General features: G+C 65.2%; 100 protein-coding genes and 5 tRNA genes (1 of these 105 running past the window's edge). 37 read left to right on the forward strand and 68 right to left on the reverse strand.

Annotated features, from left to right (window positions below; all coding sequences use genetic code 11):
- Window positions 1-191 precede the first annotated feature (191 nt).
- A complete protein-coding gene (locus U5A65_RS30355) occupies window positions 192-1,469 on the reverse strand; it encodes a patatin-like phospholipase family protein (RefSeq protein ID WP_321948744.1) in 1,278 nt (425 codons plus the stop codon).
- A gap of 29 nt (window positions 1,470-1,498) precedes the next feature.
- Entirely contained in the window at window positions 1,499-2,302 is an 804-nt protein-coding gene (locus tag U5A65_RS30360) for a 3-hydroxybutyrate dehydrogenase (protein WP_233882158.1), read from the reverse strand.
- A gap of 271 nt (window positions 2,303-2,573) precedes the next feature.
- On the opposite strand from U5A65_RS30360, the gene U5A65_RS30365 reads away from it, so the two are divergent.
- Window positions 2,574-3,545 (forward strand): aldo/keto reductase, encoded by a 972-nt coding sequence (locus U5A65_RS30365; RefSeq protein WP_321912417.1) that lies wholly within the window; start codon window positions 2,574-2,576, stop codon window positions 3,543-3,545.
- Between the two features lie 252 nt (window positions 3,546-3,797).
- Window positions 3,798-4,643 (forward strand): 23S rRNA (adenine(2030)-N(6))-methyltransferase RlmJ, encoded by an 846-nt coding sequence (locus U5A65_RS30370; RefSeq protein ID WP_321912419.1) that lies wholly within the window; start codon window positions 3,798-3,800, stop codon window positions 4,641-4,643.
- A 32-nt stretch (window positions 4,644-4,675) separates the two neighbouring features.
- On the opposite strand, the gene U5A65_RS30375 is transcribed toward U5A65_RS30370, so the two are convergent.
- The 3 genes from U5A65_RS30375 to cueR form a co-directional block, all read right to left on the reverse strand.
- A complete protein-coding gene (locus U5A65_RS30375) occupies window positions 4,676-5,068 on the reverse strand; it encodes a hypothetical protein (RefSeq protein WP_321936081.1) in 393 nt (130 codons plus the stop codon).
- Window positions 5,069-5,262: 194 nt separating this feature from the next.
- A complete protein-coding gene (locus U5A65_RS30380; protein ID WP_321912421.1) occupies window positions 5,263-5,412 on the reverse strand; it encodes a DUF3563 family protein in 150 nt (49 codons plus the stop codon).
- Between the two features lie 297 nt (window positions 5,413-5,709).
- Window positions 5,710-6,135 carry a Cu(I)-responsive transcriptional regulator gene (cueR, locus tag U5A65_RS30385; protein WP_321912423.1) on the reverse strand — a complete coding sequence of 142 codons (426 nt, stop codon included), beginning with the start codon at window positions 6,133-6,135 and terminating at the stop codon, window positions 5,710-5,712.
- A gap of 160 nt (window positions 6,136-6,295) precedes the next feature.
- Here cueR and U5A65_RS30390 point away from each other — a divergent pair, with 160 nt between their 5' ends.
- Complete coding sequence (locus U5A65_RS30390) at window positions 6,296-6,502, forward strand: heavy-metal-associated domain-containing protein (protein ID WP_321912425.1); 207 nt, start codon at window positions 6,296-6,298, stop codon at window positions 6,500-6,502.
- 11 nt (window positions 6,503-6,513) lie between these two features.
- Window positions 6,514-7,425, forward strand: a complete 912-nt coding sequence (locus tag U5A65_RS30395) for an SDR family oxidoreductase (protein WP_321948745.1) — start codon at window positions 6,514-6,516, stop codon at window positions 7,423-7,425.
- Between the two features lie 76 nt (window positions 7,426-7,501).
- On the opposite strand, the gene U5A65_RS30400 is transcribed toward U5A65_RS30395, so the two are convergent.
- The 5 genes from U5A65_RS30400 to U5A65_RS30420 form a co-directional block, all read right to left on the reverse strand.
- Entirely contained in the window at window positions 7,502-10,996 is a 3,495-nt protein-coding gene (locus tag U5A65_RS30400; protein ID WP_321948746.1) for an error-prone DNA polymerase, read from the reverse strand.
- 34 nt (window positions 10,997-11,030) lie between these two features.
- Entirely contained in the window at window positions 11,031-12,629 is a 1,599-nt protein-coding gene (locus tag U5A65_RS30405; RefSeq protein ID WP_321912431.1) for a DNA polymerase Y family protein, read from the reverse strand.
- Complete coding sequence (imuA, locus tag U5A65_RS30410) at window positions 12,538-13,383, reverse strand: translesion DNA synthesis-associated protein ImuA (RefSeq protein WP_321948747.1); 846 nt, start codon at window positions 13,381-13,383, stop codon at window positions 12,538-12,540. The genes U5A65_RS30405 and imuA overlap by 92 nt, the downstream gene beginning before the upstream one ends.
- A gap of 300 nt (window positions 13,384-13,683) precedes the next feature.
- On the reverse strand, window positions 13,684-15,306 hold the full coding sequence (locus U5A65_RS30415) for an NAD(P)/FAD-dependent oxidoreductase (protein ID WP_321936085.1): 1,623 nt from the start codon (window positions 15,304-15,306) through the stop codon (window positions 13,684-13,686).
- Window positions 15,307-15,469: 163 nt separating this feature from the next.
- Window positions 15,470-15,546, reverse strand: a tRNA-Pro gene (locus U5A65_RS30420).
- A 182-nt stretch (window positions 15,547-15,728) separates the two neighbouring features.
- Between U5A65_RS30420 and sixA the strand changes: the two genes are divergently transcribed.
- Window positions 15,729-16,193, forward strand: a complete 465-nt coding sequence (sixA, locus tag U5A65_RS30425) for a phosphohistidine phosphatase SixA (protein WP_321912435.1) — start codon at window positions 15,729-15,731, stop codon at window positions 16,191-16,193.
- Window positions 16,194-16,418: 225 nt separating this feature from the next.
- Window positions 16,419-17,237: a GNAT family N-acetyltransferase gene (locus U5A65_RS30430; protein WP_321912437.1), complete on the forward strand. Its 819-nt coding sequence runs from the start codon at window positions 16,419-16,421 to the stop codon at window positions 17,235-17,237.
- 85 nt (window positions 17,238-17,322) lie between these two features.
- Here the strand turns inward: U5A65_RS30430 and ppx are convergent, their stop codons facing one another.
- Window positions 17,323-18,924, reverse strand: a complete 1,602-nt coding sequence (gene ppx / locus U5A65_RS30435) for an exopolyphosphatase (RefSeq protein WP_415765894.1) — start codon at window positions 18,922-18,924, stop codon at window positions 17,323-17,325.
- Window positions 18,925-19,138: 214 nt separating this feature from the next.
- On the opposite strand from ppx, the gene ppk1 reads away from it, so the two are divergent.
- On the forward strand, window positions 19,139-21,202 hold the full coding sequence (gene ppk1 / locus U5A65_RS30440; protein ID WP_321912440.1) for a polyphosphate kinase 1: 2,064 nt from the start codon (window positions 19,139-19,141) through the stop codon (window positions 21,200-21,202).
- Between the two features lie 80 nt (window positions 21,203-21,282).
- Here the strand turns inward: ppk1 and phoR are convergent, their stop codons facing one another.
- The 11 genes from phoR to U5A65_RS30495 form a co-directional block, all read right to left on the reverse strand.
- Window positions 21,283-22,596: a phosphate regulon sensor histidine kinase PhoR gene (phoR, locus tag U5A65_RS30445; RefSeq protein ID WP_321948749.1), complete on the reverse strand. Its 1,314-nt coding sequence runs from the start codon at window positions 22,594-22,596 to the stop codon at window positions 21,283-21,285.
- 132 nt (window positions 22,597-22,728) lie between these two features.
- Window positions 22,729-23,430: a phosphate regulon transcriptional regulator PhoB gene (phoB, locus tag U5A65_RS30450; RefSeq protein ID WP_042261377.1), complete on the reverse strand. Its 702-nt coding sequence runs from the start codon at window positions 23,428-23,430 to the stop codon at window positions 22,729-22,731.
- A gap of 34 nt (window positions 23,431-23,464) precedes the next feature.
- On the reverse strand, window positions 23,465-24,169 hold the full coding sequence (phoU, locus tag U5A65_RS30455) for a phosphate signaling complex protein PhoU (RefSeq protein WP_321912443.1): 705 nt from the start codon (window positions 24,167-24,169) through the stop codon (window positions 23,465-23,467).
- A gap of 19 nt (window positions 24,170-24,188) precedes the next feature.
- Window positions 24,189-25,043, reverse strand: coding sequence for a phosphate ABC transporter ATP-binding protein PstB (gene pstB, locus U5A65_RS30460; protein WP_407671808.1), 855 nt, complete (start codon window positions 25,041-25,043; stop codon window positions 24,189-24,191).
- Between the two features lie 20 nt (window positions 25,044-25,063).
- Entirely contained in the window at window positions 25,064-25,960 is an 897-nt protein-coding gene (pstA, locus tag U5A65_RS30465; RefSeq protein WP_321948750.1) for a phosphate ABC transporter permease PstA, read from the reverse strand.
- A complete protein-coding gene (gene pstC, locus U5A65_RS30470) occupies window positions 25,957-26,943 on the reverse strand; it encodes a phosphate ABC transporter permease PstC (protein ID WP_158758209.1) in 987 nt (328 codons plus the stop codon). Before pstC ends, pstA begins: the two co-directional genes overlap by 4 nt.
- Before the next feature lie 211 nt (window positions 26,944-27,154).
- Window positions 27,155-28,186 carry a phosphate ABC transporter substrate-binding protein PstS gene (gene pstS, locus U5A65_RS30475; protein WP_321912449.1) on the reverse strand — a complete coding sequence of 344 codons (1,032 nt, stop codon included), beginning with the start codon at window positions 28,184-28,186 and terminating at the stop codon, window positions 27,155-27,157.
- 383 nt (window positions 28,187-28,569) lie between these two features.
- Window positions 28,570-29,922, reverse strand: a complete 1,353-nt coding sequence (gene glmM, locus U5A65_RS30480) for a phosphoglucosamine mutase (protein ID WP_321948751.1) — start codon at window positions 29,920-29,922, stop codon at window positions 28,570-28,572.
- A gap of 171 nt (window positions 29,923-30,093) precedes the next feature.
- Window positions 30,094-30,984, reverse strand: a complete 891-nt coding sequence (gene folP, locus U5A65_RS30485; RefSeq protein WP_321948793.1) for a dihydropteroate synthase — start codon at window positions 30,982-30,984, stop codon at window positions 30,094-30,096.
- A 119-nt stretch (window positions 30,985-31,103) separates the two neighbouring features.
- Window positions 31,104-32,990: an ATP-dependent zinc metalloprotease FtsH gene (gene ftsH / locus U5A65_RS30490; protein WP_321948752.1), complete on the reverse strand. Its 1,887-nt coding sequence runs from the start codon at window positions 32,988-32,990 to the stop codon at window positions 31,104-31,106.
- 192 nt (window positions 32,991-33,182) lie between these two features.
- Window positions 33,183-33,845 carry an RlmE family RNA methyltransferase gene (locus tag U5A65_RS30495; RefSeq protein WP_321912454.1) on the reverse strand — a complete coding sequence of 221 codons (663 nt, stop codon included), beginning with the start codon at window positions 33,843-33,845 and terminating at the stop codon, window positions 33,183-33,185.
- A 274-nt stretch (window positions 33,846-34,119) separates the two neighbouring features.
- Here U5A65_RS30495 and U5A65_RS30500 point away from each other — a divergent pair, with 274 nt between their 5' ends.
- Entirely contained in the window at window positions 34,120-34,665 is a 546-nt protein-coding gene (locus tag U5A65_RS30500; RefSeq protein ID WP_321912455.1) for a YhbY family RNA-binding protein, read from the forward strand.
- Window positions 34,666-34,721: 56 nt separating this feature from the next.
- On the opposite strand, the gene U5A65_RS30505 is transcribed toward U5A65_RS30500, so the two are convergent.
- From U5A65_RS30505 to gloB, 6 genes are all read right to left on the reverse strand, one after another.
- Window positions 34,722-35,183 carry a DUF4149 domain-containing protein gene (locus U5A65_RS30505; protein ID WP_321912644.1) on the reverse strand — a complete coding sequence of 154 codons (462 nt, stop codon included), beginning with the start codon at window positions 35,181-35,183 and terminating at the stop codon, window positions 34,722-34,724.
- An 87-nt stretch (window positions 35,184-35,270) separates the two neighbouring features.
- The gene (gene greA, locus U5A65_RS30510) at window positions 35,271-35,747 is read right to left on the reverse strand and encodes a transcription elongation factor GreA (RefSeq protein WP_158758216.1); all 477 of its coding nucleotides are present in this window, start codon (window positions 35,745-35,747) and stop codon (window positions 35,271-35,273) included.
- Between the two features lie 219 nt (window positions 35,748-35,966).
- Window positions 35,967-39,221, reverse strand: a complete 3,255-nt coding sequence (gene carB, locus U5A65_RS30515; protein WP_321912458.1) for a carbamoyl-phosphate synthase large subunit — start codon at window positions 39,219-39,221, stop codon at window positions 35,967-35,969.
- A 149-nt stretch (window positions 39,222-39,370) separates the two neighbouring features.
- Window positions 39,371-40,507, reverse strand: coding sequence for a glutamine-hydrolyzing carbamoyl-phosphate synthase small subunit (carA, locus tag U5A65_RS30520; RefSeq protein WP_321948753.1), 1,137 nt, complete (start codon window positions 40,505-40,507; stop codon window positions 39,371-39,373).
- A gap of 559 nt (window positions 40,508-41,066) precedes the next feature.
- Window positions 41,067-42,710 carry a transglycosylase SLT domain-containing protein gene (locus U5A65_RS30525; RefSeq protein ID WP_321912462.1) on the reverse strand — a complete coding sequence of 548 codons (1,644 nt, stop codon included), beginning with the start codon at window positions 42,708-42,710 and terminating at the stop codon, window positions 41,067-41,069.
- A gap of 154 nt (window positions 42,711-42,864) precedes the next feature.
- Window positions 42,865-43,701, reverse strand: a complete 837-nt coding sequence (gene gloB / locus U5A65_RS30530; RefSeq protein ID WP_321912464.1) for a hydroxyacylglutathione hydrolase — start codon at window positions 43,699-43,701, stop codon at window positions 42,865-42,867.
- Between the two features lie 20 nt (window positions 43,702-43,721).
- Between gloB and U5A65_RS30535 the strand changes: the two genes are divergently transcribed.
- The 7 genes from U5A65_RS30535 to U5A65_RS30565 all read left to right on the forward strand — a co-directional run bounded on the left by U5A65_RS30535 (window position 43,722) and on the right by U5A65_RS30565 (window position 50,151).
- A complete protein-coding gene (locus U5A65_RS30535; protein ID WP_321912466.1) occupies window positions 43,722-44,597 on the forward strand; it encodes a class I SAM-dependent methyltransferase in 876 nt (291 codons plus the stop codon).
- Window positions 44,594-45,043, forward strand: a complete 450-nt coding sequence (rnhA, locus tag U5A65_RS30540) for a ribonuclease HI (RefSeq protein ID WP_158758222.1) — start codon at window positions 44,594-44,596, stop codon at window positions 45,041-45,043. Before U5A65_RS30535 ends, rnhA begins: the two co-directional genes overlap by 4 nt.
- A gap of 55 nt (window positions 45,044-45,098) precedes the next feature.
- Complete coding sequence (gene dnaQ / locus U5A65_RS30545) at window positions 45,099-45,845, forward strand: DNA polymerase III subunit epsilon (protein ID WP_321912470.1); 747 nt, start codon at window positions 45,099-45,101, stop codon at window positions 45,843-45,845.
- Between the two features lie 49 nt (window positions 45,846-45,894).
- Window positions 45,895-45,969, forward strand: a tRNA-Val gene (locus U5A65_RS30550).
- Between the two features lie 393 nt (window positions 45,970-46,362).
- On the forward strand, window positions 46,363-47,673 hold the full coding sequence (locus U5A65_RS30555; RefSeq protein ID WP_321912472.1) for an MFS transporter: 1,311 nt from the start codon (window positions 46,363-46,365) through the stop codon (window positions 47,671-47,673).
- A 102-nt stretch (window positions 47,674-47,775) separates the two neighbouring features.
- Window positions 47,776-48,690 (forward strand): TauD/TfdA dioxygenase family protein, encoded by a 915-nt coding sequence (locus tag U5A65_RS30560; RefSeq protein WP_321948754.1) that lies wholly within the window; start codon window positions 47,776-47,778, stop codon window positions 48,688-48,690.
- A 30-nt stretch (window positions 48,691-48,720) separates the two neighbouring features.
- On the forward strand, window positions 48,721-50,151 hold the full coding sequence (locus tag U5A65_RS30565; RefSeq protein WP_321912476.1) for an aldehyde dehydrogenase family protein: 1,431 nt from the start codon (window positions 48,721-48,723) through the stop codon (window positions 50,149-50,151).
- A gap of 134 nt (window positions 50,152-50,285) precedes the next feature.
- Here U5A65_RS30565 and U5A65_RS30570 read toward each other — a convergent pair whose 3' ends face one another.
- Together U5A65_RS30570 and U5A65_RS30575 are read right to left on the reverse strand one after the other, a co-directional pair.
- Window positions 50,286-50,648 carry a BON domain-containing protein gene (locus U5A65_RS30570; RefSeq protein ID WP_321948755.1) on the reverse strand — a complete coding sequence of 121 codons (363 nt, stop codon included), beginning with the start codon at window positions 50,646-50,648 and terminating at the stop codon, window positions 50,286-50,288.
- Between the two features lie 90 nt (window positions 50,649-50,738).
- Window positions 50,739-51,854, reverse strand: coding sequence for a porin (locus U5A65_RS30575; RefSeq protein ID WP_321912479.1), 1,116 nt, complete (start codon window positions 51,852-51,854; stop codon window positions 50,739-50,741).
- Window positions 51,855-52,196: 342 nt separating this feature from the next.
- Here U5A65_RS30575 and U5A65_RS30580 point away from each other — a divergent pair, with 342 nt between their 5' ends.
- From U5A65_RS30580 to U5A65_RS30615, 8 genes are all read left to right on the forward strand, one after another.
- Window positions 52,197-52,763: a DUF2889 domain-containing protein gene (locus U5A65_RS30580; protein ID WP_321912481.1), complete on the forward strand. Its 567-nt coding sequence runs from the start codon at window positions 52,197-52,199 to the stop codon at window positions 52,761-52,763.
- 188 nt (window positions 52,764-52,951) lie between these two features.
- The gene (locus U5A65_RS30585; protein WP_321948756.1) at window positions 52,952-55,753 is read left to right on the forward strand and encodes a LuxR C-terminal-related transcriptional regulator; all 2,802 of its coding nucleotides are present in this window, start codon (window positions 52,952-52,954) and stop codon (window positions 55,751-55,753) included.
- Between the two features lie 174 nt (window positions 55,754-55,927).
- Window positions 55,928-57,808 (forward strand): feruloyl-CoA synthase, encoded by a 1,881-nt coding sequence (locus U5A65_RS30590; RefSeq protein WP_321948757.1) that lies wholly within the window; start codon window positions 55,928-55,930, stop codon window positions 57,806-57,808.
- A 57-nt stretch (window positions 57,809-57,865) separates the two neighbouring features.
- The gene (locus U5A65_RS30595) at window positions 57,866-59,005 is read left to right on the forward strand and encodes an acyl-CoA dehydrogenase family protein (RefSeq protein WP_321912486.1); all 1,140 of its coding nucleotides are present in this window, start codon (window positions 57,866-57,868) and stop codon (window positions 59,003-59,005) included.
- Between the two features lie 29 nt (window positions 59,006-59,034).
- A complete protein-coding gene (locus tag U5A65_RS30600) occupies window positions 59,035-60,222 on the forward strand; it encodes a lipid-transfer protein (protein WP_321912488.1) in 1,188 nt (395 codons plus the stop codon).
- A gap of 34 nt (window positions 60,223-60,256) precedes the next feature.
- A complete protein-coding gene (locus U5A65_RS30605) occupies window positions 60,257-60,697 on the forward strand; it encodes a MaoC family dehydratase N-terminal domain-containing protein (protein ID WP_321948758.1) in 441 nt (146 codons plus the stop codon).
- 13 nt (window positions 60,698-60,710) lie between these two features.
- Window positions 60,711-61,124, forward strand: coding sequence for a MaoC family dehydratase (locus U5A65_RS30610; RefSeq protein ID WP_321912491.1), 414 nt, complete (start codon window positions 60,711-60,713; stop codon window positions 61,122-61,124).
- 36 nt (window positions 61,125-61,160) lie between these two features.
- Window positions 61,161-61,985 carry an SDR family NAD(P)-dependent oxidoreductase gene (locus U5A65_RS30615; protein WP_321948759.1) on the forward strand — a complete coding sequence of 275 codons (825 nt, stop codon included), beginning with the start codon at window positions 61,161-61,163 and terminating at the stop codon, window positions 61,983-61,985.
- A gap of 84 nt (window positions 61,986-62,069) precedes the next feature.
- Here the strand turns inward: U5A65_RS30615 and U5A65_RS30620 are convergent, their stop codons facing one another.
- The 3 genes from U5A65_RS30620 to U5A65_RS30630 all read right to left on the reverse strand — a co-directional run bounded on the left by U5A65_RS30620 (window position 62,070) and on the right by U5A65_RS30630 (window position 64,899).
- Window positions 62,070-62,534, reverse strand: a complete 465-nt coding sequence (locus tag U5A65_RS30620; RefSeq protein ID WP_321948760.1) for a DUF2214 family protein — start codon at window positions 62,532-62,534, stop codon at window positions 62,070-62,072.
- A 95-nt stretch (window positions 62,535-62,629) separates the two neighbouring features.
- Entirely contained in the window at window positions 62,630-63,598 is a 969-nt protein-coding gene (locus U5A65_RS30625; protein WP_321948761.1) for a hypothetical protein, read from the reverse strand.
- Between the two features lie 236 nt (window positions 63,599-63,834).
- The gene (locus U5A65_RS30630) at window positions 63,835-64,899 is read right to left on the reverse strand and encodes a glycosyltransferase family 4 protein (RefSeq protein ID WP_321912499.1); all 1,065 of its coding nucleotides are present in this window, start codon (window positions 64,897-64,899) and stop codon (window positions 63,835-63,837) included.
- Window positions 64,900-65,683: 784 nt separating this feature from the next.
- On the opposite strand from U5A65_RS30630, the gene U5A65_RS30635 reads away from it, so the two are divergent.
- On the forward strand, window positions 65,684-67,516 hold the full coding sequence (locus U5A65_RS30635) for an ABC transporter ATP-binding protein (RefSeq protein WP_321912501.1): 1,833 nt from the start codon (window positions 65,684-65,686) through the stop codon (window positions 67,514-67,516).
- A 117-nt stretch (window positions 67,517-67,633) separates the two neighbouring features.
- Here U5A65_RS30635 and otsA read toward each other — a convergent pair whose 3' ends face one another.
- Both otsA and otsB read right to left on the reverse strand, forming a co-directional pair.
- On the reverse strand, window positions 67,634-69,064 hold the full coding sequence (gene otsA, locus U5A65_RS30640; protein WP_321912503.1) for an alpha,alpha-trehalose-phosphate synthase (UDP-forming): 1,431 nt from the start codon (window positions 69,062-69,064) through the stop codon (window positions 67,634-67,636).
- Between the two features lie 103 nt (window positions 69,065-69,167).
- Window positions 69,168-69,920 (reverse strand): trehalose-phosphatase, encoded by a 753-nt coding sequence (otsB, locus tag U5A65_RS30645; protein WP_321948762.1) that lies wholly within the window; start codon window positions 69,918-69,920, stop codon window positions 69,168-69,170.
- A gap of 430 nt (window positions 69,921-70,350) precedes the next feature.
- Between otsB and U5A65_RS30650 the strand changes: the two genes are divergently transcribed.
- From U5A65_RS30650 to U5A65_RS30660, 3 genes are all read left to right on the forward strand, one after another.
- Window positions 70,351-70,935 carry an SCO family protein gene (locus U5A65_RS30650; protein WP_321948794.1) on the forward strand — a complete coding sequence of 195 codons (585 nt, stop codon included), beginning with the start codon at window positions 70,351-70,353 and terminating at the stop codon, window positions 70,933-70,935.
- Window positions 70,936-71,001: 66 nt separating this feature from the next.
- On the forward strand, window positions 71,002-71,469 hold the full coding sequence (locus tag U5A65_RS30655) for a copper chaperone PCu(A)C (protein WP_321936096.1): 468 nt from the start codon (window positions 71,002-71,004) through the stop codon (window positions 71,467-71,469).
- Window positions 71,470-71,555: 86 nt separating this feature from the next.
- Entirely contained in the window at window positions 71,556-72,425 is an 870-nt protein-coding gene (locus U5A65_RS30660; RefSeq protein ID WP_321912647.1) for a cytochrome c oxidase assembly protein, read from the forward strand.
- On the opposite strand, the gene U5A65_RS30665 is transcribed toward U5A65_RS30660, so the two are convergent.
- The 7 genes from U5A65_RS30665 to uvrC form a co-directional block, all read right to left on the reverse strand.
- A complete protein-coding gene (locus tag U5A65_RS30665; protein ID WP_321912507.1) occupies window positions 72,401-72,889 on the reverse strand; it encodes a GNAT family N-acetyltransferase in 489 nt (162 codons plus the stop codon). The two genes, U5A65_RS30660 and U5A65_RS30665, sit on opposite strands and share 25 nt — an antisense overlap.
- Before the next feature lie 86 nt (window positions 72,890-72,975).
- Window positions 72,976-73,248 (reverse strand): DUF2164 domain-containing protein, encoded by a 273-nt coding sequence (locus U5A65_RS30670; RefSeq protein ID WP_321912508.1) that lies wholly within the window; start codon window positions 73,246-73,248, stop codon window positions 72,976-72,978.
- Window positions 73,249-73,349: 101 nt separating this feature from the next.
- A tRNA-Cys gene (locus U5A65_RS30675) sits at window positions 73,350-73,423 on the reverse strand.
- Window positions 73,424-73,560: 137 nt separating this feature from the next.
- Window positions 73,561-73,636 (reverse strand) — tRNA-Gly (locus U5A65_RS30680).
- Between the two features lie 76 nt (window positions 73,637-73,712).
- Window positions 73,713-73,788: transfer RNA gene (locus U5A65_RS30685), tRNA-Gly, on the reverse strand.
- Between the two features lie 178 nt (window positions 73,789-73,966).
- On the reverse strand, window positions 73,967-74,557 hold the full coding sequence (gene pgsA / locus U5A65_RS30690) for a CDP-diacylglycerol--glycerol-3-phosphate 3-phosphatidyltransferase (RefSeq protein WP_042261239.1): 591 nt from the start codon (window positions 74,555-74,557) through the stop codon (window positions 73,967-73,969).
- Window positions 74,558-74,680: 123 nt separating this feature from the next.
- Entirely contained in the window at window positions 74,681-76,921 is a 2,241-nt protein-coding gene (gene uvrC, locus U5A65_RS30695) for an excinuclease ABC subunit UvrC (protein ID WP_321948763.1), read from the reverse strand.
- Window positions 76,922-77,133: 212 nt separating this feature from the next.
- Between uvrC and earP the strand changes: the two genes are divergently transcribed.
- From earP to U5A65_RS30715, 4 genes are all read left to right on the forward strand, one after another.
- Window positions 77,134-78,318, forward strand: coding sequence for an elongation factor P maturation arginine rhamnosyltransferase EarP (earP, locus tag U5A65_RS30700; protein ID WP_321948764.1), 1,185 nt, complete (start codon window positions 77,134-77,136; stop codon window positions 78,316-78,318).
- 181 nt (window positions 78,319-78,499) lie between these two features.
- Entirely contained in the window at window positions 78,500-79,057 is a 558-nt protein-coding gene (efp, locus tag U5A65_RS30705) for an elongation factor P (protein ID WP_321912514.1), read from the forward strand.
- 312 nt (window positions 79,058-79,369) lie between these two features.
- Window positions 79,370-79,579 carry a CsbD family protein gene (locus U5A65_RS30710; RefSeq protein ID WP_028206671.1) on the forward strand — a complete coding sequence of 70 codons (210 nt, stop codon included), beginning with the start codon at window positions 79,370-79,372 and terminating at the stop codon, window positions 79,577-79,579.
- 329 nt (window positions 79,580-79,908) lie between these two features.
- Window positions 79,909-81,294 carry a sigma-54 dependent transcriptional regulator gene (locus U5A65_RS30715; RefSeq protein ID WP_321912516.1) on the forward strand — a complete coding sequence of 462 codons (1,386 nt, stop codon included), beginning with the start codon at window positions 79,909-79,911 and terminating at the stop codon, window positions 81,292-81,294.
- Between the two features lie 101 nt (window positions 81,295-81,395).
- On the opposite strand, the gene nagZ is transcribed toward U5A65_RS30715, so the two are convergent.
- The 22 genes from nagZ to U5A65_RS30825 all read right to left on the reverse strand — a co-directional run bounded on the left by nagZ (window position 81,396) and on the right by U5A65_RS30825 (window position 101,797).
- Window positions 81,396-82,436, reverse strand: a complete 1,041-nt coding sequence (gene nagZ, locus U5A65_RS30720; RefSeq protein ID WP_321948765.1) for a beta-N-acetylhexosaminidase — start codon at window positions 82,434-82,436, stop codon at window positions 81,396-81,398.
- Between the two features lie 54 nt (window positions 82,437-82,490).
- Complete coding sequence (gene acpS / locus U5A65_RS30725; protein ID WP_321912519.1) at window positions 82,491-82,901, reverse strand: holo-ACP synthase; 411 nt, start codon at window positions 82,899-82,901, stop codon at window positions 82,491-82,493.
- Window positions 82,902-82,954: 53 nt separating this feature from the next.
- Window positions 82,955-83,719: a pyridoxine 5'-phosphate synthase gene (pdxJ, locus tag U5A65_RS30730; RefSeq protein WP_321912520.1), complete on the reverse strand. Its 765-nt coding sequence runs from the start codon at window positions 83,717-83,719 to the stop codon at window positions 82,955-82,957.
- Window positions 83,716-84,720 (reverse strand): DNA repair protein RecO, encoded by a 1,005-nt coding sequence (gene recO, locus U5A65_RS30735; RefSeq protein WP_321912522.1) that lies wholly within the window; start codon window positions 84,718-84,720, stop codon window positions 83,716-83,718. Before recO ends, pdxJ begins: the two co-directional genes overlap by 4 nt.
- Window positions 84,721-84,738: 18 nt before the next feature.
- Window positions 84,739-85,644, reverse strand: a complete 906-nt coding sequence (gene era, locus U5A65_RS30740; protein WP_321912524.1) for a GTPase Era — start codon at window positions 85,642-85,644, stop codon at window positions 84,739-84,741.
- A 54-nt stretch (window positions 85,645-85,698) separates the two neighbouring features.
- Complete coding sequence (rnc, locus tag U5A65_RS30745) at window positions 85,699-86,868, reverse strand: ribonuclease III (protein WP_321948766.1); 1,170 nt, start codon at window positions 86,866-86,868, stop codon at window positions 85,699-85,701.
- Window positions 86,869-87,089: 221 nt separating this feature from the next.
- On the reverse strand, window positions 87,090-87,986 hold the full coding sequence (lepB, locus tag U5A65_RS30750) for a signal peptidase I (protein ID WP_321912527.1): 897 nt from the start codon (window positions 87,984-87,986) through the stop codon (window positions 87,090-87,092).
- A gap of 33 nt (window positions 87,987-88,019) precedes the next feature.
- Entirely contained in the window at window positions 88,020-89,813 is a 1,794-nt protein-coding gene (gene lepA, locus U5A65_RS30755; RefSeq protein WP_321912529.1) for a translation elongation factor 4, read from the reverse strand.
- A 174-nt stretch (window positions 89,814-89,987) separates the two neighbouring features.
- Window positions 89,988-90,311 carry a glutaredoxin family protein gene (locus U5A65_RS30760; protein ID WP_321912531.1) on the reverse strand — a complete coding sequence of 108 codons (324 nt, stop codon included), beginning with the start codon at window positions 90,309-90,311 and terminating at the stop codon, window positions 89,988-89,990.
- A gap of 18 nt (window positions 90,312-90,329) precedes the next feature.
- The gene (locus tag U5A65_RS30765) at window positions 90,330-91,853 is read right to left on the reverse strand and encodes a DegQ family serine endoprotease (protein ID WP_321912533.1); all 1,524 of its coding nucleotides are present in this window, start codon (window positions 91,851-91,853) and stop codon (window positions 90,330-90,332) included.
- Window positions 91,854-91,876: 23 nt separating this feature from the next.
- A complete protein-coding gene (locus tag U5A65_RS30770) occupies window positions 91,877-92,938 on the reverse strand; it encodes a MucB/RseB C-terminal domain-containing protein (protein ID WP_321912648.1) in 1,062 nt (353 codons plus the stop codon).
- Between the two features lie 5 nt (window positions 92,939-92,943).
- Entirely contained in the window at window positions 92,944-93,585 is a 642-nt protein-coding gene (locus U5A65_RS30775) for a sigma-E factor negative regulatory protein (RefSeq protein ID WP_321936104.1), read from the reverse strand.
- A gap of 90 nt (window positions 93,586-93,675) precedes the next feature.
- Window positions 93,676-94,275: an RNA polymerase sigma factor RpoE gene (gene rpoE / locus U5A65_RS30780; RefSeq protein WP_158758258.1), complete on the reverse strand. Its 600-nt coding sequence runs from the start codon at window positions 94,273-94,275 to the stop codon at window positions 93,676-93,678.
- A 113-nt stretch (window positions 94,276-94,388) separates the two neighbouring features.
- Window positions 94,389-94,808: a protein YgfX gene (locus U5A65_RS30785; protein ID WP_321912538.1), complete on the reverse strand. Its 420-nt coding sequence runs from the start codon at window positions 94,806-94,808 to the stop codon at window positions 94,389-94,391.
- Between the two features lie 83 nt (window positions 94,809-94,891).
- Window positions 94,892-96,133: a beta-ketoacyl-ACP synthase II gene (gene fabF, locus U5A65_RS30790; protein ID WP_321948767.1), complete on the reverse strand. Its 1,242-nt coding sequence runs from the start codon at window positions 96,131-96,133 to the stop codon at window positions 94,892-94,894.
- Between the two features lie 190 nt (window positions 96,134-96,323).
- On the reverse strand, window positions 96,324-96,563 hold the full coding sequence (gene acpP, locus U5A65_RS30795; RefSeq protein ID WP_004197638.1) for an acyl carrier protein: 240 nt from the start codon (window positions 96,561-96,563) through the stop codon (window positions 96,324-96,326).
- A 167-nt stretch (window positions 96,564-96,730) separates the two neighbouring features.
- Window positions 96,731-97,480, reverse strand: coding sequence for a 3-oxoacyl-ACP reductase FabG (fabG, locus tag U5A65_RS30800; RefSeq protein WP_133183608.1), 750 nt, complete (start codon window positions 97,478-97,480; stop codon window positions 96,731-96,733).
- A gap of 34 nt (window positions 97,481-97,514) precedes the next feature.
- The gene (gene fabD, locus U5A65_RS30805) at window positions 97,515-98,453 is read right to left on the reverse strand and encodes an ACP S-malonyltransferase (protein WP_321912542.1); all 939 of its coding nucleotides are present in this window, start codon (window positions 98,451-98,453) and stop codon (window positions 97,515-97,517) included.
- A 124-nt stretch (window positions 98,454-98,577) separates the two neighbouring features.
- A complete protein-coding gene (locus tag U5A65_RS30810; protein WP_321912544.1) occupies window positions 98,578-99,567 on the reverse strand; it encodes a beta-ketoacyl-ACP synthase III in 990 nt (329 codons plus the stop codon).
- On the reverse strand, window positions 99,567-100,706 hold the full coding sequence (plsX, locus tag U5A65_RS30815) for a phosphate acyltransferase PlsX (RefSeq protein WP_201698203.1): 1,140 nt from the start codon (window positions 100,704-100,706) through the stop codon (window positions 99,567-99,569). The genes U5A65_RS30810 and plsX overlap by 1 nt, the downstream gene beginning before the upstream one ends.
- Window positions 100,707-100,841: 135 nt before the next feature.
- On the reverse strand, window positions 100,842-101,021 hold the full coding sequence (gene rpmF / locus U5A65_RS30820) for a 50S ribosomal protein L32 (RefSeq protein WP_018441573.1): 180 nt from the start codon (window positions 101,019-101,021) through the stop codon (window positions 100,842-100,844).
- 134 nt (window positions 101,022-101,155) lie between these two features.
- The gene (locus tag U5A65_RS30825) at window positions 101,156-101,797 is read right to left on the reverse strand and encodes a DUF177 domain-containing protein (RefSeq protein ID WP_321912545.1); all 642 of its coding nucleotides are present in this window, start codon (window positions 101,795-101,797) and stop codon (window positions 101,156-101,158) included.
- 366 nt (window positions 101,798-102,163) lie between these two features.
- Between U5A65_RS30825 and U5A65_RS30830 the strand changes: the two genes are divergently transcribed.
- Both U5A65_RS30830 and U5A65_RS30835 read left to right on the forward strand, forming a co-directional pair.
- Window positions 102,164-102,802: a Maf-like protein gene (locus tag U5A65_RS30830; RefSeq protein ID WP_321912547.1), complete on the forward strand. Its 639-nt coding sequence runs from the start codon at window positions 102,164-102,166 to the stop codon at window positions 102,800-102,802.
- Window positions 102,799-103,521, forward strand: a complete 723-nt coding sequence (locus U5A65_RS30835; protein ID WP_321948768.1) for an SAM-dependent methyltransferase — start codon at window positions 102,799-102,801, stop codon at window positions 103,519-103,521. The genes U5A65_RS30830 and U5A65_RS30835 overlap by 4 nt, the downstream gene beginning before the upstream one ends.
- A 99-nt stretch (window positions 103,522-103,620) precedes the next feature.
- Here U5A65_RS30835 and U5A65_RS30840 read toward each other — a convergent pair whose 3' ends face one another.
- From U5A65_RS30840 to U5A65_RS30855, 4 genes are read right to left on the reverse strand one after another with little or no spacing between them, the layout of a single operon-like run.
- Window positions 103,621-104,625 (reverse strand): S49 family peptidase, encoded by a 1,005-nt coding sequence (locus U5A65_RS30840; RefSeq protein ID WP_321948769.1) that lies wholly within the window; start codon window positions 104,623-104,625, stop codon window positions 103,621-103,623.
- A gap of 30 nt (window positions 104,626-104,655) precedes the next feature.
- Window positions 104,656-105,060, reverse strand: coding sequence for a Rieske (2Fe-2S) protein (locus tag U5A65_RS30845; protein WP_321912552.1), 405 nt, complete (start codon window positions 105,058-105,060; stop codon window positions 104,656-104,658).
- Window positions 105,057-105,716 carry an HAD-IA family hydrolase gene (locus U5A65_RS30850; protein ID WP_321912553.1) on the reverse strand — a complete coding sequence of 220 codons (660 nt, stop codon included), beginning with the start codon at window positions 105,714-105,716 and terminating at the stop codon, window positions 105,057-105,059. The genes U5A65_RS30845 and U5A65_RS30850 overlap by 4 nt, the downstream gene beginning before the upstream one ends.
- A 33-nt stretch (window positions 105,717-105,749) precedes the next feature.
- On the reverse strand, window positions 105,750-106,799 hold the full coding sequence (locus tag U5A65_RS30855) for an RluA family pseudouridine synthase (protein WP_321936109.1): 1,050 nt from the start codon (window positions 106,797-106,799) through the stop codon (window positions 105,750-105,752).
- Window positions 106,800-107,659: 860 nt separating this feature from the next.
- Between U5A65_RS30855 and U5A65_RS30860 the strand changes: the two genes are divergently transcribed.
- The 4 genes from U5A65_RS30860 to glp all read left to right on the forward strand — a co-directional run.
- The gene (locus tag U5A65_RS30860) at window positions 107,660-110,905 is read left to right on the forward strand and encodes an Rne/Rng family ribonuclease (protein ID WP_321948770.1); all 3,246 of its coding nucleotides are present in this window, start codon (window positions 107,660-107,662) and stop codon (window positions 110,903-110,905) included.
- Between the two features lie 162 nt (window positions 110,906-111,067).
- Window positions 111,068-112,189 carry a GTP 3',8-cyclase MoaA gene (moaA, locus tag U5A65_RS30865; RefSeq protein WP_321948771.1) on the forward strand — a complete coding sequence of 374 codons (1,122 nt, stop codon included), beginning with the start codon at window positions 111,068-111,070 and terminating at the stop codon, window positions 112,187-112,189.
- Between the two features lie 16 nt (window positions 112,190-112,205).
- Window positions 112,206-112,829 carry a molybdenum cofactor guanylyltransferase MobA gene (gene mobA / locus U5A65_RS30870; RefSeq protein ID WP_321948772.1) on the forward strand — a complete coding sequence of 208 codons (624 nt, stop codon included), beginning with the start codon at window positions 112,206-112,208 and terminating at the stop codon, window positions 112,827-112,829.
- A gap of 101 nt (window positions 112,830-112,930) precedes the next feature.
- On the forward strand, window positions 112,931-113,921 hold the 5' portion of the coding sequence (glp, locus tag U5A65_RS30875; RefSeq protein WP_321948773.1) for a gephyrin-like molybdotransferase Glp. It continues 314 nt past the right edge of the window; the window shows 991 of its 1,305 coding nt (coding positions 1-991); the start codon lies at window positions 112,931-112,933; its stop codon lies off the right edge, out of view.

Below are 113,921 nucleotides of genomic sequence, written 5' to 3' on the forward strand. Positions count from 1 at the left end.
CGCCGTGAGCACGGGCCGCATCTGCGTGGCCGCGCTGAACACGCGCAACCTCGACGTCGTGGCGAGCGCAGTCGCACAAGTGCTGAAGTAAAGGCATTGCCGCAACGCGGCATGCTGATGCGATAAAAAAGGCGTCCGTTCGAAAGAACGGACGCCTTTTTCTTTGTCGAGTGGCGAAAGCCGCGAATGACTCAGACGCCGTGGCCGCGCATGTCGCGATGGATATCGTACGTGACGAAACCCGAGTCGTTATCGGGCTTGTCGAGCCAGCCCGGCTGCGCGAGCGAGGCGCGGATGTCCTGCAAACCGCTTGCCCAGTGTTCGCGCATGGTCGAGATGCCGAACTGGTAGTCCTTGAAGTGCCCCTCGTATTCCTTCTGCCGGTAGATGAGGTGGATTACGTTGTACTTCTTCGAGCACGACAGCTCGTCCGCCAGTGCGACCCACGGATCATTGCGATGCTCGGGCGCGACGCGATCGAGCACCTCGCGCAGCACATGGCGGTAACGCTGCGAGCGCTGCAGGATGTCGGTCACGAGACGCGTGCGGCTCGAATACTGAATGTCCTTCACGCGGCCCTGCACGTCGATGAGATTGTCGGGCACCGGCCCGCGCGCGCTCCAGAGATCGACCTGGAACGCGAGCGTGTCGCGCCGCGGCGTGGTCTGGATCACCTCGTAGAGCGGCGTGTTCGACATCAGGCCGCCGTCCCAGTAGTACTCGCCGTCGATCTCCACCGCCGCGAAGCCTGGCGGCAGCGCGCCCGAGGCAATGAAATGCTCGGGGCGCAGCTTCGTGGTCTTGTTGTCGAAATAGACGAAGTTGCCGCTGCCCACGTTGACCGCGCCCACCGACACGCGCGTTTCGCCCGAGTTGATGCGCTCGAAGTCGCACAGACGTTCCAGCGTCGCCTTGAGCGGCTTCGTGTCGTAGTAGCTGGCCGTTTCGGGCGAGCCCGACCCATGAGGCAGCGGCGGCGGAAAGCGCGGCACGAAAAAGCCCTTCTGCCCTTCCATGATCGCGCCTGCCGCCTGCATGGCCGTGAACGTCTTGCGCACGGCGGCATTCGCATTGAAGAGCGCGTGCTCGACGAAGGACGGCAACGGGAAGCTGTAGGCCGGCTGGCAGATCGTTTCCCAGAACTCGCGCAGACGCGCCACGCGATGCTCAGGCGCATTGCCCGCGATGATGGCGGTATTGAGCGCGCCAATTGAAATGCCCGCGATCCAGTTGGGCGCAATGCCGGCCTCGACGAGCCCTTCGTACACGCCCGCCTGATACGCGCCGAGCGCCCCGCCCCCCTGCAGCGTGAGCGCGATGGTTTCCCACTCCTTGGCCTGCGGGCCGCACTGGGAAACATGCGGATGCGGTGCGTTGCCGGCATGCGCGCCGGACTGTGCACTGGCATGCGCGCCGACTTCGTCGTCGACTGCGCTCGACTGGACCTGCCCTTTCTTGCGTTGCGCCATTGCCGCGCCTCCTGCGCTCGATGCCTGCGTTATTGCATGAACCAGCCGTGGCTCACCACGAAGGACTGGCCGGTGAACGCAGCGCTCGGGAACGCCGAGAGGAAGAGCACGGTTTGCGCGACGTCCTCGACGGTCGTGAAAATACCGTCCACTGTGCCGCCGAGCATCACGCGCTTGACCACTTCTTCTTCGGAGATGCCGAGTTCCTTGGCCTGCTCCGGAATCTGCTTTTCCACGAGAGGCGTGCGCACGAAGCCCGGACACACCACGTGCGAGCGCACATTGTGCTTGCCGCCCTCCTTGGCGAGTACGCGCGCGAGGCCGAGCAGCGCGTGCTTGGCCGCGACATAGGCCGACTTCAGCGGCGACGCCTCGTGCGAGTGGACCGAACCCATGTAGATCACCACGCCGCCGCGGTCGTCCTTGTACATGTGCTTGAGCACCGCCTTGGTGGTGAGGAATGCGCCGTCCACATGGATGGCCTGCATCTTCTTCCAGTCGGAAAACGCGTAGTTCTCGATCGGGTTCACGATCTGGATGCCGGCGTTCGAGATGAGGATATCGACCGGGCCGAGTTCGGCCGCGACGCGGTCGATGCCCTGGTTCACGGCGTCCTCATTGGTCACGTCCATGGCGACGCCGATGGCCTTGCCGCCTGCGCCCTTGATCTCTTCGGCCACGGCGTCCGCGCCGCTCTGGTTCAGGTCGGCGATGGCGACCGCAGCGCCTGCCTGCGCGAGCGTGAGGGCGATCTGCTTGCCAATGCCGCTGGCCGCGCCGGTAACGACTGCGACCTTGCCATCGAGTTTCGTGTTCAGTGAGAGAGACGACATCGGGCACCTCCAGGTGAGTGAACGGGACAGGATGAAACCTCGGAGCGCGCGCCGTCAAACCTGACGAATGGCTTATGCCATCCGGCCGGATGTTGCGTCGCGGCCAACCAGGCTATTGTGCATGAACCCGTCTCGTCCAAGCATCGAGCAAGACAAGCAAAAGCGATTTTCGCCGCAGTGCAAAGCGCAATGCGGCATGCCAGCCACCGCAAGGCCGTTCAGCAACAATGGCCAAGTCGTGCTAGCTTTATCGGCTCACAAGGAGGCGTTAATGAACTATCGGCGACTGGGCCGCTCAGGCCTGCAGGTAAGCGAACTGTCCATCGGCTCGTGGGTCACCTACGGAAACCAGGTCGACGCCAGGCTCGCGCGCGAATCGCTCGCGGCGGCGCGCGACGCGGGCATCAACTTCTTCGACAACGCCGAGGCTTATGCAGGCGGCAAGTCGGAAGAGCTCATGGGCCAGGCGCTCAAGGAGCTAGCGTGGCCGCGCGTGAGCTACGTGGTCTCGACCAAGTTCTACTGGGGCTTGAACGAAGCGCCCAACCAGTACCACACGCTCAACCGCAAGTACCTCATGAACGCGATCGACGGCTCGCTCAAGCGGCTGCAGCTCGAATATGTCGATCTCGTGTTCTGCCACCGTCCCGACCCGAACACGCCGGTCGAGGAAACCGTCTGGGCGATGAGCGACATGATCACGCGCGGCAAGGCGCTCTACTGGGGCACGTCGGAATGGAGCGCCGACGAAATCCGCGCCGCGTGGGAAATTGCGGAGCGTCATCACCTGCACAAGCCGGTCATGGAGCAGCCGCAGTACAACCTGTTCCATCGCACGCGCGTGGAAGACGAATACCGCCGGCTCTACGAGGACATTGGCCTCGGCCTCACCACCTGGAGCCCGCTCGCCTCGGGCCTGCTCACCGGCAAATATCGCGGCGGCGTGCCGTCGGGCAGCCGCGCGGAACTGCAGGGCTACGACTGGCTGCGCAAGAATGTTACCGACCCTGACAAGAACGAGATCGTCGGCAAGCTCGCCGAGTTCGCGAAACAGCTCGACTGCTCGGTGGGGCAGCTGGCGCTCGCGTGGATCCTGAAGAATCCGCATGTGAGCACGGTCATCACCGGGGCCTCGCGTATCGAGCAGATCGGTGAAAACATGAAGGCGCGCGACGTGGCGGAAAAGATCACGCCGGACGTCAAGGCGCAGATCGAGGCCATCGTCGGCGACGCTTACGACTGACGTCTCGCGCATGCCCGCAACGCGCGGCGCGCTCGCCGCCGTCGGATGGGGGCACGCCTGAGCGCGTCCGGGAGGTTGGCGTACTGCGGGTGACTCGCGTTGCGGCTGCGCACTCGCGGTGACGTACAATACGCGGCCTCGCTGCGCGCACCGCTGCTTCGGTAGCGGTGTGCGTATGGCGCAGGCAGGCGGCGCAGCAATCGCGCCGCCGCCGTTTTCCCCGTTCTCACCGGACTTCGTGTCCCGTCCATCATGCTGAGCTACCGTCACGCCTTCCACGCCGGCAATCATGCCGATGTCCTGAAACACGCCGTCGTCGTGCAACTGCTGCATTACCTCGGCAAGAAGGACAAGGCGTACTGGTACATCGACACCCACGCGGGCGCGGGCGCCTACGCATTGCGCGAAGGCTACGCCACGAAGAACGCCGAGTTCGACACGGGTATCGGCAAGCTGTGGGGCCGCAACGACCTGCCTGCGGCGCTCGCCGAGTACGTGGACGAAGTGGCGGCGCTGAACCCCGATGGCGACTTGCGCTTCTACCCGGGCTCTCCCTATCTCGCGTGGCGTCTCATGCGCGAGCAGGACCGCATGCGGCTCTTCGAATTGCACAGCACGGAAATCGACGTGCTGCGCCACCGCTTCCACGACGCGGGGCGCCGCGTGATGATCTACGCAGGCGACGGCTTCGACGGCATCAAGGCGCTCCTGCCCCCGCCTCCGCGCCGTGCGCTCGTGCTGATCGACCCGTCTTTCGAGGACAAGCGCGACTACGCGCGCACGCTGACCTGCGTCGAGGAAAGCCTCAAGCGCTTTGCGAATGGCACTTATGCGGTGTGGTATCCGCAGGTCACGCGTCCCGAGTCGCAGCGCTTTCCGGAGCAACTCAAGCGCCTGCAGGACAAGAACTGGCTGCACCTCACGCTTTCAGTGAGCAATCCGCCCGAAGACGGTTTCGGCCTTTACGGCAGCGGCATGTTCATCCTGAACCCGCCCTACACGCTCGAAGCGGCGATGAAAGAGGCGCTGCCCTGGCTTGTGAAAACGCTCGGCCAGGACGCCGGCGCACAGTTCAAGATCGAGTCGCGCGGCGACTGAGCCGCGCGAACCGCCTCACTCCGCTTGAGGCGTCACTGCCCGGCCGGCAACGGCTGGGGAAGCGGCGGCGTTTCGCGATGAGGCGGGCGTGGCGGCCGCGGCGGCGGATTCGGCCGACCGCCGCCCTGCTGCACTTCCACATACGGCGCGACGACATAGGGCTGCGACGAATCCGGCGCAAGACCCGCCGGCTGCGCCGCCTGCACCATCGGTTCGTGCGAGAGCGGCGCGTTTTGCAGAACGATGCCCGGTTGACCGTCGCTAATCCCTCTTTGCGTATCCAGAATCAGCGGCTGCCCCGCATGCACGCTGGCGCTGGCGCACGCCATGGCGATGGCGATCAGCCCCGCACGCGCAACAGAAAAACGCCGCGGCGCGCGGCGCGGCGACACCAATGTGCGATGGGAAATGCGGTCTTGCACCATGAATGGCCCCCGGAGAGATAGCGACACCATTGCTATGACGGCTTGTCGCAAAAAAGACTTTACCTTACCGCGGTGGGAAGGCTCAGACTCTGCTCCATCGGTGGCGCAGAAATGACAAAGCCCCGCCAATGCGGGGCTTGAAACTGTGCTGCTCTCACCGGGTCGACACCCGGTCAGTGGCCTGCAGCGCCGGCTTACAGCGAGCTGTAGCCGTTCGACTCGATCGAACGAATGCGCTGTTCGAGCTGGACGATATCGGCCGACGATGCGAGATACGCTTCGCGGCGACGACGTTCAGCAGTTTCAAACCAGTTGCTCAGCTTTTCAAGAAGGAATGCAAACATGATGGTGTGCTCCAAGGATTCGGTTCGGCGATCCCCGGTGAATTCGCATCAGGGATAACCCTCATTAGGGATAACCCGCATTATAACGGTTGCACCGAACTTTGCTAGTGAATTGCCCGAATACCGTGCATTCCATTTTGGAATGATGGTGGAATACGAATCGGCAACATCATGTTTTATCGACACATTTTTCAGCATTTTCGCAGGCGATTGTCAGCAATCGCGCGCAAACGCACCAATATAGTGCAATTAGTCAGCGCGGTTGCGGCAATTTGCCCATGGCGGTTGCACCTGCGCTCAGTGCGCGTGGCCGGGCTCGTGGCAGTCCGTCGCGGCGGTGTCGGCAAGCCGTTCGATGATCGGGCAATCGGGGCGGTCGTTGCCCTGGCAGTGCGAAGCCAGATGGGCGAGCGTGTCGCGCATCTGGGTCAGTTCGGCGATGCGCTGGTCGAGTTCGGCGACGTGTTCGAGCGCGATCGACTTGACCTCGGCGCTCGCGCGCGAGCGGTCGTGCCAGAGCGCCAGCAGGCGCCGGATGTCGTCCACCAGAAAGCCGAGCCGGCGCGCCTGACGGATGAAGCGCAGCGAATGCACCTCCTGCGCACCATAGACCCGGTAGCCGGACTCCGTACGCCCCTTGGGCGCAAGCAGCCCGACACTTTCGTAGTAGCGAATCATTTTCGCCGTGACGCCCGATTCGCGCGCCGCTTCGCCGATGTTCACGCCGTTCTCCCGCTGTCTGGTCAAAGGTTGATCAATGGTTTGATCGTACACCTTCCCATGATGGGAAGGTCCAGCGCGTCAACCGGCCCCGCTGGCATAATCCGCCGGCGGCCTCATATCGAGTAGTAGCAAGCCTCAATCTCTGAAAAAGGAACACACGATGATCCAGTTCAACGTCGAAGGCATGAGCTGCCAGCACTGCGTAGGCGCCGTCACGCGCGCGATCCACGAACACGACGCGCAAGCCAAAGTCGAGATCGATCTGGCCGCCGGTCGCGTGAAGGTCGAATCGAGCCAGAGCGCCGAAGTCCTGAAGTCGGCGATCGACGAAGCCGGCTACACCGTGGTCGGCACGGCCAGCGTCTGACAGGCCGCGCCATGTTCAAGGTTGCCGTGATCGGCGCGTCCGGCCTGCTAGGTCGCGCCATCGTCCGCGAACTCGCCGCGCAAACGCCCTGGCAGGTCGTGCCGACCGCGTTCCGCCATGGCGGCCCGCAGCAGACCGTGCTCGATGTGCGCGACGCGCAGGCCGTGAACGCATTCGTCGAGCGCGAGGCGCCCGACGCGATCGTACTGGCCGCCGCCGAGCGCCGCCCCGACGTGTGCGAGCACGATCCGGCGGCAGCGCGTGCGCTCAATGTCGATGCCGTGCGCAGCGTCGCTGCGGCGGCGCGCCAGAGCGACGCGTGGGTGCTTTCGATCTCCACCGATTACGTGTTCGACGGCACGCAGCCGCCCTACCGTATCGACGACACGCCCAATCCGCTCAACGCCTACGGTCACAGCAAGCTCGAAGGCGAACAGGCCCTGCTCGAAACCAGCGACAACGCGCTCGTGCTGCGCCTGCCCTTGCTGTACGGGCCGATCGTCGGCTGGCATGAATCGGCGGTCACGAGCCTCGTGCCGGCTATCCGCGCGTCGGCGCAGCCCGGGGCGCAGGCGGCGCCGATGGACGCGTGGGCCACGCGCTACCCCACTTTCACGCCCGACGTGGCGTTCGTGATCCGCGAACTACTGTTGCGCTGCGCGGATGGCGCACCCGTGCGCGGCATCGCGCAATGGTCCGGCGACGAGCCGATGACGAAGTACGACATCGCCGAGCGCATCGCGCAGGCACTGGGCGTAGAAGCGCGTCTGCTCGCACAGCCGACGCCCACCGACGCCACGCCGCGCCCACGCAACTGCCATCTCGATTCGAGCCGTCTCAAAACACTGGGCATGGGCCGCCGCACGCCGTTCGACGCGGCGATTCGCGCCGTGCTCGACGCTTTCATGAAAGACGGCGCATAGCGCGGGGGAGCACCGCAGTGGCCCGTCACGAGGCCGTTGCGCGCATGGTTTCTACGTAGAAACCCGCCGCGAACATTCAATGGAAATTCCGGCTCTCCGTTGCGAGCCGCCCAAGCAGCCGGCTGTGGTCCTCCAGCCGGTGCGCCACGAGGTGCACCACCTCGCCTTCGCGCTGCACCACGCCCGCCACCGCCAGCAGCGAAGACCCGAGCAGCGCCTTGCGCTGCGACTCGACGAGCGCCGCGTGCACGATCACGTTGATGGTGCCGGTTTCGTCTTCCAGAGAAACGAAGATTGTGCCGTTCGCCGTGCCCGGCCGCTGCCGCACCGTGACGATGCCGCACACGCGCGCGAGCATGCCGTGCCGGCAATGCGCCAGTTGCTCCGCCGTGCGAAAACGCTGCTTGGTGAGGCCGTGGCGCAGCAGTTCGAGCGGATGGCGATTGAGCGTGAGACGCAGGCTCGCATAATCGGCGACGATTTCCGCGCCCTCGGAAGCATGCGGCAACGCGAGCGGCGCCTCGGCAACGGGCGCATCGCGCAACAGCGCAGGCACCGCGTGCTGCGCCGTCACGGCCCACCATGCCTCGCGCCGGTGGCCCGCAATGCTCGCAAGCGCGTTCGACGCCGCCAGCGCCTCCAGTTCGCGCCGCGTGAGCGCCGCGCGGCGCGCGAGGTCGTCGACATCGGTGAACGGTGCGCGCTCGCGCGCCTCCATCACCCGCCGCGCGGCATCTTCGGAAAAGCCCTTGATGAGACTGAAGCCGAGGCGCACGGCCGGGCCGTCGCGTCCATAGCGCCGCGGCGCGAGCGCAATGCGTGAGCGCACGACGCGCTTCGCGCCGTCCATGAACCTGTGCCGCCGGCCGCCGCGCTTGAGCGTGCCGCGCAGCAACAGCGCAGCCGCGCCCAGCAGCGCGCGATACCGCAGCACCTCGGCATGGCGCACGCGCAGCGCCCCGGCATCGAGCCGCTCCCCCGGTGCGCCGCGCCGCTCCAGCACCGACGCCCAGTCGCTCAACGCGATATCGGGCGCACGCACCTGCACGCCGTGACGCTTCGCATCCTGCACGAGCTGCGAAGGCGAATAAAAACCGAGTGGCTGACTGTTCAGAAGTCCTGCCAGAAATGCCGCGGGCTCGTAACGCTTGAGCCACGAGCTCGTGTAGACGAGCAGCGCGAAACTCGCCGCATGGCTTTCCGGAAAGCCGTAGTCGCCGAAACCCTCGATCTGCTTGCAGATGCGTTCGGCGAACTCCAGCGAGTAACCTTTCTTGAGCATGCGCTGCGTGAGATCCGCCTGATACGGACGCAGATCGCCGTCGCGCCGCCATGCGGCCATCGCGCGGCGCAGCTTGTCGGCCTCCTCGCCGGTGTAGTCGGCGGCGACCATGGCGAGATGCATCACCTGCTCCTGAAAGATCGGCACGCCGAGCGTGCGCTCGAGCACCGGGCGCAATTCCTCCTTCGCGTACGCCACCGCTTCGTCGCCATGCCTGCGCTTGAGGTACGGATGCACCATGTCGCCCTGGATCGGCCCCGGCCGCACGATCGCCACCTGAATCACGAGGTCGTAATACGTGCGCGGCCGCAAACGCGGCAGCATGCTTTGCTGCGCGCGCGACTCAATCTGGAACACGCCGACCGTATCGGCTTTGGCGCACATGCGATACACCGCCGGGTCCTCGGCGGGAATGTCCTGCACGCGCATCTCCGGCAACCCGCGCCTTAGCGCCACGAATTCGAGCGAGCGCCGGATCGCCGAGAGCATGCCGAGCGCGAGCACGTCCACTTTCAAGAGCCGCAGCGCGTCGATATCGTCCTTGTCCCACTCGATCACGTAGCGGTCCTTCATCGCCGCGTTTTCGATTGGCACGAGCCGCGAGAGCTTGTCGCGCGCGATCACGAAACCGCCCACGTGCTGCGAGAGATGGCGCGGAAATCCACGCAGCTCGCGCGTGAGACGAATGAGCTGCTGCGTGACGTGCGAGTCCGGCGAAAAGCCCGCCTCCTCCAGATGGCGCGCGATCGAATCGGGGCCGTCCCACCACTGATGCGCGCCCGAGAGCTTTTCGACGAGCGCATTGTCGAGGCCGAGCGCCTTGCCCACGTCGCGCAGCGCGCTGCGCGAGCGATAGGTGATGAGCGTCGCGGCCAGCGCGGCGCGGCGCGTGCCGTACTTGCGGTAGATGTACTGAATGACTTCTTCGCGGCGCTGATGCTCGAAGTCGACGTCGATGTCGGGCGGCTCGTTGCGCGCACGAGAGAGAAAGCGCGCCACGAGCATGTTCATGCGCACGGGGTCGATCTCCGTGATCTTCAGGCAATAGCAGACCACCGAGTTGGCCGCCGAACCGCGCCCCTGGCACAGGATCTTCTGCTCGCGCGCGAAGCGGACGATGTCGTGCACCGTGAGGAAGTACTTCTCGTACTTCAGCTCGTCGATGAGTTCGAGTTCCTGTTCGATCTGATTGCGGCGCTTGTCGTTCAGGCCGTCGGGCCAGCGCTCCAGGGCGCCCTTCATCACGAGCTTGCGCAACCACGTTTGCGGGGTTTCGCCGGGCGGCACCAGTTCCTCGGGATATTCGTAGGCCAGCTCGCCGAGCGAAAACGTGCAGCGCCGCGCGACGTCGAGCGTCGCGTCGAGTGCCTCGCGCGGATAAATCGCACCAAGGCGCACGCGCGAGCGCAGATGCCGCTCCGCATTCGCCTCCAGCGCGCGCCCGCAGGAAGCCAGCGGCTTGCCGATGCGAATCGCGCTCAACGTGTCCTGCAACGGCTTGCGCGAACGCGCGTGCATCAGCACGCCGCCAGCCGCGACGAGCGGCAGGCCGCTTTCCTGCGAGACGTGGCGCAGCACTTCGATCTGCGTGTCGTCGCCGCCGGTTTGCCAGAGTTCGAGCGCGAGCCACGCGCGTTCGGCCGCGAAGCCCGCGAGCCAGTGCGCGGCGCGCAGCGTTTGCGCGAGCGTGGCCGTGCGCTGCGGCACGAGCAGCAGCACGCAGTCGCGCAAGTGCTTCAGATGCTCGAAGTCCGGATCGGGCTCGGTGAAATCGGCGGGATGCACGCGATAGCTGCCCTTCGCCGCACGCGAGCGCGCGAGCGTGATCAGCTCGCACAGATTGCCGTAGCCTTCGCGATTCGTTGCGAGCGCAACGATCGTGCAGAACGGCGCGCCATGTTCATCGACGAGATTCAGCTCGCTGCCGATCAGCAAATGCAGCGACGGTTCGAACGGGCCCAAGGCCGCGGCGGCGGAGTTGCCGCCGCGTTCGCGGGCCTCGCGCACGGCTTCGTCATGCGCTTTCTTGCGCGCCTCGTCGTATTCGTTGAGCGCGCTCCAGGCGCGCACGACGCCCGCGAACGAGCATTCGTCGGTGATCGCAAGCGCACGGTAGCCGTGGCGGATCGCCTGCTCGACCAGCTCACCCGGGCGCGACGCGCCGTGCAGGAAAGTGAAGTTGGTGAGGCAGTGCAGCTCCGCGTAGTCAGGCAACTGCGCGGACAACTGTGCAGGCGATTGCGCTGGCAACTGTGAAGGCGACGGCGCGCCCGTCCCGCTGGTCGACATGATTCCTGAAACCCGAATGAGCGACGAACAAGCGCTAGCCGAACAGGCCTTGCAAATACCACTGGCCGCCAATGCGCTCGCGATACAGCCAGAACATGCGGCCCTGGTCGTCGGCGGCGACGTAGTAGTCGCGCCCGACGCCCTCGCCGTCCCACCAGCCGGACTCGATGCGCTCGGTGCGTGTGAGCGTCTTCAGCGGCCGTCGATAAACCGGGCGGTCACCGCGCGTCGCGAGCTTGAGCGGCTTTTCGAGCAGCCACGCCGGACGCGGCTGGGCCGGCAGCGGCACCTCGGGCAGGTCGAAGGCGCTTTGCACGGGCGCGCTCGCGTCCGCTTCCTGCTGCGGCTTGCCTGCCTTGCGCGGCTTGCGCGCACGCTTGGCGCCGCTCTCGCGGTAAGGCCGCGCCGACATCGCCAGCTCGGGCCGATGATCGTCCTCGACGAAAAGCTGCAGCACGTTCTGCTCGCCAAGCCGCGCGCCGATGCGCTCGAAGAGCTGCCCGAGCGATGCTTCGGCGGCCTCGGCCATCGGAAAGAGCGTGTCGGTGGGTGCCGCGTATTCGCTCACCTGCGAGGCGACGAGCGCAAGTCCAATGACGGGCGCGGCAAGCTCGGTCTGATTCAGGCGCTCGCGCAGCAGCCACAGCAGATGCTCGGCGTCGCGCGAAGGCGACGCCCACGCGATCGCGAGCGTCGAGGTGCGCGGCGCATGCCGCGAAGCCAGTTCGTGCTCCAGACGCAATTCGAAGCCGCTCAACGCCGCGTGCTGCGCGGCAAGCCAGCCGGCCAGCTGCATCACGAGCCGGCGCGCGGCAAAGAGCAGCGCCTCGGCGCTCTCCACGCGCGCCTGCAATTCGAGCGCCGCGTGAAACGACGGCGGCGCGGCGAACCAGACACGCGGATCAGGCGCTTCGCCGCGCGCCTGCGCGAGCCAGCCGAGCACGCCGTCGCCGAAACGCCGCACGATGCCCTCGCGCGGCAGCCGCCGCAGATCGCCGAGCGTCGCGCAGCCGATCTGCGTGAGCGCGTGGTCGTGCTGCGCGGCGAACGGCGCAAGCGTGACCGGCAGCGAATCGAGCACGCGCGCGAGCGTCGTTTCCTTGAGCACGTGCCAGCGGCGCGACGAACGCGTGACGCGCGCCTGCGCGAGCGTCCACGCGCCCCACGCCGTGGGCGCGCAGGCGATGCGCGCGGTATGTCCGCAGCTGGCCACCGTCGCCGCAACCTTCCCGAGCAGCGCGCGCACGCCGCCGAAAAGACGCAAACCCGAGCCGACTTCGAGCAACAGTGTGTGCGACTGCGCGAACGACACCTTGGGCGTATAGGCGAGCAACGCGAGCGCGAGCGCCTCGAACGCACGGGTCTCGCGCGCCGGATCGGCTTCGAGCAGCACGAGCCCCGGCGCAAGCGCCAGCGCATGCGAGCGCGTGTTGCCGGGCTCGACGCCCAGGCGCAGCGCGTCGAGATCGGCGATCAGGATGCGCGTGTGGTCGGCGAGCGCGTAGCAGCGCGGCGCGCTGACGGCATCGGCATCGGCGCTTTCAGGCAGGCGCGCTGTTGACGGCGCCGGCGGCATCAGAGGTCTGACGGCCTCCAGCGGCAACAACGGCAAGGTGACGGCGATCCACAGCATGATTGACCCCGGGCCACGGCATGACGACGGAGGCTGCGTCCGGCTGGGGCAGCACCGCGTCCTGCAGCGGCAATGTAATGACGAGTGGCTGGGCGGGCGGCGGCCCGCGGCGCTTGAAGATATCGACGCAGAGCGCGGCAAGCTGCATCCATTGCCGCCGGTTCAGGTTCGCGTCGTCGGGCGGCGGCACCGGCGAGCAGGTCATGCGCAGCGGCGCCGGCGACGACTGGTTGCGCGCGGCGAGCGGCCGCACGAGAAACGCGAGCGCCTGCGAATCCTGGGCGGCGACCTGCAGACGGCGCACGGCGTCGGGGCGCGCTTTCGTCTGCCAGAGCAGCACGGCGCCCATGCCTTCCTGCTTGAGCGCCTGCTCGGCCACCCAGGCGGCCTCGTCTTCGGCCGCACGCACCCAGATCACGCGCTCGAGCGCGAGCCCCCACGCCTTGAGCGCGCAGGCGTACGGGCGCCATGGCGGCGCGACGAGCAGCACGTGCCGGCCCGCCTGTGCGGTAAGCGCGCGCAGCGCTGGAGCGACGAGCCGCATCTCGCCCACGCCGCCCTGCTCGACGAGCAGTTCGGTCAGGCTGCCTGCGGGCCAGCCGGCGCCGGGAAGCTGGGCGTCGAGCGGGGCGTGGCCGCTCGGCATCGAGCGCTCGCTGGCGTGCGCGAGCTGATCGCCTTGCCACACGCGGCTTTGCAGCCGGGGGGGCAAGTGCGCGGCGAGTTGCGCAGTGGTCTGGACGGCTGCTGCCATGGTTCGTAGCCTGGTTGATGGGAACGCTCCGCCCTGCCCGGCAGGAAATGGGGCATCGGCAAGCAGGAGGCCGGTTCGCCTCCACCTGTATATTTATACAGTATTTTATGGGATTGGAGGAAGGCGGGAAATGGGGGATTGATTACTCCCGGACGCTGGGGCTTACGTCCGGGGCAAACGCCGCTTAAGGCAGGCGAGTAGCGCGCACGCTGAAGGGCGCGCTGAGGGGGAACACTGAGGGACGAACTGGAAGACGAACTGCGGGACGCGCCGGCGCATCCCGCCCGTCGTTTTTCGCTATCAGGACGCGTGCGCCGACGTCAGACTGAGCGCCACGGCTTGCGCCACCTCGATGCCGTCGATGGCCGCCGAGTAGATGCCGCCGGCATACCCGGCGCCTTCGCCGGCCGGATACAGACCCTCGACGTTCACGCTCTGGTAATCGTCCTTGCGACGAATCCGCAGCGGCGACGACGTGCGCGTCTCGACGCCCGTGAGCACCGCATCGTGCATCGCGAAGCCTGCGAGCTTCTTGTCGATCTGCGGAAGGGCTTCACGGATGGCTTCGATCACGTAGTCGGGCAGCGCGGTGCTGAGATCGGTCGGATGCACGCCCGGCTTGTAGGACGGCACCACGGAGCCCAGCGACGTCGAAGGACGCCCGGCGATAAAGTCGCCCACGAGTTGCCCCGGCGCCTGGTAATTGCCGCCGCCGAGTTCGAACGCCCGCTCTTCCCATTTGCGCTGGAACGCGATGCCCGCGAGCGGGCCGCCTGGATAGTCCTCCGGCGTGATGCCGACGACGATGCCCGCATTCGCGTTGCGCTCGGCCCGCGAATACTGGCTCATGCCGTTGGTGACCACGCGGCCGGGTTCGGAAGTCGCCGCGACCACCGTGCCGCCGGGGCACATGCAGAAGCTATAGACCGAGCGGCCATTGTTCGCGTGATGCACCACCTTGTAGTCGGCCGCGCCAAGCTCCTTGTGGCCCGCAAACTTGCCGAAGCGGCTGCGATCGATCACCCCCTGTGGGTGCTCGATGCGAAAACCCAGCGAAAACGGCTTCGCTTCCATGAACACGCCGCGATCGTGCAGCATCTGGAACGTGTCGCGCGCGCTGTGGCCAACCGCCAGCACGACGTGGTCGCACGGCAGCGTCTCGCCGTTCGAGAGCTTGAGCGCGCGCACCTTGCCCTGCTCGATCTCGATGTCTTCGACGCGCGTTTCGAAGCGCACTTCGCCGCCCAGTTCGTGGATGGTGGCGCGCATCTTTTCCACCATGCTCACGAGCCGGAACGTGCCGATGTGCGGCCGGCTCAGATACAGGATGTCTTCCGGCGCACCGGCCTTGACGAACTCCTCGAGCACCTTGCGGCCGTAGTGGTTCGGATCCTTGATCTGGCTGTAGAGCTTGCCGTCGGAAAACGTCCCCGCCCCGCCTTCGCCGAACTGCACGTTGGATTCAGGGTTGAGCACGGACTTGCGCCACAGGCCGAAAGTGTCCTTGGTGCGCTCGCGCACGGCTTTGCCGCGTTCGAGGATGATGGGACGAAAGCCCATTTGCGCGAGGATCAGTCCTGCGAACAGGCCGCACGGCCCCATGCCGATCACCACCGGGCGGGGGCGCGTCGAGTGCTCTGGCGCCTTCGCGACAAAGCGGTAGGTCATGTCCGGCGTCGCCCCGCAATGCGGCTTGCCGGCGATCCGCTTGAGCACCTTCGCCTCGTCCTTGACTTCGATGTCGACGATATAGGTCAGCTTGATATCCGAGCGCTTGCGTGCATCGTGCGCACGGCGGAAGACGGTGTAGCGGACGAGCGCGTCTGCCGCTACGCCAAGTTCCGCGAGGCGTCCCCGAATCGCGGCTTCAAGATCGCTTTCGGCGTGGTCGAGGGGGAGTTTGACTTCGGATAAACGTAACATGGCTGCCAGGGTGCGATCGCCACGGGAAGTGTGGCCGATCCGTATTTTATAAGCTCGGCGGCTTTTCAAATGGAACGCGGCCGTACGACGAAACGCAAGCCAAGCGATGCGAGGAAAAAGAAAAGGGGCTACAGGCCAATGGCGTGTAACCCCTCGGTATTGCTGGTCGGAGCGATAGGATTCGAACCTACGACCCTCTGATCCCAAATCAGATGCGCTACCAGGCTGCGCTACGCTCCGACGAATCAGAGATTGTAGCGGTAGTGCCCCTGTGCCGTCAAATCCGCGTACGACACAGCGAAAAAAGCGAGACGAAATGCGATCCGCATCACGCGCTTGCCGCTCAGCAGCGGGGCGTGCACCATGTGAGCACACGCCGCACATGCACCCAATGAGCCAATGAGCTAACAAAAGGAGACGCCATGCACCTCATCCTCTGGCGCCACGCCGAAGCCGAAGATATCGCCGCCAGCGACCTCGCCCGCCAGCTCACCACGCGCGGGCGCAAGCAGGCGCAGAACGTCGCGCGGTGGCTGCGCGCGCGCCTGCCCGACGACGCCGTGATCCTCGCCAGCCCCGCCGCGCGCACCATCCAGACCGCCGAGGCGCTCACCGATCAATATCGCGTCGTGCGCGAACTCGCGCCCGATGCGAGCGTCGAGCAGGTACTCACCGCCGTGGGCTGGCCCAAGGGCCTCTCGTCCACGGTCGTGGTGGTCGGCCATCAGCCCACGCTCGGCGAGGTCGCGGCGCGCCTGCTCTCGGGTGGCACCGACTCGCGCAGCTGGGCGGTGAAGAAAGCCGGTGTGCTTTGGCTCGCCAGCCGCGACCGCAACGGCGACGATCAGGCCGTCCTGCACGCGGCCATCACGCCCGAGCTCGTCTAGTCCTCCGCCCGCCTCCACCTTCCACCGGGCCGCCTGCAGGCGGCCCTTCAGCGGTTAAACCGCAGTTCAACCGCGGTTTAACCGCGCCCGCCGCCCCGCCCATCCGGCGACCTCGCCCGTCTGCCTTACACCACGTCATCGAATCGTCATTGCGTTTTCATGGAAACGTAACCGCGTATTACTAAATTGCCGGGAAAGTTCTCTTACTTCCGACCAGGACGCCCCATGCGAGATCTGCCGACGCCCTCCCTGCCATTCGCCTCGACGTTGTTCGAGTCGAACCGACGCTTGCCGCGTGCCGAAGAAACGGTCACCGCGCAGCATCGGCTGCAGGTAGCCTGGGCTCGCACCGACGAGGAACTGCGCGAGGCCCAGCGTCTGCGCTACCGCGTGTTCGCAGAAGAAATGGGCGCACGCCTGACCGGCCCGGCCGGTCTCGACGTCGACGCCTTCGACTCGTACTGCGACCACCTGCTCGTGCGCGACCTCGACACGCTCAAGGTCGTCGGCACTTACCGCGTGCTGCCGCCGCACCAGGCGGCGCGCATCGGCCGCCTCTATGCCGAAAGCGAATTCGACGTCTCGCGCCTTGCGCACCTGCGCCCGAAAATGGTCGAGGTGGGCCGCTCGTGCGTGCACCCCGACTACCGCAGCGGCTCGGTCATCATGTCGCTGTGGGGCGGTCTGGGCGGCTATATGCAGCACAACGGCTACGAGACGATGCTCGGCTGCGCGAGCGTCGCCATGGCCGACGGCGGCCACTACGCGGCGAACCTGTACTGCGCGCTCGGCGCGAACGCGCTGACCGCGCCCGAGTATCGCGCCTTCCCGCACACGCCGCTGCCCGTCGAGGAACTGCGCACCGGCGCCCCCGCCGTGCCGCCGCCGCTCATCAAGGGCTATCTGCGCCTCGGCGCGAAGATCTGCGGTGCGCCCGCCTGGGACCCCGACTTCAACACCGCCGACTTCCTCACGCTCTTCCGCCTTTCGGAGATCAACGAGCGTTACGCGCGCCACTTCCTCGGCGAAGCCGTCACGCGCTAAGTCCCCATTCGCCCTTCAGCGGGCGAAAAAAAAGCCCGGCTCATTGGTGAGCCGGGCTTTTTTTTACCAGCGAAGCGCGCAGCGCTCACTCCTCCGTATACACCACGCGATACGGAATGCCGATCTTGCCCCATTCGGCCGCTTCCTGAACGAGGTTGTAATCGGTGAGCGGATTGTTCTGGACCCACGAGTTGGGCAGCAGCACTTCGTAGCCGTTGCCCTCCTGCTCCACCGTGATGTGCGGCAGACCGACGTCGGCGCGGCGGCGCGTGAGCAGTGCGGCCAGACGCAGGCAGAACAGCAGCGGCCACTCCACATCGCGCGCTTGCGAGAGCTTGCCGAGCTTGCCCACGTGGCCGAGCACGAGCGCGGCAAGGCGCGCCTGGTCGGTGCGCGAAAAGCCGGGCATGTCCGCGTTGCTGGCGATGTAGGCCGAGTGCTTGTGATACGCGCTGTGCGAAATGGACAGACCGATTTCGTGCAGCGACGCCGCCCACGTGAGGAACATGCGGTTCTCTTCGCGGCGCTCCTCGTCGGGCTCCTCGAACTGGTCGTAGAACTTCACGGCCAGCTCGCCGATGCGCCCCGCCTGCGCGCGATCCACGCCGTAGCGGCGCATGAAGCCTTCCACCGTGACCGTGCGCATGTCCTCGTGCTGCGAGCGGCCCAGCAGGTCGTAGAGCACGCCCAGGCGCAGCGCGCCGTCCGTGGTGTCGACGTAGTCGATGCCCAGCTCCTCGAACACCGCGATCATGATCGAGAGACCGCCCGCCAGCACGGGAATGCGGTCGGGCTTGAGCGCGACGAGCTTGAGCCGGTTCACGTTCTCGGCCTTGATGAGCGCGCGCTTCAGGCGCTCGAGGCCGCCACGCGAAATGCCGTGCGTAATGCCGGGATCGTTGAAGCCGTTCGCCTCGACGAGTTCCGCGAGCGCGCGCGCCGTGCCCGACGAGCCGATCGCCTGGTCCCAGCCGGTCTTGCGATAGTCGGCGGAAATGATCTGGATTTCGCGCGTGGCCGCGAGTTCGGCCTGGCGCATGGTGTACTCGTCGACGTTGCCCGAGGGGAAGAACTGGCGGCTATGGCTCACGCAGCCGATATAGAGGCTTTCCATGCGGATCGGCGTGTAGTGCGCGCCGATGATGAACTCGGTCGAGCCACCGCCGATGTCCACCACGAAGCGCTTGCCGGCGCTCGCCGGCACCGAGTGCGCGGCGCCCGCGTAGATGAGACGCGCTTCTTCGCGGCCCGCGATCACTTCGATCGGAAAGCCGAGCGCCGCTTCCGCCTCGGTGAGGAACTCGCGCGCGTTCTTGGCCACGCGCAGCGTATTGGTCGCCACCGCGCGCACCTGGTCGGGATGGAAGTCGCGCAGCCGCTCGCCGAAGCGCTTGAGCGCGTCCCAGCCACGCACCTGCGAGGCGCGGTCGAGCAGCTTGTCCTTCGACAGGCCGGCCGCGAGCCGCACGGGTTCGCGCAGGGCATCCACCGGGTAGATCTGGCTGCCGGCGTCGGTTTCCTCGACGCGGCCTACGATCAGACGAAAACTGTTCGAACCGAGGTCGACGGCGGCAAGCAGGTGGGGATTGGTGACCATCGAAGGGGCAGGCTCCATGCGTGCATACAGAGACGACCGCGCGGCCATGCGGGCTTGCTGCGCCGCCGCCGCACTGTCCAAATGCGTCATTTTAAGCGTAGCCGACTTCACCATGTCGCTCCTCGCATTGGTCATGACCATGGGTACTTTTACCCAGCGTGCATGTTCGCAACGCGACTTGTCGATTTCGTGAAAATGCGGCGTAAAATTTATGACACACCGAATGTCACAATAAAGTCATATTACTGTGAGAATTTCCGAGCGTCCGTTCGAATCACTCCCTGACATTCCGTTTTCATTGCCGATGTCCATCCGCTATCCCCTACTCAATCGCGAACTGGGCATTCTGGGATTCAATGAGCGCGTGCTCGCACAGGCGTCCGATCCCGCTGTTCCTTTGCTGGAGCGCTTGCGCTTCATCTGTATCACCAGCAGCAACCTCGACGAATTCTTCGAAGTCCGCATGGCCGGGCTTCAGGAGCAGATGCGCGACAACCCGGGCGTCCTCTCGCCCGACGGCATGTCGCTGCAGCACGTGTACGACCTCGTGGTCGAGCGCGCGCAGCGTCTCGTGCATCGCCAGTACCGCATGCTGCACGACACCGTGCTGCCCGCGCTCGAACAGGAAGGCATCTATTTCCACGGCACCGACGCCTGGAACGAAGCGCAAACCGCCTGGGCGCGCAAATACTTCTTCGACGAACTGCTGCCCGTTCTCACGCCCATCGGGCTCGACCCCGCGCACCCGTTCCCGCGCGTGCTCAACAAGAGCCTGAACTTCGTGGTCGAACTCGAAGGCAAGGACGCCTTCGGGCGCCAGGCCGTCATGGGCATCGTGCAGGCGCCGCGCGCGCTGCCGCGCCTCGTGCGCATGCCGCAGGAGCTTTCCGGCTTCCAGCACGGCTTCGTGCTGCTCGGCTCGCTGCTGCAGCGCTTCGTGGGCGAGCTGTTCCCGAGCCTCGTCGTGCGCAGCTGCAACCAGTTCCGCATCACGCGCAACAGTGAACTCTTCGTCGACGAAGACGAAATCACCAACCTGCGCGTGGCGCTGCAGGGCGAACTGCCCGCGCGGCACCTGGGCAATGCGGTGCGGCTCGAAGTGTCGGCGGAAACGCCCCCGCATCTCGCGAAGCGCCTGCTCGACGAAAGCGGTCTCGACGAAAAAGACTGCTATTACGTCGATGGCCCCGTGAATCTCGTGCGCCTCATGCAGTTGCCCGAGATGGTCGATCGCCCCGACCTCAAGTTCGTGCCGCACGTGCCCGCCATTCCGCAGCGCATCGCCGCGAACAGCAACATGTTCGACGTGATCGATCAGGGCGACGTGCTTCTGCATCATCCGTACGAGAGCTTCCAGCCCGTGCTGGAACTGCTGCTGCAGGCCGCCAACGATCCGAACGTGGTCGCGATCAAGCAGACGATCTACCGCACTGGCACCGACTCGCCGCTCATGGACGCGCTCATGCAGGCCGCGCGCAACGGCAAGGAAGTGACGGTGGTCGTGGAACTGCTCGCGCGCTTCGACGAAGAGACCAACATCAACTGGGCCGCGCAGCTCGAAGCCGTGGGCGCGCACGTGGTGTACGGCGTGGTGGGCCACAAGTGCCACGCCAAGATGATGCTGATCGTGCGCCGCGTGCCCGTGAACGGCCGCATGGTGCTGCGCCGCTATGTGCACCTCGGCACCGGCAACTACCATCCGCGCACGGCGCGCCTCTATACCGACTTCGGCCTCATGACTTCGGAGCCGAAGATGTGCGAGGACGTGCACCACGTCTTCCAGCAGCTCACGGGCATCGGCGGCGAGCTGCAGCTGCATGATCTGTGGCAGTCGCCGTTCACGCTGCATCCGAAGATGATCGAGGCGATTCGCAACGAAGCCGACGCCGCGCGTGCGGGCAAGAAGGCGCGTATCGTCGCGAAAATGAACGCGCTGCTCGAGCCGACCGTCATCGACGAGTTGTACGAAGCATCGCAGGCCGGCGTGAAGATCGACCTGATCATCCGTGGCGTGTGCTCGCTGCAGCCGGGCGTGCCAGGGCTCTCCGAGAACATCACCGTGCGCTCGATCGTCGGGCGCTTTCTCGAGCACCATCGCATTTACTACTTCTATGCGGGCGGCAAGGAAGACGTCTATTTGTCGAGCGCGGACTGGATGGATCGCAACCTGTTCCGCCGCGTCGAAGTAGCGTTCCCGATCCACGACCGCAGGCTCAAGCGCCGCGTGATCGCCGAAGGGCTTTCCACCTTCCTCGGCGACAATCAATCGGCGTGGCTCATGCAAAGCGACGGCCACTATCGCCGCCGCCGCGCGGGCAAGGCCGTGCGCAATGCGCAGTTGAGCTTGCTCGCGAAGTTCTGTCCGTAATGCACTGATCGCGCCGCTCACGCTGCACGCAAAAAAGCCGCTTCGAATGAAGCGGCTTTTTCAATGGCAACTGCAGATCCTCAGACCGGCGCCGGCTGCCTTCTCGTCGTGCGCGCGGTCGGGAAGCGCACCGTGAACGTGCTGCCCCGCCCTTCCTCGCTCTTCACTTCGAGCGCCGCGTCGTGGCGCTGCAGCACGTGCTTGACGATTGCGAGGCCCAGGCCCGTGCCGCCCGTGTCGCGCGAGCGGCTGCGATCCACGCGATAGAAGCGCTCGGTCAGGCGCGGAATATCGGCGGCCGGAATGCCCAGGCCGCTGTCGGTGACGGAAAACACCGCGCTGCCATGCTCCGCGCGCCAGGATAGATGCACCGTGCCGCCGTCCGGCGTGTAGCGCACCGCATTGGTCGCGAGATTGCCCAGCGCGCTCATGATCTCCGTTTCGGAACCGGTGACGCTCAGGCCGTCGTCGAAATCGGCCGTGATGCGGTGATGGCCGCCCGAAAGGCTTTCGGCGTCCTCGCGCACGTGTCCGAGCACCGCGCGCATGTCGACCATATGATCGCCGGGCTGACGCCCCTCGCCTTCCAGTTTCGCGAGCACGAGCAGGTCGGTGACGATGTGGCGCATGCGCGAGGCCTGTTGCTCCATCAGCTCCAGGTAGCGGTTGCGCTCGGCTTCGCCAAGCGGCAGCTCGCGCATCGTCTCGAGAAAGCCCGAGAGCACCGTGATCGGCGTTTTCAGTTCATGCGAAACGTTGGCCACGAAGTCGCGCCGCATGGCGTCGGTGCGCTCGAGTTCGGTGATGTCCTGCGAAAGCACGAGCTTGCGGTTCTCGCCGTACGGAAACACCTGCACCGAGATCACGTTCTGACGCTTGGCGCCCATGCCGCGCATGATCAGCATGTCCTTGTAGTCGTGCGAATTGAGGTAGCGCACGAAGTCGGGCTGCCGCACGAGATGCGTGATGTGCTGGCGCAGGTCGCGCCTCGCGTCGAGCCCGAAGTGGACTTCGGAGATCGCGTTGCACCACTCGATCTGGTCGTGGTCGTCGAGCATGGCGACGCCGTTGGGCGAGGCCTGGATCGCCTGGATGAAACGCGAGTGCTGCTGCTCCACCTGGCGCACCTGAGCGTGCCAGCGCTTCGCGAGCTTGTGCAAACGGTAGTAGATTTCGCCCCAGATGCCGGGAGCGCTCGGCACTTCGCCGTAGACCGGGGCGTCGAGCAGACGCCAGAGGCGCTGCTTGTGGAACGTGCTGAAGAGCATTTGCGCGAGCAGCGCCAGCACGGCAACGCCGAGCGCGATCTTGACGCCGAAAATCGCGCCAATACCCGCGCAAATGAGCGCGAGCAAAACGATCGATACGAGGGAGCGCGCCCAGATGATGTTCATGTTCCTGCGATCGAAGAATAATACGGTCGGATGCGGGCACGCGACATCTTGTTACCGCCGCTCGATTGCCGGCGGCAGTGAAGCGGTCGCGCCGCCCGGTGACTCACCCTGCGGCGCGGCCGTTATCCCAGCTTAGGCGCTCTTGGCGAGACGGTAGCCGCTGCCGCGCACCGTTTCGATCATAGCATCGCACCCTGCCGGCTTGAGCGCGGCGCGCAGACGCTTGATATGCACGTCCACGGTGCGCTCTTCCACGAACACGTGATCGCCCCACACCTGGTCGAGCAGTTGCGTGCGGCTGTGCACGCGCTCCGGATGCGTCATGAAGAAGTGCAGCAGGCGGAACTCGGTCGGGCCGAGGTCGAGCTTGATTTCCGAGCCTTCGGCGGCGGCCGCGACGCGGTGCGTGGCCGGATCGAGCTTCAGACCGTTGATCGCCACCACGTCTTCCGTGAGCTGCGGCGCGCGGCGGCGCAGCACCGCCTTGATGCGCGCCATCAGCTCCTTGGGCGAGAACGGCTTCGTCACGTAGTCGTCAGCGCCGATTTCGAGGCCGAGCACCTTGTCCTGCTCGTCGCCACGCGCGGTCAGCATGATGATCGGAATATGCTTCGTACGCTCGTTGTTGCGCAGATCGCGCGCGAAATTCACACCCGACTTGCCCGGCAACATCCAGTCGAGCAGGATGAGATCGGGCAGCACGTCGCTGATCAGGTTCTGCGCCTGCTCCGCGTTGTAGGCGCGGATCGGGCAGTGGCCTGCGTGCTGCAGGTTCACCGAAATCAGCTCGGAAATAGCGGGCTCATCTTCGATGACGAGAATGCTGCTAGGCATCGGCACCTCTTGACCTTGTTACCTGTGGAGTTGATTAGCTGAGTGCTTCGCGTTCGAGCGCGTCGCGCGACTTGTGCCGCACGTCGGTGCCCTTCACGATGTAAATGATGAATTCCGCGATGTTCTTCGCGTGGTCGCCGATCCGCTCGATCGCCTTGGCGATGAACAGATAGTCGAGGCCCACGGAGATCGTGCGCGGATCTTCCATCATGTAGCTCACGAGCTTGCGCACGAACGCGCGGAATTCCTCGTCGATCGCCTTGTCGTCGCGCACGATCTGCGCGGCGGCCACGGTGTCGAGACGCGCGAACGCGTCGAGCGCGCGGCGCAGGATCGACACGGCCATCTCGCCCGAGACCTTGATCTCGGCGATGTTGACGGTGCGCGAGGCGCCGTCTTCCATCAGGCGCTTCGTGCGCTTGGCGATCTTTTCGGCTTCGTCGCCGGCGCGCTCGAGGTTCGTGATGGTCTTCGAAATGGCGAGTACGAGGCGCAGGTCGCGCGCGGCCGGCTGGCGGCGCGCGATGATGTTGCTGCACTCTTCGTCGATCTCGACTTCCATCGTGTTGAGGCGGTCTTCAGCGGCGATCACGCGCTCGGCGGCGGCGCCGTCGAACTCGTTGAGCGCCTGCATGGCCGTGATGATCTGCGATTCGACGAGGCCGCCCATTTCGAGCACCTTCGACGAAATGAGGTTCAAATCGGCGTCGAACTGGCTGGACAAGTGTTTGTCGGACATGATTTGCTCCCTGCAACGCTCAGCCGAAGCGGCCGGTAATGTAGTCTTCCGTTTCCTTGCGGACCGGCTTGATGAAGATCTTTTCGGTGTCGCCGAACTCGATCAGCTCACCCAGGTACATGTATGCAGTGTAGTCCGAGCAGCGCGCGGCCTGCTGCATGTTATGGGTGACGATCACCACCGTGTAGTCGCTCTTGAGTTCCGCGATCAGCTCTTCGATACGGCCCGTGGAAATCGGGTCGAGCGCCGAGCACGGCTCGTCGAGCAGCAGCACTTCGGGGCGGATCGCAATGCCGCGCGCGATACACAGGCGCTGCTGCTGGCCGCCCGAGAGGCCGTAGCCGCTCTGGCCGAGCTTGTCCTTCACTTCGTTCCAGAGCGCGGCCTTGGTGAGCGCCCACTCCACACGATCGTCCATTTCCGGGCGCGAGAGCTTCTCGAACATCTTCACGCCGAACGCAATGTTGTCGTAAATCGACATCGGGAACGGGGTCGGCTTCTGGAACACCATGCCGATGCGTGCGCGCAGCAGCGAAATATCGCGCTTGGTCGCGAGCAGGTTCTCGCCGTCCATCACGATCTCGCCTTCGGCGCGCTGCTCCGGGTAGAGCGCGAACATCTTGTTGAAGGTGCGCAGAAGCGTGGACTTGCCGCAGCCCGACGGGCCAATGAACGCCGTCACCTTGCCTTCGGGAATCTGCAGGTTGATGTTCTTCAGCGCGTGGTACTTGCCGTAGAAGAAGTTCAGGTCCTTCACTTCGATCTTCGGCTTGCCCAGCGCCGGCAGGCGTGCGTTCTGGGCGGGATCCGCAGGTTCAAACCCAGCGGAGGGCGCATTGCCGTGCGCAGCGGTGTTGAGGTGACTCTCAGCCATGTTCATCGGGAACTCCGCCCTTACTTGTTCGAAAAGACCGTGCGCGCGAGGATATTTAGACCCAGCACGCCCAGCGTGATCAGGAAAACGCCGGCCCACGCAAGCGACTGCCACTGCGCAAACGGGCTCATCGCGAACTTGAAGATCGTGACCGGCAGGTTCGCGATCGGTTGATTCATGTCGGCGCTAAAGAACTGGTTCGACAGCGCGGTGAAGAGCAACGGCGCGGTTTCGCCGGCGATACGGGCGATGGCGAGCAGCACGCCCGTCACGATGCCCGCAATCGACGCCTTCAGCGTGATGGAGAGCACCATCTTCCACTTCGGCGTGCCGAGTGCGAAAGCCGCTTCGCGCAGCGCGTTCGGCACAAGCTTGAGCATGTTCTCGGTCGTGCGGATCACGATCGGGATCTGCAGCAGCGCAAGCGCAATCGCGCCGGCCCAACCGCTGAAGTGCCCCATCTTCGCGACCACGAGTGCGTAGACGAACAGGCCCACGACGATCGAGGGCGCCGACAGCAGAATGTCGTTGATGAAGCGCGTGACGCTAGCGAGCCAGCCCTTCTGGCCGTATTCCGCCAGATAGATGCCCGCGAGAATGCCGATCGGCGTGCCGACGAACGTTGCGATCACAACGAGCAGCAGGCTGCCGACGATGGCGTTCAGAAGACCGCCGCCATCGGTGTTCGGCGGGGGCGTGGACTGCGTGAACAGCTCGACCGAAAGACCGCCGATGCCGAGCGAAATCGTCGTGTAGAGAATCCACACGAGCCACAGAAGGCCGAACCCCATGGCGGCGAGCGAGAGCGTGAGCGCGATCGCGTTGGTCACGCGGCGGCGGCGCTGCAGCTTGTCGCGCATGCGGTCCAGTTCGGGGCCGTAAATCGCACCCGGAATTTTCATCATCGGTTCGCTCATCGCGCACCCTCCGATTTTTCAAGGCGCAGCAACATGAGCTTCGAGATCGACAGCACGATGAACGTAATCACGAAGAGGATCAGGCCGAGTTCCATCAGCGCGGCCGTGTGCAGGCCCGGGCTCGCTTCCGCGAACTCGTTGGCAAGCGCCGAGGTAATGCTGTTGCCCGGCGAAAAGAGCGACACGTTGTCGAGCAGGTTCGTATTGCCGATCACGAACGTGACGGCCATGGTCTCGCCAAGCGCGCGGCCAAGGCCGAGCATCACGCCGCCGATCACGCCGGTCTTGGTGAACGGCAGCACGATCTTCCACATCACTTCCCAGGTCGTGCAGCCGATGCCGTAGGCCGACTCCTTGAGCAGCACGGGCGTGACTTCGAACACGTCGCGCATGACCGACGCGATGTACGGAATGATCATGATCGCGAGAATCACGCCGGCGCACAGAATGCCGATGCCGATAGGCGCGCCCTGGAACAGCGCGCCGACGATCGGCATGCCGCCCAGCAGCGTGCCGAGCGGCTTTTCGAACCACTGCGCGAAGATCGGCGCGAACACGAGCAGACCCCACATACCGTAGACGATCGACGGGATCGCGGCGAGCAGTTCGATGGCGATGCCGAGCGGCCGGCGCAGCCATGCGGGCGAAAGCTCGGTGAGAAAGAGCGCGATGCCGAAGCTCACGGGCACGGCAATGATGAGCGCGATGAGCGACGTGGCGATCGTGCCGTAGATGGGCACGAGCGCGCCGAACTGCTCGCTGGGGGGATCCCAGTCGGCAGTCCAGAGGAATGCGAAACCGAACTTCTGGATCGTCGGCAACGAGGCGACGATCAGCGACACGATGATGCCGCCGAGCAGCAACAGCGTGACGATGGCAGCGAGGCGCGCGAGGCCGCCAAAAATGATGTCCCCTGCCGGGCTGGGCGCTTTTTGCTGCGCGGCGTTGCCGGGCGGGTTCGACACGAGCGGGACGTCGGACATGGTGACCTGGGTTCCAGTTGCCGCGAGCTTGAAGCTCACGACGTTGATGCAGCCGTAGGACTGCAGATCGCCCGCCTTCCGGCCGTTAATACTGACGACTGAGCCGGAAGGCGGGCGGCACATCATGGACAGCGCAGAATCAGGCAAGCCACAAGCGAACAGGCCGCGCGCGTCACGCGGCGGCCTTTTTTACGCTTGCCTGACGCTTGGCTTATTCAGCGACCGGCTTGCCGCTCGCGTCCTTGACCTTCTCCTTCCACTGCGACTTGATTTCGCTCACAACCGACGGCGGCAGCGAGATGTAGTCGAGGCTGTCAGCAGCCGGCGTGCCGTTCTTGAAGGCCCAGTCGAAGAACTTGAGCGTTTCCTTGCCCTGGTCCGGCTTGTCCTGTGCCGTGTGCAGCAGCACGAAGGTCGCGCCGACAACCGGCCATGCGTCCTTGCCCGGCTCGTTCGTGAGGATCTGGTAGAACGACTTCTTCCAGTCCGCGCCAGCGGCCGCTGCCTTGAACGTTTCGGTGTCCGGCTGAACCACAGCGCCCGACTCGTTCTTCATGGCAGTGTAGACCATGTGATTTTGCTTGGCGTACGCCCACTCGACGTAGCCGATCGCGCCCGGCAGGCGCTGCACGAAGGCCGCAACGCCGTCGTTGCCCTTGCCGCCCGTGCCCGTCGGCCATGCCACGGTCGTGCCTTCGCCGACCTTGCTCTTCCACTCGGGGTTGACCTTCGAGAGGTAGTTCGTCCAGATGAAGCTGGTGCCCGAACCGTCGGCGCGGCGCACCACGGCGATGTCGAGGTCAGGCAGCTTGACCTTCGGGTTCAGCGCGACGATGGCCGGATCGTTCCACTTCTTGATCTTGCCGAGGTAGATGTCGCCGAGCACCGGGCCCGACAGCGTGATTTCGCCGGCCTTCACGCCCGGCACGTTGATCGCCGGCACGACGCCGCCGACCACCGTCGGGAACTGGAACAGGCCTTCCTTGGCCAGATCTTCGTCCTTCAGCGGCGCGTCCGAGCCCGCGAAGTCAACGGTCTTGGCTTGAATCTGCTTGATGCCACCCGACGAACCAATGCCTTGGTAATTCACCTTGCCGCCGCCCGACTTTTGATAGGCATCCGCCCATTTCGTATAGATCGGTGCTGCGAAGGTGCTACCCGCGCCAGTGATGTCAGCAGCCTGCGCTGCGATCGCGAAGAGCGCGCCAGCAACGCCAGCGAGCGCGGTTTGCATCAATTTCATGAGACCTCCAGTGTGTGAGCGGATGAACGACACCGCGAAGCTTAGGGGGTCTCTGTGACAGTACTGTGACGATTCATGAAGCAAACGTGACAGTACGATTACTGGCTGAAAGGCGCGTGGATATGCGTATTGGGCGGTCTGTGAGGTGCGCTCGCGCGATGGCCGGCATGGGTGGCCGCAGCTGAAACGCCCGCCGGATGGGCGCTCGGAAGGCGTCCCGGGGTCCGATGAAAAAATTCGAGGAATTCCTCGAAAATGATTTGCAAACGGTTATGTGAGTGTTTTAAACGTTTGCCTGCTTGCGCTTCGACGTCGAAAAAATCGCAAAAAAATGAGCGTGACGGCGGCTTGCGCCATCACGCTCATCGGCTTGTCGCTGACGATTACGCGATCGAACGCTTGACCACGTTGGCGATCGCCTCGGCGTAGTGCACCGTGTCGCGCTCCTCGCGAGCCTCGACCATCACGCGCAGCACCGGCTCCGTGCCCGACGCGCGGATCAGTACGCGCCCCTTACCCTTCAATTCCGCCTCGGCGGAAGCGATCGACTGCTGGATCTCGGCATTGCCCTTCCAGTCGGCGCCATGCGCGATGCGCACGTTGATGAGCTTCTGCGGAAACAGCTTCACGCCGTCGAGCAGTTGCGCGATCGTCTTGCCACTGCGTTTCATCGCCGCGAGCACGAGCAACGCCGAGACGATGCCGTCGCCGGTCGTGTGGCGGTCGAGCGAAAGAATGTGACCCGAGCCTTCGGCGCCGAGCTGCCAGCCGCGCTCGCGCAGTTGCTCCAGCACGTAGCGGTCGCCCACGTTCGCGCGCACGAGCTGCACGCCAAGACCTTCGAGCGCCTGCTCGATCGCAAAATTGGTCATGAGCGTGCCGACCGCCCCTTCCACCTTGCCATCGGTCGCAATGCGGTCCTTCACGAGCACGTAGAGCAGTTCGTCGCCGTTGTAGAGGCGGCCTTGTGCGTCCACCACCTGGAGACGGTCGGCGTCGCCGTCCAGCGCGATGCCGAGGTCGGCGTGATTCGCGCGCACGGCGCGCACGAGCGCGTCGGGCGCGGTCGCGCCCACGCCGTCGTTGATGTTGAAACCGTTCGGCGACACGCCGATCGGAATCACGTCCGCGCCCAGTTCGTGGAACACGTGCGGCGCGATGTCATAACCCGCGCCGTTGGCACAGTCGATCACGAGCTTGAGGCCGCGCAGGTTGAACGCCTGCGGGAACGTGCTCTTGCAGAACTCGATGTAGCGACCGCCCGCGTCGTGCAGGCGGCGTGCGCGGCCGAGTTGCTCTGACGGCGCGCACGCGAGCGGCTGCTCGAGCTGTTCCTCGATTTGCGTCTCCACCTCGTCGGGGAGCTTGTTGCCGTCGGCGGAGAAGAACTTGATGCCGTTATCGTAGTACGGATTGTGCGACGCGCTGATCACGACGCCCGCGGCAAGCCGCAGCGCACGCGTGAGATAGGCGATGCCGGGCGTGGTCATCGGTCCGGCCAGCATCACGTCGATACCCGCGGCCGACAGCCCCGCCTCCAGAGAAGCTTCGAGCATATAGCCCGAAATACGCGTGTCCTTGCCGATCAGCACGGACGGGCGCGGCCCGGATACCCCCGCCGACCCAGCGAGCACCTTGCCCGCCGCGTAGCCTAGCCGAAGCACGAAATCGGGCGTGATCGGCGCCTCGCCGACCTTGCCACGCACCCCATCAGTTCCGAAATAACGACGTCCCATCTTTCTATCCCTCGGTTTGGTGCTGCCTTGTCCTGTATTTTGGCCGCCCGGATGCGTTCGTGCATCCCGTGGCAAAGAGCGTCGCCGGTCGATCGCGCAGTTGGTCGCGCAGTTGGTCACGCAGTCAGTCACGCAGTTGCTCGCGCGGTAGCTCGCTGACCCTCGCGCGGACTATGCGCCGACCGCCATCGCGTCGCGCATCGCCGCCCAGACCTTGAGCGCGTCCACAGTGGGCGCGACGTCATGCACGCGAATGATCGCCGCACCGCGTTCCGCCGCGCATACCGCCGCCGCCACGCTCGCCGCAACACGTTCGGGCGCAGGCCGGTTCACGAGTGCGCCGAGCATCGACTTGCGCGACATGCCGGCGAGGATCGGATACGGCGCGCCACCTGCCGCGACCTCAGGCGCCGTCTCGGGCAAATGCGCGAGCAGTGCGTAATTGTGCTCCACCACCGACTTGCCGAAACCAAAGCCCGGATCCACGCTGATGCGCGCCTTCGCCACGCCCGCCGCTTCGAGTTCGGCACAACGCCCGGCAAGAAACTCACGAACCTCACGCACGACGTTCACGTAATCGGGCTCGCCCACCTGCATGGTCTGCGGCTCGCCATGCATGTGCATCACACACAGCCCGCATGCGCTGCCGCGCACGGCTTCGATCGCGCCAGGCATCCGGAAACCCCAGATGTCGTTGATCATGTCGGCGCCTGCCGCAAGCGCCGCGCGCATGACTTCGGGCTTGTACGTGTCGATCGAGAGCGGCACGTTCGCGCCCTTGAGCTTTTCCACCAGCGGAATCACCCGCTCGAGTTCCTCGTCGAGCGGCACGGGCGGTGCGCCCGGCCGCGTCGACTCACCGCCAATGTCGATGATATCGACGCCGTCGAGCATCATCTGCTCCGCGCGGCGCACGGCGTCGCCAAAAGCGATGTACCGGCCGCCGTCGGAAAACGAGTCGGGCGTGGCGTTGAGGATGCCCATGACGAGCGGACGCTCGAAAGTCAGCGTGAAGCGGCCGCACGCGAGCGGTTCAGGTGGGAGACTACCTTGCGAGGAGATGTTGGGCACGTCAAGAAACGTCAGATGTGTAACGAGATGCGGCGGCACACAGGCGCGCCAGAAATGCAAAACGGGCCGATGTGAACATCACACCGGCCCGCAACTTTACTCGATCAGGATCACGCCGGTGCAGTGGCGCTACCGGGTTTGACCTCGGTGCCCGTGCTGCCGCCCGAGGACGCGTCGCCCGGCGACGGCGAGCTCTTCGGCGAGCGCGGCGGCCGGCCGGCCATGATGTCGTTGATCTGGTCGGCGTCGATCGTTTCCCACTCCATGAGTGCCGCGGTCATGGCTTCGACCTTGTCGCGGTTCTCGTCGAGCAGGCGCTTCGCGAGGTTGTACTGCTCGTCCAGCACGCGGCGGATTTCCGCGTCGACCTTCTGCTGCGTCGCTTCCGAGATCGCACGCGTGAAGCCCTTGCCGAACGGGCCGCCGTCGTTGTCGTCGTCGGCGTAGACCATCGGTCCGAGCGCGTCGGTCATGCCGAAGCGCGTGACCATGGCACGAGCCGTTTGCGTCGCCTTGTTGAAGTCGTCCGAGGCGCCCGTGCTGATCAGGTTCATGAACAGCTCTTCCGCCACGCGGCCGCCGAACAGGATGGCCAGACGATCCAGCAGGTAGTCCTTCGAATACGTTTCGTTGTCGTGCTCGGGCAACTGCCACGTCACGCCCAGCGCACGGCCGCGCGGAATGATCGTCACCTTGTGCACCGGGTCCGCCTTCGGCAGCAGCTTTGCGATGACCGCGTGACCCGACTCGTGGTACGCCGTGGCACGCTTCGCTTCTTCGCGGATCACGGCCGACTTGCGCTCCGGACCCATGAAGATCTTGTCCTTCGCGTCTTCGAAGTCCTGCATTTCGACGATGCGCTTGCCGCGGCGCGCCGCGAAGAGCGCCGCTTCATTCACGAGGTTCGCGAGATCGGCACCCGAAAAGCCCGGCGTGCCACGCGCGATCACCGCTGCATCCACGTCGTTGGCGATCGGCACCTTGCGCAGGTGCACCTTCATGATCTGCTCGCGGCCCCGAATGTCAGGCAGGCCCACATACACCTGGCGGTCGAAACGGCCCGGACGCAGCAACGCCTTGTCGAGCACGTCGGAACGGTTGGTTGCCGCGATCACGATGACGCCCGAGTTCGCCTCGAAGCCGTCCATCTCGACCAGCATCTGGTTCAGCGTCTGCTCGCGTTCGTCATTGCCGCCGCCCATCCCGGCGCCACGATGACGGCCGACCGCGTCGATTTCGTCGATGAACACGATACACGGCGCGTGCTTCTTGGCCTGCTCGAACATGTCGCGCACGCGGGCCGCGCCCACGCCAACGAACATTTCCACGAAGTCCGAACCCGAGATGCTGAAGAACGGCACCTTCGCTTCGCCGGCAATGGCGCGCGCAAGCAGCGTCTTACCCGTACCCGGAGGTCCAACGAGCAGCACGCCGCGCGGGATACGCCCACCGAGCTTCTGGAATTTTTGCGGATCGCGCAGGAAGTCGACGAGTTCGGACACTTCTTCCTTCGCTTCGTCGCAGCCTGCGACGTCGGAGAAGTTGACCGCGTTGTTGTTCTCGTCGATCAGGCGGGCGCGCGATTTACCAAAGGAGAACGCCCCGCCTTTGCCGCCCCCCTGCATCTGCCTCATCATGTAGAACCAGAACACGATGATCAGTATCGTCGGTCCAAGGTAGTACAACGCCGAAACGAGCGCATTCGGCTCTTCGTCGGCCTTGCCGCTCACCTGCACGCCGTATTTCATCAGGTCGCCGACCATCCAGATATCGCCCGGAGAGACGATCTGGTATTTCTGGCCGTCAGCCGGAGTGACCGTGAGGTTCCGCCCCTGCACCACGACACTCTTGACCTTGCCGGCCTTCGCGTCGTCCATGAACTGCGAGTACGAGACGCCTTCCTGGACACGGGGCTTGTCGAACTGCTTGAACACCGTAAACAGCACCAGTGCTATCACCAGCCACACTGCTGCCTTCGAAAACATGTTGTTGTTCAAAGCACCACTCCTTCACTCATAGATGGGCGCCTACATTTGCCTTGCGACACCACCAAAGCATTCTAATCCAGTACACCGACCCCTGCCATAACGTTTCGCTACCGCAGGAATAGCCCGAGCGCCTTGTCCTGTCCGCCTCTTGCACCCATTGTGCGGTCAGTTAGCGCCTTTTGCACGGCAATCATGCCCCGTTTAACGGGGGCGCTTCAGATGTTTGCCCAATATAAACGTTTCGGACGATTTATCGCGCGAAGCCTTCGGCTTGCGCGCCGCCACAACCTTGAACTGATCCTTGAACTTCTCGACGATCTGGCTGTAGCCGCTGCCGTGGAAACATTTGACTAAAAGGGCACCATCGGGTTTCAGATGATTCTGCGAAAACTCGAGCGCGAGATCGCACACGTGTTCGATACGCGCCGCGTCTGCCGACGCGACCCCCGAGAGATTGGGTGCCATGTCCGAAATTACAAGATCGACCGGGCGCCCACCCACCAATTCTTCCAGTTGCGCGAGCACATCGTCCTCGCGGAAGTCGCCCTGCAGGAACTGCACGTCCGAAATGGGTTCCATGGGCAGGAGGTCGAGCGCGATGATTGTGCCGTCGATGCCGCCTTCGCGTTGGTCGTCGCGCTTCGTGCCTTGTGCGAGCTTGTTGCGCGCGTACTGGCTCCAGCTGCCGGGCGCGGCGCCGAGGTCCACGATCACCATGCCGGGGCGGATCAGCTTGTCCTGCTCGTCGATTTCCTTGAGCTTGTACGCGGCGCGGGCGCGATAGCCCTCCCGCTGCGCCATTTTCACGTACGGGTCGTTGATATGGTCGTGCAGCCACGACTGGTTGAAGCGATTTTTTGCCATTAAAGATGAACTCTTGCTGCGTGATTCCGCGCTTTTAGCGGATAATACGCGTTTTATTCGTGCGGCCGTCGCGGCCCGCCTGGCCGGATGTTCTTTCCTCCGCCGGCGTTTTTTTGCCCGCGCCCTGCCGTTCCCCACGGTTTTCCGTTGTTCCGACGCGCTTTGCCCGCTGGCGGCCCGCTACTCGCGGACCGCATCTACGTCTGCCCAGGTTGTCAATTCATGCCTGGCGAACTGCGCGGCGCCGTCATTTTAGTCGAGTCTGCCACATCCCATGCCCGCCCTCACTCTTTCCGCCGAACAGCGCTCCGAACTGCGCTCCCAGGCTCACGCGCTCAAACCGGTCGTACTCATCGGCGCCGAGGGACTGACCGACGCCGTGCTCAAGGAAATCAAGGTTCACCTCGCCGCGCACCAACTTATCAAGGTGCGCGTATTCGGTGACGAACGCGAAGAGCGCCTCGCGATCTACGAAGAGATCTGCGACCGCCTGAGCGCCGCCCCGATCCAGCACATCGGCAAGCTGCTCGTCATCTACAAGCCCGAGGAAGCCAAGGCGAAGGCTACGACCGCGCGCGCTGGCGCCCGCGGCACCGTGTCGCGCCCGTCGGCCGACGTCCCGAGCGCTCGCGAAGCGGGCAAGCGCGGCGCCGCACCGCGCGTCGTCAAGGTCGTCAAGGCCAGCGACAACCCGATGCGCAAGCCGAAGTCGCAAAAAGTGACGGTCAAGGGTAATGAGCGCGTCACGCAAGGCGGCAACATCAAGCGCGCCAAGAAGCGCCAAACCAGCTCCAAGCGGGCCCACCAGGGTTCGAAGTAAAAAAGCGCGGCCTTCGAGCCGCGCTTTTTTTCGGCGCCAGCGGCTGGGGCACTCGCTTACTGCGCGCAAGCTCCGAGGCGCTGCGGCAACGCGCCGCGCGCCGAAGGCAGCAGCCAGACGAGCCACGCACCAAGCAGGCTCTGCACGAGATAGAACAGGCTCGACACGCCATGCAGCAAGCCGAAGCGGCTCGCATAGGGCGAGCTGGCCACATCCATGCCCGCGCTCATGGCCTGAACGCGCAATGCGTTCATAAACGGCTGCAGCGCGAAATAGCCGATCAGCACGCACAGCAGCATCGCCGCCAGAATCCAGCGCAACCGGCGGTAACCCAGCGCGCCGCGGCGCGCGAGCACGTTCGACAGGCCGAGCAGCAGCACGCCGCACACCACGCCGATCACGCCTTCAAGACGAAAGAACTGCGCGGCAAGCTCGCCGGCCACCACCCTTTCGAGCGACGCGAACAAAACGGGCGCGACCGCATAGCCAATGGTCAGCTGGCTGCCGACCCACAACATGGCGAGCAGCCCGAAAATCCGATGCGGAACGAGCGAAACGGGAGCGGCGTAACCCGCCTGACTTGCGGTACTCACGTCGATATGCCCTCAGACGTAGCGAACCTCGATGACCTCGTACTCGCGCACGCCGCTCGGGGCCTGCACTTCGGCGACGTCGCCTTCGGACTTGCCGATCAGTGCGCGCGCGATCGGCGAGCTGACCGAGATCAGGCCGTGCTCGAGGTCGGCTTCGTCGTCGCCGACGATCTGGTAGGTCACCGTCTTGCCGGAATCGAGGTCTTCGAGATCCACGGTCGAGCCGAACACGATGCGGCCGTCCGCTTCGAGGGTGGACGGGTCGATGATCTGTGCGGCCGACAGCTTCGATTCGATTTCGGCGATGCGGCCTTCGATGAAGCCCTGCTTTTCCTTCGCCGCATCGTATTCCGCGTTTTCCGACAGGTCGCCTTGGGCGCGCGCTTCGGAGATCGCGTTGATGACCGCCGGACGCTCGACGGATTTCAGGCGCTGCAGCTCGCCGCGAAGTTGGTCTGCACCGCGCTTGGTCAAGGGAATCGTGCTCATAAACAACTCGTACGGCCCACAAGGGCCTAAAGAAGGCCGCGCCACGCCAGCGTGTCGCGAGCGTTGCGGCCATAAAAAAAATTCCGCGGTTAAGTGCATCCCGCGAGGGCGGCTGCGCAGCCTGGCGCAGCCTGAAAACCCTGTTGGGACGCCGCTTAACCGCGGCACATTCAGCTCTTTTAGCCTGCCTCGTTGAGCGTTAGACAGACAATTGAAGCCTTAGTTTAGGCGAGCATGGAGGCCTTGTAAATCATAGACTTCCAGGTTCTTCAGGTAGCGCAGACCCTCGACGGCCGCGCGTGCGCCCGACATCGTCGTGTAGTAGGTGACCTTGTTGGCCTGCGCGCTCATGCGGATCGAACGCGAATCGGCGATCGCCGAGCGGGTTTCGTCGACGGTCGTGAACACGAGCGAAATCTCGCCGTTCTTGATCATGTCGACAATGTGCGGACGGCCGTCCTTCACCTTGTTCACGACCTTCACCGGCACGCCGGCCGCCTCGATCGCGGCAGCCGTGCCGCGCGTGGCGACGATCGGGTAGCCGAGTTCGTGCAGCATGCGCGCGACTTCCACGGCCTTGGGCTTGTCGGCGTCCATCACGGTGATGAAGACGGTGCCCGACTCCGGCAGGCGCGAACCCGCCGCGAGCTGCGACTTGAAGAGCGCTTCGCCGAACGTCTTGCCCACGCCCATCACTTCGCCGGTGGAACGCATTTCCGGTCCGAGCACCGGGTCGACGGTCGGGAACTTGATGAACGGGAACACCGCTTCCTTCACGCTGAAGTAAGGCGGCACGACTTCCTTCGTCACGCCCTGGTCCGCGAGCTTCTGGCCGACCATTGCGCGCGCCGCGATTTTCGCGAGCGGCAGGCTGGTCGCCTTCGAAACGTACGGCACGGTACGCGAAGCACGTGGGTTCACTTCCAGCACGTAGATGATGTCCTTCTTCGAACCGTCATCCTGCGGCACTTGCTGGATCGCGAACTGCACGTTCATCAGGCCGACCACGTTCAGCGCCTTGGCCATCGCGGCGGTTTGACGCTTAAGTTCGTCGACCGTTTCCTTCGACAGCGAGTACGGCGGCAGCGAGCAAGCCGAGTCGCCCGAGTGCACGCCCGCCTGTTCGATGTGCTCCATCACGCCGCCGATAAACACGTCGGTGCCGTCGGAGATGCAGTCCACGTCGCATTCGATCGCATCGTTCAGGAAGCGGTCGAGCAGCACCGGCGAGTCGTTCGACACCTTCACGGCCTCGCGCATGTAGCGCTCGAGGTCGCGCGGCTCGTGGACGATTTCCATGGCGCGGCCGCCCAGCACGTACGACGGACGCACGACGAGCGGGTAGCCAATTTCGTCGGCGAGCTTCAGCGCTTCGTCTTCGGCACGCGCGGTGCGGTTCGGCGGCTGGCGCAGGTTCAGGTCCTGCAGCAGCTTCTGGAAGCGTTCGCGGTCTTCCGCCGCGTCGATCATGTCCGGCGACGTGCCGACGATGGGCACGCCATTGGCTTCGAGGTCGAGCGCGAGCTTCAGCGGCGTCTGGCCGCCGTACTGCACGATCACGCCAACCGGCTTTTCCAGGTCGACGATTTCGAGCACGTCTTCGAGCGTGAGCGACTCGAAGTACAGGCGGTCGGACGTGTCGTAGTCGGTCGACACCGTTTCCGGGTTGCAGTTGACCATGATCGTTTCGTAGCCGTCTTCGCGCATGGCGAGCGCGGCGTGCACGCAGCAGTAGTCGAACTCGATACCCTGGCCGATCCGGTTCGGGCCGCCGCCCAGCACCATGATCTTCTTGTTGTTCGTCGGGTTGGCCTCGCACTCGTCCTCATAGGTCGAGTACATGTAGGCGGTCTTCGTCGCGAACTCGGCCGCGCAGGTGTCCACGCGCTTGTAGACCGGGCGCACGTTCAGCTCGATACGACGCTTGCGCACGTCGGCAGCATTCGCGCCGAGCAGCTTCGCCAGGCGGCGATCCGAGAAACCGCTCTGCTTGAGGTAACGCAGTTCGTCCTTCGAAAGGCTCTCGAGCGTGCGGCCACGGACAGCGGCTTCCTTCTTGATGATTTCTTCGATTTGCGCGAGGAACCACGGGTCGATCGCGGTTTCTTCGAAGATCTCTTCGCGCGTCATGCCCACGCGGAACGCGTCGCCCACGTACCAGATGCGGTCCGGACCGGCTTCGCCGATCTCGCGGATGATCTCGTCGCGGCTCGTGGTCTTTTCGTCCAGACCGTCCACGCCGACTTCCAGACCGCGCAGCGCCTTCTGGAACGACTCCTGGAACGTGCGGCCGATGGCCATCACTTCGCCCACCGACTTCATCTGCGTGGTGAGACGCGGGTCGGCTTCGCGGAACTTCTCGAACGCGAAACGCGGAATCTTCGTGACAACGTAGTCGATGGTCGGCTCGAACGAGGCCGGCGTCTGACCGCCCGTGATTTCGTTCTTGAGCTCGTCCAGCGTGTAGCCGACGGCCAGCTTCGCGGCGACCTTGGCGATCGGGAAGCCCGTGGCCTTCGAAGCCAGTGCCGACGAACGCGACACGCGCGGGTTCATTTCGATCACGATCATGCGGCCCGTTTTCGGGTCGATCGAGAACTGGACGTTCGAACCGCCCGTGTCCACGCCGATTTCGCGCAGCACAGCCAGCGAGGCGTCACGCAGGATCTGGTATTCCTTGTCGGTGAGCGTTTGCGCCGGTGCGACGGTGATCGAGTCGCCGGTGTGAATGCCCATCGGGTCGAGGTTTTCGATCGAGCAGACGATGATGCAGTTATCCGCCTTGTCGCGGACCACTTCCATCTCGTATTCCTTCCAGCCGAGCAGCGATTCTTCGATCAGCAGTTCGCGCGTAGGCGACAGATCGAGACCGCGCTTGCAGATCTCTTCGAATTCTTCGCGGTTGTACGCGATGCCGCCGCCCGAGCCGCCGAGCGTGAACGACGGACGGATCACGACCGGGTAGCCGCCCGTGCCGGTGGCTTCGGAGATTTCGCCCTGCACCTTGAGCGCCTCTTCCATCGAGTGCGCCACGCCCGACTTCGCCGAACCGAGACCGATCTTGGTCATCGCGTCCTTGAACTTCTGGCGGTCTTCGGCCTTGTCGATGGCTTCCGGCGATGCGCCGATCAGCTCGACGTTGTACTTCTTCAGCACGCCGTGGTGGTGCAGGTCGAGCGCGCAGTTCAGCGCGGTCTGGCCGCCCATCGTCGGCAGGATCGCGTCGGGGCGCTCCTTCTCGATGATGCGCTCCACCACTTCCCACGTGATCGGCTCGATGTAGGTGACATCGGCCGTGTTCGGGTCGGTCATGATCGTCGCCGGATTGCTGTTGACGAGGATGACCTTGTAGCCTTCTTCACGCAGCGCCTTGCATGCCTGCGCGCCCGAATAGTCGAACTCGCACGCCTGGCCGATGATGATCGGACCCGCGCCGATGATGAGAATGCTCTTGATGTCTGTCCGCTTGGGCATAACGCTCTCGCTAAATATTCCTGTGTCTTTTTACGTCTGGCGGCTTGCTGCTTTCTTTGCCTGCCGCCCGGGTACGCGCGTGGGCCGTTATTCAACCCGGCTCGCTGCGCACCCTGCTCTGCGCATTCGCTTCGGCTTCAGCGCGACGCTTACGCCTTCGCCTTGTCCATCAGCGCCGTGAAGCGGTCGAACAGATAGCCAATGTCCTGCGGGCCCGGCGACGCTTCCGGGTGACCCTGGAAGCAGAACGCGGGCTTGTCGGTCAGTTCGAAGCCTTGCAGCGTGCCGTCGAACAGCGACACGTGCGTGACGCGCGCGTTCGCGGGCAGCGTGGCGGCGTCGACCGCAAAGCCGTGGTTCTGCGACGTGATCACCACGCGGCCGTCGGCCAGATCCTTGACCGGATGGTTCGCGCCGTGGTGGCCCGTCTTCATCTTCAGCGTCTTCGCGCCGACGGCGAGGCCCATGATCTGGTGACCGAGGCAGATACCGAACGTGGGAATGCCGCGTTCGATGAATGCCTGCGCCGCCTTGATCGCGTAGTCGCACGGTTCCGGGTCGCCCGGGCCGTTCGAGAGGAACACGCCGTCCGGGTTCAGCGCGAGCGCGTCTTCAGCCGTCGACTGCGCCGGCAGCACCGTCACATCGCAGCCGCGTTCGGCCAGCATGCGCAGGATGTTCTGCTTCACGCCGTAGTCGAACGCGACGACCTTGTACTTCGGCGCCGACTGCGTGCGGTAGCCTTCGCCCAGACGCCATTCCTTGGTGTTCCACGTGTACGACTTGTCCGTCGAAACGACCTTCGCGAGGTCCATGCCCGCGAGGCCCGGGAACGAGCGCGCGAGTTCGATGGCCTTCGCTTCGTCGTCGGAACCGGCGAGGATCGCGCCGTTCTGCGCGCCCTTGTCACGCAGAATACGCGTGAGCTTGCGCGTATCGATGCCGGCGATGGCGACCACGCCTTCGTCCTTCAGATACTGGCCGAGCGTGCGCTCCATGCGGAAGTTCGAGGCGAGCACGGGCAGGTCGCGGATGATCAGACCGGCGGCATGGACTTTCGTGGCTTCGACGTCTTCGGCGTTGACGCCGACGTTGCCGATATGCGGATACGTGAGGGTGACGATCTGGCGAGCGTAGCTCGGGTCGGTCAGGATTTCCTGATAACCGGTGATGGCCGTGTTGAACACGACTTCACCGATCGTATGACCCGGCGCGCCGATCGAGTAACCACGAAAGACCGTGCCGTCGGCGAGCGCGAGCAGAGCGGGAGAGAATGACGGCAACACGGGAGACTCCTTGGGGGAGCACCCTGTGCCGACCTGTTATCCGACGTTGCGATCTTGCGACCTGAGAGCGGCTGCGGCGTCGGCATCCTTTTCTGTGAAGATCAGGATGCGCGCGCGGCTCGCTCGCTACGCGACCCCATCAGCGGTCGACCGTTGTGGCGCCGGGCCACGAGCGCGCGTTTGTGACGCGGGATCGGGCGGCAGCCGGCCAGTTGACGATGAAGCGCGGGCGGCGGATGAACGGATGGGAAGAGGTAGGCGCTAGGGTGCGGGTTGATAAGCTCAAACCTTGAAATTATAGCGCGAAAGTCACCTTTCCTTCAAATTCCAGGATGACGCTGGCGACGGAGAGCGTGCTCGCAGCCCGGTGCACGGCCCTATCCACTATAGCGGGCGGACGCGTGGCGGCAAGCGCCGCTTCTGTTTTTGGCACCCACCAATGAAAACGCCGCCACCTGGCAGGGTGACGGCGTCAAACACAACAAAAACGGAAAAGTGATCGGAGCGAAATACCATGCGCTGCCCCCGCAACGCATGTTTGAGCACCCTTCGCCAGCCGCTATTTTGTCTGGTGCTTCTGCGCGTGGGTTTCGGCCTTCGCGCGGCTTGCCGCACCCTTCGACGCCTTGCTGGGCGCGGCGCTGACCGTCTTGGCCTTGACAGGTTCGGAAACCTTGACGACCTCGGTGCGCGCGCGACCGTGCTTCTTATCGTATCGCGACTTCGACCCGGTGTCTGCAACGCGAGTGCCAATTCGCTGCACGGCACCACCAGAAACGTTCGCTGCCAGACGTTCCGGCCCCGGTTCGCTCGGCATCGCCTTATTGACCGGCACGTGCAGCACCAGCACCTGACCCGGCGCGACGTAGTCGCGGTGAGTCTTGTTCCACGCCTTCAACTGCCCGAGCGACACGCCATAGCGGCTCGCAACCGTTTCCATCGACTGCTTGCGGCGCACGCGGATCAGCATCTTGCGCGTGTCGGGCACGTCCGGCTCCATGGCCAGCACGGCGCTTTCCGCCACGTCGGCGCTGATGTCCTCGTCGTCGCCGTCGTCGGTGCGCGGCACCACGAGCGTCGAACCCGCCTTCAGGCGCATGCCCGCTGGAATCTTGTTCACCGACATCAGCGTGTCGGCGTCAACACCGATCTTCTGCGCGATCGCGGCCGGCGTGGCGCGCGAGTCGGTCGTGTAGACGGTCCAGGAGGAAAGCTGGCCGGAATAGGCCTTCAGGTTGCGCTCGAACGCGCTCGCGTTGTCGAACGGCAGCAGGATCTGCGGGTCGGTCGCACCGAGAATGATGGGCTTCTTGAACGACGGGTTCAGCGAGCGGAACTCGTCGGTCGTCATGTTCGCGAGCTTGGCGGCGACGTCCACGTCGATGTCGTGCGAGGTCGTGACCGTGACGAAATACGGATGGTTCGGAATGGACGGCAGCGTGAGCCCGTACTGCTGCGGGTTCATCACGATGTTCTTGACCGCCTGCAGTTTCGGCACGTAATTACGTGTTTCGTTGGGCATGCGCAGGCTTTGATAGTCGGTCGGCAAGCCCGCCGCCTCGTTGCGCGCAATGGCGCGCTGCACGTTCCCCTCGCCCCAGTTGTAAGCGGCAAGCGCGAGATACCAGTCGCCGAACATGTCGTGCAGGCGCGAGAGGTAGTCGAGCGCGGCGCTGGTCGAGGCCAGCACGTCGCGGCGCTCGTCCTGCCACATGTTCTGCTTGAGGTTGTAGGTGCGGCCCGTGCCCGGCACGAACTGCCACATGCCGGCGGCCTTCGCGACCGACAGCGCCTGCGGGTTATACGCGGATTCGATGAACGGCAGCAGCGCGAGCTCGGTGGGCATGTGACGCGCCTCGAGCTCTTCGACGATGTGATAGAGGTACTTCTGCGAACGCTCGGTCATGCGCGCGACGTAATCGGGCCGCTGGGCGTACCAGTTGGCGTTCATGTCGACGAGGTCGCTCTGCAGGTCGGGCATCTGGAAGCCGCGGCGAATGCGCCCCCAGAGGTCGGCGTCGGGGCTCGTGAGCTGATCGACGGAACCTTGATCGACGTTAATGGTTTCCCTTGCTGCGGAGGTCTTACGAATGAGGTCGGCGTTGGCCTGGGCGTTGGCTGGTGCTAGAGAACTCGCAGACGGTCCCCCACTCGCACAGGCGGCGAGCATGAGGACCAGCAGCGCACTGAGTATGAATCGCATGAAAATCTACATCCGCATGGCTGGAATTTGCAGCCGATAGTACGGAACGTGCCCGTTTCCGTCAATCGGAATTATTTGAAAAAAATCCATGAAATCCGCAGCTTGGGCGTGATTCCATACGATTGGGTTGAGCATGCCCCCTAACCTGGTTGGGTCAGCGGAACCGATTCTTCCATTCACGCATCATGGCGAAAGCAGCCAGCCGGTCCGGCACTGATTCGTGCAGTGCGTCGGTGAGCGCGGCCTGCACCGACGCATCGCCTGCACGCAGGAACGGATTGACTGCGCGCTCGTGCGCGATCGTCGTTGGCAGCGTCGGCACGCCGCGCTCACGCAGCGCCGCCGCTTCGCGGCTCCACTCGCGCAAATCGGCGTTTTCGGGATCGCAGGCGAGCGCGAAGCGAATGTTTGACAACGTGTATTCGTGTGCGCAATGCACGTGGGTGTTGCCGGGCAGTGCCGCGAGCGCGTCGAGCGAGTCGAGCATCTGCGCGGGCGTGCCCTCGAAGAGGCGGCCGCAGCCGCAGGCAAAGAGCGTGTCGCCGCAGAACACGTGCGGCGTGCCGGCGGCATCCGCCGCCTGAAAATAGGCGATGTGGCCGCGCGTGTGGCCCGGCACGTCGATCACCTTCAAGTCGAGCGCTGGGGCATCCAGACGGACGGCGTCGCCACCCTTCACACGCGTGACGAACGGGTCGAGCGGGCCGAGCGCCTCGCCGGCCGGGCCGTATACAGGGACGACGGCGTCGGCAAGCAGGTCCGCCACACCGCCGACGTGGTCGTTGTGGTGATGGGTGAGTAAAATAGCGACGAGCCGCCAGCCGCGCTGCGCGAGATACGCGCGAACCGGAGCGGCGTCGCCCGGATCGACGGCAACGGCGTTCTGGCCGTCCGAAACGACCCAGATGTAATTGTCTTCAAAAGCCGGAACCGGTACGTACTCGTAGGCGCACGCATCGCTCGAACGCGCGTACTCAAGCGGACTCTTCATGGGGCGACGTATTCTTCGACATGTCTGACCGATTGATTATAGACTGGCCCGCCTGGACCGCCTCGCCCGCTGGCAGGTATGTGCTCGGCTGGGAGCAGGAGCAGCTCGACCGCGTGGTCTCGAACATATTCGGCTACCATGCGCTGCAGCTCGGCCTGCCGCAGCTCGACGCCCTGCGCGAGAACCGCATGTCGTGCCGCGGTCTCGTGCTCGACGCCGCCAGTGCCGCCAGCGCTCCCTACTCCGTACCCGGCGCGCCGGCGCATGCGCACCCGAACGGCGGGCAGACCATGCCCGGCGCGAACGGCGCAACGCCAGACCGCAGCCCGTTGCTGCACGCGCCCGCAGGCCGCAGCACCGTGTGGTGCGACTATCTCGATCTGCCGTTCGAGGCGCAGAGCGTCGACCTCATCGTGATGCCGCACACGCTCGAATTCACGAGCGACCCGCACCGCCTGCTGCGCGAAGCCGAACGCGTGCTGATGCCCGAAGGGCAATTGCTGATCGTCGGTTTCAACTCGCTTTCGCTGTGGGGCGCGCGCCAGTCGGTCGGCAAGCTGACCGGCCATCCGTTCCTGCCGGCGCGCCAGGACCTGATCGCGTTCACGCGGCTGAAAGACTGGATCAAGCTGCTTGGCTTCGAGCTTGAACGCGGGCGCTTCGGCTGCTATCGTCCGCCGCTCTCGACCGACCAGTGGCTCGGCCGCTACGGCTTCATGGAAGCCGCGGGCGACCGCTGGTGGGCGATTTTCGGCGCTATCTATATGGTGACGGCGATCAAGCGCGTGCGCGGCATGCGCCTCGTCGGCCCACGCAAGGTCAAGAAGCCGGTGCTGGCTGCGAGCCTGAAGCCCGCGGCCACCACCCCTTCCCCAACACGCAACAAGGACTCATGAGCACACCCGACTTCGTCGAAATCTTCACGGACGGCGCCTGCAAGGGCAACCCCGGCCCCGGCGGCTGGGGCGCGCTGCTGCGTTTCGGCACGCAGGAAAAAGAACTGTTCGGCGGCGAGGCCGGCACGACCAACAACCGCATGGAACTGATGGGCGTGATCGCCGCGCTCGAAGCGCTCAAGCGCCCGTGCAAGGTGATCGTGCACACCGACTCGCAGTACGTGCAAAAAGGCATCAGCGAGTGGATTCACGGCTGGAAGAAGAAAAACTGGATGACGGCCGCCAAGACGCCGGTCAAGAACGACGACCTCTGGAAGCGCCTCGACGCGCTCGTCGCCCAGCACGAGGTGGAATGGCGCTGGGTGAAGGGTCACGCCGGCCATCCGGAGAACGAGCGCGCCGACGCGCTCGCGAACCGCGGCGTCGCCACGCTCGCCGAACTCTGAGACCGCTTGCCGAAACCGCCTTGCGGCTGCCCCACGCTTTCACGCTTTACAAGACATGCGCCAGATCATTCTCGATACCGAAACCACCGGCCTGAACGCCCGCACGGGCGACCGCATCATCGAAATCGGCTGCGTCGAGCTGGTGAACCGCCGGCTTACCGGCAACAACCTGCACTTCTACGTGAACCCGGAACGCGACAGCGACCCGGGCGCACTCGCCGTGCACGGCCTCACGACCGAGTTCCTCTCCGACAAGCCGAAGTTCGCCGAAGTCGCGGACGAGATCCTCGATTTCGTGCGCGAGGCGGACATCATCATCCACAACGCGCCGTTCGACATCGGCTTTCTCGACGCCGAGCTCGCGCTGCTCGGCAAGCCGGGGTTCAAGGAGCATTGCGGCGAGGTGATCGACACGCTCGTGCAGGCCAAGCAGATCTTCCCGGGCAAGCGCAACTCGCTCGACGCCCTGTGCGATCGCTTCGGCATCAGCAACGCGCACCGCACGCTGCACGGCGCGCTGCTCGACTCGGAACTGCTCGCCGAGGTCTATCTCGCGATGACGCGCGGCCAGGAGAGCCTCGTCATCGACATGCTGGGCGAGCACGCCGCGACCGGTGCGGCCGCCGCGCCGCGCGTGCAGCTCGAGTCGATCGATCTGCCGGTGATCATGGCGAGCGACGAAGAGCTGAGCGCGCATCAAGCCGTGCTCAACGAGCTCGACAAGGCGGTCAAGGGAACGTCCGTGTGGCGCACCGAACCTGCCCCGGCCGAAGAAAATACGGCCGATGCGCAAAATGCTTAAAAAAGGGCTTTACAAGATCGGAAACGCCCTGCATAATCTCAATCTCTTCGGGTGGTTAGCTCAGCGGTAGAGCACTGCCTTCACACGGCAGGGGTCACTGGTTCGATCCCAGTACTACCCACCAGAATTCCTGGTGTTGGTAACGACAAACACCGAAGAATAAAAGGCCTCGTTGCGAAAGCAACGAGGCCTTTTGCTTTGCGCGAAGAAAGATGCGATCTCGCCCCCGAGGATTACCCTTGCCTACCCGCCTGGGGTGGTTGCTCCGGGTAGCCATGCTCCTAAGGTAACGCCAGATACCGGCACTACCGAAGCGCGATCTACGATGCCGCGCACGGACAAGGAGACATCATGAACGCACCGCGCGTCGCCGCCCCTCTCTTCCATCTCGAATTCACGGCTCGCCCGTCCTGATTCCACCGCACCGGTCCCGGCGCGAAGCCGTCCTGCGCGCGCCGGTCCACGTCCTTGCGTTGCCCGCAACACCCCGGCGCCAGCCGGCACAACGAGATCGCCCATGTCCACTTCATCTTCCTGGCAGCCGAAGTCCGCCTGGACCGTCACGGCCCTGCTCACCGTGCTCGCCATGATCAACTTTCTCGACAAGATCGTTCTCGGCATGGTCGCGGTCCCGCTCATGGCCGACATGCACCTCTCGCCTGCGCAGTTCGGTTTTGTCGCCGGCAGTTTCTTCTGGCTCTTCTCGACCTCGACGGTTCTCGTCGGCTTTCTCTCGAATCGCATCGCGACCCGATGGATCCTGCTCGCCATGGGCGCAAGCTGGTCGATCCTGCAACTTCCTCAGGCCTTCACCACCAGCACGCTCGCGCTGCTGGTCTGCCGCGTGATTCTCGGCGCGGCGGAGGGCCCTTCGTTCCCGACCTCGGTCCACTCGCTCTTCAAGTGGTTTCCGGACCAAAGACGCAGTGTGCCCGTGGCCGTCATCAACCAGGGCGCGGTCGTCGGCATGGTGCTGGCCGGCCTCGCGATTCCCGCGATCACCCAGCGCTGGGGCTGGCGCATGAACTTCCTCGTACTCGCCGCGATTGGCGCGCTCTGGTGCGTCCTGTGGCTGGCCTTTGGCCGCGAAGGCACCCTGGACGCCGTACGCCGCACGCCGTCCGGCTCCACCGTGCAAACGCCAGACACTGGCGGCTCCGCCCGCTTGCCCTACCGCAAGATCCTCACCGACGCCTCCGTTCTCTCGATCTTCCTGCTCGGCTTCGTCGCCTACTGGCTACTCGGCCAGACGATCACGTGGCTGCCCACCTACCTCGAAAAGGGACTCGGCTTCGGCGGCATTGCATCGGGACGTCTCTTCGCGCTGGTCATCGCATTCGCTGCGCCAGTCAACATCGGGCTGAGCGCCCTCTCCCAGCGCATGCTCCAGCGCGGCGCGACCACGCGCGAGGCCCGCGCACGGCTTACGAGCGTCGTTACGATCGCGGGCGGACTGCTCTTCCTCGCGCTGGCAGCGATCGATCTCACGCCGATGCAAAAGGTGTTCTGCTATGCCGTGGCGGCCGCACTGCCCACGTTCTGCCTGACGCTCGCGCCCGCCATGCTCGCCGAAATGGTGCCGCTTGCCCAGCGCGGCTCGATCATTGCGATCAACACTGCGGTCGCGAGCCTCGGCGCGGCGATCGGGCCGGCCGTTGTCGGCCGGCTCGTCCAGGCTTACGCAGCGTCCGGCGCGCGTGCTTATGAAATCGCCATTGCACTAACGGCCGTGCTGCTGATCCTCGCGGCGATCGTTGCGTTGCGCTGGCTCAACCCCGAACGCTCGTTGCGCACGCTTGGCGAAGCCGCCACACCGCTCACCGCCTGAACGAACACGTCACGCGTTTGCCGCAATGCGGCGCGCGTGAGCCGTCAATACGACGAGCATCACAATCACAACCACAAATACATATCGATACTGGAGAGTGACATGCAAGTAACCATTAGTAGACCTAACGAACCTGAATCTCTTACCCCGCAAACAGAAAGCTGGCCATTCACGCTCACTCGCCATACCCCGGCCATCGGCGCAGAAATCGGCGACATCGACCTGCGCGATCCGCTCGACGACACAACCTGCCTCGCCCTGCGCCGCGCGCTCCTCAAGTACAAGGTCCTGTTCTTCCGCGACCAGGACATCACGCCCGCGCAGCACGTAGCCATTGCCCGGCGCTTCGGCGAACTGGAAGTCCACCCGACGTTTCCGCATCATCCGGACCACCCCGAGCTGGTCATTCTCGGGCGCAACGACGCGAAACGCGGGCGCGAGAATCTCTACCACTCCGACGTATCGTGGCGCGAGATTCCGTCGATGGGTTCGATGCTGCGCTGTGTGCAGTGTCCCGAAGTCGGCGGTGACACGATGTGGATCAACATGGCCGCGGCCTACGAAGGCCTGCCCGACGACATCAAGACGCGCATTACCGATCTCACTGCGGTCCACGATTTTCTGCCGCTGTTCGGGATCGCGGTTCCCGAAGACCAGCACGCGGAGATGAAAAAGCACTTTCCGCCCGCCACCCACCCGGTCGTGCGCACGCATCCTGAAACCGGCGAGAAAATCCTTTACGTCAACGAGGCATTCACAACCCATCTGGCCAACTACGGCCATAAGACCGTCGACCAGTACCGCGTGGGCTTCGACTTCAAGCTCGCCGAAATGGAACTGCTGCAGTTTCTGTTTCGTCAGGCGCAGGTGCCCGAGTATCAGGTGCGGCTCAAGTGGCGTGCGAACACGATTGCCTTCTGGGACAACCGGTCGTGCCAGCACTACGCCATTCAGGACTACTACCCTGCGGTGCGCCACATGATGCGCGCGACCGTGATTGGCGACCGGCCGGTTTGAGCCGATCGCGTCGCGATCAGGAAATGGACGATGAAAACACTGAACCGCTTCTATATCGACGGACAATGGGTCGAGCCTGCGCAGCACGGTGCGGGCGCCGCCTCGTTCGACATTGTCGATCCTGCCACCGAAGAACGGATTGGCACGCTGGCGATGGGCAATCAGCAAGACGCCAATAGCGCCGTCGCCGCGGCGCGCGCCGCCTTTCCAACATGGTCCGAAACCCGCCGCGAGACGCGTATCGCGCTGCTCGAACGCGTCGCCGCGATCTATCGGCGGCGCCTGCCCGAGATCGCCGATGCCGTGCGCCAGGAAATCGGCGCGCCGATCTCGCTGTGCAATGCGCTGCAAGCGCCGATCGGCCTCGCCCAGCTGCGCGCGGCGATCGACACCCTGCGCGACTTTGCGTTCGAAACGACGCACGGCAAGAGCTACGTGTGCCGCGAGGCAATCGGCGTCGCCGCGCTCATCACGCCCTGGAACTGGCCGCTGAACCAGATCATGGCCAAGGTCGCGCCGGCACTCGCCGCAGGCTGCACCGTCGTGCTCAAGCCCTCGGAAATCGCGCCGCTCGACGCCATGATCTTCGCCGAGATCATGCACGAGGCTGCTACGCCGCGCGGTGTGTTCAACATGGTGTTCGGCGAAGGCCGCACGGTCGGTGCGCGGCTCGCGTCGCACCCTGACGTGGACATGGTTTCCATCACGGGCTCGACCCGCGCGGGCGTCGAGGTGGCGATCGGCGCGGCGCCTACCGTCAAGCGTGTCGCGCAGGAACTGGGCGGCAAGTCTGCCCTGCTGATTCTCGACGACGCCGATCTGCAGTCCGCCGTGGCAAGCGGCGTTGCGCAGTGCATGGCGAATTCCGGGCAAACCTGTATCGCCCCGACACGCATGCTGGTCCCGCGCACGCGCTACGACGAGGCGGTCGCGATCGCGGCGGCAGCCGCCAACGCGATCCCGGTCGGCGATCCGGCAGACCCGGCAACGCGCATGGGCCCAATCTCGAACCGCGCACAGTACGACAAGGTGCAGCGCATGATAGAAGCCGGCATGGCGGAAGGCGCACGCGTGGCGGCAGGAGGCCTTGGCCGCCCGCCCGGCCTGGCGCGCGGCTTCTACGCACGGCCGACAATCTTCGCCGGCGTGCACAACGGCATGACGATCGCACGCGAGGAGATCTTCGGCCCGGTGCTGGCGATCATTCCCTACGACGACGAAGAGGACGCCATCCGGATTGCGAACGACAGTGTCTATGGGCTCGCTGGCTACATCGCCACAAGCGACCCGCAACGCGCGCGCAAGGTGGCCGCGCGCCTGCGTGTGGGTTCGGTGCGCATCAACGGTGCGATGCTCGATGTGAGCGTGCCGTTCGGCGGTTACAAGACGTCGGGGAACGGCCGCGAATATGGCGCAGAGGGGCTGGCCGAGTTTCTCGAGTGCAAGTCGGTGACGATGTAAGTCGCCATCAAACGCTGCGCTTCGCAAACGAAGCGGAAAGCAGCGCTTGCTGCGCACCGCCTTCATCTCCTCCCCCAAAAAAAGCGGGACCGGCTTTCCGGTCCCGCTCTGCGCTCACACCGCTTATCGACACCCTAGAAAGTCGAAAGCGTCAATGTGTTGGTCACCGAGGTCACACCGGCCACGCTCTGGGCAACGCGCGTGGCCTGCTCGATCTGCGCCTGCTCCGGCACCCATCCCTCGAGCGTCACTGCGCCATTGGCCGCGCGCACGGTGATGCCGCTCGCGCGCAGCCCCTTCGCTTTCGCGAGCGCGTTCAGCACGCGCCGGCGCAGCGCGCGGTCGGCGGCCTTCGCCGAGGCCGGCGTTGCGCCGACGGAAGCCGCGGCGGCAACGTGCGCGGAAGACGACGCCTCGCCGCCTTGCGCGTGAGCCTGCAACGATGCGGCAAGCAGCATGGCCACGGCAAGCGCCCGGCCGTTGCGAATGACATTCATCCTGGTCCCTCCTTGTTGATGGCGAGTGGCGGCCGCGCCGCGCCCGTGTGCGCCGCCAACCGCGGCACAGCGAAGCGCGGCACTGCCTGTTCAGAAGCGATGCGTCATGCCGACCACGGCGAGCACCTGCTTCGTGTCCGTGCTCGTCACCGAAACGCCCGGCCAGCTCATCGTCGCTGTGCCGTTGTTCTTCATGTAGCCCGCGCGCATATAGAACGCCGTGCGCTTCGAGAGACTGTGATCCACGCCGATCTGCACGCCGGGCGTGTTGTCGTGCGCGCCACGCACGTTGCGCTCGAACCCTGCAATCTCGAACGTATCAGCCGACGTCGCCTGAACCGTCGCGCCGAACTCCATCACGCTCGACGATTTGCCCGCGCCGAGCAGCGCCGCGAGCGAATGCGCTGGCGCGTCGTGCGGCTTGTTGTACGCATAGTTGAATTGCAGATTGACAATGCCGATGCGGTAGCTGAGCACGCCCGTGTAGTGTTCTGTGCCTAGCAGGTTGAGCGGACCGGGCAGCCCCGCGATCGTCGCCGTGCCGGGATGCTGATACTGGTAAGCGATGCCGGCGTAGAGTCCGTAACCCGAATACGTAAGCCCCAGGTCGAGTATGTTGCCCGAGGTCTGCGGAACCGGCTGGGTGACGGTGGCCGTAAAGCCATACATGCCGTAAAACTGGACACCCGCGAGATTCGGCGACTTGTAGAGCATGGAATTGCTCGTACGGCCCGTTGCGGACTGACTGGCAAGCGTATTGCGATCGACCGCGAGCACCGCGGCCGAGAGCGGCGAGAGTACTTCGTTGCCACGGAACGGATCGGTCGGATAAACGACCCAGAACGTCGGCTGATACTGGCGCCCAAATGTCAGCGAGCCATAGTTCTCGTGAGTGAGGCCAACCCAGGCCTGACGGTAGAAGATCGCGCTGGTATCCGCGAGCAGACCGCCGTTGTTGATGTTGTAGCCGGCTTCGGTGTCGAACACCGCCTTCAGCCCGTTGCCTAAATCTTCAACTCCCTTCAGGCCGAACATCGACCCCGTGTTCCCGCCGCTTCGTTCGGAATACGAATTCTTTGCGCCGTTGTGCAAATACTGAATGAACACATCTGCCACGCCATACAACGTCACGCTCGACTGCGCCGCGGCGCTGCCGGCCACCACGGCCAGCGTCGCCCCGCAAATACCCTTGCTGATAGAACGCATGCATGTCTCCTCTTTATGATTGCCGCGTACAACAGCGCGGCGAATGTGTAACCCGTTTGGCACAGCGAAGCACATGCGGCGCAGTGTTGCAGGGACGATGGAGGGGACAACTACCCGAACGGAGTGGGGACGGGAATACCCCAACCGTCGCATGAAACCGGATGCGCAACGCCCAGATACAGGCCAGGATGCAGGCCCACGAAACTGGCGCGCCCTGCTGCGCATGCCGCAACGTCAACGTGCGCCAACCACCCGCGCGGGGTGGTGCCGCCGTGCCCCAGTCAGCTCACGATCGCACTATCGCGCCTGGCGTTGCAGTGGCGCATTCTGGAGCGGCATTGCATGCATCACAATCCAACCGCAAGCGCGACGCGAAAGTTGGCGCACACGCGCCAGATCGTCTGCACCGGCTACGTGCGCGACGACGGCCTCTACGACATCGAGGCCCGCATGACGGACACGAAGGGCCACGATTCGGCGCTGTTGTTCAAGGACGTGCCGCGCGGTAGCCCGATCCACGACATGCGGTTCACGATCACGATCGACGCCCATCTCGTGATTCGCGCGGCGCACGCGCACACGGAAAGCGCGCCCACGCCCTGGTGCTCGCAGATCAACGAGGCCTACGCAAAGCTGGCCGGCATTGCGATTGGCAGCGGCTTCATGAAGGAAGTGAAGGCGCGCCTGGGCGGCGCATTGGGCTGCACGCACCTCACCGAGTTGCTCGGCCCGATGGCTACCACTGCGTTCCAGACGATCATGGGGCTGCAGGAGGGTGCGCACACGAGCCTCGCCGCAGCCGCCCGCGGCGAAGGGAAGCCGCTTTTGCCCATGCTCGACGCATGCCACGCATGGCGCGCGGACGGCGAAGTCGTACATGCAGCGAGCCTGCTGCGCGCACGCGGGTGAGCGCCGATGTCTGGCGGCCGGTATCGCCCCCTGCCGACCCTCATTGCGCTACCGCAAAGCCGACCGGCACGCGCGGCGCGCTCGCTCGCGTGCCCGCACAATCACGCGCGCTACAATAGCCCGATACTCGATTCGTCATCGGGCGTGCGCAGTCGTCGCGGCGCCATGACTGCAAGGCGCACGCGAACATGCCGCAACGCTGGCCCGACTCCCCATCCGCCGCCACCGGCGCGCCGTCGCGGGTGATGGCGCCGCGCAACAAAACGCGCGTCGTCGCACGCGAGCGTGTGGTCAGCCAGCTCATCGAGGCCCGGCGCAAGCGTTGCATCGTGCTCCAGGGGCCGGCCGGCTGCGGCAAGACGACCACGCTGCTCGCCTGGCGCGAGGCGCTGCTGCCGCTAGGCTTCAATCTCGCGTGGCTCACGCTCGCGCCGGAAGACGACGATCTCGCGAGCTTCGTCGACGGTCTCGTAGCAAGCCTCGCCCAGGTCGACCCGGCCATTTGTCGCGAGGCGGCCCTCCTCGGCGGCCGCGGCGTGGACGACGAAGCGGTCGAGCGCACCGTGATCGCGCTCGTGCGCGCCATCGCCGCTCGCACAGCCGACCTTGCGCTCGTCGTCGACGATCTCGACCATGTCACCAATCCACGCAGTCATCGCGCCCTCCAGTGGCTGATCGATTACGCGCCGTCGAACCTGCACATCGTGCTGGTGTCGCGCGGCAGCTTTCCGGTGTCGCTCGGTCGCCTACGCGATCGGGATCTGGTGCTGGAGCTCAACATGCGCGACCTGCGCTTCACCTTCGCCGAATCCGCAACATATTTGCGGGCGCAGCTTGGCGAAGTTAGCGACAAAGATGCGCGCGAGATGCACGAGCTGACCGATGGCTGGGTGGCCGGCCTGCAGCTTTTCTCCATGCATCTGAAGCGCCGCCGCTCGGCGGACGTCGTCCCGCCCCTCGCGAGCATGCAGCTTCACGACGCGAGCGCTTTTGGGGACTACTTCGAACGGGCGGTGCTCTCCCGCCTTTCGGCAACCGAGGTCGAGCTGCTCGTGCGCACTTCGGTTTGCGCGCGCCTGTGCTCGTCGCTGTGCGTCGCGCTCGTCGGCGACGAGCAGCCGCCAGAGGAAGTCCTTGCGCTGCTCGCACGCCTCGAAGCGGACAACCTCTTCATCACGCAGGTAGAACGTGTCGGCAATGAGACGTGGTACCGGCTCAATCCGCTCTTTCGCGAGACCCTGCTCGATCGCATGCGCACGCGAAGCGAGGCCCTGCAGCACGCGGTGCATCACGCGGCCTGGTGCTGGTTCCGCGACCACGGCTTGCCCGAGGAAGCCGTGCGCCATGCGCTGCAGGCCGGCGAAGCGGCCGCTGCTGCCGAACTCGTCTTGTCGGTGGCGCGCGATCTGCAGCTGTCCGGTGATCTACGCAAGCTCGTCTCGCTCATTCACCTGCTGCCGCACGCCGAGATCGAGGCGCGCATCGACCTGCGGCTGTGGCGTCTGCAGCTCGAACTGTATGCGCGCGACTTCGAAGCCTGCGCCGCAAGCATCGCGCGCCTCGACACCGCGATTCCCGCCGACAACACCCAGGCGCGGTACCGTCTCTTGCTGCTGCGCGCGGCCGTCGACGTGCAACGCGACGACGCCGACAGCGCGGCGGCCATCCTGCCCGCGATTCTCGCCGCCCCGGTCGACGCCACGAGCCAGTCGATCGGCGCGCGCAGCAACCTGCTTTCCTGGCTCTACATGCGGCGCGGCGAATACGAAGAGGCACGCGCCGCGCAACACGACACCCCACGCCCGCTGCACGCGGGCTCCCCGTTGATGGGCACTTCCGCGGGCGTGCTCAACGGGCGCTGCCTGGTCGGCTTCAGCTACGCGCTCGAAGGCCAGTTCCTGCAGGTCGAGCGCATTAGCCGCGACGTCCTCGCGGAGGCCGACGAACGTGGCAGCAGCACGGCGGAGGCCGCGTGCTTCGCGGCGGCGCTGCTTGGCGAGGCGCTCTACGAGTTCAACGACATCGCCGGTGCGAGACGGCTGCTCGAAGATCGCGTCGATGTGCTCGAGCGCGTATCCATTCCGGACTCCGTACTACGTGTGCACACCGTGCTCTCTGCCGCGCATTGGGCGGAGAGCCACCGGCTCGATGCATTCGCGTATCTCGATCGGCTCGAGGAGTACGCAAGCCGGCACGGCCTGCCGCGGCTCCTCGCGCACAGCCTCGCCGCGCAGGTCCGCCAGCATCTGCATTGCGGCCAGTTCGAAGACGCCGAAACCGATCTCGCGCGGCTCGACATGATCGCGGCACGTTTGCGGCCCACGCGGCCGAATGCCTGGCACGACGTCCACGCGCTCGCGGAGCGCTCGCATGTCAACTGGTGCCTCGCACACGAAGACTTCGAGGGCGCGGCCTTGCGCCTGCCCGAACTCATTGCGCATTGCAGCGAGCGCGGCTGGCAGCACCACATGGTGCAGTTGCGCATGCAGTCGGCGCTCGTGGATCACCGCCGCGGTCGTCTGGAAGCAGCCCGAGAAACCGCGCTCGCCGGCTTGCGCCTCGCCCACCGGCTCGGCCTCGTGCGCAGCGTGCTCGACGTGGACGCCGGGATCGTTGCCTTCGCGGACCAGGTTGTGCATGGCATGGCGGGCGAAACGGACGATGCAGACACTGGCGCCGATCCCGTGCTGGCGTTTTACGTCGACCGGTTGCGCGCCGCGCAGGTCACGGCAGCCGCACTCGCCAGCACAACGAACGAAGCTTCGCTGCAGCGCGACGCAACGCCAAACGGGGCCGAAACCCTCAGCGAGCGCGAAACGAAGGTCGTGAGTCTGCTCGCGCAGGCGCTGCCGAACAAGAAGATCGCCCGCACGCTCGGCATCTCGCCCGAAACGGTCAAGTGGCATCTCAAGAACATCTACGGCAAGTTAGGCGTATCGAGCCGCGATGAAGCGGTCGCGCGCGTGCGCGATCTGGGCATCGATCCCTGACGGGCGCCCCGCCCGGGCACGGGCGCGCATGCGCCACCCGGTACGGGTGGTACGACTGCCGGCACCACCCGCTATGCTTGTTTTCAAGGGGTTTCGCCCGACCGAACCCCTCCCGGAAAAATCAACGTGGCGCACCCCAAGGGTTGCACGCAAACGTTCAGGAGACACGGCTTAATGAGTACGCTCTCGGCCAGTACTGCGCCGGCGGTTGCCGTCCGGCCTCTACCCATGCCCCACCGTCGAACGCTCGTCGAGCGGCGCAGCGACGGCAGCCTGATCCTGCGCCCGGCAAATCCGCCGCCAGCCATTGCGCAAAAGAGCTTCGTGGATTTCGTCGAGGGCTGGGCGCTCACGCGCGGCGAGACCGCCGCATTTTGCGAGCGCGGGAGCGACGGCGCATGGCGGCGCCTGAGCTGGCGCGAACTCTGGCAGCAGGTGCAGTGCGTCGGCGCCGCGCTGCTCGAGCTGGGCCTCGATCAGGCGCACCCGCTCATGCTGCTCTCCGGTAATTCGATCGAACAGGCCGTCGTGCTGCTCGCCGCCGAATACGTGGGCATTCCCACCGCACCGGTTTCGCCCGCCTACGCGACGCTGAGCCAGGACTTCGCGCGTCTGAAGGCCATAGCGGAACTGGTGCCGCCCGCCGCATTGTTCGTGCAGAACGCCGCACCCTTCGAACGTGCACTCGCCACGCTCGCGCACTGCCACGCGCCGGTCGTCGCCGTGCAAGGCGCCGGCGCAGGCCAGCAAGACTGGGCGACGCTCGCGCAGACCGAACTGACCGCGTCGCGTCGTGCCGCGGTCGCCGCCGCGCATACCGCTATCACGCCGGATGCAACAGCACGCGTGCTCTTCACGTCCGGCTCGACCGGCACGCCCAAAGGCGTTGCCCTGACCTACGGCAATCTCAAGGCCGTAGCCGCCTACTACGCCGACAATCTCGCCTTCCTGCTCGACACCGAGCCCGTGTTCCTCGACTGGCTGCCGTGGCATCACGGCCTCGGCGGCGTGCTCAACCTGGGCCGCTCGATCCAGTTCGGCGCGACCCACTATATCGACGACGGACGCCCCGTGCCCGGCCTCATCGAGCGGACGGTGCGCAACCTGCGCGAGGTGGCGCCCACGATTTTCACGAGCGTCCCGTCAGCGTGGGCCGTGCTCGCGAACGAGCTCGAGCGGGACCCCGAACTCGCGGCGAACCTGTTCTCGAAGGTTCTCTTCTTCGGCTATGGCGGCGCGAGCCTGCCCACCGATGTCCATGAGCGCATCCAGCGCGTGGCCGAAAAGACCGTTGGCCAGCGCATCGCCTTCGCGACCGGCCTCGCCTGCACGGAAACGAGCGGCATGGGGACGATGTGCGGCTGGATCACCAACACGATCAGCAATATCGGCACACCGGTTCCGGGTTCGGAAGTGAAGCTCGTGCCGCTCGAAAGCGCAGACGGCCGCTACGAGATCCGCATGCGCGGCGCGAACGTGTTCGGCGGTTACATCAAGCAGCCGGCGCTCACGGCGGCCGCCTTCGACGAGGAAGGCTTCTTCCGGCTCGGCGACGCCGTGCGCCTCGCCAATCCCGAAAACCCATCGGACGGCATGCTGTTCGCCGGTCGTGTCGTGGAAGACTTCAAACTCACGAACGGCACATGGGTGCGCACGGGCGCGATGCGGCTCGCGCTGCTCGATCGCTGCGCCCCGCTGCTCACCGACGCCGTGATCTGCGGACACGATCACGATTACGTCGCTGCGCTCGCCTGGCCGAACGTTCCGGCGTGCCAGCGTCTCGCGCCGGAACTCGCGGGCCTCGACGCCGCCGCGCTGGCGCAACACCCTGTCGTCGTCGCCGCACTGAGCGAGCAGTTGCGCGACCAGCGCGCGCAAGGTGCGAGCGTTCACGTCGAACGGCTGCTGCTGATGGCAGAGCCGCCCTCCATGGACGCGAACGAAATCGCTGACAAGGGTTATGTCAATCAGGCCGTCACGCGCACGCGCCGGGCCCACCTCGTCGACGCGCTCTTTCACGCCGAACCCGCCGCACACGTCGCTCGCGCGCGTTGAGCTCACCCTCGCACTCCCACACCCCTAACAGCAACTGCTAACGTTCAGGACTCCGATATGCAAATCAACCGTAACGTTTTTCGCGACGACCACGAGATGCTGCGCACCACCGCGCGCCGCTTCCTCGAAAAGGAATGCGTGCCGAGGCAAGCCGAATGGGACAAGGCCGGCAAGGTCGATCGCGAGACCTGGCTCAAGGCCGGCCGCGAAGGCCTGCTATGCCTGACGCTGCCGACCGAATACGGCGGCGGCGGCGGCGACTTCGGCCATGCGGCCGTGTTCAACGAGGAAGTCAGCCGGGCCGGGCTGAGCGGTCTCGGCTTCGGGGTTCACTCGGACATCATCGCTCCGTACATTGCACGGCTCGGCAACGAGGAGCAAAAGCAGCGCTGGCTGCCGAAGGCCTGCTCGGGCGAATACATCCTCGCCATCGGCATGACCGAGCCGGGTACGGGCAGCGACCTGAAGGCCGTGCGCACGACCGCCGTACGCGACGGCGACGAGTACGTGATCAACGGCAGCAAGACCTTCATCAGCAACGGCCTGAATGCGGACCTCATCATCATGGTCTGCAAGACCGACCCGGCAGCCGGCTCCAAAGGCGTGAGCCTGATCGTGGTCGAAACCGACCGCGAAGGCTTTCGCCGTGGCCGCAAGCTCGAAAAGGTGGGCCAGCATGCGCAGGACACCGCGGAACTCTTCTTCGACAACGTGCGCGTGCCGGTCTCGAACCGGCTTGGCGAGGAAGGCAAAGGCTTCGCCTACCTGATGACGGAACTGCCGCAGGAGCGCCTCTCTATCGCCGTGAACGCGGCTGCCAAGCTCGAAGCCTGCCTCGAGCACACGCTGAACTACGTCAAGGACCGCAAGGCATTCAATCAGACCGTATGGGACTTCCAGAACACCAAGTTCAAGCTCGCCGACATCAAGGCCCAGGCGCTCGCGGTGCGGCTCATGGTCGATCACTACCTGTCTGAGCACGTGCGACGCCGCCTCACGCTGGAGGAAGCCGCTGTCGTGAAGCTCTTCGCGACCGAAACGCTCGGCAAGGCGCTCGACGAAATGGTGCAGTTGCACGGCGGCTACGGCTACATGCTCGAATATCCGGTGGCCCGCGCATTCGCCGACGCTCGCGTGATGCGCATTTACGGCGGCACGAGCGAAGTGATGCGCGACCTCATCTCACGCAAACTTTAAAAAAATTCAACTCACTCAGGAGTACTGATATGACTCGAAGCGCATACATCGCCGGCGTCGGCATGATTCCGTTCAAGAAGCCCGGCGCGAGCGACACCTACGACGTGATGGGCGCCACCGCGATCCGCCAGGCGCTCGCCGACGCGGGCATCGACTACAGCGATGTGCAGCAAGCCTATGCGGGCTACGTCTACGGCGACTCGACCTGCGGCCAGAAGGCCCTTTATCAGGTCGGCATGACGGGCATTCCAGTCATCAACGTGAACAACAACTGTGCGACGGGCTCGTCCGCGCTCTATCTCGCGCGCCAGGCCGTGCAGAGCGGCGCGGTCGACTGCGCGCTCGCGGTTGGCTTCGAGTTCATGCAGCCCGGCGCACTCAAGTCGATCTGGAACGACCGCAAGAGCGCACTCGAGCGCGCGATCGACATCACCGACGAGCTGGTCGGCCAGCATGAGGGTTTGAGCAACGCCATCCGCCAGTTCGCGGGCGCGGGTCTGTCGCACATGAAGCAATACGGCACGAAGCTCGAGACCTTCGCGAAGATCCGCGCGAAGGCGAGCCGCCACGCGGCGCGCAATCCGCTCGCCGTGTTCCGCAACGTGGTTTCGACCGAAGACGTGATGGCCGCGCCCATGCTCTGGGAAGGCGTGCTCACGCGCCTGATGGCCTGCCCGCCCACCTGCGGCGCGGCGGCGGCGCTCGTCGTGTCCGAGGCGTTCGCGAAGAAGCACGGCCTGCGCACCGACGTGGTGATCGCCGGCCAGGCGCTCACCACCGACACCCCGAGCACGTACGACGCGCGAGACATGATCCGCGTGGTCGGCTTCGACATGACGCGCTCGGCTGCGAAAAGCGCCTACGAGCAAGCCGGCATCGGGCCGCGCGACATCGACGTGATCGAGTTGCACGACTGCTTCGCGCAGAACGAACTGCTGACCTACGAGGCGCTCGGCCTGTGCGCGGAAGGCGAAGGCGAAAAGCTTGTGAACAACGGTGACAACACCTACGGCGGCGAATGGGTCGTCAATCCGTCAGGCGGCCTGCTCTCGAAGGGACATCCGCTCGGTGCAACGGGTCTCGCGCAATGCTACGAACTCACACAGCAACTGCGCGGCACGGCGAGCGAGCGCCAGGTCGAAGGCGCGAAGGTCGCGCTCGCGCACAACGTGGGTCTCGGCGGCGCGTGCGTCGTCACGGTCTACAAGCGCGCGTGAGCGTGAGCACGGCTGACGACTGGGAGTCAACCACATGATCGACAAGCAACACATCGGCAAGACGCTGCCCGCGTTTCGCGCCGTAGCCGAAGCGGGCCGGCTGCGCTTCTTCGCACAGGCGATTGGCGAATCGAATCCCGTCTACTTCGACGAGTCCGCCGCGCGCGACGCAGGACACCCCGGCCTGCCGCTGCCGCCCACGTTCCTGTTCTCGCTCGAATTCGAGCAGCCGGACGGGTCCTGGCGCGACGAGATCGGCATCGAGCTGCCGCGCATCCTGCACGGCGAACAGTCTTTCACGTATCACCGGCTCGCCTATGCGGGCGACGTGCTGCTGTTCGAGTCGCGCATCGCCGACATCTACGACAAGAAAGGCGGCGCGCTGGAGTTCGTCGTGCGCGAGACGCGCGTCACGAACCCGCGCGGCGAGCACGTGGCCGATCTGCGCAGCGTGATCGTGCAACGCAACGGCTGAAGGGAGACCTCGCATGACCATCCAGTACGACACGATTCAGGTGGGCGACACGCTCCCTCCCCTCGAACTGCCGAGCGTGGACCGCAAGATGCTCGCGCTCTTCGCAGGGGCCTCGGGCGACCACAACGCAGTGCATATCGACATCGACTATGCGCGGCGCGCGGGCATGCCCGACGTGTTCGCGCACGGCATGCTCTCGATGGCCTGGCTGGGCCGCCTGCTCACCCAATGGGTCGATCAGCGCCAGTTGCGCCAGTTCGGCGTGCGCTTCGTCGGCATCACGCACCTCGGCCATCGCATCGTGTGCACGGGGCGCGTGGTCGAGAAGTTCGAAGCCGAAGGCGAGCGTCGCGTGCGCCTCGAAATCCAGACCGCCAACCAGTATGGCGAACCGCGCGTCGTGGGTGACGCCGTGGTCGCGCTCTGAACCCACCAGCATCAATCGATAGAAGGAGTCAACAGCATGGGTAAGCTCGACGGCAAGGTGGCGCTCGTCACCGGCTCGGGACGCGGCATCGGCCGTGCAATCGTGGAAAAGCTCGCTAGCGAAGGCGCGCGCATTGTCGTGAACGACCTCGACGCCGATCCGGCGCACGAAACGGTCGAAGCGCTGCGCAAGACAGGCGCCGAAGCGGTGGCCTGCGTGGGCAACGTGACGGCGCCGGACTTCGCCGAGCGCTTCATCAACACGGCGATGAGCACGTACAAGGGCATCGACATCATCGTGAACAACGCCGGCTACACCTGGGACGACGTGATCCAGAAGATGACCGACGAACAGTGGTACGCGATTCTCGATTGCCACATGACCGCGCCGTTCCGCATCCTGCGCGCCGCGTACCCGCATGTGAAGGCGCTGCACGCGGCCGACGTCGCCGAAGGACGCGAGGTGTATCGCAAGATCGTGAACATCTCGTCCACGTCCGCGCTCAATGGCAACGCCGGGCAGATGAACTACTCGTCCGCGAAGGCCGGGGTGATCGGCATGACGCGCGCACTCGCACGCGAATGGGGGCGCTTCAACGTCAATGTCAATGCGGTGGCATTCGGCCTGATCCACACGCGCATGACGAGCGCCGACGCGAAAGCGGGCGCGACGGTGAGCATCGAAGGCCGCGAGATCCGCGTGGGCCTGAACCCGGAGTTGATCAAGACGCATGCGCAGCGCACGCCGCTCGGCCGGGGCGGTACGCCCGAAGAAGCGGCGGGCGGCGTGTATCTGTTCTGCTCGCCCGAGTCGAACTACATCACCGGCCAGACGGTCGCGGTAGCGGGCAATCTTCAGTAAAGCGAAGCAACGACTTGTCCAGTCCGGAAACCCGCCGCCGCGCGGGTTTTCTCTTTTTCGGGGCCTGATTAAGCGTCGGGGGGTCTATTCAGCGCCCGTATCGAGGCCAATGCCACGCGCGATGCCCGCCGCCGCGAACACCATGACGATGACCAGCACCGTCTGCCACACGCCGATGCGGGCATATTTCGGCGCGCCGGTCAGATCCGGCACGTCGCCTCGGCGCACGGCGAGGCGCCAGCGCAGCAGCGCCATCATCGGGGCAATCTCGAGCAGGAGGATCAGCACGAGCGCGCCCATCTTCACGTGAAAGAGCGGTTCGTGCAGGTAGTACCCGGCGCCCTTCTCGAAGCCGCCGAACGCGCGCATGGCACCGGTGACGATCAGCACGACGGCCGAGCCGCCCCAGCCGTTGTCGGCGCTGAAGATCGCCGGCAGGTCCTCGGTGGAGGTACAACGGCGCAGTCCGCGTGTACGCCGCAGGATGGACGCGAGCGCGAAGCCGAAGGCCAGCAGGTGAATGGCGGCGAGCAACCAGCGTATGAGCATTGCGACTCCTTCGAGTGGACGACAGGAACGGCAAGCAGCAGAAAAGCGGGCGTAAGCGCGGGCGCGGCGTCGATAGCCGCGCCATGTCGGGTGCGTCAGGTCTGCTTCAGCGCCGAGTCGAGAGCGCGCGAGGCCGTGCGGTCCCCTTCGGAGGCAAGCGACACGCGAAACACGGTCTGGCGGTTATGGCCCGCCGCAGCCGGCGAATCCCAGAGCAATTCGATCTTCGGCCGGCGCGCGGGCTTGCCCGCAGGCTTGGACGATGACGACGCCGATGCCTGACGCGGCACAGTGTGCGCGCCGGGCTCTCGCGTGGCCGCGGGCGGCACGCCCGCCAGCGTAGCGGCGGCATCGGGAGGATCCGCGCTGGCAACCGGCTCGGCAATGCCTGCCGTGACCGCGGGATCGTCCGCCTGAGCGCGCTCGGGTGCAGGCAGGCGCGCAGGCTCCGCCATGACCACCCCGCCCTGCGGCGTCCCCGAAAGCCAGCGCACCGACAGTTCACGCGCATCGTACTGCCCGACCTTGCGGCTTTCCTGCCAGACGACCGTCGTGCGCGTGGCCGGATCGATCGACACGGCGAAGCGCCCGATCGCGAAACGCCGCGCTGCGAAGTTGCTTCGCCAAAGCGCGCGCGGCCGGCAGATCCAGACCACAGCCGCATAGAGCGCGGGGGCGGCGACGAGCCAGCCATTCGTATCGGCCACGGCGTGGAAGGTGCGCCGCCAGCCGGCGGTCCAGACAAACACGCCGATCGAGCCGATCGCGAACAGAAAGCCGAGCACGCCGAAGAAGCGCAGCGCCTGGCGCAGCCACTGCGGCAGCGGGTGAAACGGCCGCTCGACGCGCGCCTTCGCGCCCGGCAGGACGATCAGCAGAAACAGGAAGACGAGATTCAGGCTTGCCGCCGGCGACGACGCCATGCCTTCGAGCGCGGCGAGGAAATTCATCTGCGCCATGGAGTGCAGCCAGCGCGCCAGGATCACGAGCCCGATCGCGCGCAGCGCGAAAAGCGTCCCGGCACCGGGTACGGTTGCCGTGGGCGTCGGTCGGGTTCTGGCCAAGGGTCTTCTCCTCTGTCGACCAGAGTTCGCGCTTCAGCGCGCAACTCTGGTCCCATGCAAAGCACGCTTTTGTGGGCGCCGCGGATTTTACGGCACGGCCATTATAGGGACATTAAGCGTGCGCCTCACTTGCCGGCGCAGCGAATGTGACAACGCCCCGGTGCACAGGCACCAGGGCGTTGGGGAAAAGCGGGAAAACCGGGCGCGCCGCAGCGCGTCCGGTTTCGGTGCGCAGCTTAGCCGGCGTTGACTTCGCGCAGCACCGTGCGATGCTTCTGGCGCAGCAGTTCTTCGTACACGGCCACATAGTTGCGCGCCATCACCTTCGACGAGAAGCGCGACTCGAACGCGGCGCGCACCTTCTCGCGCGGCAGCGTCGACAGGCGCTTGATCGCGGCGACTGCGCTGATTTCGTCTTCGACGACGAAGCCCGACACGCCGTTCTCGATGACTTCCGGCACCGAACCGCGCTTGAACGCGATGACCGGCGTGCCGCAGGCCATGGCTTCGATCATGACGAGGCCGAAGGGCTCCGGCCAGTCGATCGGGAACACCAGTGCGTGGGCATTGCCGAGGAACTCGCGCTTTTCGTGCTCGCCGATTTCGCCGATGTACTCGACGTGCGGCAGCGCCATCAGCGGCTTGATGACTTCTTCGTAGTAGGCACGGTCGGCCTTGTCGATCTTGGCGGCGACCTTGAGCTTCATGCCCGCCTGCCCGGCGATGCGGATCGCGCGGTCAAGGCCCTTCTCCGGCGAGACGCGGCCGAGGAATGCGAGGTAGCCGGGCTCGACGTTCGGAATCGGCGTGAGCACGTCTTCCGGCAGGCCGTGGTAGACGGTCTGCTGCCAGTTGGCTTGCTGCAGCGGATTGCGCTGGTTGTCCGAGATCGAAACGACCGGCACGTCGTTGAACGCGTTGAACACCGGCTGCAGTTCCGGCAGGTCCAGACGGCCGTGCATGGTCGTGACGAACGGCACCGGCTGACGCGCGAACAGCGAGAACGGGTAGTAGTCGATGTGGAAGTGCAGCACGTCGAATTCTTCCGCGCGGCGGCGAACTTCTTCGAGCAGCAACATGTGCGGAGCCATCACATCGCGAATCGTGGGGTCGAGGCGCAGTGCCTGCGGCCAGAACGCTTCGAGCTTTGCCGAGGTGATCGAATCGCCGCTGGCGAACAGCGTGACATCGTGACCCTGTTCGACCAGCGCTTCGGTCAGGTAGGAGACCACCCGTTCCGTGCCGCCGTACAGCTTGGGAGGAACCGCCTCGTGCAACGGAGCGATTTGAGCGATTCGCATAGTGGTGAACTCCTTCCTCGTAATAAATCGGGCAATAGACTGCAAATTTGACAATCGACCTATGCAGGCTGCGGCTTCCTTGTCGCCACGCGCCTTACAGGCGTTCCGTACCGCTAACCGCGCCGGAAATCCGGACACAGACCCGACGCAGTTGTGAAGCGGCAAGAGAGCGCACACGCGGCGGTTCAGGCGGTAAACGCGCAGGGTTCGCGGCCGTTGACATAAAAGCTGTCAAATTCCCTACGCCGTCCGAGTCGGCATTATCCCGGTCAGGGGTCAATACCGGCTAGATCATTTCAAAGTCTTTACGTTGTTACAAACCGGAAACACTCCGCAACCCATTGTTTTCCAAGAGAGTTCTAGATTGGGTGCTGCGCTGCGGAAAACAACTGCGGGGGATTGTCGCGGCACGAATCCGCATCGATCGATCCCACTCGTAAGGTTTCAGGTTCGTCATGGGCTGGCTGCGCGTTGCAGGCACGCACAGCAGTTTTCCGAATGCAATCCATAATTCTATCTCTAAAACATCTATCACTAAAACGGTCCACGATTCCTGTTGAACCTCCGCTGCAACAACGTGTCCCCAATCTGTATCCCGCGCTATCGTGTCGCGATATGATGCGCGTCCGCCGGGCACAGGCGGTGCGCCAGGCGCACGGGGTGTTTACAATGCGGTAAGTCCGCCTTCGTTGCCGCGCGCCCTGAGCCGTTCGTCGCCTCAGCGCCAGCTATCTTCCTTTGAACTTGCACGGACGAAATTCCGTCAGACCGACCACCCGATCAATTGGAACATCTGACCACCGCCCAGCGTAACGCCCACAACGCAAAGCTCGCGAGCTATGCGCGGCGTCCGCTCGCGTTCCTTTTCCGCTACATCAAGCGCCATCCGTTCGCCCACAGCGTCGTGCTCGCCAGCGTGTTCGCGGCCGTGGGCTGCGCGCTTGCGTCGCAATACGCCATCAAGCATCTGATCGACGTGCTCGGAGCAGGACGCCATCATCCGGGCCCGCTGTGGACCGCGTTCGCCATCCTCGTCGGCCTGATCGCCGCCGACAACCTGCTCTGGCGGGTCGGCGGCTGGTTCGCCGCGCACACCTTCGTCACCGTGACGGGCGACCTGCGGCGTGACCTCTTCCAGTATCTGAGCGGACACTCGCCCACTTACTACGCCGAAAAGCAGCCCGGCACGCTCGCGAGCCGCATCACCGCGACGTCGAACGCCGTCTACACGGCCGAGAACACCACGGCGTGGAACGTGCTGCCGCCCTGTATCGCCGTGGCCGGCGCGATCGTCATGATCATCGCCGTCAATCCGCTCATGGCGGCGGGCCTGCTCGTCTGCTCGGCCATCCTTTCGGTGATCCTTTTCAAGCTGGCCGGGCGCGGCTCCTCGCGTCACCACACGTTCGCTTCCAAAGCGGCCGCCGTGGACGGCGAGCTCGTCGACGTGATCGGCAACATGGCGCTCGTGCGCGCCTTCGGCATGACGTTGCGCGAGCAAAAGCGCTTCGGCTCGACCGTCAAGGCCGAACTCGACGCGCGCCGCTCGAGCCTGCTCTACCTCGAAAAGCTGCGTCTGCTGCACGCCGTGATCACGGCCATGCTGTCCGCCGGGCTGCTCGGCTGGGCGCTCTGGCTCTGGGATCAGGGCAAGGCGACGTCGGGCGACATCGTGCTGGTTAGCTCGCTCGGCTTCACGATCCTGCACGGCACGCGCGACCTCGCCGTGGCGCTCGTGGATGTGACCCAACACGTGGCGCGCCTGGCCGAAGCCGTGCAAACGCTGCTGGAGCCGCACGGCATGCCCGACCGCGACGACGCCACGGAGCTCGTAGCCCAGGGCGGCCGCGTCGACTTCGAGGGCGTGACCTTCGCGTATCCGCACCGCAAGCCGATCCTCGATCATTTCGACCTGCACATCGAGGCCGGTCAGCGCGTCGGCCTGATCGGCAAATCGGGGGCAGGCAAGACTACGGTGCTCGCGCTGCTGCAGCACTTCTACGACACCCAGGGCGGCGCCATCAAGGTCGACGGCCAGGACATCGCGCACGTCACCCAGGACAGCCTGCGCCATTCCATTGCGCTCGTGCCGCAGGACATTTCGCTGCTGCACCGCTCGATCTACGAGAACATCGCCTACGGCCGCCCCGAGGCGAGCCGCGAGGAAGTGCTCGCCGCGGCTCGCGAGGCGCGCTGCGCCGAATTCATCGAGGCGATGCCCGAGGGCTACGACACGATCGTGGGCGACCGCGGCGTGAAGCTGTCGGGCGGCCAGCGCCAACGCATTGCGATCGCGCGCGCCATTCTGAAGAATTCGCCGATCCTGCTGCTCGACGAAGCCACCTCCGCGCTCGACAGCGCGTCCGAAGAGGCCATCCAGCAGGCGCTCGACCGGCTCATGGTCGGCCGCACCGTGATCGCGATCGCCCACCGCCTCTCCACGCTCAACAACTTCGACCGCATCATCGTGATGAGCGCGGGCAAGGTGATCGACGACGGCAGCCCCGAAGAGCTGCGCAACCGTCCGGGCCTCTACCGCGACCTCCTCGCCAAGCAGTACGGCAAGCATTCCACGCTGCATCTGGGCAAGAAGACCGACGAAAAGCACGTAGCCTGACCACCGCGCAGGCGGGCGCGCCGCCGCCGTGCGCTGCCAAACGCAAAAAAGCCGCTTCAGTGCATCGCCTGAAGCGGCTTTTTTTCGCTCTCGCCCAGACGGGCTCGGCGTGGGTGCTCAGCCCCGCGCGGGCTCGAGCGGCGGCAAGCTGACTCCTTTCCGCACGCTGACCTGGCTGAGATCGCGCATGAAGCGGTCGCGCCAGACCGAGACATTGTTCTCCCGCAACTGGCCCATCATGTCCCGATAGCGCGCAAGCCGCTCGGCAAGCGGCATGGCGAGCGCGGCATTGAGCGCGTCGGCCATGCCGTCGATATCGAGCGGATTGACGATCAGGGCGCCCGAAAGCTCCTGCGCCGCGCCGGCGAAGCGCGAGAGCACGAGCACGCCCGGATCTTCGGGGTCCTGCGCCGAGACATATTCCTTGGCGACGAGATTCATGCCGTCGCGCAGCGGGGTGACGTAGCCGACGTTCGACGCCCGGAACAACGCGGCCAGCACCGCCCGTTCGTACTGGCGATGGATGTACCAGATCGGCGTCCAGTCGAGTTCCGCATAGCGGCCGTTGATGCGCCCCGACTCCGCCTCGAGGCGCAGCCGGATGTCCTGATAGGCGTGCAGGTCGGCGCGCGTAGGCGGCGCGATCTGCACGAACGAGACCTTGTTGCGCTGCGCCGGCGCGTGGTCGAGCAGGCGCTCGAACGCGCGAAAGCGCTCCACGAGCCCCTTCGAGTAGTCGAGCCGGTCCACGCTCATGATGACCTTGCGCCCGTGCAGCGTGGCCTTGAGCGTGCGCACCGGCTTGCCGCGTTCGCCCGCTTTGGCAAGCTCCGCGATTTCGTCGGGATAGACGCCGATCGGGTAATCGCCCGCGCAGAGCGTCTGCCCGAACGCCTCGATGCGCGTGAGGCCGTCCGCCTGCAGCGCGGTCGTGCCGCCCGCCTCGTTCACGATGTAGTCGCAAAACGCGCGCAGATCGGGCCTGGTCTGGAAGCCGAGCAGGTCGAACGCGCAGAGCGCCTGAACCAGTTCGCGATGCGGCGGCACCGCCAGCAAAACCTGCGAGGCCGGAAACGGAATGTGCAGGAAAAAGCCGATGCGGTTCTTCACGCCCGCCGCGCGCAGCGCCTGGGCGAACGGAATGAGGTGATAGTCGTGGACCCAGATCACGTCGTCTTCGCGCAGAAGCGGCACGAGTTGCTGCGCGAGCCACGCGTTCACGCGGCTATAGCCCTCGTACTCGTGGCGGTCGTACTGGACGAGATCGGCGCGGTAGTGGAACGCGGGCCAGAGCGTCGCGTTCGAGAAACCGCGGTAGTACTGGTCGTAGTCGCGCCGCAGCAGGCCGATGGTGGCAAAGGTCACGGGCCCGCGCTCTTCGAGCGCGATCTGCGGCTGGCCGGAGGTGAGCACGTCCCCGCTCCAGCCGAACCACATGCCGCCGGTTTCCTTGAGCGCGTCGTACACGCCCACCGCGAGGCCGCCCGCGGCCGGACCGCCTTCGGAAATCGGCGCGACGCGGTTCGATACGATGATCAATCGGCTCATGAGGGGCGGGGTCCGTGCTGGAAATCAGGAGAGCAAGGCGCACGCGAGGCATCGCCGCGCGTGACGCAATCAACGTGGGGAGTGAAGCGAGGCATGCGCGCGCTCACCGGGCGCCCGGCATGGCCGCGACGAGCGACGCGAGCCACCCGATCAACGCGTCGACCGAATCGATGCGTGTTTGCGCGATGGTGTCGCCGCCGCCGACCTTGATCGACAGCCCGCCCAATGCGTTGACGACGGCGAAGCCCTTCTCGTCGGTCAGATCGTCGCCGGCGAACACCGGGCGGCGGCCCGCGAACGGCGGCTCGTCGAGAAACGCGCGCAGCGCGCGGCCTTTGTCGACGTCCTTCGGCTTGATCTCGTAGACCATCTTGCCGGGCTGCAGCACGTAGGCGTCGGCGTAATCGGCGGCGAGGCGCTCGGTCGCGGCGCGCGCGGTGCCCTCGTGCTCCGGAACGTTGCGGTAGTGCAGTGCGAGCGACGCGCCCTTGATCTCGAGCAGCATGCGCGGATGCGTGCGCACCACCTCCGCGAGCACCTGCTCCATGCGCAGCAAACGCTCATCGTTGAAGCCGACACGCTGTGTGTCGCCGTTGGCGTCGCGCCGCTCGGCGCCGTGCAGACCCGCCACGGGCAGATCGGGCATGCCGAGGAAACCGTCGATGCTCTCGATGCCGCGCCCCGAGACGATCGCCACGGCGCCGTGCGTCGTGCGGCGTAACTCATGCAGCAGCGCGAGCATGTCGGGACGCACGAGCACGCCGTCTGGCGTGGGCGCGAGATCGACGAGCGTGCCGTCGAAATCGAAGAAAAATGCCGTCTGGTCAGGCGGCAGGACTGCCGGAAGTGCTTGCATTGCGTTCTTTTCACCCATCGGCCTGCTGGCCGGGTATGGCCCCGGGCTGCGCCCAGGGAAAGTGTGCGAATCTTACCGCGCCTTGGATCGATTATCGAGAAAGTAAGGGGCTGACCGGCGGCGCAGGCCTGGCCGGACTCGAATCGGCTTGTTTGCGGTCCGGTTTGTCGAAAGTTGGACTCCCCTGCCAGGGCGGTGATTCAGCCGATGCGAGCCGATGCGGCATATCGACGCGAGCGATTAGCACGCCCGGGGCGCTCGCGACCGGGCAGCCCCAATTTTGCTACAGTCGCAGCGACAAGCCGGGCCCAACGCCCTGTTCGAGCGCGGCTAACGTAATCCAATCGAGTCGACGAGATTGCCTTTGTTCCTCACCTTCGAGCCCACGCTGCGCACGTTCCGCGCCCGCCTTTGCAGCGGCCTGCGCAGCCTGCGGCACGCGGCGCTCGCAACGGGCGCCTTGCTGCTCGTGGCATGCTCGCACCCGGGCGAGCCGTGGCAACTGACGAACGTAAGCGGCCACCTGCCCGACCTCGATTTCGCACTCACGGCCGACAACGGCCAGCCCGTAACGGGCGCGAGTTTTCGCGGGCGCACGACGCTCGTCTACTTTGGCTATACGCATTGCCCGGACGTCTGCCCGGAGACAATGGCGCGCCTGATGCAGGTTATAGCGAAGCTCGGCCCCGATGCGCAGAAAGTGCGGATACTCTTCATCAGCGTCGATCCGGCGCGCGACACGCCGCAGGCCTTGCACGCCTACGTCGGCGCATTCGATGCCCGGCATGCGCGCGGCCTGACCGGCACCGACAGCCAGATCGAGTCGCTCGCGCGGCGCTACCGCGTGGCCTACCAGATGGAAAAGCGCGACCCCGACGGCAGCTACGAAGTCACGCACAGTTCGGCCGTCTATGTGTTCGACGCGCAGGGCCACGCGCGCCTGCTCGCCACCGACAGCAACACCCCGGACGCGATCGCGCACGACCTGCGCCGCGTGATCAACGACACGGCGTGAACGCAGGACGCCTCGCGGGTCGAATCATCGAGTCTTAAAAGAGCACCAATCGCAACAGGAAACGTTATGACGAAGAACCTCAAGTCACTCACCGTCTCGCTCGGCTGCGCGCTGAGCACCTTCGGTGCGCTCGCCGCTTTCGCGCCCGCCGCACACGCCGCCCCGGGCGCGCTGAGCACGCAGGACGCGTGGGTGCGCTGGCTGCCCAACGACCTGCCTGCGGCGGGCTATGTGACGCTCAAGAACGATGGCGACCAGCCGGTCGATCTCGTGGGCGTATCGAGCGACGCTTACGGCATGGTCATGCTGCATCAGACGGTCTCGAATGGCTCGACGCAGAAGATGATCATGGTGCACAAGGCAACGGTGCCGGCGCACGGCACGCTGGCGATCGCACCGGGCGGCTACCACCTGATGCTGGAGAAGGCGAAGCACAAGATCGCACCGGGCGACACGGTGAACGTGAAGCTGCAATTCTCGGACGGCGAAACGCTCGACACGCCGTTCGCAGTCAAGTCGCCCTCAGGGCAGTAAGGCCGCAGCAAAACCAACGCGCGCATCCCGTATGGTTGCGCGCGCAAGCATGTTGAATCCGCGATGAGGCCGCCGCCATGCTCGCGATGACCCTGATCTACTGGCTCCAGCCGTGGGAGCCCTCGCCGACCGTGATGATCTGCACCCTGCTCGCGGCGGTGCTGTTCGTGCGCGGCAAACGGCACGCGCGGGTGTCGCTCGCGCGCCAGCTCTCATTCTGGTTCGGGCTCGGCGCGCTTTATGTCGTGCTGCATACGCGGCTCGACTACTACTTCGAGCACGAGTTCTTCATGCATCGCGCGCAGCACCTCGTGCTGCATCATCTGGGGCCGTTCTTCATCGCGCTCGCCTACCCGGGCGCGGCGCTGCGCGCGGGCATTCCGTTCAAGTGGCGCCAGCGCTTCGTGCGCCCCGTGCTCGCCGCGCGACCCGTGCGCGTGGCGCTCGACATCGTCATGCATCCCGTCGTCGCGGTGGGACTCTTCGTCGGGCTCATCTACTTCTGGCTCTTTTCGCCGATCCACTTCATCGCGATGCTCGACTGGCGCCTCTACCGCGTCATGAACTGGAGCATGGTGATCGACGGGCTGCTGTTCTGGTGGCTCGTGCTCGACTCGCGCCCCGCTCCGCCCGCGCGCCTCTCGCCGGGCAAGCGCGTGCTCGTCGTGATCGCGGCGATTCCGCCGCAAATCGTGCTCGGCGCGTTCATCTTCTTCACGCCGCGCGAGCTATATCCGATTTATTCGATCTGCGGCCGCGCATTCACCTGGCTTTCGCCCATGCGCGACCAGCAGATCGGCGGGCTGCTGCTGTGGATTCCGGGGTCGATGATGAGTGTGGTCGGCGCACTGATCGCGCTGCGCCACTGGATGCGCCTATCCGCGCGCGGACGTTTGCCGCAGCACCGGCGCGGCGCGCGACCAACATCGAATCAGGCCGAGCGCATCCACACGTGAGGAATGCCGTCCTCGTCGTGAATCTCGCCAACGGGTGAGAAGCCAAACGCACCGTAGAACTTCTGCAGATGCGCCTGGGCATGCAGACGCATCGCGACGTCCGGCCATTGGCGCGCGATCTGCGCGATGGCGCGTTCGAGCAGCGCGTTGCCGAGCTTGATGCCGCGATGGTTCTGCGACGTCACCACGCGGCCGATACGCACATCAGCATCCTCTGCATCGGGTAGCAGCACGCGCAGATAACCCGCGAGCGCTCGCTCGCCGCCCTCTTCGCTCCATGCGAACAGATGCCACGCGCCGAAGTCGAGACCGTCGATATCGCCATACACACAGTTCTGCTCGACGACGAACGCGTCGGAGCGCAATTTGAGCATGGCGTAGACTTCACGCGCGTCGAGCGCGTCGAAGGCTTTCCATTGCCAGTCGAATTGGGGTAGCGGCAAGGCGGCGGACTGCACGGTCATGGTCTGCGATTTCCATCGAAGCATAGTGAATGACCACGATTATGCCGCGCGCCGCGCATGCTACAAACCCGCGACTCAGGCGGCGCTCACTTTCGCCGGCGCGGCGCTTCGTACTTGCGCCAGTACTGGAACGGCTCTTCATGCAGATCGATGTCGAGATCGACGATGCGCGCCTGCATGCTCTCCTGCGCGTCGGCAATGGCCTTGTTGTAGACCGCCGGCGCGATCTCTTCGAGAAAGAAGCCCAGCAGCGCGCCCGCCGCGATGTTACCGATCGGCTCTTCCATGTTCGCGTCGAAATAGCGCTGGATGGAGGCGATCGCTTCGCTGCGCGCGTCTTCGGGAAGTTCGATGGACATGTCGGGCAACCGGAGAGGATGGGTGCCGGCTATTGTGCGCCACGTGCGTGAGCGCGCAGCAAAAAACAAAAGCCACCCGAAGGTGGCTTTTGTTTTGCATCTGGAGGCGCGAGCCGGAGTCGAACCGGCCTACACGGCTTTGCAGGCCGCTGCATAACCGCTTTGCTATCGCGCCAGAAGCGGACTGACTGGAACGCGGCGAACATCAGGCAAACTGCTTGAGCCCGCAACGACCGGACAGATTTGTTTGATGGCTTGATACTGATCCAAGCCTGCCAAACAAAAAGGGAAGCGTTGCTTCCCCTTGGCATTTGGAGCGGGAGACGAGTCTCGAACTCGCGACCTCAACCTTGGCAAGGTTGCGCTCTACCAACTGAGCTACTCCCGCAAATGTCCTGCTTTACTGCATTTTTCCTGCTCCAGCGCTTCGTTTTTTCTACTACAAAACGCCGCACCTTAAATTCTGGAGCGGGAGACGAGTCTCGAACTCGCGACCTCAACCTTGGCAAGGTTGCGCTCTACCAACTGAGCTACTCCCGCATATTCGCTTCAGATATATGCCTAACTTCGGCTTATCTTCTGCTATCTCCACCGCATCTGCTTGCTTGCTACTGCGTCGTGCAGCGGAGAAGTGAGATTATGTATAACCCGCAGAATCGTGTCAACCCCTTCGTGTGATCTTTTTGGAAAAAGACACATGGGATTCACACCACGCCGCTCACAGGCTTCCCCGTTCGCGGATCTGCGGCCACGCGAGCTTCATGTAGTAGAGCATCGACCAGATCGTGAGGAACGCCGCCACATAGATGAGCCACGCGCCCCACACGCGCGAGTCGAACAGCGTCACGCCGCCGAGCGTAAGCGGTGCGTAGAACAACAGCATGGGTATCGCGACCATCTGGCACGCGGTCTTGAACTTGCCGAGCGAATTCACGGCCACGCTCTTCGACGCGCCGATTTGCGCCATCCATTCGCGCAGCGCCGAAATCGCGATTTCGCGTCCGACGATCACGAGCGCGATCACGGCGTCGAGCCGCTGCAGATGCACGAGCACGAGCAGCGCCGCGGTCACCATCAGCTTGTCTGCGACGGGATCGAGGAATGCACCGAACGAGGACGTCTGATTCCACTTGCGCGCGAGAAAACCGTCGAACCAGTCGGTGAGCGCCGCGAGCACGAAGAGCAGCATCGCCAGTACGTTCTGCTGCATCGGGGAAAGCATTGTCTGCGGCAGATAGAACACGCCGACCACGAGCGGAATCGCCAGGATCCGCAGCCAGGTCAGGAGAATCGGAATATTGAACGGCATCGGCTGGCGCTATCTGTCGGGGGAGATGCAATTATGGGAGATGCAATTGTGCCGCGTCGCCGCACCTGCCACAAGCAACCGTAAGGATTGGCCGGGCCGCACCCGGCCCGCAAGGCCGCCGCATCAGTGAAGCTGCTGGTAGATCTGCTCGGCGAGCGCGTGTGAGATGCCCTCCACGCTCGCCAGATCCTCCACACTGGCCGCCATCACGCCGCGCAGGCCGCCAAAGCGCGCGAGCAGGCGCTGACGGCGCTTCGCCCCCACGCCTTCCAGTTCTTCGAGACGCGAAGTCTGGCGCGTTTTGCCGCGCTTCGCGCGCATGCCCGTGATGGCGAAGCGGTGCGCCTCGTCGCGAATCTGCGCGACGAGCATGAGTGCCGCGCTCTCCTTGCCGAGTTCGAGCGGCGCACGGCCGTCGGCGAACACGAGCGTTTCGAGACCGACCTTGCGCCCCTCGCCCTTCGCCACGCCCACCAGCATCGCCGGATCGAGACCCAGTTCGGTGAACACCTGGCGCGCGATCTCGACCTGCCCCTTGCCGCCGTCGATCAGCACGATGTTGGGCAGCGTGCTACCGGGCGGCGGGGCTTCGACTGCCTCGCTGGCTTCCGCGGCTTCGGACGCTGCATTCGGGTCAGCGGGATCGGGGGCCGGCACGGGCGGCGGCGCCTCTTCGGTTTCGGCGCGCGCCGCTTGCGCGACCATCTTCTCGTAGCGGCGCGTGAGCACCTGACGCATGGCGGCATAATCGTCGCCGGGCGTGATGCCGGTGATGTTGTAGCGGCGATATTCGGCCGACTGCATCTTGTGATGGTGATAGACCACGCACGACGCCTGCGTCGCTTCGCCCATCGTGTGGCTGATGTCGAAACACTCGATGCGCAAATGCGCGAGGTCGTCGAGTTCGAGCCCGAGCAGCTGCGCGAGCGTGCGCGTGCGAGCCTGCTGGGAACCCTGCTCGGAGAGCAGGCGCGCGAGCGCGAGCCGCGCGTTCTGTTCGGCCATGGCGAGCCACGCGCGCTTCTGACCTTGCGGCTGACGCAGCAGCGTCACCTTGTGCCCGGCCTGTTCGCTCAGCACATCGACAAGCTCGCGGTTTGCGGGCGGATGGCTCACGACCAGCACGGGCGGCACGCGGTTGCCGAAGTAGTGCTGCGCAATGAAGGCGTCGAGCACTTCGGATTCAACGCCGATCTCGCGCTTCGTGCGCGTGCCCGCTTGCGACTCGATCGCGGGCGCGGTGGCGGTATCGGATTCGGCATCGCCTGCATCGTCGCTCGCGTTGTCTTCATCCTCTGCGAGGTCGGCCGCGATGGCGAGCGGATCGGCTTCGAGCGCCGCATCGTCTCGAGCGTCGGCCTCTTGCGCTTCTTCGACGTAATCCTCCACCGTCTTGCGCGCAAGCGAGGGCAGCGACTTCAGCGCGCTCGCCGCAACCACGGTGTCGCTGTCGATTTCCTCGGCAACGCCGCCCTCTTCGTCGGTCAGCGCGCGCTCCACATGCGTCGGGAAATACGCCTTGTCGCCCAGATGCCGGCCGCCGCGCACCATCGCGAGATTCACGCACACGCGCCCGCCCAGCGCCACCACGGCAAGAATGTCGACATCGCTCTCGCTGCCCGTTTCGATGGCCTGCTGGTGCAGCACGGTCGAAAGCGAACTCATCTGGTTGCGCACGGATGCCGCCTGCTCGAACTTCAGCTCCGAGGCAAACGCATGCATCTTCGTCTCCAGTTCCTTCATCACCTCGTTCTGACGGCCCAGCAGAAAGCGCGATGCGTTGTTCACGTCGCGCGCGTAATCCTCTTCGCTGATCGCCCCCACGCACGGCGCCGTGCAGCGGCCGATCTGATGCAGCAGGCACGGCCGCGTGCGGTTGTTGAACACCGAGTCTTCGCAGGTGCGCAACTGGAACACGCGCTGCAGGATCTGGATACTCTCGCGCACGGCCGAGGCGCTCGGAAACGGCCCGAAGTACTGGTTGTTGCGATCGACCGCGCCGCGGTAGTACGCCATGCGCGGGAACTTGTGCCCGGTGATCTTGAGAAACGGATACGACTTGTCGTCGCGAAACAGGATGTTGTAGCGCGGCGTGAGTGCCTTGATGAGATTGTTTTCGAGCAGCAGCGCCTCGGCCTCGGAACGCGTGACCGTGGTTTCGATGCGCGCAATACGCGTGACCATCATCGCGATGCGCGGCGAAAGCTGCGTCTTGGTGAAGTAGCTCGACACGCGCTTTTTCAGGTCGCGCGCCTTGCCGACGTAGAGGACCGCGCCTTGCGCGTCGTAGTAGCGATAGACGCCCGGCAGATGCGGCAGCTGCGCGAGCGCCTTTTTCGGGTCGAAAACGTCGGTGTCGGTCATCCAGTTTCGGGGACGGGCGGTGCGTCGAGAGAGGTGAGACGTTGCACAGCGCGCCGCCGTCGCGACGCGTTCATGGCTGTGTCCTAGAATCGCAAGTTTAGATCATTCCATGCCGCACGGAACCCGTGCCGAACTTGCCAGCCGGGCGTTCTACGCCCGCCTGAGGCATGGCAGTCATGTTTGCGCCGCGTCGCGCGCCACCCAAGCTACCCATGACAGAAGCCCACACTCCCGCCGCCGCTAGCGATAGCGCCATCGCCTGCGACCTCTTTTGCGCCGTCATCGACAATTTCGGCGACATCGGTGTGTGCTGGCGGCTTGCGCGCCAGCTCGCGCATGAGCACGGCTGGCAGGTACGCCTGTTCGTCGACGACTTGCACGCGTTCCAGAAGCTCTGCCCCGCGCTAGACGCGAGCCGCGCCACGCAATCGGTCGAGGGCGTGCTCGTCGAACACTGGCACGAGCCCGAGCATGCGGGCGAGACGCTGCAGATCGCCGATGTCGTGATCGAAGCGTTTGCGTGCGAACTGCCGCCCGTGTACGTCGCGGCGATGGCCGAACGCGAGCGCAAACCCGTCTGGCTCAACCTCGAATATCTGAGCGCAGAAGACTGGGTGGCCGATTTCCACCTGCGGCCCTCGCCGCACCCGCGCTACGCGCTCGCCAAGCACTTCTTCTTTCCTGGTCTCGGGCCCGGCACGGGGGGCGTACTGAAGGAGCGCACGCTCGACGCCGCGCGCGCGGACTTCGAGCGCTCGCAAGACGCCCGCGCCGCGTGGTGGCAGCGCGCCACGGGCGGCGCGCCTCCGGGGCCGGAAGCCACCGTGATCTCGCTTTTCGCCTACGAGAACCCAGCCGTCGATCACCTGCTGGAGCAATGGCGCGACGGGGCAAAGCCAGTGGTTCTGCTTGTGCCCGAGGGTCGCATCTCCGGCGCGCTCGCGCGCTTTTTCGGCGAGCCGGCGTTCGGCGCGGGCGCTCAGGCCACGCGCGGCGCGCTGCACGCGCACGCGCTGGCGTTCACCGAGCAGCGCGGTTACGACTCACTGCTCTGGGCGAGCGATCTGAACTTCGTGCGCGGCGAAGATTCGTTCGTGCGCGCGCAATGGGCCGCGCGACCGTTTGTCTGGCACATCTATCCGCAAGCCGACGATGCTCATCTGCCAAAACTCGACGCAGCGCTCGCGCACTACGGCCGCACGCTGCCGCAGGCGCCGCGCGCCACGCTCGAACGCTTCTGGCATGCGTGGAATGGCCGCGGCACGCCGGACTGGGCCGAATTCGCGCAGCATCTGCCCGTCTACGCGGCGCGCGCGAACGCCTGGGCCGCCGAACTCGGGCAGGTCGGCGATCTCGCCGGAAATCTCGCCGAATTCGCAAAAACTCAGTTAAAATAAGCGGTTATCCGACGGCAGCCGTCTCAAGCGCTTCGAGTTTCGCGCCCCACATCGCACATACGCGAATGAGGGTCGCAGCAGTTGCAACCGCAGCACCCGCAACACCAACCGAATCCGCTTGCGACGTTTGCCGTCGAGCACACTCGAAGCTACTTCAATCTGGACAGGACAGTTTTTTATTATGAAGACCGCACAGGAACTCCGCGTCGGCAACGTCGTGATGATCGGTAACGACGCGATGGTCGTGCAAAAGGCCGAATACAACAAGTCGGGCCGCAACGCCGCCGTCGTGAAGATGAAATTCAAGAACCTGCTGACCGGCGCCGGCATGGAAACCGTGTACAAGGCAGACGACAAGTTCGACGTCGTCGTGCTGGATCGCAAGGAAGTGACGTACTCGTACTTCGCCGACCCGATGTACGTGTTCATGGACGCCGACTACAACCAGTTCGAAGTCGAAGGCGAGATGATGGGCGACGCCCTCAACTACCTCGAAGACGGCATGGGCTGCGAAGTCGTGTTCTACAACGAGAAGGCCATCTCGGTCGAACTGCCGACCGTGCTCGTGCGCGAAATCATTTACACGGAACCGGCTGTCAAGGGCGACACGTCGTCGGGCAAGGTCCTGAAGACCGCCAAGCTGAACACCGGGTTCGAACTGCAAGTGCCGCTCTTCTGCAACATCGGCGACAAGATCGAAATCGACACGCGTACGAACGAGTACCGCAGCCGCGCCTAAATGTAACTGCGGGTAACCGCGGCATACTGCAGCGCAAGAACGCCTGCCCCGCCCGCCTTGGCGGGCAAGGCGGCAAGCGTCGTGAAAGCGCCCCTCGGGGCGCTTTTTCTTTTTTTGCTGAACGTGTATGTTTGAGACTGCCACGGAAAACCTTACCGGTTATGCGCAACGGATTGCGTACTTGCCGCCTGCCGCAAGCAGGCGGCAAGCAAGCGCAGCGCGCGCCGGTCAGATTGACTCCCGCGGCACGGTTTCTGCTGTGAGGTGAGAGAGCATGCGTTCCACACTCTTTCCCTTTATCAGGAGAAGCAAATGAATAACGACATTGCTGAAGGCAAGTGGAAGCAGTTGATCGGCAAGGCCAAAGCGGCATGGGGCGAGTTGACGGACGACGAACTCGCGAAAGCCGAAGGCCGTGCGGACCGACTCGCCGGGCTCATCCAGGAACGTTACGGCAAGACGCGTGACGAGGCAGAACTGGAAGTGCGCCGCTGGTTCGACGCACACCGGCCGCGCGACTAAGGTCGCGTCCGCGGCACGGCCGGTACGGTCGCCGCCCACTTGCAGGCAAACAGGGGGTTGCACGCACGCCCAGGCGCCACGCGCTTCGGCCTTGTGCTGCTGCCCGGCCGCCACGCTGCCGGGCATAGCCGTCGCGCCCCCGCTCTGGCGCAGCACAACTGGGAGGACCGGAACTGAACACCCTGCTACGAGACATCTCCGTGATCTCGGTGAAATCTTTCGCATCGTGCCGCGCTTGCCCGCGCCGCGCGGCTGTCTGCCGGGGCGCGCGCGCTACCCAGCGTGCGCAGCGCCGGCGCGAATGCGCTCATCCGTAAGCCGCTACCGCCATGCCACATGCCCTGATTGTCGAAGACGATCCCAATAGCCTGTCAGGTCTGTCAGCGATCCTGTCGGCCGACGGGTTCTCCGTCGACACTGCTGCCACGCTCGCGCAAGCGCGCGCCGCCCTTGCCCGCTTCATTCCCGATGTCGTACTCGTCGACCTGAACCTGCCCGACGGCGGCGGGCTCGAACTGCTTCCGTACTTGCCCGCGCAGCCGCCGGGCGGCGCGCTGCCCGTGATCGTCATGACCGGCAATGCCACGGTCGAAAGCGCGATCGAAGGCCTGCGCCACGGCATCTGGGACTATTTGCTCAAGCCCGTCAACATTCCGCGCCTGCGCAGCCTGCTCGCACGCATTCCGCGTCCCTACGAGCTGACCGAAGAAGTGCGCACGCTGCGCGCCGCGCTGCGCCAGATGGGCCACTTCGGGCCCATGCTCGGACGCAGCAGCGCGATCCAGCATGTCTACGACACGCTCGAACAGCTCGCGCCCACCGAATCGGCGCTGCTCGTGCACGGCGAAGCCGGCACGGGCAAGGAAGTCGCCGCGCGCACGCTGCATCAGTTGAGCCGCCGCCGCAAAGGGCCGTTCGTCGTGTGCGACGCGCACTCGCTCGTGGCAGAAGCGGCCGCCGGACGTCCGCTCGCGAGCGTGCTGTTCGGCCATGAACGCGGCGCGTTCACAGGCGCGGAACAGCGCGAGCCAGGCCTCGTCGATCAGGCGAGCGGCGGCACGCTCTTTATCGACGAGCTGACCGACCTTACGCGCGAGCAGCAGGAAACGCTGCTGCGCGCGCTCGATTCGCAAACTTTCATGCGCGTGGGCGGCAGCAGCGAGGTGGGCACCGATTTCCGCCTGATTGCCGCCACCCGCGCGGTGCCGCGTGAAGCCGTCCAGCAAGGCGCGCTGCACAACGATCTGTGGATGCGTCTCGACGCTGCGGCGATCCCGCTCCCGCCGTTGCGCGAGCGCGACGACGACGCCGCCCTGCTCGCGCTCGCGTGCGTCGACGAGCTCAATCAGGACGCCCAGTCGCACGGTCTGGCCGGCGCGACGCGGCTCGTCGCGCCATCGTTCATCCGCGAGTGCCTGGCCTATGACTGGCCCGGAAACGTGCGCGAGCTGCACGAACGCGTGAGGCGCGCGTGGCACGCCTCGGGCGAGGTGCTGGAAACCTTGCAGGCCGAGGAAAGCAGCGGCGCGGGGCCGCGCGACATGAACGGCGGCCGCGTGCAGGTGACCGTGGGCACGCCGCTCGCCGACGTGGAAGAGATGCTGATCCGCGCGACGCTCGACGCCGTAGGCGGTACGCGGCACCGCGCCGCGTCGTTGCTCGGCATCAGCCCCAAGACGCTCTACAACAAGCTGCAGCGTATGCGGCTGAACTGAGCCCACGAAGCCAAACGCGCCCGGCGCCCGGCATGTAAAAAGGCGGCCCTTCGTTTCCGGAGGACCGCCTTTTTCGTTTTGCCGGCGCGGCAATCAGGGCGTCAAGGCAGCACGCTGCGCAGCAATGCCTGCGCCTCGATGTACCCTGGGTCGGCCACCAGCTTGTCCCAGCGCAGCGCCTTGCCGCGCGCGCGCATGCGCCTGATGCGCAGGTCCGACGCCTTGGCGGCGCGGCGCGGCTCGGTGGTGCGCAACGCGTCGAGCACCTTTTCGGCCTCGTGCGGCTGGTTGCAGATCAGCACCATGTCGCAGCCCGCTTCGAGCGCGGCGCGCGCGCCTTCGGTCAGCGTGCCGCCCTGGCGCGCGGCCTCCATCGAGAGATCGTCGCTGAAGATCGCGCCGGTGAAGCGCAGCCGCTTGCGCAGAATCTCCTCGACCCAGATGCGCGAGAAGCCCGCGGGCTTCGAATCGACCTTCGGATAGATCACGTGCCCCGGCATCACCGCCGTGAGCGAGAGGCCGAGCCAGTCGTAAGGCAGCGCATCTTCGCCGAGGATCGCCTCGAGCGGACGCTCATCGACGGGCACCGCGACGTGCGAGTCCGCCGTCGCGAAGCCATGACCCGGAAAATGCTTGCCGCAATTGGCCATGTCCGCAAGCGACAGTCCGTGGTTGAGACTCTTGGCGAGCAACGTGACGACGCGCGGGTCGCGATGGAACGCGCGGTCCCCCACCACCTTCGACTGCCCATAGCCGAGATCGAGCACAGGCGTAAACGACAGATCGATTCCGCACGCGCGCAGCTCGCCCGCGAGGATATAGCCCACGGCCGTCGCGACCTTGGTCGCGAGCAGCACGTCCTTGTCCCACAGCGCGCCAAGGCGCCCCATGGCGGGCAGCACCGTGAAGCCGTCGGTGCGAAAACGCTGCACGCGGCCGCCTTCGTGATCGACGGCGATCAGCAAGTCTTCGCGCACCGCGCGAATGGCGTCGGTCAGCGCGACGAGCTGCGCGCGGTTCTCGTAGTGGCGCGCGAACAGGATCACGCCGCCGGTCATCGGGTGCGCGAGGCGGCGCACGTCGTCGTCGTTCAGCGTGGTGCCCACCACGTCGAGCATTACCGGCCCGGGATTATTCTTCATCGATGAGTTTTGCTGAGTTGTGCGTAGATGCCGCGCGACGCACGGCAATGGATATCAGCCGTTGACTGCGGCGTTCACTTCGGCGATCACGAACGACACCGCGTAGTCGTGCTCGTCGGTGATGCTCACGCGCGCCGTGATGCCGCGTTCGTCGAGCCACCGCGCGAGTTCGCCCGAGGCGACGATCACGGGCCGGCCGCCGGGCTCGTTGAGGGTCTGCATGGCGCGCCAGGTCATCGGCATGCGCATGCCGAGACCAATCGCTTTCGAGAACGCTTCTTTCGCGGAAAACCGCGTACACAGGTACGCGAGGCCTCGCACTTCCGAGCGCGCCTTGCGCGCCTCGTACACGGCGAGTTCGTCCGGGCCGAGCACGCGCGGCGCGAAGCGCCCGTTGGTGCGCTCCATGACCGCCGCCACGCGGCTCACCTGAATGATGTCGGTGCCGATACCGTAGATCGCCATGAGACTCCCGTCGAGATAGGTCGATTGCGTGAGCGCGAAGCGCGGGGCTGCAATCAGCCGCGCGTGCCGAGGCGCGCCGCGACCATGATCGCCTTCATTTCGCGCACGGCGTTCTCCCAGCCCGCGAAGATTGCGTGCGCAACGATCGCGTGGCCGATATTCAGCTCGACGATGCCGTCGATGGCCGCGATCTGCTGCACGTTCGTGTAATGCAGGCCGTGGCCGGCGTTCACCTTCAGTCCGAGGCTGTTGCCGCAGTTCACGCCCGTCACCACGCGCTCGAATTCGCGCTCCTGCTCGCCGGCGTCGTGCGCTTCGGCGTAGCGGCCCGTGTGCAGCTCGATCACGGGCGCGCCCGTTTCGTGCGCAGCGCGGATTTGCGTTTCGTCCGGGTCGATGAAAAGCGACACGCGGCAGCCCGCATCCGCAAGCTGACGGCAGGCGGCGGCAACAGCGTCAAAGTTGCCTGCGACGTCGAGGCCGCCTTCGGTCGTCAGTTCCGCGCGCTTTTCGGGCACGAGGCAGACGTCGTGCGGCTTGATCTCGCACGCGATGTCGAGCATCTCGGCCGTCACCGCGCATTCGAGATTCATGCGCGTTTTCAGTTGCGGGCGCAGCGCACGCACGTCGGCGTCGACGATATGGCGGCGATCCTCGCGCAGATGCAGCGTGATCGCATCGGCACCCGCCTCTTCGGCGAGCAACGCCGCGCGGATCGGGTCGGGGTAAGCGGTGCCGCGCGCGTTGCGCAGCGTGGCGACGTGGTCGATGTTCACGCCGAGGTCGATCACGTTGGGCGAAGTGAGAAAGAAGCTCATAGGTTCTGCAAGTCGATCAGAATCTGGCGCGTCGCGAGCGGCGTGCCGCCAAGGTAAGTGTTCAGCAGGAAACGCATGAGCGCCTTGCTCTGCGCAACCGTCTGGGGTCGATGGTAATCGTCCTCTTCCATGTCGAGCAACGTCTGGCCCGAAAGCAGGGGCCATTGCGCGGGCCATTCGTCCGATGCGTCGCGCACGCCGCGCTCCGGATCGAATACGTAGCGGCCTTCAGCCACCACGGCCTTGCGGTTCACGGTGCGGTTGAGCGCGAGCGCGTAGCCCGCCTCGCGCAACAGCACGCGCTCGAACGAGCGCAGCACCTGCACGGGCGGCTCGTCGTGCGCGAGGCGCGTAAGCGTGACGACGTAGTGGCGAAAGAGTTCGGGATGCGGGTCTTCGCGCGCGATGAACTTCACGAGCAGTTCGTTCACGTAGAAGCCGCACAGAAGCGCGTCGCCCGTCAGCGGCAACATGCCGCCGACCCACTCGGCGCCCGTGAGCGTGCGCACCTCGCCCTTGCCGGTCCACGACAGCGCGAGGGGCTGGAACGTTTGCAACACGCCGCGCAACGCCGAGTGCGGACGCTTCGCGCCCTTCGCGACGAGCGCCACGCGGCCGTGATCGCGCGAAAGCACATCGATGATCAGGCTCGTCTCGCGGTACGGATAGCTGTGCAGCACGAAAGCCGGCTGCTCGGCGATGCGGTAGTCGGGGGTCGTGCTGCGTGAAGCGCGCGGCAGTTGCGAGCGCGCAGTGGTCTTGCGGGCGGGCCGCGGTTCGGCGCGGCCTTCGAGCGTGGCGTCGGCGCCTTCGGTCATCGCGTTGCGCGTGGCGGCGCCTTTCGACGCCTTCGTGCTGCGCGCAAGCGCCGTGCCTTTTGCGGGCGAGCGCCGCGTGCCGCGGGATTCGGACGCTTCGCCCGGTGCGAATGCCTCGTCGGCCTGCGCCTCGTCGTGCGCGGGCCAGTCGTCGTGCAGCGTTCCGGCTGCGCCGTCACTCATACGCGGTGCCCGTCGTGCTTACTCGTAACCGTAGGCGCGCAGCCCGGCATCGTTGTCGGCCCAGCCGCTCTTCACCTTCACGAAGGTTTCGAGATAGACGGGACCGTCGAAGAGCTTTTCCATGTCGAGGCGCGCATCAGTGCTGATCTGCTTGAGCTTCGCGCCCTTCTGGCCGATCACCATCGCCTTCTGCGTGTCGCGCTCGACGAGAATCGTCGCGAAAACGCGGCGCAGGCGCCCTTCCTGCTCGAACTTGTCGATCAGCACCGTGCTCGTGTACGGCAGTTCGTCGCCGGTCCAGCGGAACACTTTCTCGCGCAGGATTTCGGCGGCGAGGAAACGCTCGCTGCGGTCGGTGAGATCGTCTTCGCCGTAGATCGGCTCGCCTTCGGGCAGATACGGCTTGAGAGTCACGAGCAGGCGCTTGATGTCGTCGGGATTCATGGCCGAGAGCGGCACGATCTCGCGGAACTCGCGCAGCCCTTGCACCTGCTGGATGAACGGATACAGCGTGGCCTTGTCGCTCACGCGGTCGATCTTGTTGGCGATCAGGATCGTAGGCGCATTCGGCGGAATCAGGTCGAGCACCTTCTGATCGTCGGGGCCGAACTTGCCGGCCTCGATCACGAACAGCACGGCATCGACCGAGCTGAGCGTGGAAGTCACCGCGCGGTTGAGCGAACGGTTGAGCGCCGTGCTGTGGCGCGTCTGGAAGCCCGGCGTATCGACGAAGATGTACTGCGCGTCGTCGATCGTGTTGATGCCGGTAATGCGATGGCGCGTGGTCTGCGCCTTGCGCGACGTGATGCTGATCTTCTGGCCGACCAGCGCGTTCATCAGCGTCGATTTGCCAACGTTCGGACGGCCGACGATCGCGACCATGCCGCAACGAAAACCGGCAGGAGTGGAAGTGGGAGCGTTCATGATCGGACCGGAATAGAAAAACGGGAGACGCGCGCGCGGCGCGCCTCGGTGGAATCAGTGGCCGGCATCGGCCGCGCGCACGGGAATAGCCGTACTGGCTTCGGCATGCGTCTCAGCATTGGTGCTGGTGCCGCCGGACGTCGCGGTTTGCGCGCGCTCGACGGTGCGCAGCGCCGATTCGGCCTTCACAGGGGGTGAACGGTGGCCAATGGCGCCGGCGCTCGGTACGGCATCGAAGCCCGCCGCTTTATCGGCTGGCTTGTCGCTCGCTGGCTTGTCGCCCGCTGGCTTGTCGCCCGATTTCTCCGCACCGCGTTCGGCTTTCTCCGCCGGGCGCTCCTGCACGTGCGCGGCGCGGATCACCGCGAGCGGCGCGCCTTCGGCCGCCACGGTTTGCGCCGGACGCTCGCTGCGCGCCGAGATGCGCTCGCGGCGCTCCGGAGAGCGCAGATCGAGCGCGCCCTGCACGCCCGTCACGCCCGGGACGACCTCGGGCTCCGGCTTGGGCGCACGCGCGCCCTTCGAGCGGCGCGGCTTCGCAACGAGCGCCGGCGCCGCGGCCATGACCTCGTCGAGCGCCTTCTTCGCCGCGGCCTGCTCCGCCGCGCGACGGCTCGCGCCCGAGCCCGACACCTTCACGTCGAGCTTCGGCACCGTGCATTCGACTTCGAACTGCTGATTGTGCGCCGCACCATGCGTCGCGACGACCGTGTAGGTCGGCAACGCGATCTTGTGGCCTTGCAGGTACTCCTGCAGCAGCGTCTTGGAATCCTTGCCGAGCGTGCGCGGATCGATGTGATCGAGGATCGGCACGTAGAGGCGCTTGATGACCGTCTGCGCGGCGTCGAAGCCGCCATCGAGAAAGATCGCGCCGAAGATCGCTTCCAGCGCGTCCGCAAGGATCGACGGGCGGCGGAAGCCGCCGCTGCGAAGCTCGCCTTCGCCGAGACGCAGGCCGTCGGCAATATTGAGGGCCTGAGCGATCTCGTAGAGCGACTGCTGCTTGACCAGATTCGCGCGCACGCGCGAAAGGTCGCCCTCGTCCAGCTTGCCAAACCGTTGGAACAATAGGGCAGCCACCGCGCAATTCAGAACCGAATCACCGAGGAATTCGAGGCGTTCGTTATGCGTGGCACTGTGACTGCGGTGGGTTAAAGCCTGGCGCAGCAATTCCGCATTGCGAAATTCGTAGCGCAAACGGCTTTCCAACGGAGATTGGGGCATGGGGAGAGTATAACGCGCCCGCCGCCCCCGGCGAAAACAGGGGGCGGCGGGCGAAAAACCGTGATGAAGCGACGTTACCGAGGATTCTTCAAGTAGCGCGCGAAGATGCGATGCGAGTTATGCGAGCAAGACTCGTGTTCGCGCATGCGCTTTTTGTTGCAGCTTCTTTGGCTTCTTCGCGCGGCGTGATCAACGTGCATCGCACGTCGATCAAACACACATTACTCGAACGAACCGATGCGACGCAGGTTGCTGAAGTTCATCCAGATGAAGAACGCGCGGCCCACGATGTTCGCATCGGGCACGAAGCCCCAGTAGCGGCTGTCCGCGCTGTTGTCGCGGTTATCGCCCATCATGAAGTAGTTGCCCGCCGGCACCTTGCAGATCACGCCGCGCGCGTTGTACTGGCAGTTGTCGCGATACGGGTAGTCCTCAGCGCCCACGATGAACGGCGGCACCGCGGGGTTGTTGAGGATGTTGTTCTTGCGGCCGTTGCCGAGGTCTTCCGTGAACTGCTTCGCGTAGCCAATGCGCTCTTCGTCGAAGAAGTCGCCTTGCGGCACTTCCGGCACCGGCTTGCCGTTGATCGTGAGTTGCTTGTCCTGATAGGACACCACGTCGCCCGGCAGGCCGATCACGCGCTTGATGTAGTCGACCGACTCGTCTTTCGGATAGCGGAACACGACCACGTCGCCGCGCTCGAGCGGCCGGCCCTGCGTGACCTTCGTGTTCGTGATCGGCAGACGGATGCCGTAGTCGAACTTGTTCACGAGGATGAAGTCACCCACGAGCAGCGTCGGCACCATCGAACCCGACGGAATCTTGAACGGCTCCACGACGAACGAGCGGACGAGGAACACGATCAGGATGACGGGAAAGAAGCTCGCCGTGTACTCGAGCCACCACGGCTGGCGCAGCTTTTCGTTGCGCAGGTTCTGACGCGTGGCAGGCGCGTTTTCATCAGCAAAACGCTCGCCGATACGCTCCTGTTGACGGTCGAACTCCGCGACCGCCGCATCGGCGGCGAGGCGCCGACGCGGCATGAACACCAGTTTGTCTGCAACCCACGCAACGCCCGTCAAGAGAACGAGCACAAAAAGTATCAGCGCAAAATTCATGTAGAGATCCGTTGTCCGGCTTATTCGCGTTACTTATTTATCTTCGACACGAAGGATGGCGAGGAAGGCCTCTTGCGGAATCTCGACAGAGCCGACCTGCTTCATCCGCTTCTTGCCTTCCTTCTGCTTTTCGAGCAGCTTCTTCTTACGCGTGATGTCGCCGCCGTAGCACTTGGCCAGCACGTTCTTGCGCAGCGCCTTGATGTTCTCGCGCGCGATGATGTGCGCGCCGATCGCGGCCTGGATGGCCACGTCGTACATCTGGCGCGGAATGATCTCGCGCATCTTCGCCGCCACTTCGCGCCCGCGGTACTGCGACTGCGTGCGGTGCACGATGACGGACAGCGCATCGACCTTGTCGCCGTTGATCAGCATGTCGACCTTCACGACATCCGAGCTGCGGTATTCCTTGAACTCGTAGTCCATCGACGCATAGCCGCGCGACACCGATTTCAGACGGTCGAAGAAGTCGAGCACGATCTCCGCCATCGGAATTTCGTACGTGAGCTGCACCTGGCGGCCGTGGTACTGCATGTTGATCTGGTTGCCGCGCTTCTGCGTACAGAGCGTGATGACCGAACCCACATAGTCCTGCGGCATGTACAGGTTGACCGTGACGATCGGCTCGCGGATCTCACCGATCTTCGAGGGCTCCGGCATCTTCGCCGGGTTCTCGACCTTGATCAGGGTGCCGTCCGCCTGCACGACTTCGTACACCACGGTTGGTGCCGTGGTGATGAGGTCCATGTCGAATTCGCGTTCGAGACGCTCCTGCACGATTTCCATGTGCAAGAGACCGAGGAAGCCGCAGCGGAAGCCGAAGCCGAGCGCCTGCGAAACTTCCGGCTCGTATTGCAGCGAAGCGTCGTTGAGCTTGAGCTTTTCGAGCGATTCGCGCAGCGCGTCGTACTGGTTCGCCTCGACCGGATAGAGACCCGCGAACACCTGCGGCTTCACTTCCTTGAAGCCTGGCAGCGGCTCGGACGCCGGCTTCGTGGCGAGCGTAACGGTGTCACCCACCTTCGTCGCGGCGAGTTCCTTGATGCCCGCGATGATGAAGCCCACCTGCCCCGCCGACAGCGAATCGAGGTTGCGCGACTTCGGCGAGAACACGCCGACGTGCTCGACCGGATACTGCGCGCCGGTGGCCATCAGCTTGATCTTGTCCTTCGGACGCAGCGTGCCGTTGACGATACGCACGAGCATCACCACACCCACGTAGTTGTCGAACCACGAGTCGATGATGAGCGCCTGCAGCGGTGCTTCCGGATCGCCCTTGGGCGGCGGAACCTTGGCAATGAGCGCTTCGAGCACATCTTCCACGCCGAGGCCGGTCTTCGCGCTGCAGCGCGTGGCGTCGGTCGCGTCGATGCCGATCACGTCCTCGATTTCTTCGATGGCGTTTTCGGGGTTGGCGGCGGGCAGGTCGATCTTGTTGAGCACCGGCACGACTTCCACGCCGAGTTCGATCGCGGTGTAGCAGTTCGCCACCGTCTGCGCCTCGACGCCCTGGCTCGCGTCCACCACGAGCAGCGCGCCCTCGCACGCGGAGAGCGAGCGGCTCACCTCGTACGAGAAGTCGACGTGCCCGGGCGTGTCGATCAGGTTCAGGTTGTAGACCTTGCCGTCGCGCGCCTTGTACGAGAGCGCGGCGGTCTGCGCCTTGATGGTGATGCCGCGCTCGCGCTCGAGATCCATCGAGTCGAGCACCTGCGATTCCATTTCGCGGTCGGACAAGCCGCCGCACAGCTGGATGATGCGATCGGCGAGCGTCGACTTGCCATGGTCGATGTGCGCAATGATCGAGAAGTTACGAATATGATCCATTCAGTGCCGATCAAGCGAAAAAGGCGCGCCCCAACGATTGCGTGGCACGCCTCGTAAACAGATGAAAAACCGGACTATTTTAGCCGAAAAGGGGTCCCACGGGCGAACCGTCCGCTGATGTAACGGATGTGTCATGGCGGGCTTGCATGTTGCGCGGCCCACCGCACGCGCGTTTCACGCACCGCTCGGCGGCTTCAGCAGCGCGCCCGGCGCGTCGGCGGCGAGCCCGAGCGTCGCGCGCACGCGCGCCTCGTCGAGATGGTAATGGCACAGCTCGATGCCGTCGCAAAGCAGCACCGGCACGAGTTCGTCGTAACGGGCCTGCAGCGCGGGGTCGGAATCGACATCGATCACGTCGAGCCGCGCACCCGCCGCCGCGGCAAGCGGCTCGAGCGCGACGCGCATGTCCTCGCACAGATGACACCACGCGCGCCCGTACAGCACGAGGTGCGCGCTCGCACGCTCGAGCGCGCCCGGCGACGCCGGCGAAGACCGCAAGGGCGGGCGCACCGCGCGTTACTTCTGACCCGGTGCGCGCGGGCGCAGCGGCACGAACTGCGTGTTGTCGCCGCGCCGCACGAGCACCGCCACCATCTTCTGCGGGTCGAGATGCGCTGTGACGTCCTGGAACTGCTTCGCGCCCGTGATATCCGTGTCGCCCACGCGCAGAATGATGTCGCCCTTTTGCAGGCCGGCGCGCGCTGCCGGGCCGTCCACCGAATCCACCATCGCACCGCCCTTGATCTTGAGCTGGGCGAGCTGGTCGGCGGGGATATCGACCACCGCGATACCGAGCGCACCCATCGCGCGCGGCTTGGGATCGGGCGCCTTTTTCTGGTCGGCCTTCGCGCTCTTGTCGGTCTGCATCTCGGCGATCGTGATCGGCAGATCGCGTGTCGCGCCCTTGCGCCAGATCGTCACAGTCGCCTTGGTGCCCGGCTTCGTGTCGCCAACCATGCGCGGCAAGTCGGTCGCGGCGTCGACGCTCGCGCCATTGAACTTCAGGATGATGTCGCCCGGCTGGATGCCCGCCTTGTCGGCCGGGCCGCCCGGCTCGACGCTGGAGACGAGCGCGCCTTGCGCCTTGGGCAAGCCGAGCGAGTCGGCTACGTCCTTCGTCACTTCGCCGATCGCCACGGCAATGCGGCCGCGCGTGACCTTGCCCGTCGACTTCAGTTGATCTGCCACGCGCATCGCCTCGTCGATCGGAATCGCGAACGAAATGCCCATGAAGCCGCCGGTGCGGCTATAGATCTGCGAGTTGATGCCGATCACCTCGCCTTGCATGTTGATGAGCGGCCCGCCCGAGTTGCCGGGGTTCACGGCCACGTCGGTCTGAATGAACGGCAGATAGTCGCCGGTATCGCGCCCCTTCGCGCTCACGATGCCCGCCGTTACGGTGTTCTCGAGGCCGAACGGCGAACCGATCGCCACGACCCACTCGCCCACGCGCACCTTGTTCGAATCGCCCATCGTCACGGCCGGGAGATTCGCGGCCTGGATCTTCACCACGGCGACGTCCGTGCGATCGTCCACGCCGATCAGCTTCGCCTTGAATTCGCGCTTGTCGGTGAGCGTCACATAGATGCTGTCCGCGTCATCGATCACGTGCGCATTGGTCATCACGTAGCCGTCGCTCGAAAGGATGAAGCCCGAGCCGACGCCGCTGTTCTGTTCGGTATCGTTGCCGCTGTCCGGGCCCGAATCGGAACCGCCACCGCCCTGACTTCCTCCCTGACCGCCGCCGCCCTGACCGCCGCCTTGTCCACCCTGCGGCCCTTGCGGGAGCGGGATGCCAAAGAAGCGGCGGAAGAATTCCGACATGTCGCCCTGATCCATCCCCGGCGGGAGGCCGCGCTGCGCCGTGGAGACGCGTGTGGTGGTGCGGATATTGACGACCGATGGCCCCACTTTGTCCACGAGGTCGGCGAAATCGGGCAGGTTGGCAGCCGGCGCCGCCGATGCCACGTGCGGTGCGAACGGCAGGCATGCCGCCACGACCGCGGCCGCGAAGAATTTGCGCAGCGGGAGAATCGTCATATCGAAGTCAGCCGAAGGAGGAGTTACCTGGGAGCCTTGTATTCTATGGCAGACGCGAACTGCTGCAACGTGGTCTGGGGCACTTCTCCGAGCAACGTGATGAAGTAATCGCCGTTGCGCTTCACGAGCACGTGGGTCGCACCACTGCTGCCCGAGCCTTCCTTGCGACTGTTGTTCTTCACCGGTTCGATAAAGACGGAAAGCGTGGACAGTCCGTCAGAGAACACAGCCTGATCGACCGGAATAGGCGGATCGCTGGCGTCGCGTGCGGCCATGGGCCGGCGCACTTCACGAATCTTCTGGAAGCCCGGCGCGGCCTGGCCGAACGACCAACCCTGCGCTTCGATATCGACCGGCTGGAGCGGCGGACGCACCACGTTCCAGCCCTCGATATTGCGCATGCCGTTCACGATAGGCGTCTTGTCGACGGGGCCGCCGATGCGTACCTGCGTGAACGCGAGTTGCTGGAGCACCTGGCCGTTCGACGGGTCGAGCATCTGCGAACGCAGCAGCAGTCCGGTTTTCGCGTCGGCCCACAGCTTGTAGGCGAAGCGGAAATTGTCCTTCGGGTCGAGCTGGATCACCTGGCTGTCGAGGCCCGCCACACGGTCGTTGCCGAGCAGCTTCGGCTCGTACACGCCCAGCACCTGGTCACCGCTGGTGGAGAGCAGCGCCGGGAAAGCGTCCTTGTTCTGGCGCTTTTCGACGACGAGCAGCTTGCGCTCGGGCACGAAGGTATAAAGATCGTCGTTGTGGCGCAGCATCGTGCGCGGCTTGCCGTCGAGGCTTTCGAGCTTCTCGAACTCGCCGTCCTGCTTCGAGGCGTAGTGCGTGATGCGTGAGGACTGCACGAACTCGCCGCGCTGGTAGACGAAGGTGCCTTCGTAGCTTTGCTGCTGAGCAGCCTGCTGGATGCGGTCGAGCAACTGCGCCGCGCTCTGGCGCGTGGCGGCATCGGCCGCGGACGCGCCTTGCGCGTGGGCACGCGGGGCGACAGACAGAGCGGTGAACATCACGGCTGCGCAGCACAGGAATGCCGGCAACCGCCCCCAGATCGTCTTTTTATTCAACCGCAATGTCTGCATCAAACTTATTGGCCTTGCGTGGTGAGAGCGGCTGAGCGGATGTACGGCATGGAATCCGACATAACCGGCTGCTGCGCGAACTGCTGATGCGCCTGGAGGTATTCGTCGAGGCGCGCGTCGCGGATGATATTACCGTCCTGAGCGCCGGTCAGAGGCGCCGGCGTGGTGTTCATCGCCACGCGCTGCACGCCGTCGCCCTGCGACTGGACGGCGGCGATTTGCGGCGCACCGGCCATGCCCACGCCGCGCATTTGCGGCATGACGATCCACGTGAGCGTAGCAGCGGCGGCGGCCACGGCCAACGACGGCACCACGCGGCGGCGCAGCGCCAGAATACGGCCCACGCGCTCATTGCGGCCAGCCTGCACCTGCGGCAGCGCGGCCGGTGCGAGCAGATGCGGCTCCGCTTCGAAACGCGCTGCGAAACCCGTCATGAAAGCGCGGCTCGCGGCCTGACTAAGTGCCAGATCGTCAGAGCGCAGCACGTCGCCGATCAGGTGGTACTCCGACCAGGCTGCGCGCCCTTCGCCGTCGAGTTCCAGATATTTTCCGTTCAGATGCTCCTGCGCCGACGCTTCACCGTCGACGAAGGCGGACAGACGCTCGCCGCGCGAGCTTGATACCGATTGCATCGAGACCGAACCCATGATGCTCCCCATTTCCTGACAGACGTCCCTGGTGACACCTACTCATTCTGATGAATCGCGTCGCCGCCCGGGGCGAAGCTGGTGTTCTTCTTACCAGCGCTTGCCTTCCGGAGTGTCCAGCAGCGGACGCAATTTTGCCGCAATGGCTTCCCGAGCGCGGAAAATTCTCGATCTGACGGTGCCGATCGGGCACCCCATCATTTCGGCGATCTCTTCGTAGCTTAGGCCTTCTATTTCCCGAAGCGTAATGGCGGTGCGCAGCTCTTCCGGTAAAACCGCCATCGCAGCATTGACCGTCTGTGCGATCTGCTTGCTCATCAACATCGACTCGGGCGTATTGATATCCCTTAGTTGATCGGCGTCCGAGAAAGTTTCCGCTTCTTCTGCATCTGCCTCAGTAGAAGTCGGCGCGCGTCTTCCCTGGGTCGCAAGGTAGTTCTTCGCCGTATTGACAGCAATCCGGTACAACCACGTATAGAAAGCCGATTCGCCACGAAACTGCGGTAGTGCGCGGTAAGCCTTGATGAAGGCGTCCTGGGCCACGTCCTCGACCTCGGCGGGGTCCCGCACGAGGCGCGAGATCAGCCGGATGATCTTGCGGTGGTATTTCGAGACCAGGAGCTCGAACGCGGCCTTGTCGCCTTGTTGCACGCGCTCGACCAGAACCTGATCTATTTCTTTTTCGCTCACCTGAAAAATCCGTTAGCACATGAAGGAGACATGGGGGCACCATTGTAGCGTCCTCGCCACGGTCTCACGTTACGCGAGTAACAGCGGTTACAAGCTTTACAGCGAAGGGAAGCTCAGCGGCCGGCCGCGCTGCGCGCGCGCACGGCGAGCGTACGGAAGGTATCTGCGGCAACGGCGTCGGCGGCAACGAGAATCGTCGCGCGGCGTGCACCCTGCTCCACGACGAGTGCGAGCAGCCATGTACCCCATTGCGACGCACCGGCAAGGCGCCCGGCCGCGAGGCAGGCGCCATCGCGTGAATACGCCGCCAGGTAATCTGACCCGATTTCGATGAATGCCGGTTGCTTGCGACGCCACGCCGCAGCCACGAGGCCGCCGCTCGCGAGGAACGCCAGCGTAAGCGGCAACGCTTGCCAGCCGCCGAGCCATGGCGCAAGCGTCGTGTAGACGGCGGCCGTTGCCACGCCGAGACCTGCGGCAACGAGCAGTTGCAGCGCGAGGGAGGGACGCAGGGAAAGAAGCGGCGCGAGCACGCGCCGCGAGGGGAAAGCAGGAACGCGGCCGGCCGAAGTAGCGTGTGTACTACGCGGCGCGGCCGCTGTCTCGTCGTGCGGAATCAAGCGTGACGCTTGAATACGAGCGTGCCGTTCGTGCCGCCGAACCCGAACGAGTTCTTCAGCGCGACGTCGATCTTCATGTCCCGCGCGGTGTTCGCGCAGTAGTCCAGGTCACATGCCGGATCCTGGTTGAAGATGTTGATCGTCGGCGGCGACACCTGGTTGTGCACGGCCAGCACCGTGAACACCGACTCCAGACCGCCCGCGCCACCCAGCAGGTGGCCCGTCATCGACTTGGTCGAGTTCACGACGATATCCTTCGCATGATCGCCGAAGGCGCGCTTGATCGCCGTGGTTTCCGCGAGGTCGCCGAGCGGCGTGGACGTGCCGTGCGCGCTCAACCAGTCCACTTCACTGGTGTTGACGCCCGCGTTCTTCATCGCGGCGAGCATGCAGCGGCGCGCACCGTCGCCGTCTTCGAGCGGAGCGGTCATGTGATACGCATCGCCGCTCATGCCGTAGCCGCCGATTTCCGCGTAGATCTTTGCGCCGCGCGCCTTCGCGTGTTCGTACTCTTCGAGCACCATCACGCCTGCGCCTTCGCCGAGCACGAAACCGTCACGGTCCTTGTCCCACGGACGGCTCGCCGTTGCCGGATCGTCGTTGCGCTGCGAGAGCGCACGCGCGGCCGCGAAGCCGCCGATGCCCAGCGGCGAAACGGTCGATTCCGCGCCGCCCGCAATCATCACGTCGCAGTCGCCGTATTCGATCAGACGCGACGCTTCACCAATGCAGTGCAAGCCGGTCGTGCAAGCCGTGACCATTGCCAGATTCGGGCCCTTGAGGCCGTACTTGATCGACAGATGGCCCGAGATCATGTTGATGATCGAGGCAGGCACGAAGAACGGCGAGATGCGGCGCGGACCGCGGTTGAGCAGTTCGGTTTGCGTGACTTCGATCATCGGCAGGCCGCCGATGCCCGAGCCGACGTTCACGCCGATGCGCTCCGCGTTCGCTTCAGTGACTTCGAGACCGCTGTCCTGGATCGCCTGCATGCCCGCAGCGATGCCGTAATGGATGAACGTATCCATATGGCGCGCTTCTTTCGCCGGCATGTAGTCTTCAACGTTGAAGCCCTTCACTTCGCCGGCAAAACGGGTCGAGAAGTTCGTCGCGTCGAACTTCGTGATGTTGGCGATGCCGGACTTCCCGGCGACCAGATTGGCCCAGCCGTCGGCAACATTATTGCCAACAGGCGAAATCAGCCCCAGGCCTGTAACAACAACTCGACGACGGCTCACGGTAACCCCTTATCCATAGATGACAAAAACAAAAGCCACAGAGGCCACAGGAAATGCTCCTGTGAGCCCTGTGGCTAGTTGACCAGCAGATGCCCCGCAGCGAGTGCGGCAGGCGTATGCGGTTTCACGGGCGAGCGTCCTCGCCGGCCGCCAGCGCAAGCGTTGCGCGGCCCAGGCGGGAATCGGGCGCTTAGGCCTTGACGTTCGCGCGAGCGTAGTCGATCGCTTGCTGAACCGTCGTGATCTTCTCGGCTTCCTCGTCCGGGATTTCCATGCCGAACTCGTCTTCCAGAGCCATGACCAGTTCAACGGTGTCGAGCGAGTCGGCGCCCAGATCGTTCACGAACGAAGCTTCGTTCTTGATTTCAGCTTCGGCGACGCCCAGTTGCTCGGCGACGATCTTCTTGACGCGCTGTTCGATGTTGTCCATTACCCCTCCAAGGGAAAAAAGTTAGCTCATGAATGCGAGTGCGCGCATTTTATCAGGTTTGACCTGGCTGAAAAGCGGCGCTCAAGGTTCCGGAAGGCTATCCGCGACGGCGCTTGAGCAAGGTTTTTACACAAGCGCATCAAGGCGCGGATAGTACCTGAATCCGGTTAAGACATATACATGCCGCCGTTCACGTGCAACGTCGTGCCCGTGATATAGGCCGCCTGCGGCGACGCGAGAAACGCGACCGCGTGCGCGATGTCGTCCGGGCTGCCAAGGCGGCCCAGCGGAATCTGCTGCTTGAGCGCGGCTTGCTGCTCAGCCGGCAGGTCCTTCGTCATGTCGGTGTCGATGAAACCCGGCGCGACGCAGTTCACGGTGATGCCGCGGCTGCCGATCTCGCGTGCAAGCGCGCGCGTCATGCCCGCCACGCCGGCCTTCGCGGCCGCGTAGTTGGCCTGGCCCGGGTTGCCCGACGAGCCCACCACCGACGTGATGTTGATGATGCGGCCGCCCTTGGCCTTCATCATCGGGCGCAGCACGGCGCGCGAGAGGCGGAACACCGACTTCAGGTTCGTGTCGATGACCGAATCCCATTCGTCGTCCTTCATGCGCATCGCCAGGTTGTCCTGCGTGATGCCCGCATTGTTCACGAGGATCGCAAGACCACCGAATTCCTTGACCGTTGCGTCGATGAGCGCTTCTGCCGCCGCGGCGTCGTTCACGTTGAGCACGGCGCCGCGGCCCTTCAGGCCCGCTTCTTCGAAGGCGGCCGAGATCGCCTGCGCGCCGGCTTCGCTCGTTGCCGTACCGATCACCGTCGCGCCCTGGCGCGCCAGTTCCAGCGCGATCGCACGGCCGATGCCACGCGTGGCGCCGGTCACGATTGCGGCTTGATTGTCGAGAGTCTTTTCCATCGTTTGAATCCGTTAGCGGTGGTGACGTAGGCGCTTAGGCCTTCAGAAGCGCAAGCGCTTCGTCGAGCGACTTCGGATCGAGCACCGAGGCGCCGACCAGGTTGCCGTCGATACGCTTGGTGAGGCCCGCGAGCACCTTGCCCGGACCACATTCGACCACGTGCGTCGCGCCTTGCGCGGCAATGGCCTGCACACACTCGACCCAGCGCACCGCGCCCGCGGCCTGACGCACGAGCGCGTCGCGGATCTTCGCGGGATCGGTTTCGAAGGCCACGTCGACGTTGTTCACCACGGGAATTTGCGGCGCGTTCAGCGTGACGCTTGCGAGGTAGTCGCGCAACTGATCCGAGGCGGGCTTGAGCAGCGACGAGTGGAACGGCGCCGAAACCGGCAGCGGCAGCGCGCGCTTGGCGCCCTTGCCCTTGGCGACTTCGCAGGCCTTCTCGACCGCGCCCTTGTGGCCCGCGATCACGACTTGCGCCGGCGCGTTGAAGTTTACGGCTTCGACCACGCCGCCGCTTGCAGCCGCGGCTTCGGCGCAGACTGCACGCACCGTGTCGTCGTCGAGGCCGAGCACGGCGGCCATGCCGCCCTCGCCCACCGGCACCGCGCTTTGCATGGCCTGGGCGCGAAAACGCACGAGCGGCACGGCGTCGCGGAACGCGAGCACGCCGGCGGCGACGAGCGCCGTGTATTCGCCGAGGCTGTGGCCCGCGACGATCGCCGGCGCCGGGCCGCCCGCCTGTTGCCACGCGCGATACACGGCGTAGGCGGCGGTGAGCATGACCGGCTGGGTGTTGGTGGTGAGGTTGAGCTCTTCAGCGGGGCCTTCGGCGATCAGCTTGCCGAGGTCCTGGCCGAGCGCGTCGGACGCTTCTTGCAGCGTCTCGCGCACGATGGCGTTATCGGCGAAGGCGTCGAGCATGCCGACGGCCTGCGAGCCTTGTCCGGGAAAAACGAACGCGAATTTCATAACGTCCCCAAATTCGTTCAATACGGGTGGGCAATGCGCTCGGATGAACCGCCGCCGGCTGCGCACAACGTGCATGTCGTGCGCACAGCCCGGCTGCGGGAGCGCGAAAGCCCGCTCAGGATGCTTAGAAGCGGATGACGGAAGCGCCCCAGGTGAAGCCGCCGCCCACGCCTTCGATCAGCACGTTCTGGCCGCGCTTGATGCGGCCGTCGCGCACCGCGACGTCGAAAGCGAGCGGAATCGAGGCCGCCGAGGTGTTGCCATGCTCGCCCACCGTCACCACCATGCGCTCGGCGGGCAGGCCGAGCTTGCGGCAGGTGCCCTGCATGATGCGGATGTTGGCCTGGTGCGGAATCAGCCAGTCGACCTGGTCGGCGGTGAGCTGCGCCTTGTCGAGCGCCTCGATCGCGACCTTTTCGAGCACGTTCACAGCAAGCTTGAACACCGCCTGGCCGTCCATGTGCAGGAACGCGTTGCCCGCGATCACGCCGCCATGCACGTTACCCGGCGTGCACAGGATGTGCGCGTAGCTGCCGTCGGCGTGCAGCGCGCTCGACAGCACGCCCGGTTCGTTCGACGCCTGCAGCACGATCGCGCCGGCGCCGTCGCCGAACAGCACGCAGGTGGTGCGGTCATTGAAGTCGAGAATACGCGAGAAGGTCTCCGCACCGACCACGAGCGCCGTGCGGTGCTGGCCGCTGCGGATCAGGCTGTCGGCCACCGAAACGGCGTACGCGAAGCCCGAACACACAGCCTGCACGTCGAACGCCGCACCGTGATTGCGGATGCCGAGCTTGTTCTGCAACAGGCAGGCCGTGCTCGGAAACACGAAATCGGGCGTGGAAGTGGCGACGATGATGAGGTCGATCGACTGCGGATCGACATCGGCCGCCGCGATCGCGCGCTGCGACGCCGCAAGCGCGAGATCGCTCGTCGTGACGTCGGGCGCGGCGAAGTGGCGCGCGTGAATGCCCGTGCGGGCCACGATCCACTCGTCGCTCGTCTCGACGCCTTTTGCGGCGAGCCGTTCGGCCAGTTCCTGGTTGGTGACGCGATCAGGCGGAAGGTAACTGCCCGTGCCGATCACGCGGGAATAGAGAGTCGATTGAGCCATTATGCCTTCGAGGATGATGCGGCGCCGGGCGGTACTTCGCCCGCTGCCTGGCTGGGCGCGCTAGTCGCCTGCCCCGCCTGCGCGGCTTGCACATTCTGGGCGCCGCCGGGCTCGTCTGCCGCCTGTTCGAGCGAACCGGCGTTTTCTTCCATGGCGCGCGCAAGGCGCTCCAGCACGCCATTTTTGACGGCATCATACCCGCGATTGATCGCACACTCAAACGCGTAGGCATCGGCCGAGCCGTGACTCTTGATGACGAGGCTCTTCAAGCCCAGCAGCGCCGCGCCGTTGTACTGGCGATGGTCCACGCGCTTCTTGAAGCGCATCAGCACGGGCAGAGCGGCAATTGCCATGAGCTTGGTGAGCCACGAGCGGCCGAACTCTTCCTTGATCATGTCGTTGAGCATCTGCGCGAGGCCCTCAGACGTCTTGAGCGCGACATTCCCAACGAAACCGTCACAGACGATGACGTCGACGGTGCCCTTGTAAATGTCGTTGCCTTCGACGTTGCCGCGGAAGTTCAGCGTGCTCGCGCGCAGGAGCTCGCCGGCGCGCTTGATGGTCTCATTGCCCTTGATGACTTCTTCGCCGATATTCAGGAGCCCGATGGTTGGGCGATCCTTGCCCTCGAGCGCCGCAACGAGCGCGTGGCCCATCTCTGCGAACTGCAGCAGATGCTGCGGCTCGCAGTCGACGTTCGCACCGAGGTCGAGCATCGTCGTGTAACCACGCGGATTGGGCAGCGCAAAGGCGATAGCCGGACGTTCGATGCCAGGCAGGGTCTTGAGCACGTAGCGCGAAACGGCCATGAGCGCGCCGGTGTTGCCGGCCGAGATGCAGGCTTGCGCCTCGCCCTCTTTCACGCGATTGAGCGCGACGCGCATCGACGAATCTTTTTTCTTGCGCAGGGCGACTTCGACCGGATCGTCCATTTCGACGACCTCGGTGGCGGGCACGACGGTAAGCGCGGGATGGTCCGCCGCCTTCAGTTTTTTCAACTGGGCGCGAACCGCCGACTCGACACCCACGAGCATGAGATGCGCGTCGGGGTGCGAGCGGACGAAATGGACTGCGGCAGGCACCGTCACAGACGGGCCGTGGTCGCCTCCCATGCAATCTATCGTGAGCGTAACAGTCATGGAATGCGACGGATTTCAGGCATAAAAAAGCGGCAGTTGAATGCCGCCTTTTTTGCCGAGCCGAAATATGGTCAAGCGAACGGGATCGTCAGATGCGGCGCCAGGCTGCAAGCCATGCGCCGCACGCTGAAACGATTAGTCGTTCTTGGTCTTGACGACTTTCTTGCCGCGGTAGTAGCCGTTCGGGCTGATGTGGTGACGCAGATGCACTTCACCCGTGCTCGGCTCGACGGCCAGCGGCGCGCCCGTGAGGAAATCGTGCGAGCGGTGCATACCGCGCTTCGACGGCGACTTCTTGTTTTGTTGAACTGCCATGATAACTCCTGAAAATTTTCCGAATTCTAACACAGCCCGATCCGGCCGCCGCCACCCTTGGGGGGTGGCCGGACTCCGGGCTCAGGCCCACGCGTCTGGTACTGCCTGCCCCGCGCAGCCGACTAAGGCTGACCTTAGTGCTTACTGCCGGGACCGTCCTTCTTGAGCGATTCGAGCGCCGCAAACGGGTTGACGCGCTCTTCCGGCTCGATTTCCTGCTCCGGCACGTCGTCCACGGAATCCACGCCCTCCGCGCCGTCGGGACCCGAGGCGAGACTTTCGTGAATCTCCGGACAGACTTCGTGCTTCGGCACCAGCGGCAGCGCGAGCAACAGCTCCTCTTCGATCAAGTCGACGAGATCGAAATGGCGCGAGCCCACGATCACTTCGACTTCATCGTCGTCGAGCGGAAACTCGTCCGCCTCTTCTTCCGTCTGGACGATACGGAAGGTCGCATCCGCATTGAATGCCTGCTCGTACGGAGCCAGGCACCGCTGGCACGTGAGCCACGCACCACCGTGAACGGCAAGGCGCAGGTATGGCTGCGGCCCTTCAGTGCCGTTGTCCTGCAATTCCTGCTGGGTAAAGCCCGCAGCCTGCCAGGTGAACGCGCTATCGCGATCTGGCGCCTCGGCCGGGACTTCGTTTAACATGCGCGGCAGTTGCGAGACGCGCACGACGCCCGCTGCCTCGCGCTCGCTACGCGCGAATTCGAAGAGATCGAAGTCACGCGGATTCAGTTCGGCGCCAGCAGGCTTACCAGAATGTTCGGTCATGTGCGCTCTCCTGCTTCACGGCCCGGGTAACCGGCGAGCGATGCGCGAAAGCCGACAGCGGCTCGCAGCAATCCAGCTTGTACCGGCCCGCACTGGCCTGCATTGACCATCGGCACAGGCGCCCGCACAAGACGTGCGACGAGAGCATACCGATGAAAAGCCCAAAATCATATCGCCTTTATCTTTGCGAGTCAAACACTTAAGCTCGCGTACGCAAGTGTCTGTGCGAGCGCGGTTTTCGGGCGCCTTTGATGACGTTTTGCGGGAAATCCGCCCCCGTTTTCGAGACGAAATCGACCCGAAAACCCCAAACCACAGCCGTACGTTCCAGTCATATTCGCAGCCGTTTTCATACTTCGATCGAACATGCAGGATTCTCCCTCGCAGGCCCCGCGCACGGGCCGCCCCGCCCTCATCCTCGCCTCCAGCTCGCGCTACCGGCGCGAGCTGCTCGAACGTCTGCGCATTCCTTTCGAGACTGCCGTGCCCGCCATCGACGAAACGCCGCACCCCGGCGAAACGCCCGAGGCGACGGCGCTGCGCCTCGCAGCAGCGAAGGCCCGTGCCGTGGCCACCGCCCTGCCCGCCGGCGCCGCGCGCACGCTCGTGATCGGCTCTGACCAGGTTGCCACCTTCGATGGCCGCCAGATCGGCAAGCCCGGCACGCACGAGCGCGCGCTCGAGCAGTTGCAGGCCATGCGCGGCCGCGACGTGTTGTTCCATAGTGCCCTGAGCCTGCTCGACACCGCTACTGGCCAAACGGATACCGTCGATATCGTGACGAAGGTGCGCTTTCGCGAGTTGCCCGATGCCGCGCTCGACGCCTATCTGCGCGCCGAAACGCCTTACGACTGCGCGGGCAGCGCGAAAGCGGAAGGGCTCGGCATTGCGCTGCTCGAAGCGATCGAATCGGACGATCCCACCGCCCTGATCGGCCTGCCGCTCATTGCGCTCACGCGCATGCTGCTTGCCGCGGGCTATCCGCTGCTGGAGATGCAAGCATGAGCCTCGGCACCCTCTATTTGATCCCCAACACGCTCGGCGAAGGCGACGATGCCGCGCTCAACGCGGTCCTCCCCATGCCCGTGCGCGAACGCGCGGGCACGCTCGCAAGCTATATCGGCGAAAACGCGAAGACCACGCGCGCCTTCCTCAAGCGCGTGGGCACGACGCGCCCGATCCAGGAAATCGACATCCGTGAGCTGAACGTCAACACGCCGGCAGGCGAAGTCGAGAAGCTGCTCGCGCCGCTCCTCGCGGGCATCGACACGGGGCTCGTGTCCGAAGCGGGCGTACCGGCGGTCGCCGATCCGGGCGCGCTGCTCGTTCGTCGCGCGCACGAGCGCGGCATCAAGGTCGTGCCGCTCGTAGGCCCGAGTTCGATCCTGCTCGCGTTGATGGCGTCGGGCCTGAACGGCCAGAGCTTCGCGTTTCACGGCTACCTGCCCGTCGACGCGAACGAGCGCGTGAAAAAGCTACGCGAACTGGAGCAGACCTCGCGCAAGGGCAAGCAGACGCAGATCTTCATCGAAACGCCCTATCGCAACCGCACGCTGCTCGACGCCCTGCTCGCGACCTGCGCGCCCTCCACGCTCGTGTGCGTCGCCGCCGATCTCACGCTGCCCACCGAGACGATCGTGAGCCGCGCCGTGTCGGACTGGAAGAAGGAGCCCGCGCCCGAATTGCAAAAACGGCCGGCGATTTTCCTGCTGCTCGCGAACTGAACGCGCCTCGCCGCGCAAAAACGAATCGGCCGCTGCGCAACCCTCGCGCAGCGGCCGATTTTCTTTGCGGACGCCCGGAAATCGAAGCGCCGTTAGCGCTCAGTGCACCGACAGCTTTCCGCCCATCAGCAGCGAATGCACGGCGGCCGAGCCGATGTTCGCGCCCACGCGCTTTGCCACGCGGTCGGTGAGGCTCTGCTTGACCGTGTAGTCGACGACGTCCGGCGCCTTGATGACTTCGCGCGCCACGTAATCGGTGTCGCCGTAGCCATCCGCGAGACCGAGTTCCACGCTCTTCTGCCCGGTCCAGAACAGGCCCGAGAAAATGTCCGGCGAGTCCTTCAGGCGCTTGCCGCGGCCCGCCTTCACGGCGTCGATGAACTGCTGGTGGATCTGGTCGAGCATCTCCTGGGCGTGCGCGTCCATTTTCGGCGTATCGGGCGAAAAGGGATCGAAGAAGCCCTTGTTTTCGCCCGAGGTGCGCAGGCGCCGCTGAACCCCGAGCTTGTCCATGAGTCCGGTAAAGCCGAAACCGTCCATCAGCACGCCGATCGAGCCCACGATGCTCGCCTTGTTGACGTAGATCTTGTCGGCGGCGGCCGCGACGTAATACCCCCCCGAAGCGCACATGTCGCCCACCACCACATACAGCGGGATGGCCGGGTACTTCGTGCGCAGACGGTGGATCTCGTCGTTGATGATGCCGGCCTGCACCGGGCTGCCGCCGGGGCTGTCGATGTGCAGAACCACGCCCGCAGTGCCGTCGTCGTCGAAGGCGCTGTCCAGCGCGCTGATGATGTCCTCGGCGTTCGCGGGAGTGTCGGAGCCGATTTCGCCGTCGAGCGAAACGAGCGCCGTATGGCGCCCTTCACTCTCCACGCGCGCGCCCGAAAGATCGAGGACCGCCCACGCGATGACCACGAATACCGCGAGAAACGCAAAGCGAAAGAAGATCCGCCAGCGCCGCGCCGCACGCTGTTCGGTGATCGCCGCCAGCGCGATGCGTTCGAGCGCCTCGCGCTCCCAGCCAGGCGCGGACGCGCCGCGGTCTGACGAAGCCGCGCGCGGCGCTTCGTTCGAATCAGGGGTCGGATTGTCGGACATGCGAGCGGATAACGGGTCGAAGGTCAGTGGTCAGGTTGGGGTCGGACGCAAAGCGTCGTCCGGCAGCCAGAATACCGCACGGCCCTCCGGCGTGTCGCGTTCCTCGACTTGCACGGGGCGCAAACGGCCGCCGCGGCACGGTCCGCCCACGCACTTGCCCGTGTCGGGCTGGTAGATCGCACCATGCGTGGCGCACATCAGATAGAGCCCCGACGACTCGAAGAACTGGCCCTCGACCCAGTCGAGCTCCATCGGCACGTGCGCGCAGCGGTTCAGATAGCCGTACACCTCGCCGCCGTAGCGCACGAAGAACACCACAGCGTCGCCGCCCGCGTAAGTCGCGTTCATGCGCCGCCCCTCGCCGCCCTCGGCGAGTTCTTCGGCCGCGCACACGCGCACGGGCTCGCCCGCCGGTGCCTGTGGCGCCGCGCTCATGCGTTCTCCCGCAGCCAGAGCGCAAGCGCGGCCACGTCCTGCGCGACGAAGCGCGGCTCGAGCTTTTCGAGCGCGCCGCTCGCATGCGCGCCATACGCGACGCCAACGCCCGCCGCGCCCGCGTTGATCGCCATCTGCAGGTCGTGCGTCGTGTCGCCGATCATCACCGTGCGACCAAGATCCTGCCCTAATTCACGCGTGAGTTCCTGAAGCATGGCCGGATGCGGCTTCGAGAAGGTTTCGTCGGCGCAGCGCGTGCCGTCGAAGAGGCTCGTGAGCCGCGAATCCGCCAGTGCGCGGTTCAACCCCACCCGGCTCTTGCCCGTCGCCACGGCAAGCAGGTAGCCGGTGTCGCGCAGTTCCGTGAGCATCTCGCGTACGCCTGCGAACAGCTCGGTCTGCTGGTCCTTCAACAAATAATGGATGCGGTAGCGCTCCACGAGCCGCGGGTAGTCGGCCGGATCGAGCGTGGGCGCGGCAATCTGCAGCGCCTCACGCAGGCCGAGGCCGATCACATAGCTCGCCGCCTCGTCGCCGGGCACGGGCAGACCGAGGTCGCGGCACGCCGCCTGGATGCTGCGCGTGATATGGGCGGTCGAGTCCATCAGGGTGCCGTCCCAGTCGAACACAATCAGATCAAATAACTCTCGAGCCATGCAGGACTTCTCCAAACGCTGTCAGATTCGGTGTCATTCGGGTTGGGCCGCACCAGGCCGGGCCGGCGCGCTGTCTTCGCCAGCGCCGCTTTCGCGCTGCGCGCGCAGCGCATCGACGAAGCCGCGGCAATCCGGCGGCAACGGCGCCTCGAACTGCAACGGGGCGCCCGTAATCGGGTGAGCGAGCTTCAACCGGTGCGCATGCAGGAACATGCGCTTGATGCCCGGCCGCGCGCCAGAGCGTGCAAGTTCCTTGTTGAGCGCGAAGTCGCCGTACTTCGCGTCGCCGACGATCGGCAGCCCGAGGTGAGCGAGGTGCACGCGGATCTGGTGCGTGCGGCCTGTTTTCAACTCGGCTTCGAGCAGCGCGTAACCCGGCCAGCGCTCGACGAGATTGAACACCGTATGCGAGGGCATGCCGTCCGGCTGCACGCGCACGCGGCGCTCGCCTTCCGGGGTCAGATACTTGTGAAGCGGCTCCTTCACGGCGCGCCGGCGGCCCCAGTCGCTCGCCCATTCGCCGTGGACGCAGGCGAAATAGCGCTTGTCGGTCTGGTTGTCGCGCATCTGCGCATGCAGGCCGACGAGCGCGGCGCGCTTCTTCGCGAGCATGAGCACGCCCGACGTTTCGCGGTCGAGCCGGTGGACCAGTTCGAGAAACTTGCCCTGCGGGCGCGCTTCGCGCAACTGCTCGATCACGCCGAACGCCACGCCGCTGCCGCCGTGCACGGCCACGCCGGCGGGCTTGTCGATGACAAGCAGCGCGTCGTCCTCGTAAATGATGGGAAACTGGGCGGCCGGCACCGGCGCGGCACCGGCCGGCGTGCTCGATTGCGACGTGCGAATCGGCGGAACCCGCACGATGTCGCCTTCCGCGAGCCGATATTGCGCATCGACCCGGCCCTTATTTACGCGCACTTCCCCGCTGCGCAAAATGCGATAGATGTGGCTCTTCGGCACGCCTTTACAGACGCGCACGAGAAAATTGTCGATGCGCTGACCGGCCGCGCCCTCGTCGATTTCGACGAACGAAACCTGGTCGCTTGCGACCTGATTCTGGGATGTTTTGCCTAACCCTTTCATTCTGAATATAATTTGCCCAGCGCCGACGCAATGGTAGGCCAAACGGCCAAATGTCCTGCGAACCCCAAGAGGGTTATCCTGGACTCGGACCACGCGGCGAGCGCAGGCTGCAAGCAATAAACGGTTATTTTACTTGCGCCCGGGGCTGGTTGCTCACCCCGCTTGATGAGAAGCAACGAGTTGCACGCACGGATCACCACTCCGGCAGGGACGGCGCCCACAGGCACGTTCGGTCAGGAGCGGCTCCGACGGTAACGGAACATTGGTATAAAGAATTTATCCGGCGCGTCCCGCCGCGCGGTCGAAGTGACCGCCGAAGGAGGCGCTGGTGGCGAAAATACGGCGAGCGCTCGAAGCATCCCGGCAATGTGCGGGACAAGGCGACGTCAAAAGTGGCGAGACACCCCGAGGGGGAAGGCGGGCGTTCCTGAAAAGCTTCCCGTGCGCGGCCCTGATTGAGAGGCCGCGAACCTGATCCAGTCGCAAGCGCGCGCGGTTCGCCGCTGCGGCAGGCGTCTGTCACGGCCAGTGCGATGTGCACACGATGAATACAACCATCGGCACATATGTGGCCACGGCAGCCAGGTGAACCGGAAGCGCAGGAAAACGTTGCCGTCGCGAACCCGCGGCATGTCTCTTCGCTTCTTGAAGACGTATTTCGCATGAGCCCACGCGGCCCCGTCCTCGGCAACGCAACGCCGGACCGGCGCCCATAAAAGGCAATTCTCCCCGCCATCGTTCCCGCTCCAGCGTGCTTGTGACAACACAATAAGGCGCGGCTCGCCGCTGCCCGCACCGTGCTGCCTGGCGTCGCCGCCGCGCACCGTGCGGCTCGCGCGCGAACGCACTGGAGTCGTTCAATGAAACGAATGCTGTTCAACGCGACACAGCAGGAAGAACTGCGTGTCGCCATCGTCGATGGACAGAAGCTCATCGACATCGACATCGAAACCGCCGGGCGCGAACAGCGCAAAGGCAACATCTACAAGGGGATCGTCACCCGTATCGAGCCTTCGCTCGAAGCGTGTTTCGTCAACTACGGCGAAGACCGCCACGGCTTCCTGCCGTTCAAGGAAGTCGCGCGCCAGTATTTCCGCGAAGGCATCGACATGCGCGGCGCGCGCATTCAGGACGCCCTCAAGGAAGGCCAGGAACTGATCGTCCAGGTCGAGAAGGAAGAGCGTGGCAACAAGGGCGCCGCCCTCACCACGTTCATCTCGCTCGCCGGCCGCTACCTCGTCCTCATGCCGAACAACCCGCGCGGCGGCGGCGTCTCGCGCCGCATCGAGGGTGACGACCGTCAGGAACTGCGCGAAACCATGGCGCAGCTGCAACTGCCGGACGGCATGAGCATCATCGCGCGCACGGCCGGCATCGGCCGCTCCGCCGAAGAGCTCCAGTGGGACCTGAACTACCTGCTGCAACTGTGGCGCGCCATCGAAGCCGCGTCGCAGGCCGGCCAGTCCGGTCAGCCCATGCTGATCTACCTGGAATCGAGCCTCGTCATTCGCGCGATCCGCGACTACTTCCAGCCCGATATCGGCGAAATCCTCATCGACACCACCGAGATCTATGACCAGGCACGCGCCTTCATGGATATCGTGATGCCGGACAATGTCAATAAGGTGAAGCGGTATCACGACGACGTACCGCTTTTCTCGCGCTTCCAGATCGAGCACCAGATCGAGACGGCGTATTCGCGCACGGTGCCGCTGCCCTCGGGCGGCGCGATCGTGATCGACCACACCGAAGCACTGGTGGCCATCGACGTGAACTCGGCGCGCGCCACCAAGGGCGCCGACATCGAGGAAACTGCCGCGCGCACCAACCTCGAAGCTGCCGACGAAGTGGCGCGCCAGCTGCGTCTGCGCGACCTCGGCGGCCTGATCGTGATCGACTTCATCGACATGGAGTCGGCCAAGAGCCAGCGTGAAGTCGAGCAACGTCTGAAGGACGCGCTGCGCCATGACCGCGCGCGCGTGCAGATGGGCAAGATCTCGCGCTTCGGCCTGATGGAGCTGTCGCGCCAGCGTCTGCGCCCCGCCCTCTCGGAAGGCAGCCACGTCACCTGTCCGCGCTGTAACGGCACGGGTCACATCCGCGACACGGAATCGTCGGCGCTTCAGGTCCTGCGCATCATCCAGGAAGAGGCGATGAAGGAACACACCGCGGCAATTCATTGCCAGGTGCCGGTCGAAGTGACCGCCTTCCTGCTCAACGAGAAGCGCTCGGAAATCAACAAGATCGAGTCGCGCTTCAAGGTTGGCGTCGTTCTGATCCCGAACAAGCACCTCGAAACGCCGCATTACAAGCTCGAGCGCCTGCGTCACGACGATGCGCGCCTCGACGATCCGCGCGCTTCGTGGAAGATGGCCGAGGAAGCGGCTCGCGAACTCGAGTCGGAAACCGGCTACAGCAAGCGCACCGCCGAAGCCAAGCCCAAGCAGGAAGCCGCGGTGAAGGGCATCACGCCGGAGCGTCCGGCGCCGAGCGCACCGGTCAAGGCTGCCGAAGCCGCGCCCGTCGCTGCGCAAGTGGCCGTCACGCCCGCGGGCGGCGGCTTCTTCGGCTGGGTCAAGCGCCTCTTCGGCGCGCCGGCTGCGGCACCCGCACCGGCACCGGCCGCTCAACCCGAAAAGGCAACCCGTCCGACCCGCGAAGCGCGTACCGAGCGCGGCGAGAAGAGCGGCGGCGACCGTAACCGCAATCGCCGCACCGGCGGCCGCGACGCGGCTGGCCGCGGCGAAGGCGCAGGCGGCGCACGCACCGGCCAGCAGGCTGGACGCCGTGAGGAACGCGAACCGCGCGAGCAACGTGAACCGCGTGAAGCACGCGAAGGTCGTGGCGCCCGCGAGCCGCGTGAACCGCGTGAGCAACGTGAACCGCGCGAGCAACGTGAACCGCGTGAAAGCCGCGAAGCACGCGGCGAGCGCGAACAGCGCATCGAGCGCGTCGAGCGCGGCCAGGACCGTAGCGATGTGACGGCGGAAGCCGGCGCCGCACGCGGCGAGCGCCAGGAACGTGGCGAGCGACGTGAACGTGGTGAACGCGGCGAGCGCGGTGAACGCAACGAGCAGCGTCGCCGTCAGCAAGCCGAGGCCGCGGAGGCCCAGGAAGCGCGTCTTGACGCCGCATCGGCAGGCACCGAAGGCGTCGAAGCGCCGCAGACGGAAGAGCTGCCCGAAGGGATGAGCGCGGGTGTCGACGAAGAAGGCGTACCGCGTGAAGGCGAAGAACGCCGCCGTCGCCGTCGTGGCCGCCGCGGTGGCCGCCGCGAGCGCGAGACGGATGCAGCAGGCCTCACGCCGGGCGCGGACGCGCCGGAAGGCGAAGAGGAAGGCGCACCGGCTCAACCGGCCATCGAGCAGCCTGCCGTTGCTGCGCAAGTGCACGAAGCGCCGGTCGTGGAAACGCGCACCGAAGCTGTGGTCGAGACTGTCGTGACCGCACTGCCGGCCGCAGCCGTTGTCGCCGAAGCCGCTCACGTGTCCGCCGCCGTGACGACTACGCAGGTCGAAACCGTTGCGCCCGCTGCAGAGCAGGCTCCGGCCCCGGCCGAAGCCGCACCGGTGAACGTCGAAACCGCGCACGTGGTCGAGCCGAAGGCCGAGGAACCCGCAGCAGTGGTAGCACCGGTGGCGCCTGCCGCCCCTGTGGCGCCTGCCGCAGCGGACGAACAGGTCGCGCCGGCAGCCCCCGCCGAGCCGGTCCAGGCCGAGACTCAGCCTGTCGTCGTGCGTGAAGACCGCGTCGAAGCCCCGCAGACCGAAGTGCTGTCGGCAGCGCCCGCCGCGCAACCGGAGCCGGTGCAAGAAGTGGTAGCCGCTGCTCCGGCGGTCGTCGCGATCCCCGAGCCGGCCGCAGAGCAACCGGCCCCGGTCGCAGCAGTGGCACCGTCGCCCGCTCCGGCCGCCGCGGACACGCTGCGCCCGATGCTGGAATCGGCGGGTCTCGTCTGGGTCAACACCGACGCCGACAAGCTGCGCGCCGCCCAGCAAGCCGCCGCGCAGCTGGTGAAGCCCGCGCGCGCGCCGCGCGAGCGCAAGCCGCTGCCGCCGGTCGACAGCGCGCCGATGCAGCAGGTCGAAACCTCGCGTCAGCCGTAAGCGCCGCAAGCGCAACTGGCCGCGCGCCGGGCCTTGAGTCCGGCGCGCCCCGAAGAGCCCGCCCTTCCCGGCGGGCTTTTTTTTGATATATCAGCGTTCTCCCTCGTCTGTCGGTACGCGCGGGTTCGGCTAAAATCGAAACAACGCGAGAACGAAGAGACCATGACACGACGCATCATCCCCGTTGCCGATGTTCGATCGCTGCCGCCGGCATTGCCCGGTCAGGCTGCGGGGACCGTGCGCGCGCCGTCTGGCGTGGTCTTCGACGCGCTCGCCAGACCCCTGCGCGACCTGCGCATCTCGGTCACCGACCGCTGCAATTTCCGTTGCGTGTACTGCATGCCGCGTGCGGTGTTCGACAAGGACTACCCGTTTCTGCCCCATTCCGCGCTGCTTTCGCTCGAAGAAATCGAGCGGCTCGCGCGGCTTTTCGTCGCGCACGGCGTCACCAAGATCCGCCTCACGGGCGGTGAGCCGCTGCTGCGCAAGAACATCGAATTCCTGATCGAGCGCCTCGCCGCGCTGCGCACGCCCGACGGCGAGGCGCTCGACATCACGCTCACCACCAATGGCTCGCTGCTTGCGCGCAAGGCGCGCGCCCTGCGCGACGCCGGCCTCACGCGCGTGACGGTGAGCCTCGACGCCCTCGACGACGCCCTCTTTCGCCGCATGAACGACGCCGACTTCGCAGTGGCCGACGTGCTCGACGGCATCGAGGCGGCCCAAGCCGTGGGTCTCGCGCCGATCAAGGTCAACATGGTCGTCAAGCGCGGCACGAACGATGGCGAGATCGTGCCGCTTGCGCGGCATTTCCGCAGCACGGGCGTGACGCTGCGCTTCATCGAGTACATGGACGTGGGCACCTCGAACGGCTGGAACATGGCCGAAGTGCTGCCTTCGGCCGAGGTCGTCGCGCGGATTGCCGAGCACTGGCCGCTCGTGCCGCTGGAGCCCCACACTGCCGCCGAAACGGCGCAACGCTGGGGCTACGCGGACGGCGCGGGCGAGATCGGCGCGATCTCCAGCGTGACTCGCGCGTTCTGCGGCGACTGCACGCGCGCGCGCCTTTCGACCGAAGGCAAGCTGTACCTGTGCCTTTTTGCCTCGATGGGCTACGACCTGCGCGCGCTGTTGCGCAACGGCGCCACCGACACGGCGATCTCCGGGGCCATCGCGCAGGTGTGGGAAGGCCGTGCCGACCGCTACTCGCAACTGCGAGGAAGCGCGCAGGCGCCGGGTTCCGCCGAAGAGCGGCGCATCGAAATGTCCTACATCGGCGGCTGAGAAGCCAGCGACGCCGATGAGCGCCAGCACCATTGCCACCGGATCGATCACGGGCCTCGTGCTCGCGGGCGGGCGCGGCCAGCGCATGGGCGGCGCCGACAAGGGTTTGCAGATGCTGCACGGCAGGCCGCTCGCGGCCCACGTTCTTGAGCGCCTCGCTCCGCAGGTGGGCGCTCTAGCGATCAGCGCGAACCGCAACGGCGACGCGTACGCAGCACTCGGCGCGCCATGGCAAGCAAGCGTGCTCGCCGACACGCTGCCCGACTTCCCCGGCCCGCTCGCGGGGCTGCTCGCCGGACTGCGCGCGGCGCAAACCGAGTGGCTCCTCACGGCGCCCTGCGACTCGCCCTGGCTGCCAGCCGATCTCGCCGAGCGCCTGAGCCACGCCGCGTTGGCACGGCAAGCGGACATCGTGACCGCGACCACGACGAATGCAGCAGGCGAGGTCTCGCTGCACCCTGTCTTCGCACTCGTGCGCACCGCCCTCGCCGACGACCTCGCCGCCTTTCTGGCTGCCGGCGAGCGCAAGGTGCGTGCGTGGTACGCGCGCCACACGGCCGCCGAAGTCGCCTTTGCCGATGAACGTGCGTTTTACAATATCAATTCCTTACAGGAACTGGCCGAACTCGAACGCGCCTGAATTGCAATCGGGCGGCGCCCGGCCAGCCGCCGTCCCCGGCACACGGCCGGCACGCCCGCCTGGACGATCGCCGCACAGGCCGTGCCACGCTTCCTCATTCGATGACCACGCTTAACCATCCCTCCGGCAACGCCGGGTGCATCAGCCAGTACGATCCGCAAGCTTTGCCCGTCAGCGCCGCACAGGCCATCGTGCTGCAGTGGGTGACGCCGCTCGCGGCGAGCGAGCGCGTGCCGCTACGCGAGGCGCTCGCGCGCGTGCTGGCCGAAGACGTGATTTCGCCCATCGACGTCCCGGCGCACGACAACGCCGCGATGGACGGCTATGCGTTCGACGGCGCGGCGCTGGCCGACGCCTCCGGCCGTCTCTCGCTCACTGTGTGCGGCAAGGCCTTCGCCGGTCACGCCTACCCGGGCGAAGTCGCCGCGCTCGCCTGCGTGCGCATCATGACCGGCGCGCCCATGCCCGCGGGCTGCGACACTGTCGTGCCCCAGGAGCACGTGTCGGCACACGGCGACGCCATCTCCTTCGAAGCGAACGTCGTCAGGCGAGGCGCGAATGCGCGCCGCAAGGGCGAGGATCTCGCGCACGGCGGCGTGGCGCTCGCGGCAGGCCGCGTACTGCGCGCTTCGGATATCGGCTTGCTTGCCTCGCTCGGACTCGTCGAGGCGAACGTCAAGCAACGCCTGCGCGTGGCCTACTTTTCGACCGGCGACGAATTGCGCTCGCCGGGCGAGCCGCTCGAGCCCGGCTGCATCTACGACAGCAACCGCTACGCGCTCGGCGCGATGCTCCAACGCCTGAACGTCGAGGCGATCGACCTGGGCGTCGTGCGCGACGACCCGGCGGCGCTCGCGGCAACGCTTAGAAAGGCTGCCGAAAGCGCTGATGTCGTGCTAACCTCCGGCGGCGTCTCGGTCGGCGAAGCCGATTTCACGCGCACCCAGTTGCAAACGCTCGGCGACGTCTCGTTCTGGGGCCTCGCCATGCGTCCTGGCCGCCCGCTTGCGTTCGGCCGCATCTGGTCGGGCGGACGCCCGGGCGCGGGCCGCGCGGCGCTCCTGTTCGGCTTGCCCGGCAACCCGGTCGCGA

Source organism: Paraburkholderia sp. J10-1 (assembly GCF_905220165.1).
Taxonomy (GTDB): Bacteria; Pseudomonadota; Gammaproteobacteria; order Burkholderiales; family Burkholderiaceae; genus Paraburkholderia.

Excerpts from the sequence above, each read along its gene's own strand:
- U5A65_RS30405 (WP_321912431.1), bottom strand. The coding sequence starts at position 12,629 with ATGCTGTGGATCGCCGTCACCTTGCCGTTGTTGCCGCTGGAGGCCGTC.
- ppk1 (WP_321912440.1), top strand. The coding sequence starts at position 19,139 with ATGTCCATCCGCTATCCCCTACTCAATCGCGAACTGGGCATTCTGGGA.
- U5A65_RS30855 (WP_321936109.1), bottom strand. The coding sequence starts at position 106,799 with ATGAAAGGGTTAGGCAAAACATCCCAGAATCAGGTCGCAAGCGACCAG.
- acpP (WP_004197638.1), bottom strand. The coding sequence starts at position 96,563 with ATGGACAACATCGAACAGCGCGTCAAGAAGATCGTCGCCGAGCAACTG.
- uvrC (WP_321948763.1), bottom strand. The coding sequence starts at position 76,921 with ATGACCGACACCGACGTTTTCGACCCGAAAAAGGCGCTCGCGCAGCTG.
- U5A65_RS30860 (WP_321948770.1), top strand. The coding sequence starts at position 107,660 with ATGAAACGAATGCTGTTCAACGCGACACAGCAGGAAGAACTGCGTGTC.
- U5A65_RS30810 (WP_321912544.1), bottom strand. The coding sequence starts at position 99,567 with ATGGCTCAATCGACTCTCTATTCCCGCGTGATCGGCACGGGCAGTTAC.
- rpmF (WP_018441573.1), bottom strand. The coding sequence starts at position 101,021 with ATGGCAGTTCAACAAAACAAGAAGTCGCCGTCGAAGCGCGGTATGCAC.
- phoR (WP_321948749.1), bottom strand. The coding sequence starts at position 22,596 with ATGAACATCATCTGGGCGCGCTCCCTCGTATCGATCGTTTTGCTCGCG.
- U5A65_RS30615 (WP_321948759.1), top strand. The coding sequence starts at position 61,161 with ATGGGTAAGCTCGACGGCAAGGTGGCGCTCGTCACCGGCTCGGGACGC.
- acpS (WP_321912519.1), bottom strand. The coding sequence starts at position 82,901 with ATGGCGATCTACGGTATCGGCACCGACATCATTCAGGTGAGCCGCGTG.
- U5A65_RS30710 (WP_028206671.1), top strand. The coding sequence starts at position 79,370 with ATGAATAACGACATTGCTGAAGGCAAGTGGAAGCAGTTGATCGGCAAG.
- U5A65_RS30390 (WP_321912425.1), top strand. The coding sequence starts at position 6,296 with ATGATCCAGTTCAACGTCGAAGGCATGAGCTGCCAGCACTGCGTAGGC.
- glmM (WP_321948751.1), bottom strand. The coding sequence starts at position 29,922 with ATGGGACGTCGTTATTTCGGAACTGATGGGGTGCGTGGCAAGGTCGGC.
- U5A65_RS30570 (WP_321948755.1), bottom strand. The coding sequence starts at position 50,648 with ATGAATGTCATTCGCAACGGCCGGGCGCTTGCCGTGGCCATGCTGCTT.
- U5A65_RS30775 (WP_321936104.1), bottom strand. The coding sequence starts at position 93,585 with ATGGGTTCGGTCTCGATGCAATCGGTATCAAGCTCGCGCGGCGAGCGT.
- U5A65_RS30770 (WP_321912648.1), bottom strand. The coding sequence starts at position 92,938 with ATGCAGACATTGCGGTTGAATAAAAAGACGATCTGGGGGCGGTTGCCG.
- lepA (WP_321912529.1), bottom strand. The coding sequence starts at position 89,813 with ATGGATCATATTCGTAACTTCTCGATCATTGCGCACATCGACCATGGC.
- U5A65_RS30365 (WP_321912417.1), top strand. The coding sequence starts at position 2,574 with ATGAACTATCGGCGACTGGGCCGCTCAGGCCTGCAGGTAAGCGAACTG.
- pstS (WP_321912449.1), bottom strand. The coding sequence starts at position 28,186 with ATGAAATTGATGCAAACCGCGCTCGCTGGCGTTGCTGGCGCGCTCTTC.
- U5A65_RS30415 (WP_321936085.1), bottom strand. The coding sequence starts at position 15,306 with ATGTTACGTTTATCCGAAGTCAAACTCCCCCTCGACCACGCCGAAAGC.
- U5A65_RS30525 (WP_321912462.1), bottom strand. The coding sequence starts at position 42,710 with ATGCGATTCATACTCAGTGCGCTGCTGGTCCTCATGCTCGCCGCCTGT.
- U5A65_RS30590 (WP_321948757.1), top strand. The coding sequence starts at position 55,928 with ATGAGTACGCTCTCGGCCAGTACTGCGCCGGCGGTTGCCGTCCGGCCT.
- U5A65_RS30610 (WP_321912491.1), top strand. The coding sequence starts at position 60,711 with ATGACCATCCAGTACGACACGATTCAGGTGGGCGACACGCTCCCTCCC.
- moaA (WP_321948771.1), top strand. The coding sequence starts at position 111,068 with ATGACACGACGCATCATCCCCGTTGCCGATGTTCGATCGCTGCCGCCG.
- U5A65_RS30495 (WP_321912454.1), bottom strand. The coding sequence starts at position 33,845 with ATGGCAAAAAATCGCTTCAACCAGTCGTGGCTGCACGACCATATCAAC.
- pstC (WP_158758209.1), bottom strand. The coding sequence starts at position 26,943 with ATGTCCGACGTCCCGCTCGTGTCGAACCCGCCCGGCAACGCCGCGCAG.
- U5A65_RS30665 (WP_321912507.1), bottom strand. The coding sequence starts at position 72,889 with ATGACCGTGCAGTCCGCCGCCTTGCCGCTACCCCAATTCGACTGGCAA.
- efp (WP_321912514.1), top strand. The coding sequence starts at position 78,500 with ATGAAGACCGCACAGGAACTCCGCGTCGGCAACGTCGTGATGATCGGT.
- U5A65_RS30430 (WP_321912437.1), top strand. The coding sequence starts at position 16,419 with ATGCGAGATCTGCCGACGCCCTCCCTGCCATTCGCCTCGACGTTGTTC.
- U5A65_RS30370 (WP_321912419.1), top strand. The coding sequence starts at position 3,798 with ATGCTGAGCTACCGTCACGCCTTCCACGCCGGCAATCATGCCGATGTC.
- U5A65_RS30620 (WP_321948760.1), bottom strand. The coding sequence starts at position 62,534 with ATGCTCATACGCTGGTTGCTCGCCGCCATTCACCTGCTGGCCTTCGGC.
- U5A65_RS30605 (WP_321948758.1), top strand. The coding sequence starts at position 60,257 with ATGATCGACAAGCAACACATCGGCAAGACGCTGCCCGCGTTTCGCGCC.
- U5A65_RS30835 (WP_321948768.1), top strand. The coding sequence starts at position 102,799 with ATGAGCCTCGGCACCCTCTATTTGATCCCCAACACGCTCGGCGAAGGC.
- recO (WP_321912522.1), bottom strand. The coding sequence starts at position 84,720 with ATGAGTGACGGCGCAGCCGGAACGCTGCACGACGACTGGCCCGCGCAC.
- mobA (WP_321948772.1), top strand. The coding sequence starts at position 112,206 with ATGAGCGCCAGCACCATTGCCACCGGATCGATCACGGGCCTCGTGCTC.
- U5A65_RS30670 (WP_321912508.1), bottom strand. The coding sequence starts at position 73,248 with ATGTCCATCGAACTTCCCGAAGACGCGCGCAGCGAAGCGATCGCCTCC.
- otsB (WP_321948762.1), bottom strand. The coding sequence starts at position 69,920 with ATGCAAGCACTTCCGGCAGTCCTGCCGCCTGACCAGACGGCATTTTTC.
- U5A65_RS30395 (WP_321948745.1), top strand. The coding sequence starts at position 6,514 with ATGTTCAAGGTTGCCGTGATCGGCGCGTCCGGCCTGCTAGGTCGCGCC.
- nagZ (WP_321948765.1), bottom strand. The coding sequence starts at position 82,436 with ATGAAGAATAATCCCGGGCCGGTAATGCTCGACGTGGTGGGCACCACG.
- U5A65_RS30560 (WP_321948754.1), top strand. The coding sequence starts at position 47,776 with ATGCAAGTAACCATTAGTAGACCTAACGAACCTGAATCTCTTACCCCG.
- otsA (WP_321912503.1), bottom strand. The coding sequence starts at position 69,064 with ATGAGCCGATTGATCATCGTATCGAACCGCGTCGCGCCGATTTCCGAA.
- U5A65_RS30655 (WP_321936096.1), top strand. The coding sequence starts at position 71,002 with ATGACGAAGAACCTCAAGTCACTCACCGTCTCGCTCGGCTGCGCGCTG.
- rnhA (WP_158758222.1), top strand. The coding sequence starts at position 44,594 with ATGAGCACACCCGACTTCGTCGAAATCTTCACGGACGGCGCCTGCAAG.
- lepB (WP_321912527.1), bottom strand. The coding sequence starts at position 87,986 with ATGAATTTTGCGCTGATACTTTTTGTGCTCGTTCTCTTGACGGGCGTT.
- U5A65_RS30360 (WP_233882158.1), bottom strand. The coding sequence starts at position 2,302 with ATGTCGTCTCTCTCACTGAACACGAAACTCGATGGCAAGGTCGCAGTC.
- U5A65_RS30535 (WP_321912466.1), top strand. The coding sequence starts at position 43,722 with ATGTCTGACCGATTGATTATAGACTGGCCCGCCTGGACCGCCTCGCCC.
- U5A65_RS30575 (WP_321912479.1), bottom strand. The coding sequence starts at position 51,854 with ATGCGTTCTATCAGCAAGGGTATTTGCGGGGCGACGCTGGCCGTGGTG.
- U5A65_RS30840 (WP_321948769.1), bottom strand. The coding sequence starts at position 104,625 with ATGTCCGACAATCCGACCCCTGATTCGAACGAAGCGCCGCGCGCGGCT.
- U5A65_RS30400 (WP_321948746.1), bottom strand. The coding sequence starts at position 10,996 with ATGTCGACCAGCGGGACGGGCGCGCCGTCGCCTTCACAGTTGCCAGCG.
- era (WP_321912524.1), bottom strand. The coding sequence starts at position 85,644 with ATGAACGCTCCCACTTCCACTCCTGCCGGTTTTCGTTGCGGCATGGTC.
- U5A65_RS30580 (WP_321912481.1), top strand. The coding sequence starts at position 52,197 with ATGCATCACAATCCAACCGCAAGCGCGACGCGAAAGTTGGCGCACACG.
- rnc (WP_321948766.1), bottom strand. The coding sequence starts at position 86,868 with ATGCCCCAATCTCCGTTGGAAAGCCGTTTGCGCTACGAATTTCGCAAT.
- pdxJ (WP_321912520.1), bottom strand. The coding sequence starts at position 83,719 with ATGAGCTTCTTTCTCACTTCGCCCAACGTGATCGACCTCGGCGTGAAC.
- U5A65_RS30715 (WP_321912516.1), top strand. The coding sequence starts at position 79,909 with ATGCCACATGCCCTGATTGTCGAAGACGATCCCAATAGCCTGTCAGGT.
- carB (WP_321912458.1), bottom strand. The coding sequence starts at position 39,221 with ATGCCCAAGCGGACAGACATCAAGAGCATTCTCATCATCGGCGCGGGT.
- pgsA (WP_042261239.1), bottom strand. The coding sequence starts at position 74,557 with ATGCCGTTCAATATTCCGATTCTCCTGACCTGGCTGCGGATCCTGGCG.
- U5A65_RS30765 (WP_321912533.1), bottom strand. The coding sequence starts at position 91,853 with ATGACGATTCTCCCGCTGCGCAAATTCTTCGCGGCCGCGGTCGTGGCG.
- phoB (WP_042261377.1), bottom strand. The coding sequence starts at position 23,430 with ATGCCTAGCAGCATTCTCGTCATCGAAGATGAGCCCGCTATTTCCGAG.
- sixA (WP_321912435.1), top strand. The coding sequence starts at position 15,729 with ATGCACCTCATCCTCTGGCGCCACGCCGAAGCCGAAGATATCGCCGCC.
- U5A65_RS30850 (WP_321912553.1), bottom strand. The coding sequence starts at position 105,716 with ATGGCTCGAGAGTTATTTGATCTGATTGTGTTCGACTGGGACGGCACC.
- U5A65_RS30660 (WP_321912647.1), top strand. The coding sequence starts at position 71,556 with ATGACCCTGATCTACTGGCTCCAGCCGTGGGAGCCCTCGCCGACCGTG.
- greA (WP_158758216.1), bottom strand. The coding sequence starts at position 35,747 with ATGAGCACGATTCCCTTGACCAAGCGCGGTGCAGACCAACTTCGCGGC.
- plsX (WP_201698203.1), bottom strand. The coding sequence starts at position 100,706 with ATGACTGTTACGCTCACGATAGATTGCATGGGAGGCGACCACGGCCCG.
- fabD (WP_321912542.1), bottom strand. The coding sequence starts at position 98,453 with ATGAAATTCGCGTTCGTTTTTCCCGGACAAGGCTCGCAGGCCGTCGGC.
- pstA (WP_321948750.1), bottom strand. The coding sequence starts at position 25,960 with ATGAGCGAACCGATGATGAAAATTCCGGGTGCGATTTACGGCCCCGAA.
- U5A65_RS30830 (WP_321912547.1), top strand. The coding sequence starts at position 102,164 with ATGCAGGATTCTCCCTCGCAGGCCCCGCGCACGGGCCGCCCCGCCCTC.
- U5A65_RS30600 (WP_321912488.1), top strand. The coding sequence starts at position 59,035 with ATGACTCGAAGCGCATACATCGCCGGCGTCGGCATGATTCCGTTCAAG.
- pstB (WP_407671808.1), bottom strand. The coding sequence starts at position 25,043 with ATGGCTGAGAGTCACCTCAACACCGCTGCGCACGGCAATGCGCCCTCC.
- phoU (WP_321912443.1), bottom strand. The coding sequence starts at position 24,169 with ATGTCCGACAAACACTTGTCCAGCCAGTTCGACGCCGATTTGAACCTC.
- U5A65_RS30375 (WP_321936081.1), bottom strand. The coding sequence starts at position 5,068 with ATGGTGCAAGACCGCATTTCCCATCGCACATTGGTGTCGCCGCGCCGC.
- U5A65_RS30825 (WP_321912545.1), bottom strand. The coding sequence starts at position 101,797 with ATGACCGAACATTCTGGTAAGCCTGCTGGCGCCGAACTGAATCCGCGT.
- U5A65_RS30555 (WP_321912472.1), top strand. The coding sequence starts at position 46,363 with ATGTCCACTTCATCTTCCTGGCAGCCGAAGTCCGCCTGGACCGTCACG.
- ppx (WP_415765894.1), bottom strand. The coding sequence starts at position 18,924 with ATGACGCATTTGGACAGTGCGGCGGCGGCGCAGCAAGCCCGCATGGCC.
- U5A65_RS30355 (WP_321948744.1), bottom strand. The coding sequence starts at position 1,469 with ATGGCGCAACGCAAGAAAGGGCAGGTCCAGTCGAGCGCAGTCGACGAC.
- imuA (WP_321948747.1), bottom strand. The coding sequence starts at position 13,383 with ATGGCAGCAGCCGTCCAGACCACTGCGCAACTCGCCGCGCACTTGCCC.
- U5A65_RS30500 (WP_321912455.1), top strand. The coding sequence starts at position 34,120 with ATGCCCGCCCTCACTCTTTCCGCCGAACAGCGCTCCGAACTGCGCTCC.
- earP (WP_321948764.1), top strand. The coding sequence starts at position 77,134 with ATGACAGAAGCCCACACTCCCGCCGCCGCTAGCGATAGCGCCATCGCC.
- dnaQ (WP_321912470.1), top strand. The coding sequence starts at position 45,099 with ATGCGCCAGATCATTCTCGATACCGAAACCACCGGCCTGAACGCCCGC.
- fabG (WP_133183608.1), bottom strand. The coding sequence starts at position 97,480 with ATGGAAAAGACTCTCGACAATCAAGCCGCAATCGTGACCGGCGCCACG.
- U5A65_RS30380 (WP_321912421.1), bottom strand. The coding sequence starts at position 5,412 with ATGTTTGCATTCCTTCTTGAAAAGCTGAGCAACTGGTTTGAAACTGCT.
- U5A65_RS30845 (WP_321912552.1), bottom strand. The coding sequence starts at position 105,060 with ATGAGCGCGGCGCCACAGGCACCGGCGGGCGAGCCCGTGCGCGTGTGC.
- U5A65_RS30585 (WP_321948756.1), top strand. The coding sequence starts at position 52,952 with ATGCCGCAACGCTGGCCCGACTCCCCATCCGCCGCCACCGGCGCGCCG.
- gloB (WP_321912464.1), bottom strand. The coding sequence starts at position 43,701 with ATGAAGAGTCCGCTTGAGTACGCGCGTTCGAGCGATGCGTGCGCCTAC.
- U5A65_RS30595 (WP_321912486.1), top strand. The coding sequence starts at position 57,866 with ATGCAAATCAACCGTAACGTTTTTCGCGACGACCACGAGATGCTGCGC.
- U5A65_RS30565 (WP_321912476.1), top strand. The coding sequence starts at position 48,721 with ATGAAAACACTGAACCGCTTCTATATCGACGGACAATGGGTCGAGCCT.
- U5A65_RS30630 (WP_321912499.1), bottom strand. The coding sequence starts at position 64,899 with ATGCGAATCGCTCAAATCGCTCCGTTGCACGAGGCGGTTCCTCCCAAG.
- U5A65_RS30505 (WP_321912644.1), bottom strand. The coding sequence starts at position 35,183 with ATGTTGTGGGTCGGCAGCCAGCTGACCATTGGCTATGCGGTCGCGCCC.